Genomic DNA, 88,781 nt, shown 5'->3' on the forward strand with positions numbered 1-88,781 from the left:
CGCGCCCACGCGGGTGGCCAGGTCCATGATCTTGCAGATCTTCTGGGCGTAGGCGCCGGAGAGCGAGCCGCCGAAGACGGTGAAGTCCTGGGCGAAGACGAAGACCTGGCGGCCCTCCACGGTGCCGTAGCCGGTGACGACGCCGTCGCCGAGGATCTTCTTGTCGCCCATGCCGAAGTCGTGGCTGCGGTGGGTGACGAACTTGTCCAGCTCGCTGAAGGAGCCGGGGTCGAGGAGCAGGTCGATGCGCTCGCGGGCCGTGAGCTTGCCGGCCTCGTGCTGCTTGGCGATGCGGTCGGCGCCGCCGCCCTGCTCGGCCTGCTGCTCCATCTGCTGGAGCCGTGCGCGCAAGGGATCGTTCTCGGGGGTCGTGGCCATGGGGCCGCGCTCTAACACGATTGGCGGGCGGTGGCAGCGCTTCCCTTGTCCCTGGAGGGGTGGGCGGCCCTCCGAGCCGGGGGTGCGCGGGGCGGGGACGGGACGGAAGTTCAGGATTTCCGACACCGCTTCTTCTTCGCGGGGAAGGCGGGCAGGGAGGCTGGCGATGCGTGAGAGGCCGGGGGCGCTGCGGGTGGGGTCGTTCCGGGGGGTCCCCATCCGGGTCCACTTCTCCCTGTTGATAGCGCTGCCGCTCCTGGCGTTGTCCTTTGGCGGGGCGCTCCAGCGGGCGGCGGAGACGGCGGACGTGCCGTCGGGCGCGCTGGGGGGGCACCCGTGGGCGTGGGGGCTGGCGGTGGCGGTGGGGCTGTTCGTGTCGGTGCTGCTGCACGAGATGGCGCACACCTTCTATGCGCTGCGGCATGGCGGCGAGGTGCACGGCATCACGCTGATGATCGTCGGGGGCGTGTCGGAGCTCGCGGAGGCGCCCAAGCGGCCCCGGGACGAGGCGCTGATGGCGCTGGTGGGGCCGCTGACGAGCCTGGGGCTGGCGGTGTTCCTGGGCGCGCTGACGTGGGTCGTGCACGGCCTGGGGATGTTCCAGGTGCAGTTCGCGCTCTTCACGCTGGCGATGCTCAACGCGCTGTTGGGGGCCTTCAACCTGCTGCCGGCGTTCCCCATGGATGGGGGGCGCATCGTGCGCGCGGCGCTGACGCCCCGGCTGGGGCTGGTGCGGGCGACGCAGGTGGCGGCGTGGCTGGGGCGGCTGTTCGCGGTGGCGTTCGGCGTGTGGGGCCTGGTGACGCTGAACCCGTTCACGCTGGTGGTGGCGTTCTTCGTGTTGATGGGCGCGGAAGGGGAGTCGCGGCAGGTGCGGATGAAGGCGCTGCTGGAGCGGGTGAAGGTGGAGGCGCTGATGACGCCCCGGATGGTGGGGGTGGACCTGGACCTGTCCGTGCAGGACGCGCACTGGGCGCTGCGGCGCGAGCACGCGAGCACGCTGCCGGTGACGAGCGCGGGGCGGCCGGTGGGGCGGGTGACGTGGGCGGCGGTGCAGGCGGTGCCGGAGGCGCAGCGCGCCAGCTACATGGTGCGCGACGCGATGGAGGACGGGGTGGTGGCGGAGCTCGCCGAGGACGGCTGGACGGTGCTCCGGAGGATGTCGGACGCGCGCGTGCCCATGGCCGCGGTGGTGGACGAGGAGGGGCTGCTCGCGGGGACGTTGGACTGGAACGACCTCCAGCGGGGGCTGGCGCGCGCGGAGGAGGCGGAGCGCCAGCGGTCGCGGACGGGGTGGCCCCGGGAGCGGACGGCGTAGGGGGGCGGTTCCGCGTTCCAGGTCGTCGCAGTAGAGCGCGTCGAAAGGAATCCCGAGCACGGGACCCAGCCTGCTCAGCGCGGCTTCGACATCCGGTTCCCTGACGCCGTACTCATCAAACGTCTTGGCTGTCGTTCCAGGCCTCGCTCCGCTCTCCTACGGCAGCGACCAGTTCATCTGGAAGCGGTGCGCGCCGTTGGGGGCGCTGTCCAGCCAGCCGGTGATGCTGTCGCTCTTCGCGAGCAGGGGGCCCAGCTCCGTGCTCGCTCCGAAGAGCGCGGCCAGGCGCTCGTCGCCCATCACGTCCATCAGCGACACCTGGGACAGACCGCGCGCCAGCTTCTTTGGATCCAACGTGAACTCCACCGCGCGCTTCAGCGGCCCGCCCTTCTCCGGCAGCGACGCCAGCACCGCCTGCGTCACCGTGGAGTCGTTGCCGAACACCAGCTGCTTGCCCTTGAGCCGCACGTAGACGCTGCCGCCCCTGGCCTCCATCGCGTAGCCGTCCTCCAGCGCCCTGGCCCCCGGGAACTTCGCCAGCGGCGCCAGCGCCGCCTTCGCCGCCGCCGGGTCCGTCACCTCCGCCGCCAGCGCCTGCTTCGCCGCGAAGAAGCGCACCTCCGGCTTGCGCAGCGAGCCGCGCACCGCCACCGAGTCCACGCCGAGCAACACCTGCCCCGTCAGCTGCTTCGCCAGCGCGTCCGTCACCCCCTTCACGTCCGCCGCCGGACACGCGGGACACACCGTCCGCACCGCGTCCGCCACGGACTCCACCGCCTGCGCCACGCCCGTCGGCGCCACCTGGGCCCTCGCGAAGAGCAGGCCCGTGGGAGACATGGCGCCGTAGGGGCTCGTGCCCCTGGCCAGGAAGGGCGGCAGCGGCAGCTTCGTGGTCGTGCCCTCCACCTTCAGCCCCTTCGCCGTGCCATCCAGCGCCAGCACGCCGTCCTTCGTGGACACGTACAGCACCCCCGGCACCGTGGCCATCCTCGCGTCCGCGGCCGGCGCCTTCAGCGCCACCAGCTTCGCGGCCTCCTTGCGGAGCGCTTCGTCCGAGTCCGTGCTCAGGAAGGCACACGCCTCCTGCCCCTTGAGGACGTAGCCCCCGAAGCCCCCCGCGGCGCCCGGCGCTCGCAGCGTCGTCACGCCCTTCACCGTGCCCCCCTTCACGTCGCCGTTGCGCGCGAGCACGTTCGCGGTCGCTTCCTGGAACACCTTCGCGTCCTTCACCCGCGTGCACGCGATGCGGCCGTCCTGCCGCATGGACACGGTCAGCGGCCCCGCCGCGTCGATGCCCAGCGCCTCCATCGCCTCCGGCTTCCCCAGGTCCAACGGCAGCAGGGGGTGCAGCTCACCGCGCCACGCCTCCGGGTTCAGCAGCTGCGAGGACGCCCCGGCTCGCGTCAGGAACGCGTTCAGCCCCTGCGCCTGGTCCAGCTGGGGAATGTGGAGGACCGTCACCGTCGAGGCGGCGACGCGAGGCGCGGGTGCGGCCGCCAGCGCGGCGGCAAGAGCGAGTGCGAGCATGCCCCCACCTGAGAGCGCTCCACCGCCCCTGTCAAGGCACTCCCACCGGGGACGCCCGTCGCCAACGTCCTCGGGACGTCCCGCTCGCGCTACTTCGGCAGCCGGCCCGCGCGGGCCCACGCCATCATCCGCTTCGCCAGCTCCTCCGCGTCACGGCGCAGGCAGGCCAGCTGCAACACCTCGTCGTCCGTGTGCGCGAGCGCCATGCGCACCCGCAGGCCGTCCACGAACCGCAGCACCTGCTCGATGCTGAGCGCCCCCGGGTCCTCCAGCGCCCCCGCGAACCCCGCCACCTCCGCCTCCGCCGTGAAGCCCTCCGCCAGCAGCGCCGCCGCCAGCGCGGACCGCGCCACCCGGTGCTCGCGCGCCCGCGCCCCCTGCCGCTGACGACGCCACGGCTGCGCCTTCCACCGCGCTCCCCCGTCCTCCCCTTGCCCCCGCCCGCCCTGCGTCTGCGCTTCCATCGTTCGCATCTCCGTGCCCCCTCTTCCTTCGAGACCCGGGCCTATCGACCTGGGCCCATCCACGGGCGTGACTGGCATCCCCCCTCCCATCCACAAGCAGGACTCATGGATGAAGGGCTTTTCCGGAAAGACGCTTTCCACCTGCTTTCTTGCCCATCCCTCGGGGATGCTCGAACTGTCATGCACGGTCACTCCTGGCAGGTGGGAAAAGCCTCTCGCCGGCGCCGGTCTCTCCGCCGGCGAGAGGTCACCGGGAGGCCCGGTGTCTTGCTGCCTTGAAGGATTGTCGTGAGGCGGTAGTCGTGGTGCGGGGCCCGCGGGAGGAGGCAGGTGTTCAGGTGGGGACAGTGTGCGGCCCCCCGGACGGATGGGATTGAACCTTCTATCTATTGCATCGTTCTGGGTCCGGTCCCGGGGGACAGCGGTGGTCGACCGCGTTCTTGTCGGGACCGTCACGGCCTTCCGGGGGGAAGCCATGCCGAACCTGCTCGACCTGCCGCGTCAGGCATTGATGGACCTGCGTTCGCGTCTCAGCCACCTGCCGCTCGTGTCCCAGTTGCACCGTCGGCACTCGCCCAACAGCCTGGCCCTGTCCAGCCCGGCGCCGCAGGACTCGGTGCTGGCGGATCCGCAACGCGTGGAGGTGTGGCGGCGCGCCGTGGAGCGCTACGTGCGCCCCAACCAGGTGGTGGTGGACGTGAAGGCCGGCACCGGCCTGCGCACCTTCCTCGCCGCGCACCAGCACCCGCGCAAGCTGTACTCCGTGGATGACTCGCGCCTGCTGGACACCACGCAGTGGGTGGCCCGCCGCAACGGCCTGGAGCGCATCGCCTTCGTGCGCGAGCCCACCTGGCAGTTCCAGCCGCCGGAGAAGGCGGACGTGCTGCTGCACGAGCTGCTGGGAGATTCGCTGCTCGACGCGGGGCTCGTGCCCCGGATGCTGGACCTGCGCACGCGCCTGCTCAAGCCCGGCGGCCGCATCCTCCCCAACCGCTTCGAGGTCTTCGTGGAGCCCGTGCAGCTTCGCGAGGAGGCCTGCGTCCCCTTCATCTGGACGCAGCACCTGCCCCACGTGGACTTCCGCTGCCTCCAGTCGCTGCGCGAGGCGATGAGCCCGTCGTACTTCACGCGGCTGGTGCGCTCCTACGAGGTGGACCACCTGCTGTGCGAGCCGGAGCCCGCGTTCGGGTTCGACCTGGAGACGATGCGGGCGGAGGGGCTGCCCTCGCGCGTGCGCATCCAGCGGCCGGTGGAGGAGGACGGGCGGGTGGATGGCTTCTGCCTCTTCTACCGGGTCGCCTTCGACGCGGAGCTGGCCTACGACGTGTCCCCCATGCGCGAGCGCAACACCACGGCGATGACGCTCCTGCGCGTGGAGCCGCGCGAGTTCAGCCGCTACGACACGCTGGAGTTCGAGCTGGAGCTGCCCAACCCGTCCGACCCGCGCACCTGGCGGTGGCAGTTCACCTGACGGCAGTGCTGGAGGCCGGAGTGATGCCCGGTGGACAGGCTTCCTGTCTCCGGGTGTCGCCGCGGGTGGGCGCACTGCCTAGCTTGCACCGCGCATGCGACCGTTCCGACTCCTCGTCCTGTTCCTCCTCTGGGGTGCCGCGCTGCCCGCCGCGGCCCAGGCTCCGCGCACCGTGGCGGGCGTGTGCGGCCGCACCAACTGGGTCTGCGTGTCGGAGTGCATCGACGCGGAGTGCGTCGACAGGTGCCTGCGCGAGGGCTGCGAGGACGCGCTCAAGCGGCTGAAGTCCTGCACGAGCAAGGCGGCCTGCGCGCCGGACGACACGGCGTGCGCGGCGAAGTCGTGCGGGCTCACCTGTGAGCGCTCCTTCGAGCCCGCGCCCAGGAGCCCGGAGAAGCTGGTGACGAGCCCGTGCGAGGGCGACAAGGCGCCGAAGGGCACGGCGGTCCCCAAGGAGCTGGTGGGCACGTGGGTGCTGTCCGCGGCGAGCATCCCGGACACGGACCAGCCGGGGGAGGAGGAGCGCATCGACGTGCAGCCCCGGTCCGACTACGCGCGGGCGCTCCAGGTGACGCCCTCCGGTTGCTTCGTGCTGCGGACGACGCTGGATGACGCGACGCTCGGGCGTGGCAGCACGCTGGATGTCCGCGCGTGGGGACAGCTGGAGGTGAAGGACAAGCAGCACCTGACGCTGCGCACGCAGGACGGTCAGGCGGTGGGCCCGGTGTGTGGCAAGGAGCGCGTGGTGCCGCTGTCCAAGGGCCGCTTCAAGGGGGGCGACTTCACGTATGCCATCGAGGAGAAGGACTCGCTCATCCTCACGGTGCCGGGCGCCACGCGGCAGACGTTCCAGTTCGAGCGCGAGAAGGCCGAGGCGCCGGAGCCGCCGCCGAAGCCCTGAGGAGGGCCTTGCCCCCACCGGGGTGCGCGGGTGAGAAGGGCGCCATGGCAGGCCGCGAGCGGATGGCGAGCATGGACGCGGCGTGGCTCCAGATGGAGGAGCCCGCGAACCTGATGATGATCACCGCGGTGCTGTGGTTCGACGGCGCCGTGGACCTGGAGCGGCTGCGCGAGGTGGTGCGGGAGCGGCTGGTGGAGCGCTACCCGCGCTTCCGGCAGCGGGTGGTGCCCGGCCCCCTGGGCGCGCCGTACTGGGAGGACGCGCCGGACTTCGACGTGGACGCGCATCTGTCCACGCTGCGCGTGCCGGAGTCCGTGGGGCGCGTGGGGTTGGAGGCGCTCGTGGGGGACTGGCTGGGCGTGCCCCTGGAGCGCTCCCGCCCGTTGTGGCACTTCCAACTGGTGCGCGGCGCGCAGGGCGGGGACGTGCTGCTCGCGCGGCTGCACCACTGCATCGCGGACGGTATCGCGCTCGCGCGGGTGCTGCTGTCCCTCACGGATCCGGTGGAGGCAGGCGCTGGGGCGGTGCGTGCCGCCGGGATGGAGGCGGACTCCGACGTGTCGCGCGCCGCCGTGGTGGGGGCGGATTCCGATGCATCACGTGCCTCCGCGTTGGAAGCGGAGGCGGATGCGGCGCGAACCGCCGCGGTGGACTCAGACGTCGATGCAGCGCAGTCCGCCGTGCCGGAAGCGGAGGCGGATGCATCGCGAGCCGCGTTGGGCGCGGAGGCGGATGCGGCGCGCGCCGTCGAGCCGGGGACGGAGGCCGCGTGGCCGCGTGAGCGCATGGCCGCGCAAGGCAGACAGGATGCCCGGACGGAGGGCCCCGACGCGGTGACGCCCTCCGAGGATTCACGACGGCCGAGCGCCTCGCGCTGGTGGAGGCTGGCCCGGGGCGCCCGCTCGGCGCTGCACAGGGGCGCGGAGCTGGTGCGCGAGCCCATCCTCGCGGGCGACCTCGTGCGCCAGGGCGCGAAGGGCGCGGCGGCGCTGGGCAAGCTGCTCGCGCTGCCTCCCGACCCCCGGTCTCCCCTCCGGGGGCCGCTGGGCACCCGGAAGCTCGCCGCGTGGTCGGCGCCCATTCCCCTGGAACGGGTGAAGGCCGTGGGCCGGGCCCTGGGCGGCACGGTGAACGATGTGCTGCTCACCGTGGTGACGGGCGCGCTGCGGCGCTACCTAGCCTCACACGACGCTCCACTGGAGGACGTGCACTCGCTGGTTCCCGTGAACCTGCGGCCCCTGAATGCGCCCGTGCCTCGCGAGCTGGGAAACCGCTTCGGCGTGGTGTTCCTCCGGCTCCCCGTGCACCTGGCCGAGCCGCGCCGCCGGCTCCGGGAGGTGGCGAAGCGGATGGAGGCCCTCAAGCGCTCACCGGAGGCCGTGGTGACGTCCGGCGCCCTGGAGCTGCTGGGCCACGCGCCCGCCGCGCTGGAGCGCGCCTTCGTGGACGTGATGGGCACCAAGGCTTCGCTCGTCACCACCAACGTGCCGGGGCCGCGCCAGCCGGTGTCGCTCGCGGGCAGCCGGCTGGCCGGGCTCACGTTCTGGGTCCCCCAGGCCGGCCACGTGGGCCTGGGGATCAGCCTCTTCAGCTACGCGGGGCAGGTGACCGTGGGCGTGGCCTCGGATGGGGCGCGCGTGCCCGACCCGGGGGCCCTCGTCGCCGCGTTCCAGGAGGAGCTGGACGCGCTGGCGACGCCGGCCCCTTGAGCCCTACTTCGCGAAGAGCTTGTGCGGGTCGTACCTGCCGCGCACTTCGTTCAGCTTCGCGCGGATGGCCTCCGGCCACGCGGTGTCGAAGTGCGCCGCGTCGCGGACCCTGCCCATGAAGTTGATGGTCATCTCCGACGACAGCCAGGGCTTCAGCTCCGCGCGCAGGCCCTCCAGCGCGCCGGGCAGCACCGTCTCGAACAGCGGCGGATGCATGCCCACCAGCCCGACGAGGAAGTCGCCGCCGCGGCCACCCACCGCCGAGCCGCCCGCCACGTCGTTCCGGCACGCGCCGCCCAGGTGTCGCACCTCCAGCATGAAGAACGGCGTCCGCGCGCCCGCGCCCACCTGGCGCAGCACCGCGGTCGCGAGGTCCTGATCCACGTGCGTCAGCATCAGCCCGCTGGTCCACACGGGGCTGGGCCTCTCCGGATCATTGTGGATGCGCGCAATCTGCGACGCGGGCAGCTCGCCCAGCATGTCCATGTCCACGGGCGCCAGCGCCCGCAGGGGCGCCGCCAGCTGCTCGCCCTCGCTGGGGGTGCCCGGGTACGCGAAGCGCAGGTTGAGCACCGTGCGCCCGCGCAGCGGGGGCGGGATGAAGTCGAACGGCGGGAAGCGCATGACGGCGATGCTCGTGGTCACGCGCGCGTCCGCCTCCGCCGTCCACTTCACCCAGCCGCGCAGCACGGCCTCGATGTGCTCCTCCGCGAAGAAGAGGCTGCCCGCGTAGAGCGAGCGCAGCTCCACCAGCTTCAGCTTCACCTCCGTCACGATGCCGAAGCCGCTCTTGCCGCCGCGCAGGCCCCAGAACAGGTCCGGGTGCTGGTCCTCGCTCGCCACCACCGTCTCCCCGTCACAGGTGACCAGCGTGTAGCCGACGACATAGTCAGAGCTGACGCCGTGGCTGCGCACCAGCGGCCCCAGGCCGCCGCCCAGCAGGTAGCCCACCACGCCCACGTTCGTGGACGAGCCGGCGATGGGCGCCAGGCCGTGCTTCGCCGCCTCCTCGACGACCGGCGCCCAGCGCGCGCCCGCGCCGATGGTGGCGATGCGCGTCGCCGGGTCGATGCGCACGTGGTCCAGCGCCTTCGTGGAGAGGAGCACGCCGGAGGTGATGGGCGCGTCCGTCCCGTGCCCCGTGGCCTGCACGGAGAGGGGCAGGTGGTTCTCCCGCGCGAAGCGGATGGCCTCCGCCACGTCCTGCGTGGACTTCACCGCCACCACGTACCGCGGCGAGTGGGTGACCCCGGCGTTGAAGCCCGCGCACTCCGGGGCATAGCCCGCGTCATCGGGCGTGTAGACAGGACCGCTCACGCGGCCAGCGAGGGACTGGATCATGGGGCGTTGCTCCTTCGTGTCAGCCAATGGCGCGAGGCGCAGCATAGACCTGGAAGTCGGGCCGCACACGCAAGCACCTGGTGACGACCCGGCCCGGGCGCGAGTGCTCCGTCCCACCTCCACACCCCTACAGCAGGCCGTGCTCCTCCAGCTTGTTGTAGAGCGTGCGCCGGCTCACCCCGAGCAGCCGCGCCGCCAGCGTGCGGTTGTCCCCCGCGCGCTTCAGCGCCTCCACCAGCGCCTCCTTCTCCACGTCCTTGCGACGTGACTCCAGCGTGACGGAGTCGGACGGCGACGGAGGCGCGGGCGCGGCGGCAGGCGGCGGCGCGAGCCCCGGCTGGCGGGAGAGCTCGCGCGCCACGTCCTCTCCGGTGAGCACGGGCCCGTCGGAGAGCACCACCAGGCGCTCGAGGAAGTTCTGGAGCTGGCGCACGTTGCCGGGCCACGGCTGGGCCTGGAGCGCCCGCAGGCCGTCCTCGCTCAAGGTGAAGGGCGGCCGGCCGTGGGGCCTCGCGTGCACGTCCAGGAAGTGGCGGGCGAGCAGCGCGATGTCCTCCGGCCGCTCGCGCAGCGTGGGCAGCCAGAGGGGCACCACGTTGAGCCGGTAGAAGAGGTCCTCGCGGAAGGTGCCCCGGCGCACGCCGTCCTCCAGCGACTGGTGCGTGGCCGCGACGAAGCGCACGTCCACCTTCACCGTCTGGGTTCCGCCCAGCCGTTCGAACTCGCGCTCCTGGAGCACGCGCAAGAGCTTCACCTGCACGGCGGGGGACACGTCGCCGATCTCGTCGAGGAACAGCGTGCCGCCGTGCGCCAGCTCCACGCGGCCGGGCTTGCGCGCCGCCGCGCCGGTGAAGGCGCCCTTCTCGTAGCCGAACAGCTCGCTCTCCAGCAGCGTGTCCGGGAGCGCCGCGCAGTGCAGCTTCACGAACGGCCCCGCGCGCCGGGGGCTGCCCTCGTGCAGGGCCCGCGCGGCCAGCTCCTTGCCCGTGCCGGACTCGCCTCGCAGCAGCACCGTGGCGGTGCCCTGCGCGGCCTTCGCCAGCAGGGCCTTCACCTCCGTCATCGCGCGGCTCTGCCCCATGAGCAGGGGGGCCAGCCCGCCCGCCGCCTTGCCCGTGACGCGCGCGGGCTCCGGGTCCTGGCTCGCGTGGAGCAGCGCCTTCTTCAGCGTGAAGAGGAGCTCCTCGCGGTCGAAGGGCTTGAGCACGAAGTCCGCCGCGCCCGCCTTCATCGCCTCCACCGCGAGCGGCACCGTGCCGTGCGCGGTCATCAGCAGCACGGGGACGTCCGGCCAGCCGCGCCCCACCTCCGCGAGCAGCTCCATGCCGCTCATGCCCGGCATGCGCACGTCGCTCAGCACCACGTCGATGGGCCGGCGCGCGAGCTGCGCCAGGGCGTCCTTCGCGCTGGAGGCCGGATGCGGGGTGAGGCCCGCCTGGGTGAGCAGCGCGCCCAGCACCTTGAGCAGCGCGGGATCATCGTCGACCACCAGGACGTGGCCCTTCAGTGCGTCGCTCACGCGGCTTCTCCCTTGGATGCCGGGGGCTGGGAGGCAGGTGCCGCCGGCAGGCGCAGGCGGAGGATGGTGCCATGGCCCTCGGCGCTCGTCAGGGACGCGGTGCCGCCGTGCGCCTCCGCCACGCGCCGCACGAAGGCCAGCCCCAGGCCGCTGCCCGTCGCCTTGGTGGTGAAGAAGTCGTCGAAGGCCCGCTCGCGCGTGCGCGCGTCCATGCCGCTGCCGGTGTCCTGCACCTCCACCACCACCGCGTCGCCGTCTGGCTGCGTGCGCACGGTGAGGGTGCCGCCCTCGGGCATGGCCTCGAAGGCGTTGCGCACCAGGTTCTCCAGCGCGTTGGCGAGCAGGTCCTCGTCCCCCGCGCACTCCGGCAGGCCGGGCGCGAGCTGCTTCTGGAGCACCACCGCGCCCGGCGTCGCGAAGGCCTGGAGCGACAGCACGCCCTCCGCCAGGCGGTTCAGGTCCAACGGCCGCCGCAGCGGTTCGACTCGGGCGAGGCGCTGGTACGTGCCCGCCACGCGGTCCAGGCGCTCCACCTGCTCCAGCAGCAGGTCCAGGAAGTCCCCGTGCGCGTCCCACGAGTGGCCGCGCGCGTGCTCCTCCTTGAGGTACTGCGCGGCGCCCTTGAGCGCGGCGATGGGGTTCTTCAGGTCGTGCGCCATCTGCGCGGAGAAGCGCCCCAGCGTGGCGAGCTGCTCCAGGCGCTCGCGCTGGGTGACGAACGCGGTGACCCCCCGCCGCGCCGCCGTGAGCAGCGCGAAGGTGATGGCGGTGGTGCCCACGACGAGCGCCCCGGACTCGGCGGCGAAGACGCGGAAGAGGGTGAGATACGCGAGCACGCCCACCAGCGCGAGCACCCCGGCGTGCACCGCCGCGCTCGTGGCCCGCGCGTCCTTGCCGAAGAGCTGGAAGCGCAAGGAGGCGGTGGCCATCACCGGCAGACCCAGCAGCGTGCCCATGCTGCCCAGCCTCGGCACGGGCAGGGCCATGTCCGCCGCCAGGTCCGTGAGGAGCAGCGCGACGAGCAGCGTGAGCCCCAGCAGCACCAGGCCCGTTCGCGCCCGCTCGTCCTGCGAGCCGGCGCGGCGCAGGTGGCGCGTGAGCAGCACGAAGCCCGTGGTGAGGATGGGGATGACGCCCACCGCGACGGCGAGCCCGAAGCCGAAGGTGTTGATGCGCTCCTCCAGCGCGGGCACGCCCATGGCGATGAGCATGGTGAGCGCGAGCGCGCCCATCACCGCGTAGGTGCCGTACAGGACCTGGGCGGAGCGGCGGCGACGGCCCACGAACGCGAGGATGAAGTGCACCGCGCACGGCAGCGTCATCAGCGCCGCGGTGAAGCCCATCAGCCGCCACCCGGAGTCCCCCGTGCGCGCCAGCCCGAAGGCGGAGAAGTTCCAGGACGACAGCGCGATGGACAGCAGCGACAGCGGCAGCGCGAGGGGACTCTTCCCCACGCGGGCGAGCGCGATGCCGGCGAGGGCGAGCTGCCCCGCGCACGCCAGCAGGCTGAGCCACATGGCGCCCGTCATCGCGCGCCTCCGGGGCCCAGCCCTGCGCGAGCGAGCTGGATGCCGGCGAGGGTGCGAGGCCCCGCGCACGCCAGCAGGCTGAGCCACATGGCGCCCGTCATCGCGCGCCCTCCGCGCTCAGAGCATGCCCAGCCGGCGGGCGTTGGCGGGGTCGACCGCCGCGGACTCCCAGCGCCGCACCGCGGCCTCGCGCTCCGCGTCGGGAGCGTCCGCGTAGTAGCCCAGCGTGTCGTGCAGGGCGCGGCTCAGCTCCTCGATGGCGGCGAGCCGCACGTCCAGCTCGCGGTGGCGCAGCGCGGCCACCAGCCAGTCCGCGCGGCGGCGGCTGCGGTTCTCCGCCCACCACGCCGACCACTGGCGCGGCTGGAGGCCCAGCGTGGCGCGCGTCACCTCGCGCAGGGCCTCCGCGGCGGCCTGCGCGCACATGGCGTCGTCGCTGCCGGTGAGGTTGATGAGGCCCTCGATGGCGTCGCGGTCGTGCAGCGTGCCCAACGCGCGGGCCGCCAGCGAGCGGCGCAGCGCGTCCCGGCTGGCCATCTCCTGGCGCAGGTCGCGCAGGGACGCGTCCAGGCGCGGCAGGTGCTTGAGCGCGGCGGCGGCGACGCGCGCGGCGCTGGAGATGTCCGGCTCCATGTCGAACAGGCCGCGCAGCACGCCGTCCACCAGCTCCGCGTAGGGCAGGTTGCCCGCGGTGAGCAGCGCCAGGTAGCGCGTGTCCGCGTCGTTCGAGTCCAGCAGCGGCGCCAGCGCCACGGCCGCGGGGCGGCCCAGGCGCGACAGGGCGGCGGGGATGGGCCCCAGCTCGTCCGCCTCCGGCAGCTCCACGACCGGCAGGCGGCTCCAGGCGGTGGGGCCGGGGAAGTGCTGCGCCAGCACGCGCGCGCTGGCCTCGGGCGAGCGCGCCAGCTCCGCGATGGCGCTGGAGCGCTGGGACGCGTCCGGGCCGGTGAGCCGGCGCAGGAGCGGCGTGAAGTCCGGAGGCGGGCGCTCTTCCGGGGACAGCACGCGCGGGGGCAGGGCGGCGGCCCGGCCCAGGTTGGCCACGCCGCCCCGGCCGAAGACGGGGTTCCACCCGAGCCCCGCGACCACGGCGGGCGCGGGCGCGGGCTGGACCGGGGCCGGGAAGCCGGGCACGTCCACGTCGATGGTGATGTCCTCCTCGGGCGCGCGCAGCTCGGACACGCGCTGCTTGCGGAAGAGGATGAGCTCCTGGAAGGCGGCCGGCAGGTCCTGGCAGAACAGGATGTAGTCGCTCAGCCGGCGCTGGCTCATGGGCTTCTGGCCACAGTCGCCGTAGAGGATGGCCACGAGCCGGCCCTTCACCTCCACCGGGTACAGGAAGACGGTGCGCGGGGCCTGGCGGCCGAAGAGCTCCAGGTAGTGTCGCGTGAGCGCGTCCGGCGGCAGGGGGCCCGCGTAGCTGCCGCGCGTGACGGCGACCGTGCGGAAGACGCTGCTCGCGTCCAGCGGGATGGAGACCTGGGCCAGGGCGTTCGCGTCCAGGCCCTCGCCGCGCGAGTCCCAGCCACCCGCGGCGCCGCGCACGACGGCGAAGGCGGCCACGTAGTCGAACGTGCGGCGACCGAAGCGCAGCGCCACGTCCAGCAGCCGGTCCAGGTCCCGCGTCGCCTCCCGCAGCGCGGAGCGGGCCTGCGGCAGCGTCCACTCCGGCACGGCGGCGTCCGGCGCGCTGGCGGCACGCGGGGCGGGCTCCGGCGCGCGAGGCCGGCTCGCGCCCGCGTGGGACGCGGGGTTGCTGAAGATGATGAACGACGGCTCACCCCGGGGCGGCGCCGGGGGAATGGGGGGCGAGGTCGGCGCGGCGGCCTGGGCCGCGCGGGCCTGCTGCTCGGGCGCGGGAGGCCACACCGCGGGGCGGGCCCCCGTGGGCTGCGTGGGGGCACCCGCGCGGCTCGCCGGGGCGGATGCGCCCTGCGAAGGCTGGGGGCTGGTCGCCGGCGAGCCCTGCGAAGGCGACGCGGACTGGACGGTGGTACCCGGTCGACCGGCGCCCTGTGCCGGCTGCGCGGCCGGGGGCGTGCCCTGGATGGAGCCCTGCACCGTGGTGCCCGGCCGGGGGCCCTGTGCGCTCGGCGCGGTGGGACCCGGCCCGCCGAAGCCCTGGGTGATGGGGCCCTGCACGGTGGTTCCGGGACGGCCCGCGGCCTGCGGCGGCGTGGCGTATGTCCCGGGGGGGGCGCGGCCTGCCTGGGCCGAGCCCTGCGGCGCGGCGGCGGACGCTCCGGCCGCATCCACGGGCATCAGCACGGGCACGGGCTGCGGCGGCGGTGGAGGACGCTCTCCCGGCGGGTAGAGCGTCGGCGGCGCGGCGCTCCCCGACGCACCCCGGTTCGGCGCCTGCGCGGGCGGCGTAGCGCGCGCCGGCGTGTTCAGCCGCAAGGGCTCGCGCGTGTACGCGGGCGGCGGGATGTCCGCGGGCACCGGCGTGGGGCGCTGGACCGCGCGGGCGGTGGTCACCGGACCCGCGGAGGTGTTCAGGCGCAGCGGCTCGCGCACGTAGGCGGGCGGCGGGATGTCCACGGGCTCGGGCTCACGCGTGGCGGCGGGGCGGGGCGCGGCGGGCACGGGCTCCTGGGCCACGGAGCGCGCGAGCTGCTCCACCATGTCCACCGTCATCGACTCGTCGTCGGGAGGTGGAGGCGGGGGCGGCGTGAGTGGCCCGGCCAGCCCGGCGAGGGCCTCCGCCAGTTGGACGAAGCGGGGCGGCAGCGGCTGGCGGTAGATGACGGAGATCCACTCGCGCACCCGCAGCTCGATGGCGACCCACAGCTCCAGGGGCTTGCCCAGGAGGAAGCCGACCTCGTCCAGCTCCTTCTTGGGCACCGGATAGGCGCACGCCACGTGCAGCGTGTTGCCGTCCAGGGACAGCGGGACGACGCTCAGGCGTTCCGCGATCTTGGGAGGGATGAAGCTGGCGACGTCGAGGTTGGGCTCGAAGTCCACCAGGTTCACGGGCCGGAAGCCGGAGACCTCGCCCAACATCGCGAGGACGTCCGCTTCGGAGAGGCCGCGCTCCAGGAGCGCCGTGTCCAGGTGGCCTCCCTGGGCCTGATGCTGACGCAACAACTCCCCGGCCTGCTCCTGGGTGAGGAGGGCGCGCGAGACGAGGTGCTGGGCAAGACGCGAAGGCATGAAGGCCGCGGCATCTTACGGCCGCGGCCGCAAGGCACAATGAGCCGGTTTCAGCTCGGTTGGACGACGAAGGTGGACGTCAGTTTGTCATGGAGCGTCTGTCCGCGGCGGTCGAACAGCGCCATCCAGAACCCGCCCAGGAAGAGAACGAAGGAAAGCCCGGCGAGCAGCGCCCGGAAGATGGCCCGGCCCGGGGTGGGCGCCATGCCATGAGTGTCCACCAGGCGCAGGCCCAGGAGCAGCCGCCCCAGGGTGCGCCCATTCCAGAGGAAGGCCGCGACCGCGCAGTACACGGTGGCGAGCACCACCACCAGCACCACGCCCGGCAGCAGCACGGTGTGCAGCGCGCGCAGCCAGGCGACGAACGCGTCCAGCCCGGTCAGCCCCGGCTGCGGACCCTTCACGCCCGCGATGGACGAGGCGAGGGTGATGTAGGCCGCCGCCACGGCGCCGATGGCCGCCGTGTCGACGGTGAAGGACAGCAGCCGGCGCCACAGCGACGCGGGCCGCGCGTGGACCTCGCCGGTGGCCGGGGCGGGCGGGACGGCGGAGACCTTCGACTTCGAGGGGGCGGTGGGAGCAGGGGCGGGCGAGGCTTCCATGCGGGACACTCCCGGAGCGGGCGCGGGAGCCGTGGCGAAGGCCGGCGTCTCCAGCGAGGGCAGGATGGCCGGGTCGTCCATGACGGGCAGGCCCGGAGCGGCGTCCCGGCGAGCATCCATCAAGGGCAGGCCGGAGGAGGCCCGCGGTGCATCCCACTGCTCGGAGGTCGACGGTCCGGAGGCGGAACCGTCCATGGCGGGCAGTCCGGAGGAGGCCGGCTGCGCGGCCGCGCCCATGCGAGGCAGGCCCGGCGAGGCTCCATTTGTCGGACCGGAAGCCGGGGCCTGCGCGGCCGGGCGAGGAAGTCCAGCGGCCGGGGCCTCCATGCGAGGCAGTCCGGGGGACGCCTGGAGGGCGTTGCCACGCGGCGCGGCCGGGGGCTGGGCGTGCGACTCCGCGCCGCCATGCGGAGGAGCCACGGCGGCCTGGGCGCGCGGGACGTGCGGCTCCGTGCCGTAGGCCGGCGTGGGCGCGGAGCCAGGGCGGGGCTCCATGGGGCTCAGCGGCGGCTGCGCGGCGCGAGGCACGGCGACGCCCGGGTTCTGGAAGCCCGGCTCCGACAGGGCCGCGGTGGGCGCGGCGCGCGGAGGCACGGGGGCCATCGGCGTCACGCTCGGAGGCGGCGCGACGGCACGAGGAGGAGCCACGGCGCCTGCAGGCACGCTCCCTGAGGGAGGAGTGGCGCGTGGAGGCACGGGCGCCGCGGCACGGGGAGCCTGCTGGGCGGGAGCGCGGACCGCCTGTCCTTCCGCGTACTGCCCGGGGCGGGCCGTCGGATCCGCATGGGGCGCGGGGGCGCGAACGGTCGCATCGGCCTGCGGCGGCGCGGCGCGGGCTACAGGAGCCGCGTGCGGCGCGGGAGCGCGAACGGTCGCGTCGGCCTGCGGCACGGGGCGGGCCGCCGGAGCCGCGGCGCGAATCGTCGCATCCGCGTGAGATGCCGGAGTCGTGGCGCGAATCGTCGCATCCGCGTGAGATGCCGGAGTCGCGGCGTGAATCGTCGCATCGGCCTGGGATGCCGGAGCCGCGGCGCGAACCGTCGCATCCACGTGGGACGCGGGAGCAGGCGTCGCGCGAGCCGGGTTGGGCACTGCGGCACGACCCGTCACGTCGCCCTGGGGCATCGCGGCGCGAGCCGCCGGATTCGCGGGGGCTCGCACGGTCGCGTCGGAGGCGGGAGCCTGCGCGGGCGAGCGAGGCGCGGCGGCCGGGGCCTGCGCGGGCCGGGCGGCGGCGGGAGGCATGGGCGCCATCCCCTGCCGGACCGAAGGCGTCATGCCCGGCGGGGTGACGCGGCCACGAGGCGGCTCCATCGCGAAGGCAGGCGTCCCACGCAGCGTCTCCGGCTCCACCGGCTCGTTGCTCAGGGTGACGGGGTCGTTGCTCCCGGCGGCCTGGGTCTCGCGGTCTCCCAGCCTGCGGCGATCAATGTGGATGTCGCGGTCGAGCAGGCTCGGGACGGGCGCCACCGCGGGGGGGCGCGAGGCATTCGCGGCGCAAGCGGGGCAATCTCCGACCGGCGGCAGCGAGGCGCCGCACTTCAGGCACTTGGACAACGGATCCTCCCAGTGACGCGGACAACCGTCGCCATGAAAGGCCGCATTCAGGCCTGTAGCAAGAAAAGGACAAGCACCCGCCGGTCCCTCGCCCGAGGAACCGTCAGGGGCTCGTTCGCGCCACGGCAACCGCCCCCGTGGGGACGGTGCGTGTGGGGCGCCTCACGCTAGGCGTGGACGCGGCGCCGTCCCGCTGCTCCCACCAGGAGAAGCACGATGATCGCTCCCACGACGGACATGATGATGCCCGAGGCATGCAGGTCGAACAGGCGGCCGTTGCGCTCGAAGAGCGAGCCGATGAGGCCGCCCACCAGCGAGCCCACCATGCCCAGCAGGGTCGTGGCCACCAGCCCCATGCTCTGCTTGCCCGGCAGGATGGCCCGAGCGATGAGGCCCGCGATGAGGCCAATGATGATGAAGGTGATGATCCCCATGAGAGTCTCTCCCGTGTGAGGGACCCGTGAGGTCCCGACTGGCAGAAACGTAGGAATGGCCACAGGGATCCGTGACCTGGGATGCGAGGAGGGGCTGTCCGGTCGATTGCTAACCGAGCGACCCATCCAGGTGCTGCATCACCGCGAGCGCCGCGAGCGCCGCCGTCTCCGTGCGCAGGATGCGCGAGCCCAGCGTCACCGGCCGCGCGCCCATGCCCCGCAGCCCCTCCACCTCCTCGCGCGCGAGCCCGCCCTCGGGGCCAATCACCAGCGCCACCGGCGTCCCCGCCGCCACGCTCCGGAACGCCTCGCCCAGCGGCACCGCGGACTCCTCCTCATCCAGCACCAGCAGCAGCGTGCCCGGCGTCAAGGCGCGCGCCGCGTCCAGCAGCGGCCGGGGAGGATGCACGCTCGGCACGTCATCGCGCCGGCACTGGCGCGCGGCCTCCTCGACGATCTTCGCCCATCGCTGCGTGCGCTCCTCCGCGCGCTTCGGCTCCAGCTTCACCACGCTGCGCGCGGTGGCCACGGGATGGAACGCGGTGGCGCCCAGCTCCGTGCCCTTCTGCAGCACCAGCTCCAGCTTGTCCCCCTTGGGCAATCCCTGGAGCACGCTCATCTCTCGCGTGGGGGGCGTCACCCGCACGGCGCCCAGCACCAGCCGCACGGACTCCGCGTCCAGGCCGGTGACGCGCGCCTCGAAGGCGCGGCCCTTGCCGTCGAACACCTCCAGCGCGTCGCCGTCCTCGAGCCGCAGCACGTGGACGAGGTAGTGGCGGCGCTCGCCCGTGAGCGTCACGTCGGCGGGGGCGGGGTCGGGCAGGGGGACGAAGAGGCGGACCACGGCGGCTTTCCTTGAAGGGGAGGGCGCCCGGAGGATTCAGCAGGCCCCGCCCGGACACCAGCCCCCCATGCGTCCAGGAGCGTCCTTTCCGCGCTCCACGGGCGCCCGGCGCCTTCCCGTTCCTGCTATGGCGCCCCCACGCCCATGGCCACCCTCGTCATCGAGTCCACCCGCTCCGGCTTCGTCGAATCCCTCCACACCGTGTCCGTCGCGGTGGTGAACGCGGAGGGCACGCGCGTCGCGTACGCGGGGGACCCGGAGCGCGTCACCTTCTGGCGCTCCGCGGCGAAGCCCTTCCAGTCCCTGCCCATGGTGCAGGACGGCGCGGCGGACCGGTACGGCTTCGGCTCGCGCGAGCTGGCGCTCTCGTGCGCGTCCCACTCCAGCGAGCCCGTGCACCGCGCGCTCGCCCTGCGGATGCTGAGCGCGAGCGGCTGCGAGGAGCGCCACCTCGCGTGCGGCCCCCACCCGCCGCTGTCGCCCGCGGTCGCGGAAGAGGCCCTCAAGGCGGGCGTGGTGCTCACGCCCCGGTGGAGCAACTGCTCCGGCAAGCACGCCGGGATGCTCGCGCTGGCCCGGCACCACGGCTGGGACGTCCACGGCTACGCCCGCGACGGCCACCCCGTGCAGGAGCGCATCCAGGATGAGATCGCCAGGTGGACGGGCCTGCCGCGCGACGCGCTGGTGAAGGCCGTGGATGGCTGCCTCGCCGTCTGCTTCGGCCTGCCGCTCAGCGCCATGGCCACCGCGTGGGCCCGCTTCGGCGTGTCGGAAGCGCCCGCCGCCCAGCGCCTGCGCGAGGCGATGCTCGCGCACCCGGAGCTGGTCGCGGGCAAGGGCCGCGCGTGCACGGACCTGATGACCGCCTTCCAGGGCGAGGCCGTGGTGAAGATTGGCGCGGAGGGCGTCTACTGCGCCGCGCTGCCCCGCGCCCGCCTGGGCGTGGCCCTCAAGGTGGAGGACGGCGACGCCCGCTGCGCCGCGCCCGCGCTCCTCGCCGTGCTGCGCCTCCTCGCGGAGCAGCTGGGCCTGCCGCTGCCCCTGACGGGGCTGGAGCACCACGCGGAGCCGCGCATCCTCAACACCCGGAACGAGGCCGTGGGCGCCCTGCGCGCGGGCGGAACGCTCGCGTTCACCTGAGCCCACGGGAGCCGCCCGCTGTGGCGCGGAAGGTCACACGCGCGGCGTCGGCTGTAACCGGTCCCGCTACAACCGCCCCGGCGCCCCGGCGGCTTCCAGGGGCACGGCGGCGGGCACGCGGACTGCAATGCCTCCCGGGCACACGGCGGGACTCGCGAGGTCCTGACGCCAAGGGGGAAAGCCTCGCGAGTCCAGATGGGGTCGGGTGAGCGAACCCTGGCGTTCGCTTCCCGACCCCCTCTTGTTTCTAGCGCTTCAAGTCGATGCGCACCCACTCGCCCTGCTGCGCGCCCTCCAGCACGGTGCACCCCAGCTGGCGGTACGCGGCCTCCACGTCCGCGCGCTGGTGCGCGAGCACGCCGGCCAGCACCAGCCGGTCCTTCGCCTTGGGCACGATGAGGGGCGCCAGCTCGATCAGCGTGTTGGCCAGGATGTTCGCGAGCACGAGGTCGTAGGTGCCCGGCACCTCCGTCAGCTCGCGCCCGGAGATGTCCAGGTCGGGCGTCTGGTTGTCGGCGCAGTTCTCCTTCGCCAGCTCCACGGAGGTGGGGTCGTTGTCGGTGCCCACCACCAGGCCCGCGCCCAGCTTCTTCGCTGCGATGGCCAGCACGCCCGTGCCGGTGCCCACGTCCAGGACGCTCGCGCCCGGGTGCGTGGCCATGAAGTCATCCACCGCCGCCAGGCACAGCGACGTGGTGGGGTGGTCCCCCGTGCCGAAGGCCATCTTCGGCTCGATGACCAGCGTCACCTTGTCCGCCGGCGCGTTCGCCACGTCCCAGGGCGGGCCCACCCACAGGCGGCCCACCTGCACGGACTTGATGAGCGACTTCCACTCGTTGCTCCAGTCCTGCTGGGGCTGCTCGTCCAGGGACAGGCGCGCGGTGGGGTGGCTCTCCATCACCGCGTCGCGCGCTTCCTCCGCGCTCGCGCGGTCCTCGAAGTAGGCGACGACGATGGCCTCGCCCTTCGCCGGGGCGCGCACGCCCGGCATGGTGGGCGTCTCCGCGTCGCGGACCTCCAGGCCCAGGGCGCCGGTCTCATGGAGGAGGTCCTGGAGGATTTCGGAGGACTCCTCCGCGATATCCACGGTGAGTGACAGGTAGGTCTGGGACATGGCGCCCCTTCTACCGCACCCGGTGCGGCGTGGAAGCGCCGTCGTCGTGACGCTTCCACGCCCGCGGCCGGGAGGACCTCAGGGCCCGACGGTGGCCGTGACCATGCGGTCGAAGTCGATGACCCGGCGGGCCACCTCCTGGACGTCCTGCGCCGTCACCTTCGCCACGCGCTCGGCGTAGTGCAGGAAGTTGTCCAGCCCCAGCCCGTAGCAGGTGTCCAGCGACAGCAGCGTCGCGCGGGCGCTGTTGCGCTGCAGGTCGATCTCATACGCCCCGATGATGTGCTGCTTGGCCCGCTCCAGCTCCGCGGTCGGGATCGGCTCGTCGCGGACGCGCTGCAACTCGCGGCGCATGCCCTCCACGGCGGCCTCCACCTTCTCCGGGCTGGTGCCCATGTAGACGGCGAAGTAGCCGGGGTCCAGCCCGTCCATGGAGAAGCTGCTCACGCTGTAGGCCATGGAGCGCTTGTCGCGCAGCTCGATGAAGAGGCGCCCGCCCTGGCCCGACAGCACCGTGGACAGCACGTCCAGCACCACGCGCCACGGGTCGCTCATCCGCGCCGCCTGGAAGCCCATCACCAGGTGCGTCTGCGCGCGCGCGAGCACCTTCTTCTCCGCGCGCGGGGCGGACGGAGGCGGCTCCGGCCGCACCTGCCTGGGGGCCAGCGCCCCGCCGCGCGACCTGCCGAAGAACTCGTTCGCCAGCGCCCGCACCTGGTCCACGTCCACGTCGCCCACCACGCTGAGCGTCATCTGCGACGGGTCCATGTACGCGCGGTGGTACGCGCGCAGCTGCTCGGGCCCCAGCGCCTCCACGGAGGCCTTCTCCCCCAGCAGCGACAGCCGGTACGGGTGCTCCTGGTAGAGCGTGCGCGAGAACAGCTCGAACGCCAGGCCCGACGGCTTGTCCTCGCGGGTGAGCACGTCCTGGAGCAGCAGGGCGCGCTCGCGCGCCACCTCCTCCTCGCGGAAGGCGGGGTTGAGCAGCACGTCCGCGAACAGCCGGAAGCCCGGCTCGAAGTAGCGCGACAGGAAGTCCGCCTTCAGGCTCACGGAGTTGCGGCCGCCCTGGCCGGCGAGGTTGCCCGCGTACAGGTCGACGAGGTGGGAGATGTCATCCGCGCCGAGCGACGTGGTGCCCTTGGTGAGCGCCCGGCTGAGCAGCGTGGTGATGCCGTTGTCCTCGGGCGTCTCGTAGCGCGCGCCGCCGAGGAAGGCCGCGCGCATGGAGAACAGCGGCACGTGCGGCTCCACGCGGATGACGAGGTTGGCGCCGGAGGGCAGCTTCTCCTGCACCACCTCCGAGCGCGCGGACGCCACCGCGCTCCGGGCCGGCCGCGGCGGGGCCTCCGGGGGCGGCTGCCGGGCGGCGCGCTCCGGGGGCGTGAGGCCGGGGCTCCCCGCCGCCTCGTCCAGCGCCGCGTGCACCTGCTCCTCCGTCAGCTCCGCGGAGTGCGGCACCAGCGCGGTGACGATGGCGTGCTCCAGCCGCAGGTACTTCTGGGCCACGCGCCGCAGGTCCTCCGGCTTCAGGTTGCGGATGTCCTCCAGGTAGCGGGCCTCCGACTCCAGGCCGCCGGGGGACGTCTGGTACGAGCCCAGGTTGCGCGCGGTGCCCTGCACCGTCTCCTTGCGGTAGACGGCCTCCGCCTCCACCACCGCCTGCACCGTGCGCAGCTCGTCCTCGGGCACGCCGGTGGTGCGCAGCGCCTCCAGCACGCGCGCCGTCTGCGTGAGCGCCTTCAGCGCCTGCGCGGGCGGCAGCGTCAGCGACACGGAGAAGATGCCCGGGTCCTTGGGCGTGTACGCGGACGCGTGCACGTCGTTGACCAGGTGCTGGCGGCGCTTCACCTCGCGCACCAGCCACGACGAGTTGCCCTGGCCGGCGATGATCGCCAGCACGTCCAGCGCGGGCACGTCCGGGTGCTCCAGCTCCGGGATGGAGAAGGCCAGGTGCAGGTAGGCCTCCTTCACGTCCTCCTTCTCCAGGAGCACGCGGCGGCCGGCGGGCGCCGGGTCGCGCGGGCGCTGCACCGGGCCCGCGTAGGGCCGGCCCCAGTCACCGCCGAAGATCTCCTCCACCCACTGGCGCAGCTCCGCCTCGTTCAGGTCGCCCGCGACGGAGAGCACCAGGTTCCTGGGCGTGTAGTGCCGGTGGTAGAACTCCAGCACCTTCTCGCGGGTGAAGCCGCGCACGCTCTCCTCGGTGCCGATGACGGGCAGCCGGTACGGGTGCGTCTGGAACGCGGCGGAGAACAGCCCGCGCGACGCGCGCCGCGACGGCGAGTCGTAGCTGCGCTTGATCTCCTCGCACACCACCTCGATCTCGCGCGCCAGCTCGTCCTTGTCGAACGAGGAGCGGCGCACCGCGTCCCCCAGGATGTCCAGGCCCGTGCGGGCGAACTGGCTGGCGATGACGATGTGGTAGACGGTCTGGTCGAAGGACGTCCAGGCGTTGATTTCGCCGCCGTGCGCCTCGATGTCCCGGGCGATCTCCCCGGGACCCCGGCGCTCCGTGCCCTTGAAGAGCATGTGCTCGTGCAGGTGGGCGAGTCCGGCCTGGTCCGGCCTCTCGTCCGCGCTGCCGGCCTTGACCCAGACCTGGAAGGCCGCGACCTTGGCGGCGTGCTGCTCCTCGAAGACGACGGTGAGCCCGTTGGGCAGGGTGTAGCGGATGGCCATAGGAGTGGTCCGAAGCTGTCATCCCCTCCCGAGGAGAGGCAAGGCGAGGTGTGATGTTTGCTCCATTGGCTAACGTCCCGCCCCCTCCGCGTCGAGCGGACCGTGCCGCCCGCCTCCCACCAGGCAGGCGAAGCGGCGCCGTCGCCGTCGCGTAACTGGTGGAAACCCCCCGTGGCCGGTAACCTGGGGCGCGCACATGCCGTCTCCCCCGGACGAGGCGGATCCGCTCGCGGACCTGAAGGAACTGCTGGATGACGGCGACGCCCCCGTGGCGGCGCCCGCTCCGGCCTCCCCCAGGCCGCTCCCGGTTCCCAGGCCTCCCCCCTCCGCGCCTCCCCCCCTGCCGCCCAGGCGGCCCGCCGCAGGCCTGCCCGCGGACCCGGCGACAAGGCCCGCCGCCCGGGTGCCCGCGACCCCCGCGCCCATCGGCGGTGGCGGGTTGCCCACGACCACGCCTCCGTCCCCGGCGGCCGCGGCGCGCAGCCCCGGCAAGGGAGACCCCTTCGCGGAGCCCGCGGAGCCCCGGCTGCCCATGGGCGGCTCGCCGGAGGACAAGCTGGAGTTCTTCCGGGGCATCCTGAAGCAGAAGACGGAGACCCTGGCCCGGGCGCGCGCGCTCTACTCCGAGCGCGAGTCCGAGGTCGCGCAGCTCAAGGCCGCGCTGGAGAAGGCGCGCAAGGAGGGCGGCGGCGTCGCGGCGCCGTCCGCGCAGGACGAGCAGCGGCTGAAGCAGGCGCAGGCGCGCATCGCCTCGCTGGAGGCGGAGCTCGCCGCGTCGGAGGCGGACCGCAAGGACCTCACGCGGGCGCTGGCGGAGGTGGAGGCGGAGCTGCCCCGGCTGACGGAGGAGCTCCAGGCGGAGCGCGAGTCGCGCGGGGCGATGGCGGAGGAGCTGGTCGGCGCGAAGGAGGCGCTGGGGCTCGCGCAGGACCGCGTGGCGGAGCTGGCCTCCGGCAAGTCCGAGGCGCAGGGCGCGCTGGAGGCGGTCCAGGAGCAGTACCAGTCCACCCTCGCGGACGTGGAGCGGCTGACCGCCGAGCGCGACGCGCAGGCGCTCAACATCAGCCAACTGGAGACGGCGCTCTCGGAGGCCAGGGGCGCCATGGGGGCCCTGGAGAGCGAGAGCGACTGGTCGCGCAGCTCGCTGGAGGAGGCGCACGCCCACGCGAAGGCGCTGGAGGGCGAGCGGGACGCCGCGCGCCGGCAGCTCGCGGTGGTGGAGGACGGCCTCAAGACGCTCCAGACGCAGGTGACGGAGCTGGAGCGCGCGCTCGCGCTGAAGGACGCGGACGCGGTGGGCCTGCGCGCCGCGCTCACCGCGCGCACGGCGGAGGCCGCGGAGCTGCCCTCGCTGCGGAGCGCGTTGGAGGTCCGCGCCGCGGAGGCCACCCGGGTCCAGGCGCGCGTGCGCGAGCTGGAGGCGGAGGTGGCCCAGGCGCGTGAAGCCGCGCGCGCCGAGGTGGAGGCCGCGGAGGCCCGCGCGCGCGCGGCCGGGGCCGAGCTGGCCTCGCTGCGCGAGGTGCTGGAGGCCACGGAGGTCGAGCAGGTCTCGCTGCGCGACCGGATGGAGTCGGACGCGGCGGCGCTCGGCGAGGCGGTGCACCAGGCCGAGGCCCGGGTGCACGAGGCGGAAGCGAGGGTCGCCGCGCTGGAGGCCCAGCTGGCGGAGCTCACCGCCCGGGCCGAGGCCGAGCGCGAAGCGCACCAGCAGGAGCTCGCCGCGGTGGAGCGCAAGCTCGCCACCACCCAGGCGGAGCGCGTGGGCTTCTCCGCGCGCGTGTCCATGCTGGAGACGGCTGCGGGCCAGCGCGAGGCGGAGCTGCAGCGCCAGCAGGCCCTGGTCGCCAAGGCCCAGGAGGAGCTGTCGCTGGAGCGCGCCCGCCGCGAGGCGGTGGAGGCCGAGGTCGCGGACGCCCGCCTCCAGGTCGCCGAGGCCGAGGGCCGCGCCGAGGCGCTGAGCGCGGGACATGACGGCCAGCGCGAGGAACTGGCCTCCCTCAACGAGCAGCTGGAGGCGGCCCGCGCGGAAGCGGACAAGGTGGACCGGCTCCAGCAGCGCGTGAAGATGGTGGAGGGCGCGCTGGAGGCCTCCGAGTCCAAGCGCCGCGTCGCCGAGGCGCAGGCGGCCCGCGTGAAGGACCTGGAGGCGAAGCTCACGCAGTCCGGCGCCGCGCTCCAGGCGGAGCAGGGGAGCCGGACCGCGCTGGAGGCCCGGCTGGCGGAGGCCGCCACCGCGCTCCAGGCGGAGCAGGACGCCCGGGCCTCGCTGGGGGCCCGGATCGAGGAGGCCCGCGCCGCGCTCGAAGCGGAGCAGGTGGCGAGGGCCGCGCTGGAGGTGAAGCTCGCCGGGGCCAGCGCGCCGCCCGCGGACGCGAGGCCGGCGGAGAAGGCGGCCCTGGAGGCCCGCCTCGCCCAGGTCAGCGCCTCGCTCAAGGCCGAGCAGGCGGCGCGCCAGGCGCTCGAATTGAAGCTCGCGGCGGCGCCCGTCGCTGGCGCGGACGCCCCCTCGGACTGGGCGGCGGAGCGCGACCAGCTCCGGGCGGACGTGGCCTCCATGAAGCGCAAGCTGATGGCGGCCGAGGCAGCGCTCGAATCGGCCGCCAGCGCCAAGGCGAAGGTGGCGCGACTGGAAGCGCAATTGAAGGCCCTGAAGTAGAGGTTGGACCTCCATGTCCTTCGCCGCGCCCACGGATCCGCTGACGGGCATGCAGGCGGCCCGCTTCGGGCTGTACCTGCACTTCCCGTACTGCCTGGCCAAGTGCCCCTACTGCGACTTCGCGGTGGCGGTGGCGCGCCAGGTGCCGGAGGAGCGGTACGCGAGCGCGGTGCTGGCGGAGCTGGACGCGCGCCTCGCCGCGGACCCGTCGCTGCGCACGAAGCCGCTGGAGTCCCTCTTCCTGGGCGGGGGCACGCCGTCCCTCTGGCACCCCCGGCACGTGGCGCGCGTGCTGGAGGGCATCGCCGCGCGGCTGTCGCTCGCCCCGGGGCTGGAAGTCTCGCTGGAGGGCAACCCGGAGCGCGCGGACGCGGAGCGCTTCGCCGGCTACCGCGCCGCGGGCATCAACCGCCTGTCCCTGGGCGTGCAGTCCTTCCAGCCGGAGACGCTGAAGGCGCTGGGCCGCGCGCACGACGCCGCCATGGTGGAGGCCGCGGTGGCGGCGGCGCGCAGGGCGGGCTTCCCGGTGGTGGCGCTGGACTTCATCTACGGCGTGCAGGGCCAGACGGTGGCGCAGGTGGAGGCGGACGCGCGCCGCGCGGTGGCCCTGGAGCCCGAGCACCTGTCCACCTACGCGCTGACGGTGGAGCGCGAGGTGCTGGCGGAGTCCACGCCGCTGTCCAAGCAACTGGAGCGCGGCGAGCTGTCCCTGCCGGACGACGATGACGTGGTGGCCATGGCCCGGGTGGTGCGCGACGTGTACGGCGCGCACGGCCTCGCCCGCTACGAGGTCTCCAACCACGCGCGCCCCGGCCTCAGCTCGCGGCACAACGCGCTGTACTGGACCGGCGGCGAGTACCTGGCGCTGGGCGTGGGCGCCACCGGCATGCTCCTGTCCCCCGCGCCCCACCGCTACGTGAACCTCCGCGGCCCGGAGGCGTACCTGCGCACGGTGGAGGCGGGGCGGCTGCCGGAGGCGAGCCGCGAGGACCTGGGCCCCGAGGAGCTGTTCGCCGAGCGGCTGAGCATGGGCCTGCGCCTGGTGTCCGGGGTGGACTGGGAGGCCGTCTGTGAGCGATACGGCCAGCCCGTGGAGCCCCGGCGCGCGGAGGTGGAGCGGCTGGTGGCCCATGGCTTCGCCACGCGTCAGGGCCGCAGGCTGGCCCTGACGGAGCGGGGGGCGGACGTGCACAGCGCCATCTGCGCGCGGCTGCTGTAGGCGGCTCCAGGAAGGACGACTCGACCGTGCTGACCAAGTGGTTGTTGTGGATGGGCCTCACGCTGCTGACGGGCAGCCCGCTGCTGTCCCTGGCGCTGGTGGCCGTGCTGCTGTTCGCCGCGGACCGCTTCACCCTCCAGGTGCTGCCCAGCCCCATGCGCGCCTTCAAGCGCTGGCAGCGCGCGGGGGAGCTCGCGGGCACCATCCTCACCAACCCCCACGACCGCCGCGCCCGCTCGGAGCTGGCCGACATCCGCGTGGGCCAGAGGCGCTACCCGGAGGCGGTGGACCTGCTGCGCCCCAACCTGGACGCGGGCGACGACGACGTGGACACCCTCTACCTGCTCGGCGTGGCCTACCTGGGCGCGGGCGACGCGCCCCGGGGCGAGCTGCTGCTCACCGAGGCCGAGCGCCTGGACGCCGACTACCGCCAGGGCGCCATCGACCTGGAGCGCGGCCGCTTCCGCCTCCAGCGCGGCGACCTGAAGGGCGCGCGCGAGGCCCTGGAGCGCTTCCTCCAGGTGCGCCAGGGCTCCGTGGAGGGCCGCGTGCTGCTGTCGCGCGCGCTGGACCAGCAGGGCCTGGACGTGGAGGCCCAGGAGGCCCGCGACGCCGCCTGGCGCGAGTACGCCGTCGCCCCCCGCTTCCAGAAGCGCCGCGACCGCTGGTGGGCGTACCGGGCCCGGCCGTCCCGCCCGCTGACGTACGCCGCCGTGGCCCTGGTGCTGATGGGCGTGGGGGCGTACCTGACCCGCTTCCTGCCCACGCACGACCTGTCCGGCTCCTACTATGATGAGCCCTACGCTGCGGACGACCCGGGCGGCGAGGACGCGGAGTAGCCCGCGCGCCATCCCGCCCCGGAGCGCCTCTTTCCGCCAGGCGAGAAGGGTCTCGAGGGCTTCCCGCGCATGTTCCCCCCTCCTTCCCAGGTGCTGCGCCAGCGCGAGGGCCTGCTGGCGGACACGCCCTTCCCGCTGCTCCTGCACGCGCTGATGGTGGAGGAGCGCACCTGCACGCTGGAGCTCAAGGTGCGCCAGCGCGAGAAGCGCATCACCTTCGAGGACGGCGCGCCGGTGGCGTGCCAGTCCAACCTCCTGCACGAGACGCTGGGCAAGTACCTGGTGGAGAAGGGCCGCCTGACGGAAGGGGACTACCAGAAGTCCCTCGCGGAGAGCGTGTCCTCGGGCCTGCAACTGGGCGGGCTGCTGGTGCAGAAGGGGCTCATCAGCCCCTTCGACCTCTACAAGCAGCTCCAGGCGAACCTGGCGCACAAGCTCCTGGACTGCTTCCGCTGGACGGACGCGAAGTACCGCCTCATCGCGGACGTGGAGACCCCGGACGCCACCGTGCGCGCCAACACCGCGCAGCTCATCCTCACCGGCGTCTCCACCCAGCTGCCCTTCGACACCGTCGCCACGCACTTCACCTTCACCGACGACCGCCGCTTCGGGCAGATGCCCGGCGTGGAGTCCGCCCCCAAGCTGTCCTCCAAGGACGCGCGCCTGTTCCAGGCCCTGCGCCAGCGGCCCACCTTCAACGAGCTGCTGGAGCGCACCGGCTTCGACATGGACTCCGTGCTGCGGAGGCTCTACGCCCTGTGCCTGCTGGGCGTGGCGGGCTTCGTGGAGGACGTGGACGCGCGCGCGGAGCAGCTGGCCCGCGAGGCCGTCCCCGTCACCGCGCCGGAGCCCGTCTCCACGCCAGCGCCCACGCCTCCCCTGGCCCTGTCGGGCACGCCCTTCGCGGACGAGGACGAGGCCGCGCGCAACGCGCTCGTGGGCGCGTTCCTCGACCACCGCGGCCTGGACCCCTTCGCGCTGCTGGACGTGGCGGAGGACGTGCAGCCGGTGGCGCTGCGCAAGGCGTTCCTCGCCGCCGCGGAGCGCTTCTCGCCGCTGCGCTTCCAGACCGCGGAGCTGAAGGAGAAGGCGGAAGGGATGCTCGCCGCGTACGCGCGGGCCTTCGGCGCGCTGTCGGAGCCGGAGCAGAACGCGCTCTGGAAGAAGCGCCGGCAGGCCCACCGGGAGAAGGCGCGCAACGCCACCGGCCGGCCCTCCACCGCGGAGCAGTTCCGCATCCGCACGGACCTCCTGGACGCCACCTCCCAGTTCGACGAGGGCAAGCGGCGCCTGGAGGCGCGCAACTTCGCGGGCGCCTTCGAGTACTTCGAATACGCCTGCGACATCGACCCCAAGCCGCTGTACCAGGCCCACCGCGCCTGGGCGCGCTACCTGATGAAGCCGGAGGCGCACGGCCGGCTCGTCCTCCAGGAGCTTCAGGAGGTGGTTCGCCAGGAGCCCGGACTGGAAGAGGGCTGGGCCTTCCTGGGCGACGTGGCCCGGGGCGAGGGCCAGTGGGCGCTCGCGGACGAGGCCCTGCGCAAGGCCTTCAAGCTGAACCCCCAGCAGCGCCGCTACGTGGCGCTCATCCAGGAGATCGCCCGGCGGCGCTGACCGCGGGGCCGGGGCCTTCCCGGGCCCCGGCCGCCCGGGCGCGACCTACTTGTTCGGCAGCGAATTGATGTAGGCCCGGTCGCTGGACGACAGGCCCCTGTCGCCGGCCAGGTTGTAGACGGCCGCCTGGATTTCGGGCGTCAGCTTCGTGGGGATCTTCTTGTTCTCCAGGAGCGTGAAGAGCTCCTTGAAGTCCGCGTACTGGGTCACGGGACCCTTGCGGTAGCGGGAGTCCAGACCGCTCGCCCCGCGCGAGTTGTTGAGGCAGTAGAGGTACAGCAGCTTGTAGGACGCCGGCTTCGCGGGCACCTCGATGGAGGCCCTCTGCACGAGGATGCCGTGCTGGGTCTTGGTGGTCTCCGACTCGAAGATGATGCCGGGCGGGAACTCGACGGTGACGGGGCTGCCGGTGTTGTTGCGGAAGTTCAGGCACAGCTGCACCAGGTCCCCGCTGCCATGCTCCTGGGGCGGCTCGGTCTCGTCGTCGTCCCGGCAGTCCTCCCAGTTGAACATGTCGATGCCAGGGATGGGCTCCACCAGCTCCACGCCCGCGGGCAGCGCGAAGGGCGTTCCCTCTGGAGCCTTGTCGCTGGAGCCGAAGCCGGGACGGAAGTCGTCGCCGGCGTCCTGCTTTCCATCGTCGTCGTCCTCCCCCGTCGCCTTGTCGCCGCAGCCGCTGCATGCCGCCAGCACCATCGTCGCCATCAGTCCCACGAGCCGAGCCCTGCGCCAGTCCATCCGCTACCTCCACGAGATGCAGCCATCCACGCTTTGGCTCTTCCGAATCACGCGGCCCCCTTGGCGTCAAGCTCCGCCGTCCGCCCGCGCCTGAAGTGTCCGCCAGTCCAGGAAGCGGCCGCCAGGGCACGTCCACTTGGCGGATGCCCGGCGGGTTGCGTCGCGACAGAAGCTGGAGGTAAGCAGTCGGTCGAACACCTACCTCATGCGCATCCAGGGGCCGCACATGCGGGACAGACGAGAATCAGGCCAGGTCGCGGTGGAGACGGCCATCGTCCTCCCACTGTTCGTGTTCCTCATCCTGGGGACGCTCCAGCTCGGCCTCATGCACCAGGCCCGGCTGATGACGAAGTACGCGGCCTACAAGGCGGTGCGCGCTGGCGCCCTTCACAACGCGGACGTGAAGAAGATGGAGCGCGCCGCGCTGGCGGTGCTGCTGCCCATGGTCAGCCGTGGCAGCAACGGCACCGAGAACATGATGACGGTGGGCAGCGCGTCGGACTTCCAACAGAAGTGGATGTGGCCGGAGGTGCTCACGAACAAGATCACGGGCACCGCCATTCCATACACCAAGGTCACCATCTGCGGTCCGTTGAGCGGCGACCTGGGGGGCGCCTCCGGCGAGGTGGACTTCGACAACCCGGAGAAGATCACCAGCTCCGGCGATTGGAAGGACAGCCAGCGCTCCAAGCTGCGCATCCAGCTCACGTTCAACTACCGCATGGTCATCCCGTTCGCGGACGTGGTCATCTACAACATCGCGCGCGCGAAGGAGCTGCCCTTCGTCCTCCGGCTGGGCAAGGAGGATGACCCCAGCCAGAAGGCGTTCCTCGAAAAGGACATGAACGCCTACGACGCGGCGGCGGGGCAGAAGGTCTACGTGGTTCCCATCCGCGCCACCTACACCATGCGGATGCAGTCCAATCTCTATCTGGGCAAGAACAAGCTGCCGGAGAGCAACACATGCCTCTTCTCGTTCCAGAACCAGTAGCCGCCGCGCAGCATCCGCCTCGCCGCCGCCGGCGGCGCGCCCGGGGCCAGTCCATGGTCCTGGCGTGCCTGGCCTTCCTGGTGTTGGCCCTGATGGTGATGCTGAGCTTCAACCTCAGCCACGCGCTGCGGCAGAAGATCAACCTGCAGCAGCACAGTGACACCATGGCCTACTCCATGGCCGTCCTGGAGGCGCGAGCCCTCAACTACTACGCGGTCAGCAACAGGGCCATCGCCGCCTCCTACGTGGCGATGACCAGCATGCACGCGTACATGTCCACGGCCAGCTTGACCTACGGCATGCTCAAGGCGTCGCAGAACAACTTCTACGTCATCATGGGCATGGAGTTCTTGGAGTGCTTCGCCTGTTGGCCGCCCTGCATCCAGCACTGCAAGGACGCCATCGAAGCCATCAAGATCGCCAACAAGTACTCCAAGAAGGCCAAGACATACGCGGACAACATCAAGGACCTGGACGGCCCCTTCGAAGACACGACCAAGGGACTGCAGAGACTCATCCAGGTCGTCAACGGCTCCCAGATAGCCACGCACGCCAAGGTCGTCGCGGCGGTCACGAGCGGAAGCTCCAGTGGCTTGAAGGAGCTGACGGAGTGGAACGCCAAGGGGGCGTCGAACATCGCGGGCGCGGTGGGCGGCATGAACGCCAACGAGTTCAACTGCGTGGTGGACGGCATGCCGTGCATGGGCGGCGAGCCCAACGCCAAGCAGGTCGCGGTCCAGAAGACGATGACGGAGATCGCCAACGCCAGCCGCCCCGGCTGGCCGGCGACCCGCGACGCGGGGGCGCTCATCTTCCCCCTCACCTTGCATCCCACCTTCCTGCAGGAGCTGACGAGCGACATCCCCGGGGAGGGCATCCACGCGCCCATTCCCTTCATCATGAAGAGCGCGGCGAGCATCGGGAAGGGCAAGAAGGACTGGAACCCCGTAGGCGGCGTCGGCATCCAGGGCACCACGGTGGTGTCGCGGGAGGACGGGGGTGCCATGGCCAACCAGTGGCGCCATGGCATCGGGCCGTTCATGCCTTTCGACGCGGAGGTCTACAGCGATGAGAACGGCGGCGGCCACACCCCGAAGCAGGGCCACAAGGACCAGCACGACTTCAAGCAGGTGGCCTCCAAGCCGCTGCTCTCCTGCATGACGCAGGGCCTCTGCTTCATGAAGTTCCGGGGCAACCCGCAGGCGGACGCGGACTACGGCCAGCCGCGCGTCTACAGCTATGTCACCAAGAGCCTGCGCTCGGGTGACCTCCAGAAGGCCCCCTGGGAGCTGACCTCGTCGGCGACGCTGAACTTCGAGCACGGCGCGCAGGGCACCGGCACCCTGACGCTCGCGGCGGACGAGGGCGCGGCGGTGTCCAAGGCGCTCGTCTACTACCACCGGCTGGGGCAGAACGGCTGGCAGGAGCAGCCCAATCTCTTCAACCCCTTCTGGCGCGCGAAGCTGCACCCGTTCAAGTCGGAGGAGGTGGCCAAGGTGCTGGCCGCCGCCGGCAACGCGGATGCCGCGCAGATCGCCGTGGCCAAGGACCTCAGCCTATGAGCCGCCGCTCTCCTCAGCGCAGGGCCCGGGGCGCCGCTTCGGTGGAGATGGCCCTGAGCATGATCGTCTTCATCCCCATCTTCCTCTACGCCCTCTTCCTGGACGACCTCCTGCGCTACGCGCTGGATGCCCAGGAGGCGGCGGTGGCGACGGTCTGGGACTACACCATCCAGGACTGGGCGGAGAAGGCGAAGGGCGCGGGTGGCGGTGGGGATTACGGCAACTTCGGCCAGGTGCAGGGCTACGCGCGCCAGATGTACTGCGACCACGAATCCGGCGTGGACGACTACACGATGGAGGGCGGCAAGGCGCGCGACTGCTCGACGGAGGAGCACCACCAGCACGCGGCGCTGACCGCTCACCCCTGCTGGCTCAACCCAGGCGCCCAGCAGGTGGAGTGCACGGGGCCGGACAAGCAGGTGGGCCTGATGGGGGTTCCCATTGAGAGCAGCTACGCGGACGAGTTCAACCACGGCGGCCTCATCAAGTGTTCGGCGCGCATCGGCGTGCAGAACTACATGCTGAACCAGGACGTCTTCTCCGAGTTCTCCAACGAGGTGCCCCTCGCCAAGGACATGCAGGACAAGGGCGGCAGCATCCACGGCAACGCCAGTCACAGCAACGGTCAGACCGCCTACCTGCTGCCCATGGAGCAGATGTCCATCATCGCCGACCCCTGGGCCATCAACGAGGACCTGAACATCCGCCCGGGCCAGAAGAGCGGGTTCAGCGGTGGCAACGACGCCTTCTACCGGGGCGTGACGAACGTCTACACGAACAACGCGAACATCGGCTTCCCCATGATGAGCATCGCCGCCACCCAGTTCTTCTCCGACGCGATGAGCAACAACCTGCTCAGCCCCGCGCTCGTGGCCCCCCTCGTCTCCCCGGTATCCGTAGGCGGCGCGCTCGAACTCGGGGACAACCCGCGGACGCCCAACGTCGCCATCAAGCCGCAGACGGGCTCAGGCAACCCGTCCGAGAAGATCAAGCAGGCCGGCCACTCCGAGTACTACTTCAACACCGAGTGGCGGGACTGGGACCGGAACGCGCCCGAGAAGAGCTTCAAGGCCCGGGGCAACAACTACATGGGCTGCAAGAGCGCCGAGTCCTGCTGATGGCGGAGCGTTCGAAGTGGGCGGGCCGGGCCGTGGCCCTGCTGGTGGCGGTCGCGGTGGTGGGGGCCTTCCTGGGCGTCGCGATGGAAGACGTCATCTACGGGAACGCGCCCACGGAGCTGGAGGAGGCGGAGATCCGGGCGAACGCGGAGCTTCCCCCCGTCCCCTCGGGCAGGCGCTCCGAGGCGGAGGAGGCCATCCTCGCGCGGGCGCTGGTGCACTTCCCGCCCTACCCGAACGCGAGCAGCCGCCCCGAGGTGCTGGCCGCGGACTATCTGGGCCCGGAAGCGCCCATCGCCGTGGCCTGGTTCACCACGAAGGACAAGCCCCGGCAGGTGCTGGCCCACTACCGGGAGCTGCTCCTGGAGAAGGGCCTGCCCGTGTTGCAGGACGACTACGGCGAGAACGGCGGCTACGTGGGCTACTGGAGCCCGGTGAGCGAGGAGGTCCGGCTGGTCTCGGTGCTGTACCAGGATGGCGAGAGCGTGGTGTTCGTGTCGGCGGGGCAGGTGGCCCCGGCCTTGCGAAACAAGCGTCCGCCGCCCGCCTGGATGCCCGTGCCCATGACCGCGGTGGACCCCCAGGTGCTCACCCTGCGGCTGGAAGGGCTCACCCAGTACCAGGTGGCGGGCGTGTCCACGGAAGGCACGTTGGTCGAGGCGGAGTCCGCGTGGCGCGAGACGCTGCGTTCCCGGGGCTGGCAGATGGGGCCGTCCACGGAAGGGCAGGGCGAGGTCGTGGCCTTCGAGGTCAGTCACGAGGGGATGCGGGGGCAGCTGAGCCTGCGCCGGCCCCAACTGCTGCAGCCGGGCGTGGAGTTCAACCTGTCGCTGATGCAGCGAGGCAATGACGCCCCGTGATGGGGCGCGAAGGGAGTCCGCGATGAAGCACTTCATGACATGGGTTCGGGCCGCGCTGGTCTCCGGGGTGGTGCTGGCGGGGCCGGGGGCCTCGGCGGCCCTGCCCTCGTGCCTCAAGGGCTGCGAGGCAGACGCCAAGCAGTGCAAGACCATCTGTCAGAAGTACGCGGGCCCCAAGGGCGCGCCCTCCTGTGCCACCGAGTGTGGCAAGGCGCGCGAGCAGTGCATCAACGCCTGCCGCGACGAAGCCGCGGGTCGGGAGTCGTCGCGGCGCGAACAGAAGGAGGGGCGCGATGAGGAGCAGTGAGCCACGGCGGCTCGCCCGGGGCCAGGCGATGGTGGAGTACAGCGTCGTGATCGCGGCGCTGTTCGGGTTCACCGTGTTCGGCTGGCCCTTCCTGGTCGCCCTCATCAACGGGCTGCACAAGTACTTCCACTCCGTCTACTACGTCATCCAGTCGCCCATCCCCTGACGCGGGGACGGGCGGCCGGAGCGGGTGACGTTCGCTCAGGGCTTCACGGTGGTGACGAACACCGCCTTGCCGCCCTCCACCTTCATCACCACGGCCTGCTTCACCGCGTCGCGGTTGGCGTCCAGGTTGATGGTGCCCGCCACGCCCGGGAAGTCCTTCGTCGCCGCGATGGCGTCGCGCAGCGCGGGGCCGGAGGTGTCCGGCGCGCGCTTCATCGCGTCCACCAGCAGGCGCGCGGCGTCGTACGCCAGCACCGCCACGCTGTCCGGCACCGCCCCGTAGGCGGACCTGTACTTCTTGAGGAAGTTCTGCACGACGGGGTCGGGGTTGTCCGGCGAGTAGTGGTTGGAGAAGTAGCTGCCCTCCAGCGCGGAGCCGCCCAGCTCGTACAGCTTGTCCGAGTCCCAGCCGTCACCGCCCAACAGCGGCACGCGCAGGCCCACCTCGCGCGCCTGCCGCGCGATGATGCCCACGTCCGTGTAGTAGCCCGGGACGAACACCGCCTCCGGCTTCATGTTCTTGATGGACGTCAGCTGCGCGCGGAAGTCCGTGTCGCCCTTGGAGTAGCTCTCGTTGCCGGTGATGGTGCCGCCGAACTCCTTGAACTTCTGGTTGAAGACGTCCGCCAGCCCCACGGAGAAGGCGCTCTTGTTGTCCGTGAGCACCGCCACCTTGGACAGCTTCAGGTTCTCCCGCGCGAACTTCGCCATCACCAGGCCCTGGAACGGGTCGATGAAGCAGACGCGGAAGATGTAGTCGCCCTTCTTCGTCACCTCCGGGCTGGTGGAGGTGGGGGTGATCATGGGCACCTTCGCCGCCTGCGCCTTGTCCGCCATGGCCATGGACACGGACGACGCGGCCTCGCCCAGCAGGGCCACCACCTTGTCCTGCGCGATGAGCCGCGTGGCGGCCTGGGCGCCTTCCTCCGGCCGGCCCTGGCTGTCGTAGACGCGCACCACCAGCTTCTGGCCGCGCACGCCGCCCGCGGCGTTGGCCTCCTGTAGCGCCAGGTCGATGCCGTTGCGCGCGGAGATGCCGAAGGTGGCCTCGGAGCCGGTGAGGCTGCCCACCTCGCCGATGAGGATGCTGCCCTCCGGCGGAGGCCCCGGCGGGGCGGCGGTGGCGCCGCCCTCTTGCGCGGCGGGCGCGGGGGCCGGGGCCGGGGCGGACTTCTTCTCACAGCCCGCCAGGGCCATGGCCAGCGCGGTGAGCAGGAGGGGGAGGGAACGGCGCATCGGTGAGGCTCCTCGGAGGGCAGGCGGACACGGAGAGAGGGCGGCCCCACCCTAGCTTGCCCGGGGGAGTGCGGCGAACCCGCACCCGACGTGACGGGCAGGGGAGCGCTCTGGATGTGCTTCCGGATTTGAATGTGGACTGCGGAGGTCCACATTACATAAGAGGCCGTCGCGGGCATCGGGCCCGCGACAGCCTCGGGAGACACCCACTCATGCTCCGGATGAGCAAGATGACCGACTACGGCATCGTGCTGATGACCGAGCTGGCGCGCGCGGACGGGGAGACCCGCACCACGCGAGAGCTGGCGGCACGCACGCGCGTCTCGCTTCCGTCCGCGAGCAAGGTCCTGAAGGGCCTGTTGCAGGCGGGGCTGGTGGTCTCGCACCGCGGGGCGAGCGGCGGCTATGGCCTGTCGCGCCCGGCGGAGTCCATCTCGCTGGCGGAGCTGGTGACGGCGCTGGAGGGGCCGGTGTCCCTCACGGAGTGTGGCCAGCACCAGGGCTCGCCCGCGGGGCCCTGTGAGCTGGAGTCCGTCTGTCAGGTGCGCAGCCACTGGCGCCTCATCAATCAAGCCATCCAGGAAGCGCTGGGGAAGTTGACGCTCGCGGACCTGCGCGCGCCCGCGCCCCGCATCCCGGAGCGGCTGGTGGGCCTGGGCCTGCCGGCGTCCGTCAGCGCTCCTCCTTCCGTCACGGGGGTCCGTTCATGAGCAGCACCGACACCATCCAGGAGCTCACCCGCAGGGGCTACCAGGCGGGCTTCGTCACCCAGGTGGAGGCGGACACGCTGCCGCCCGGCCTGGACGAGGACGTCATCCGCGTCCTGTCCGCGAAGAAGAACGAGCCGGCCTTCATGCTGGAGTGGCGCCTGAAGGCGTACCGCCACTGGCTCACGCTGAAGGAGCCCTCGTGGCAGGCGGTGAAGTACCAGCCCATCGACTACCAGGCCATCCGCTACTACTCGGCGCCCAAGCAGAAGCCGAAGAAGGACAGCCTGGCGGAGGTGGACCCGGAGATCCTCCGCACCTACGAGAAGCTGGGCATCCCGCTGGAGGAGCAGAAGCGGCTCCAGAACGTCGCGGTGGACGCGGTGTTCGACTCCGTGTCGGTGGCCACCACGTTCCGGGAGAAGCTCTACAAGGCGGGCGTTATCTTCTGCTCGTTCTCCGAGGCGGTGCGCGAGCACCCGGAGCTGGTGGAGCGCTACCTGGGCACGGTGGTGCCCTTCTCCGACAACTTCTTCGCGGCGCTCAACTCCGCGGTCTTCAGCGACGGCTCCTTCTGCTACGTGCCCAAGGGCGTGAAGTGCCCCATGGAGCTGTCCACGTACTTCCGCATCAACGCGGCGGACACGGGCCAGTTCGAGCGCACGCTGCTCGTCGCGGACGAGGGCGCCTCCGTGAGCTACCTGGAGGGGTGCACCGCGCCCATGCGCGACACCAACCAACTGCACGCGGCGGTGGTGGAGCTGGTGGCGCTGGACGGCGCGTCCATCAAGTACAGCACGGTGCAGAACTGGTACCCGGGCGACGCGGAGGGGCGCGGCGGCATCTACAACTTCGTCACCAAGCGCGGCATCGCGCACAGGGGCTCCAAGATCTCGTGGACCCAGGTGGAGACGGGCTCGGCCATCACGTGGAAGTACCCCAGCGTCATCCTCAAGGGGGATGACTCGGTGGGCGAGTTCTACTCGGTGGCGCTCACCAACCACCGGCAGCAGGCGGACACGGGCACGAAGATGGTGCACATCGGGAAGAACACCCGGTCCACCATCGTGTCCAAGGGCATCTCCGCCGGCCGCGGGCAGAACACGTACCGGGGCCTGGTGAAGATGCTCAAGAGCGCGGCGAACGCACGCAACTACACGCAGTGCGATTCGCTGCTGCTCGGCGACGCGTGCGGCGCCCACACGCTGCCGTACATCGAGGTGAAGAACGCGACCGCGCAGGTGGAGCACGAGGCGTCTACGTCGAAGATCGGCGAGGACCAGCTCTTCTACTGCCGGCAGCGCGGCATCTCTCAGGAGGACGCGGTGTCGATGATCGTGAACGGCTTCTGCCGGCAGGTCTTCAAGGAGCTGCCCATGGAGTTCGCCGTGGAGGCGCAGAAGCTGCTGGGCGTGAGCCTGGAAGGGAGCGTGGGGTGATGGCGTCGCTGTTGAGCATCCGGGACCTGCACGCCCGCGTGGGCGGCAAGGACATCCTCAAGGGCATCCACCTGGAGGTGGGCGCCGGCGAGGTGCACGCCATCATGGGGCCCAATGGCTCCGGCAAGAGCACGCTCGCGGGCGTGCTGGCGGGGCGTGAGACGTATGAGGTGACCAAGGGCTCCGTCGTCTTCGACGGCAAGGACCTGCTGGGCACGCCGCCGGAGGAGCGCGCGAAGGCGGGCGTGTTCCTGGGCTTCCAGTACCCGGTGGAGATCCCGGGCGTGGGCAACCTGCACTTTTTGCGCACGGCGCTCAACGCGCAGCGCCGCGCCAGGGGCGAGGAGGAGCTGGACGCCATGGACTTCCTCTCCCTGGCCAAGGAGAAGGCGAAGCTCGTGCAGCTGGACACGGCGTTCATGAACCGCTCCGTGAACGAGGGCTTCTCCGGCGGAGAGAAGAAGCGCAACGAGATCTTCCAGATGGCGGTGCTCCAGCCCCGGCTGGCGCTGCTGGATGAGACGGACTCGGGCCTGGACATCGATGCGCTGCGCGTCGTGGCGGGCGGGGTGAACTCGCTGCGCTCCAAGGACCGCGCGATGGTGGTGATCACGCACTACCAGCGGCTCCTGGACTACATCGTTCCGGACCACGTGCACGTGATGGCCGCGGGCCGCATCGTGCGCTCGGGCGGACGCGAGCTGGCGCTGGAGCTGGAGGAGAAGGGCTACGGCTGGATTGGCGCGGAGGGGGCCGGCAAGGCGAAGGAGGCCCGGCCATGAGCGCGTCCCACTACGTGGAGGTGGCCCGGGCCCTCCAGGCGCGCGGGGACGCCCCCGCGTGGCTCCAGGCGCTGCGCGAGGAGGGCCTGAGCCGGTTCCAGGCGCGCGGCCTGCCCACGCCCAGGGACGAGGAGTGGAAGTACACGCCCGTCGCCACGCTGTCGTCGCGGCCGTTCCAGCCCGTGCGGGACGTGTCCGCGGGCCCGGACGTGGCCCGGGCGGTGGAGCGGCTCGCGCTGCCCGGCCCCCGGCTCGTGTTCGTGGATGGGCGCTTCGTGCCGGCGCTGTCGGTGCTCTCGGGCCTGCCGCGGGGCGTGGTGCTCAAGCCGCTGTCGCAGGCGCTGCGCGAGGACGGGGCGCTGCTCCAGGAGACGCTGGGCCGGACCTCCCGGCCGGCGGCGCATGCCTTCACGGCGCTCAACGCGGCGCTGCTGGAGGAGGGCGCGCTGCTCACGCTCGCGCCCCGGGCCCTGAGCGAGGTGCCGGTGCAGCTGGTGTTCCTCGCGCGCGGCGGCGACGGGCCGGTGCTGGCCAGCCCGCGCGTGGTCGTGGTCGCGGGCGAGGGCAGCGAGGCCACGCTGGTGGAGACATACGCGGGCCTGGGCCCGGGCGCGACGTTCACCAACGCGGTGACGGAGGTGTCGCTGGGGGACAACGCCAGCCTGCGCCACTTCAAGCTCCAGGCGGAGGGCGACGCCGCGCTGCACCTGGGCGGGCTGTATTCGCGGCAGGGGCGCGACAGCCGCTTCCAGTCGCACGCGTTCTCCTTCGGTGGGCTGCTTGCGCGCAACGAAGTGCACGCGGCCTTCGCGGGCGAGGGCGGCGAGTGCGTGCTCAACGGCCTGTTCGTGGGCCGGGGCTCGCAGCACCTGGACCACCGCACGGACCTGGACCACGCGGTGCCGCACTGCTCCAGCCGCGAGCTCTACAAGGGCGTGCTGGACGACCGCGCGCGCGGCACCTTCCACGGGAGGATCCGCGTGCGCGAGGACGCGCAGAAGACGGACGCCAGCCAGCAGAGCCGCAACCTGCTGCTCTCCGAGGGCGCGCAGGTGGACGCCCGGCCGCAGCTGGAGATCCTCGCGGACGACGTGAAGTGCGCGCACGGCACGGCGGTGGGGCGGCTGGATGACAACGCGCTGTTCTACCTGCGCTCGCGCGGCATCCCGAAGCGGGAGGCCGAGCGGATGCTGACGCAGGCGTTCGCGAGCGAGCTGGTGCGCGCGGTGCCGGAGGGGCCGGTGCGCGCGCGGGTGGAGGCGTTGCTCGCGGAGAAGCTGCCGGGTTCGGCGGAGGTGATGGGATGAGCGGACCTGGATTCGACCTCGCGCGGGTGCGCGCGGACTTCCCCATCCTCCGGCAGGAGGTGCGGGGCCGGCCGCTGGTGTACCTGGACAGCGCCGCCACGGGGCAGAAGCCGCAGGCGGTGCTGGACGCCATCACGCGCTACTACACGCACGACAACGCCAACGTGCACCGCGGCGTGCACATCCTCTCCGAGCGCGCCACGCAGGCCTTCGAGGACGCGCGCGAGACGGTGCGCCGCTTCATCCACGCGAAGGACGTGCGCGAGGTCATCTTCGTGCGCGGCACCACGGAGGCCATCAACCTGGTGGCCGCCACCTACGGCCGCAAGCACGTGGGCGCGGGCGACGAGGTGCTCATCTCCGCCATGGAGCACCACTCCAACATCGTGCCCTGGCAGATGGTCTGCGACGCGGCGGGCGCGAAGCTGCGCGTGATTCCGGTGGACGCGCGCGGCGAGCTGCGCATGGAGGCCGTGGACGCGCTGCTCACGGAGAAGACGCGCCTCTTGGCCATCACGCACGTGTCCAACGCGCTGGGCTCCGTGAACCCCATCAAGGAGCTGGTGGCGAAGGCGCACGCGAAGAACATCCCGGTGCTGGTGGACGGGGCGCAGTCAGTGACGCACTTCCCGGTGGACGTGCAGGACCTGGACTGTGACTTCTACGCCTTCAGCGGGCACAAGCTCTTCGGGCCCACGGGCATCGGGGTGCTGTACGGCAAGCTGGCCATGCTGGAGTCGCTGCCGCCGTACCAGGGCGGCGGGGACATGATCCTCTCCGTGACGATGGAGAAGACCGTCTACAACCGCGTGCCGCACCGCTTCGAGGCGGGCACGCCGGACATGGCGGGTGCGGTGGGGCTGGCCGCGGCCATCCACTACCTGGAGGCCGTGGGCATGGAGGCCGTGGCCCAGCACGACCAGTGGCTGCTCGCGTACGCGACGCAGGCGCTGGAGGCGGTGCCGGGGCTGAAGCTCATCGGCACGGCGCCGCGCAAGACGGGGGTGCTGTCCTTCACGCTGGAGGACGTCCACCCGCACGACGTGGGCACCATCCTGGACCAGGAGGGCATCTGCATCCGCACCGGGCACCACTGCGCCCAGCCGCTGATGCAGCGCTTCGGGGTGGCGGCCACGGCGCGCGCGTCGCTGGCGCTCTACAACACCCCGGAGGACGTGGACGCGCTGGTGAAGGGACTGCACAAGGTGAGGGAGGTGTTCGCGTGAGCTCGGACCTCAAGGACCTGTACCAGGAGGTGGTGCTGGAGCACTCCAAGCGCCCGCGCAACTTCCGGGTGGTGGAGGGCGCCACGTGCGCGGCGGAGGGCTACAACCCGCTGTGCGGCGACCAGCTCTCCGTGACGCTCAAGCTGGAGGACGGCGTCATCCGCGACATCGGCTTCCAGGGCCAGGGGTGCGCCATCTCCAAGGCGTCCGCGTCGCTGATGACGGGCGCGGTGAAGGACAAGACGCGCGAGGAGGCGCGGGCCCTCTTCGAGCGCGTGCACACGCTGGTGACGGAGGGGCCGGGCCAGGTGGACCTGGAGTCCCTGGGCAAGCTCGCGGTGCTGTCGGGCGTGAGCGAGTTCCCGGCCCGCGTGAAGTGCGCGAGCCTGGCGTGGCACACGCTGAACGCGGCGCTGGACGGCCGCACCACGTCGGTGTCGACGGAGTAGGGAGGAGGGTTCATGCGAGGCGCGATGACGATCATCGAGCGCGACGTGGACGCGATGCTCATCCCCAGCGGGGACAAGGTGTTGCTGCCGGCGGGCTCGGAGCTGACGGTGGTGCAGACGCTGGGCGGCAACGTCACGGTGCAGGACCCGTACGGCCAGCTGTTCCGCATCGACGAGAAGAACGCCGACGTGCTGGGCGAGGAGTACGCCGCCAGGGCGAAGGCGCCCGACGCGGACGCGGTGCCCGGCGAGTTCAACGAGGAGCAGGTCTGGGAGCAGCTGCGCACGGTCTACGACCCGGAGATCCCGGTGAACATCGTGGAGCTGGGCCTGGTGTACACGTGCAGGGCCACGCCGCTGGACGCGGGCGGCCAGCGCGTGGACATCGAGATGACGCTCACGGCGCCCGGCTGCGGCATGGGGCAGGTGCTGGTGGAGGACGTGCGCTCCAAGGTGTCCGCGCTGCCCGGCGTGAAGGAGGCCCACGTGGAGCTGGTCTGGGAGCCGCAGTGGGACCAGAGCCGCATGTCGGACGTGGCGCGGCTCCAGCTGGGTTGGATGTGAAACCGGGGCGTGACGTCGGGCCCTGAGGCGTCAGGCCAGGGCCTTCCTCCCCCGGGCGACCAGGCCCAGCGTGGCCGCGGCGGCGAGGCCCCCCGCGAGCCACCGGGGCCAGCGCGGCGCGGCCTCCGCGGTGGCGCGGCGGGCGATGGCGGGCGACATCCGCTCCGCGAACAGCTCCACCATGGCGTGCTCGAAGGCGAGCAGGTCGTGCGGCCCCCGGCTGGACACCCAGTTGCCGTCGCGCACCACGGGCTCGTCCGTCCAGTGCGCGCCCGCGTTCTCCAGGTCGTTGCGGATGCCCGGCCAGGACGTCAGGTGCCGGCCCTCCAGCAGGCCCGCGGACGCGAGCAGCCACGGCCCGTGGCAGATGACCGCGATGGGCTGATCCAGCAGGTCCGCGTCCTTCACGAAGTCCAGGGCCAGGGCGCTCTGCCGGAGGAAGTCCGGGTTCATGAAGCCGCCGGGCAGGAGCAGCGCGTCGAAGTCCGCGGCCTTCACGTCGCGCAGCGTGGCGTCCACGCGCACCTTGCGGCCGGGCACCAGCAGGTTCATGCCCCGGATGCGGCCCTTGTGCAGGGAGACGATGGTGACGTGCGCGCCCTCGCGCTCCAGGCGCTTCACCGGCCGCGTCAGCTCCACCTGCTCGAAGCCATCCGCCGCCAGCACCGCCACCCGCATCCCCTTCAGCTTCTTCATCGCCCCGTCCTCCTGGATGTCCGTCAATGCCCCACAACCCGAAAGGACACGGTGCACATGCCCTCCCGGGGGGAGAAGCGGGGGGTAGACAGGCAGGCGGGCGCCCGGGGGCGCGTCGGGGCGAGGTCGTCCGCGGGGCGGGGGCGACGCGGCACGCGGGGGCGCTGGACGCCCCGGGGGAACGGCTCTACGACGAGGGCAGCCCGTGCTTCCTCCGGCGGTGTGTCGCCACTGGAGCGCGGGTCCCTCCTGGAGGCGCACCGCCATGTTCCCCTCGCTCTCTTCCCGGATGCACCGCGGCCTGCTCGCGAGCACCGCGCTGCTGCTGGCCCCGCTGGGCTGCGCCACGTCGTCGCAGGCGGGCGCCGCGCGTGACGAGGCGGCCCTGCGCACGGACGAGCCGCCGCGCATGAAGCCGAAGTGGGGGATGGTCATCCACGGCGGCGCGGGGGGCATCTCTCGCGAGAACCTGACCCCGGAGCGCGAGGCCGCGATGCGCGCCGCGCTCACGGAGGCGCTCCAGGCCGGGCACGCGGTGCTGGCGAAGGGAGGCCGCAGCCTGGACGCGGTGACGGCGGCCATCCGCGTGCTGGAGGACTCGCCGTACTTCAACGCCGGCAAGGGCGCGGTGTTCAACCACGACGGCGTGACCGAGCTGGACGCGGCGGTGATGGACGGCAAGACGCGCATGGCCGGCGCGGTGGCCGGCGTCCATCACATCCAGAACCCCATCGACCTGGCGCGGCGGGTGATGGAGAAGTCGCCGCACGTGATGCTGGTGGGTGACGGCGCGGAGGCCTTCGCGCGGTCGCAGGGCATGCCCCTGGTGGACGCGAAGTACTTCTACACGGAGGAGCGCTGGCAGGGCCTCCAGCGCGCGCTGGAGCAGGAGCGCGCGAAGGAGGCGCCGCCCGCGGAGCAGGGGCAGCCGCCCACGCAGGGCCTGGCGCCCGCGCAGCCCGTGACGCCGGGTCAGCCGCCCGCGCAAGGCGCGACGCCCGCGCAGCCGTCATCACCGACTCAGCCGCCCACGCAGGGCCTGGCGCCCGCGCAGCCCGTGACGCCGGGTCAGCCGCCCGCGCAAGGCGCGACGCCCGCGCAGCCGTCATCACCGACGCAGCCGCCCGCGCCGGCCCGGCCCGCGACGCCCGCGCAGCCGCAGCCCGGCTCGTCGCTGACGCCGGGCGTGGCCCCCATCACGGGGGACCACAAGTTCGGCACGGTGGGCGCGGTGGCGTTGGACATGGAGGGCAACCTCGCGGCGGGCACGTCCACGGGAGGGATGACCAACAAGCGCTTCGGCCGCGTGGGGGACTCGCCCATCATCGGCGCGGGCACCTACGCGGATGAGCGCTGCGCCGTGTCCGCCACGGGCCACGGCGAGTTCTTCATCCGCTACACGGTCGCGCGCGACATCTGCGCCCGCGTCGAGTACCAGGACCTCCCCCTGCTGGAGGCCGCCAACCACGTCGTCAACGACGTGCTGGTGAGGGCGGGCGGCGAGGGCGGCGTCATCGCCATGGACCGCCAGGGCCACGTGGCCATGCCCTTCAACTCCAGCGGCATGTACCGCGGCTACATCGGCGAGGACGGCACGCCCACCGTCTCCATCTTCCAGCAGCCCTGAGCGCCCGGGCCCGGCTCCCGCGCACCCTGGACGGCCGCGCGGAGAGCCCCGGACTCGGAGCAGGCTACTGCTTCACGAGGAACAGCTCGCGCACCTGGAGCAGGTCCACGTCGCCCGCGAAGGCGGAGAACTTCTCGTACTCCGCCGGCGACACGCGGGCGCGGGGCAGGTTGAAGGTCTCCGCGATGCTGAGCGTGCGGCCCTCCTGCTTCTCCGACCGGGTGTAGTGGCCGAACTCGCTGTCCACCTTCAGGCCCGCCTGCGGATCGCTGAGCTTCCAGCCCTGGGGCAGGGTGACGGTGACCTGGGTGCGGCTGGCCTCCGTGTCGTCGATGTAGAGCGGCGTGGTGCGGGTGGACAGCTGCACGTAGCGCCGGCCCAGCAGGGCGGGGAAGGTGAGCGGCCCCAGCGCCATGCGGCTGTCGCCCTCCAGGCGCCCGAAGCGGGGCACGGTGAACGCGTAGCGCAGCACGAAGGGCGCGCCCACGGCCTCCTGGCGCTCCAGCTTCACGGAGGACAGCTCCGCGCCGCCGAAGTAGCGCGCCACCGCGCCCTGGAGCGCCTGGTTGCGGCTCTCCGCGGAGAGCTGCTCGAAGGCCTCCGCGATCTGCGCGGCCTCGAAGCCGGTGTAGGTCTCCTCGCCCTGGCCCTTGAGGCCGCCGTCGGCGCCCAGCTCCAGGGTGAGCTTCACGTCCTTGCCCGCGCGCGGCTTGAGCGGCGGCGTCTTCACCTTCTGCAGGGGCCGGCCGGGCTCCGGCAGCAGGTACGCCTCGCGCTCGCCCATGGCGGCCTCCGGCAGCTCGCCGAAGGGGCCGAAGCGCACGGACGTGTCCAGCCACACCGGCTGCTCCCCCGGCACCTCCACGCGCAGCGCCGCGTAGGGCAACAGCGCGTCCGCCGGGAAGAGGTAGGGCGCGGGGTCGGTGTTGAAGGTGCGGATCGCGGCGATGCGCGACGGGATGCCCAGCGTCTCCAGGCCCGCCTTCATCACCGTGAGCCGGCTGCCGCGGTCCTGCGCCAGGGTGGACGCCGCGGACTGCGCCAGGCTCGCGTCGCGGCCGGAGAAGCGCTTCATCACCGCGGCGTGCAGCGCCTTCACCGCCTCCAGGCCCTTCTTGCCCTCCGTGGCCTGGCGCGCGAAGGCCTCCACCTCCGAGGTGCGCAGCCACCGGTCCTGGAACGCGTCGCCATACACGCGCGCCAGCCCGTCGTTGCCCGTCTCGCCCGCGCCCACCATCACGAAGGGCAGGTACTCGTTGCCGGAGGGCGGCGCGTCCGGCTCCGGGATGAACGGCGGCACGCGGCGCGCGTCGTAGTGGAACACCTCCACGTCGCCCTTCACCTCCGGCGGCGGCGCCTTCATGCCGTGCGCGTCCACCTTCATGCCGCTGCCCTTGGGCGCGACCACGGTGTACGTGCTCCACGCGTTCGGCTGGTTGGCGATCTGGAAGTAGAACGCGGACGCGGTGAAGCCCGGCTGCGCGGGGCCGCGGTCGCTCTCGGCCAGCAGGTACTCCACCTCCACGGAGTCGCCCACCTGCACGCCGGGCAGGCTCATGGTGTCCTTGCCCTCGATGTTCTCCGGCTCCAGCACGCGGCCGTCGGCCTTGAGCGTGCGCAGCGCCAGCACCTGGGCGCCGCGGGGGATGTTCACCTCCGCGATGTCCTGCACGCCCGACTGCTCCAGCGCCTTCTGGATGGTGTGGATGCGGTTGACGAGCGAGCCGTCCGGATTGACCTGCACCGCCGCCGCGTCCAGCACGTACGCCGCCGCGCTGCCGCCGGTGACCGGCGCCGCCTCGTAGGCCTTCAGCGCCTCCTTGCCGTCGATGGCGTACGCCGCCAGCAGCTCCTTGCCCGTCTTCGCGCGCTCCACCGCGCGGCGCAGCGCCAGGTCCGTGCCGTCCAGCTTGAGCGCCTGCTCGCGCACCTTCAGCGCCTCCGCGCCCTGGCCCGCGTACTCGCGCACGTCCGCCAGCCGCTTGAGGACCTCCGCGTTGCGCGGCCACACGGCGGCCTGCCCCTGGAGCACCTTCGCCGCGTCGTCGTAGCGGCGCAGGCTCACGTAGACGTTGGCGAGCGCCGCGGCGGTGGTGAGGTTGTCCGGGTCCCGCGACAGCAGCTGCGCGTAGCCCTTCGCCGCGCCCTCCAGGTCGCCGCGCGTGCGCAGGTGGTCCACCCGCCGCGTGTCCGCGCCAGGGCAGCCCTCCTGGGCCGTCACCAGCTCGTCGGTGCGGGCCACCGCGTCGCGCCGGCGCGCCAGCGAGTACTGGAGCCCCAGCGCCTCGCACAGGCCCGGCTGGGCCTCCAGCGCCGAGGCGAGGGAGACCTCCGCCTGCGCGTCCACGTCCAGCGCCAGCGCGGCGCGGGCCAGGAGCAGGTGCACCGGGAAGCCCGCGGGCTTCACCGCGTCGCGCGCCGTCTTGAGCGTGTCCAGCGCGGTGGCCGGCTGGCCGTCACTCAGGAAGAGGTCCGCGCGCAGCAGCAGCGCCGCCACGTTGCCCGGGTCCTTGGCCAGCGCCGCCTCCAGGTCGCGCGTGGCGCGGCCGCGGGCCACCTTGGACGGGATGCCGCGGTCCTGCGCGGCCTGCTCCGCGCGCAGGGTGAGCAGCGCGGGCGTCGTCACCTCCAGCTCCGCCATCAGCCGGTGGGTGCCGTCCAGGTCGCGCGACAGGCCGTCGCGCACCGCGAGGAAGGTGCTCAGCGGCTCACCGGCCTCGCCCTGGAGCGCGCGGGCCAGGTCCTCCGCGTCCGGGTACATGTCCGGGGCCTCCAGCGGGGCCGGGGCGCTCGCGTTCCAGCGCGGCGCGGGCCCGGTGGCGGCGGTGAGGCGCACCCCGGAGGGGCTGCCGTCCGCCTTCACCAGCGCGAAGGACAGGCCGCCCTGGGTGTTGTCGCGGGACAGCTTCACCAGGAAGCGGTGCTTGCCCGCGGGCAGCTCCAGCGCGCGCGCGCTCACCGTGGACGCGGTGCGCGCCCAGTCGCGGCGCTCCAGCACGGGTGCGCCGTCCATCAGCACCCGGTGCGACGTCTGGCTCACCGTGCGCAGCACGTACGCGCCGGCCTGCGCGATCTCCGCGTCGATGCCCAGCACGTACATGTCCCCGTGGCCGGGCTCGCCGCCCAGGTCCAGCCGGCCGTCCGGCGAGCGCAGCGTGCGCGCCGCCAGCGGGCCGTATGCGCCCGTGAAGGGTCCCGCGAAGGAGCCGTCCTTCTCCAGCGGGAGCGGCTCGTCGATGGCCAGCACGTGGAAGGGGGAGAAGGGGCCCACCAGCGTGGCCTCGCCCGCGCCGCCCACGTCCTGGAGCGTCCGGGCCTGCATGGCCGAGTCCGCGCGCAGGCTCGCCACGGACAGGCGCGCGGCGCGCAGCAGGTAGGCCGTCTCACCCCGGGCGCCGGCGGCGAGCGCGGCGTCCACGCCCTGGAGGATGCGGTCGTCCTCCGCGCGGGACGTGCCCACGCGGTCCAGCACGTAGCGCGCGGCGATGACGGCCACCGGGTGGCGGGGCGCGCGCTTCACCAGCTCCAGCGACGCGGTGAGGGCGCGGTCGGACTGGCCGTTGCGCCGGGCCAGCAGCGCCTGCCCCTCCAGGGCGTACGGGTCGCCGGGGTCCTTCTTCACGGCGGCGTCGAAGCGCTCCTGCGCGAGCTTCGCGTCGCCCGCGACGAGGTACGCGTGGAAGCCCGCGAACGCGAGCGTGCGCGCCTCGACGTCACCCTGGCCGGCCCGCTCGGCGGCGGACTCGAGCACGTGGGGCGCGACGACGGTGGAGGGCCGGGGGCAGCCGGTGAGGCCGGCGACGAGGGCGAGCGCGGTCAGGCCGCGACGGAAGGTGCGCATGCGCATAGGGGAGCCGAGGGATAATGCAATCCCCTCGGAGAGGCCATATTCCCCTTGAGGTGTGTGTCCCGGGCCGCCCCTGGCTGTTTCCCTAGCGGCGCTTCACGCCGGGCTTGGCGGGGGCCGGCTTGGCCTGCGGGCGCTTGGGCGGGGGCGGCGGGGGCGCCGGCTTCTTGGCGACCACGGCCTTCGCCGGCACCGTGTTGGCGGCCACCGTGCGCCCCGGCGCCTGGGGGACGACGACCACCGACGCGGCCGGGGGCTCCGGCAGGGGCTGGGGCCGGTCCACCGCGTAGGTGAGCCCCTCGATGGCGCAGGTGCCCTCGATGCAGCCGACGGTCGGCGCGGGGGGCTCGCCGAACTGGGCCTGCCAGTCCGGGCCCAGGTTCAGGGGCTCCGCGATGGCGCGCTGATCCTTCCCCTGGCCGACGAAGGCCTGCATCACGCCGTCCTCGGTGACGAACAGCTCCAGCCGCACCTCGTCCTCCGGCGCGTCGAGGCCCAGCATGGCGCCGCTGCGCTCGCCCAGCGACCACTCCAGCGACAGCGGCGCGCCCGCGCCGGGGTGCACGATGGTCACGTAGCGGCCGTCCCGGCCCATCAGGCCCAGCGAGGCCACCGGCTCCGGCGGCGGGCCGTTCCAGAGCTCCTTCAGGCGCCGCTGCCACGTGGCCGGGGGCGCCTCGGCGCGCACCCGCGCGGTCAGCCGGGCCACGCCGCCCACCAGCCCCACCACGTCCACGCGGGCGCGGCCCACGCGCGTCTCCTGGTCGTCCAGGGGCGGGAAGACGATGGCCTTGTTCTCGAAGGCCAGCTCGCGACCGACCTTCACCACCTGGGGCGAGTCCGGCCCCTCGCCCATGGTCACGCGGCGCTTGTCCGGGGTGACGTCCTCGACCCGGCCGGGGCCGTTGAGCGTCTTGAACTCGGACCGCTCCGCCATGATGGTCTTGCCTGGCAAGGGGAGCGTGACGTGCACCCGCCCGCTGCGGTGGTACGCCACGCCCAGCACGCCCACGGCCGCCAGCACCGCCAAGCCCGCGGCCGTCTGCGCCGTCACGCGCGCCGCGCGGCGCAGCGCGGCCTGCGCCCGCTGCCAGCGCGTCAGCCGCAGGGGCGGCATGGACAGGAGGCTGCCGGGGACCAGCGGCTCCAGCTCCGCGATGAGCGCGCTGACGGACGGATAGCGCTCGTCCGGATCCGGCTTGAGGCACCGCATCACGATGGCGTCCACGCGCGGATCCAGCCCCGGGCGCTTGCGCGACGGCGGATCGAAGGTGCCCAGCGGCACCTCGCCGGTGAAGGTCTCGTAGAGGATGACGCCCAGGGAGAAGATGTCCGCGCGCGCGTCCGCGTTCTTCGCGTCCACGCGCTGCTCGGGCGCCATGTACGAGATGGTGCCCATGGACACGTGCGTGGACGTGAGCGCGAAGCGCGACGCCGCCGACGCGTCGTCCAGGAAGGACGCCAGCCCGAAGTCGGACACCTTCGCGATGCCGCCGGCCTGCTGATCCAGCAGGATGTTCTCCGGCTTCAGGTCGCGGTGGATGACGCCCCGGCCGTGCGCGTACTCGATGGCCCGGCAGATCTCGAGCATCCGGCGCAGGAGCACCGGCGTCTCCATGGACGGGCTGCGCATGAGCTCGCGCAGGGATGGCCCGTCCACGAACTCCATCACCAGGTAGTAGGTGGTGTCGGTCTTCCCCTTGTCGACGATGGAGACGACGTGGGGGTGGCTCAGCGTCGCCAGCGCCGCGGCTTCCTTCTGGAAGCGCGCGATGAACGAGGGGTCCTTGGCCAGCTCCGGGTTCAGCAGCTTCACCGCGACCGTGCGGCCGAGCGACAGCTGGGTGGCCTTGTGGACCTCTCCCATTCCGCCGGCGCCGACGAGCTTCTCCAGGCGGTAGCCGCTGATGAGGTCAGGAGGCCGGGAACGACTGATGGCGGTGGGCTCGAACGAGGACATGGGCGGGGGACAGGGCGCCGAGGGTAGCAGAAACGGGGCGCCGCGTTAGCGCACCCCAGCGGCCCTCCCGGACCCCTCCCGCTCGCCGGGTGGGCGGGCGGCCATGACCCGGGTGGAGCCCCTGGGAGAGGCTCCCAGGTGGGCTCAGGTATCCCCGGCGACGGGGCGCAGCACGCTGGTGAGGTTGGTGCGCACCTGCGACAGCGAGGAGCGCATGTTCGCGTGCCGCACGGACGCGCCCACGGCCCGCGCCAGCGACTTGAGCAGGGAAATCTCCTCCGGGCGCCAGACGCGCGCCTGGTGGCAGTCCTCGAACGCCACGAACCCCCACCACTGCTTGGCCGGGACGACGGGGCACAGCAGCACGGACTGGACGCCCTGGCGCTCCAGGAGCTCGCGCATCATCGGCGGCGCGTCCTTGGTGAGGCAGGAGACCACCATCTGCGCCTCCAGCATGTCCGTCCACGCCATGGCGTAGTCGCGCAGGGGCAGCGAGCGCAGCACCGGGTGCGCCAGCGGGGACACCACGCCCGGCTCCGCCCACGCGTAGCGCAGGTCCGTCAGGAACCGGCCCGCCAGATTCGTGGTCCGGTTCTCGAAGAGGCACGCGCGGTCCACCTTCAGGGGCCGGGCCACCATGCCCAGCGCATCCGAACCCGTGGCCGAGCACAGGCCCTTGTCCAGGAGCAACCGCGACGCTTCGGACACCTTCGTGAACGCTTCCACCATGACCGTCTCGCTTGAAGGGGGGGAGGGGGTCACCCCTTCCTGTCGTGGATGAGCTGTCATCCACACATGTCCCGTTATGCAGGATTCCTTTGTTTCTGTCAAATGGTGGTTTTACTGGAAACACAAGGAGAGAGCTGGGGTGGATTCCAACCCCGGACACGCGGACAGGGGCGCGCTCGCGGAGCGCGGGCCCCTGTCGGGCTCGGCGCGCGGTGCCCTCCCCTCTGGGAGGAGGGCGTCGGGGCTACCGCGCGGGCTTCGTGGGGGTGGGGCGCTTCAGGGGCTTCTGCCGGGCGCCCGTGTTGCCGGCGCTCCGCAGGAGCTTCTCCGCGCGGCCGGAGGACCGGGGCGCCACCTTCGCCTCCTTCTCCTCGTGCTTCGAAGGCGCGTGGGGGTCGGCCTGGATGTCGCTGGCCGCGGGGGCTGTCGCCTCGGCGGTGGGCGTCGGGGCGGCGGTGGAGGCGGAAGCGGCGAGCAGGGCGGCGACGAGGAGGGTCTTCATGGCGGCGGGCTCGGAGGCTCGTGACGGGCGGCCCGCGCGGGAGTGCGCCGGGCGTCGTCATCGATGGTTCAGAGGTTCAGATGGGCGCCGGTGGGGTGTTTATTCATCCGCCGTCGCGCGCGAGCGGCGCGTGCGTGCTTCCGCGCGAGGTCCCTGGCGCGGCAGCGGGTCCGCTCCCACGCGCAGAACGACAACAGGGGCGCCCTCGTGGAGAGAGCGCCCCTGCCGGGCACCACGTCCTGTCCGTCCCTTGGAGGCGGGCAGGGCGCGAGTGAAGAGAGGGATCAGCCCTCGGTCTTCGTCTCGGTGGTGGTCTTCTTCTCGGCCTTGGTCTTCGTGCTCTTCTTGCCGGCCTTGCCCTCGTGCTTGGTCTCGGTCTTGGCCTCGGTCTTCACCTCACCCTGCGCCTCGGGAGCGGGGGCGGCGGCCTCGGTCTGCGCCTCGGGGGCGGGGGCGGCGGTGGGGGCCGGGGTGTTGGCGAACGCGGCGGAAGCGGCGAACAGGGCGGCGACGAAGACGGTCTTCATGGATGACTCCGGGCACGACACGCCGACGCGGGATTGCATCGGTTGTTGCCATGGCCCTTGAGCACCCGCCGTGCCAGCGCGGGTTTCAAGCAACTTCGCGGGGTTCTCCGGGTGGGAGCGGATCCGCCATGGGGAGAAACTCCTCAGTTGCGATTGCAACAATGGGTGCAAGCTCCCCAGGCAGGCTCACGTTGCTTTGACGGCAACGGCGCTCTTCTGCAAGCTGCACGGCAACCTTCCGCTCCGAGCGCCACGCGCCGGGGCATGAAGTGGAGCACGGAGCCCGGATGTCCTCGTCGTGCATGTCGCGCGGCCAGGTGTCGGGAGAGATGGCGTATGCGGCACCTGCTGGTGGCATGGAGTGTGGCGTGGCTGGGGATGGGATGCGCCGCGACCATTCCCCCCGAGCGCTTCCAGGCCCAGGTGACGGAGACGGAGCGCTGGCAGCGCGAGTTCCAGGCCGAGCGCGAGCGCACGGAGGCGCTGGCGGCGAAGCTGGCGGCCCTGGAGTCCGCGCTGGAGGAGCTGGCGCAGGAGCGCGCGGAGGCGGAGCAGGCGCGCGCGGAGGCGGAGCAGGCGCGCGCGACCGCGACGGAGGAGCTGGCGCGGGTGGAGGCGGAGCGCCACACGCTGGAGGAGCACAACGCGCAGCTGCTGGCGCGGCAGCGTGAGCTGGCGGCGCTGCATGAGGAGCTGTCGGACGTGTGGTACGAGTCCGCGCTGGAGCGCGCGCGGCGGCGCACGCAGCCGCCCCTGCCGGGCGCGACCTCCACCGAGGCGGCCGGGCCGGTGCCGTGAGTCTCACAGGGCGCGTCCGCGCGGCGGCGCCTCCTGGTTCTTCTTCTGCTGTCGACCCAAGGAGCGTGCCCGTGGCGATGAACTCGCGGACCCCCATCCGTGGATACCGCGCGGGTTTCTTCTTCGTGGTGATGCTCCTGTCGGGCGTCACCGGCTTCATGCTCTGGACGGAGGTGCGCACCGGGCATCAGGTGGACGCGCTGGTGCTGGAGGCCCTGGAGCGCGCGAGCCTCATCGGCCGCATCCGCGTGGACGTGATGTCGCTGGAGTCCGCCATCGAGGCGCACGTGCGCTCCAGCGGCGACGCCGAGCGCAAGGAAGCCGACGCGGTGATGGAGGACATCCTCAACAGCATCCGCCAGTCCTCGGAGGCGTACATGCGGCACCTGCCGCCCGGGGAGAAGGAGGTCTGGCTGCGCTTCAACGGCGCGTGCCAGGGCCTGGCGGATCAGGTGCGCGCGGCGGCGGTGTTCTCGCGCCAGCGCGACGCGGAGCGCGCCCGGCGCCACCTGGTGGAGAGCATCCGCCCGCTGGCGGCGGAGGTGGACCAGCTGGCGGGACAGCTGGCCACGGAGAACGCGTCCGACGCGCGCGTGCTGGTGGGGCGGCTGGGCACGCTGCGGGTGCGCAACACCGCCCTGGGCGCGGCCACCACGCTGCTGGCCATCCTGCTGTCCATGCTGGTGGGCTGGCACATCATCTCCCTGCTCAAGCGCCAGGACGCCACCATCCAGGGGCAGCTGGAGGAGCTGGGGCGCCACAACGAGGAGCTGGACGCGTTCACCCGCCGCGTGGCGCACGACCTGATGGGGCCCTTGTCGCCGCTCAAGGGCTACCTGACGCTCATCCGCCGCTCCGGCGCGGTGAAGGACCCGGGCGCGCTGGAGATGATCTCCCAGTGCGAGTCCAGCGCGGTGCGCATGGGGGAGCTCATCGAGGCGCTGCTGCGCTTCTGCCGCGCGGGCACGCGGGGCGACGGGACGATGGGCGAGCTGGACACGGCGGTGAGCACGCTGCTGCTGGAGGTGAGCCAGACGGCGACGGCGCTGGGCGTGGCGCTGGAGCGCGAGCTGGAGCCGGGCGTGCGGGTGGACTGCCCGGCGCAGCTGCTCCAGGTGGTGGCGCGCAACCTGCTGTCCAACGCGGTGAAGTACACGGCGGGGCGGCCGGATCCGCGCGTGAAGGTGCGGGTGGCCACGGAGGGGGCGGACGCGGTGGTGGAGGTCACGGACAACGGCATGGGGATGAGCGCCGCGACGCAGGCGTCGCTGTTCCAGCCGTTCTTCCGGGCTGCGGAGGCGCGGGGCATCCCGGGCCATGGCCTGGGGCTGGCGACCACCCGGCGCGTGGTGGAGGCGCACGGCGGCACGCTCACGGTGCACTCGGAGGAGGGCAAGGGCACGCGGATCCGCGTGCGGTTCGCACGAGTGACGCGCACTCCGGCGCCGCTTGTGGTGGAGTCCGGGGCGCAGCATGACGCTTCCTCCATCCGCAAGGCCTCATGAGCACAGCCCGAATCCTCGTCGTCGATGATGATCCGCATGCGCGGGACCTGCTCCAGCGCCTCCTGGGCGTGCTGGGCCCGGTGACGCAGGCGCCAGACCCCAGGGGCGCGGCGGAGCGGATGGGCGAGCAGTCCTTCGACCTGGTGCTCACGGACATGGCCATGCCCGACCCGGGCGACGGCCTGAAGGTGCTCCATCTGGTGAAGTCGAACCTGCCGGACACGCCGGTGATCGTCGTGACGGCGTTCGGCAACATCGAGGGCGCGCTGGACAGCATCCAGCAGGGCGCCTTCGACTACCTGTCCAAGCCGTTCGACGTGGACGCCATCATGCGGGTGGCGAAGCGCGCGCTGGAGCAGAAGCGGCTGGTGGAGGAGAACCGCACGCTGCGCAAGCAGGTGGAGCGCACGTCGCTGGTGGGCCGCAGCCAGGCGCTGCTGGAGGTCTACAAGCAGGTCGCCCGCGCGGCGACGAGCAACGTGCCCGTGCTGATTACCGGTGAGACGGGGACGGGCAAGGAGATGGTGGCGCGGGCGCTGCACAAGCGCTCGGCGCGCACGTCGGGGCCGTTCATCCCGGTGGACTGCGGCGCCATCACCGAGTCGCTGATGGAGAGCGAGCTGTTCGGCCACGCGAAGGGCAGCTTCACGGGGGCGTCGGGCGCGCGGCGGGGCCTGTTCGAGGAGGCCAGCGGCGGCACGCTGTTCCTGGATGAGATCGGCGACGTGGGGATGAAGGTCCAGTCGCAGCTTTTGCGCGTGCTCCAGGAGGGGGAGATCCGCCGCGTGGGCGAGAGCGTCCCGGTGAAGGTGGACGTGCGGGTGCTGGCGGCGACGAACAAGGACCTGAAGGCGCGGGTGGCGGAGGGGCAGTTCCGCGAGGACCTGCTGTACCGGCTGGACGTGGTGCACCTGCACCTGCCGCCCCTGCGCGAGCGGCGCGAGGACATCCCCGCGCTGGTGGAGCACTTCGCGGCGCTGCACGCGCGGGGCGGCGTGCGGCCGGTGGTGACGGCGGACGCGATGGCGCGGCTCACGGTGTACGACTGGCCGGGCAACGTGCGGCAGCTGGAGAACGTGATGGCGCGGGCGCTCGCGCTGAACGTGACGGGCGTGCTGGGGCCGCCGGACTTCCCGGAGCCCATCGGTGACGCGCCCAAGCGGCTGATCGGGCTCGCGGGGGACTTGCCGAGCCTCGCGGAGCTGTCGAGGCGCTACGCCGCGCACGTGCTCCAGCACGTGGGGGGCAACAAGAGCGAGGCCGCGCGCCTGTTGGGCGTGGACCGCAAGACGCTCTACAAGCTCCTGGAGGCGCAGGAGTCGCCCGAAGGGCTCCCGCCCACGGAGGGGCGGGGCTGAGCCGCGGAGGCGCTTTCCGCCCTTCGTGGCAATCGCCGCTCAGGGCGCAAGCCCTGCCCACCCACGCGTTCTCTCGCGCAGGAGATCGCACCTGGGCCGACGTTGAGGATGTCAGCAGGGACCCGTAGCGTTCCGGCCTGTATGCGCCGCCGCTGGTTCCCCCTCGGACTCCCCCTGTTGTTCTTCGCGTGCGCTCCGGTGGAGCCCCCCGTGCCCGCCGCGCCGGTGGACGCGGGCGCCGTGACGGCCCAGGTCGCCGCGCCCGAGGCCGCGGTCGCGCCTACGGAGTCCGCGGAGGCGCTGCGCTCCGCGTGGCAGGCCACCGCGCCGGAGTCGTCCGCGGATGGTGGCGTCACGCACGCCACCGCGCCAGCACTGCTCAGCGTGGCGGAGGGTCCGGAGGACGCGGGGCGCCCGCTCGAGCTGTCGCTGTCGCAGTCCATCTCCGTCGGCGCGGACACCGAAGCCCTGCCCGGCGAAGAGGAGCCGCAGGTCATCACCGAGTCCGAGGTCCCCGTGCTGGAGCTGGGCCCGGACGGTGAGCCGGTGATCGACGCGGAGGACGCCGCGCAGGAGGACTCCACCGAGACCGGCGTGGACGCCCTCGCGCGGGGCCTGGATGGCGGAAGCGCTCCGGGCTCGCCGGGAGGCGCCGTGGGCTCCGCCCCGAGCGGGCCGGAGGTCGCGGTGGCTGCGCCTGTCGCGAGCGACGGTGCCGGACCGCTCCCGGTGCCCGCGGCCTCGCCCGGCACGGGCGGCGACGGCGACGAGGACGTGGTCGCCGAGGCGCCGCTCACGGAGGTCGATGCCGGCATGGAGCCCTACGCCATTCCCTACGCGCCGGACGCGGGCTCGCTGCGCGTGCGCCGCTCCATCTCCGTGCGCGCGGAGCCCCGGCAGGACGCGCCCTCGCTGGGCACCGTGGCCCAGGACATGCGGGTGAAGTGGCAGGGCGCGATGCGCGGACCGGATTGTGACACCTGGGTGCAGCTGCAACCGCGTGGCTGGGTCTGCGAGCGCTACCTGGAGCAGAACTTCCGCGAGCCCCGCGTCCGCCCGCTGCCCCGCGTGGAGGAGGGCGCGCTCACTCCTGGCATCTACGCCCGCGTCGTGGGCCACCGCGTGCGCGCCTACCCGAGCCTCGCGCTCGCCCGGAAGCGGAAGCAGGGCGTGCTGCTCAAGGGCTCCGTCACGGTGAAGCTCCAGGGGCAGGTGAAGGTCGGCCGGCGCACCTTCTGGCGCACCTCCGACGGCCAGTACTTCGAGGCGCGCGTGCTGCGCGAGCACCGCCCCTCCGACTTCAGCGGCCTGGACGCGGAGGCGCTCGCGTCCCTGCCCATGCCCTTCGCCTGGGCCCAGTCGCGCGCCGCTCCCCGCACCGACGTGGTGGTGCGCAAGGCCCCGGCCGCGCGAGCGGAGCGCGAGACCGTGCTCCCGCCGCGCACGCTCGTCGCCGTGCGCGAGCTGTCCCCCGACGGCCAGTGGGTCCGCATCGCCGAGGACCACTGGGTGGCGCGCGACGACCTGCACGTCGCGTGGCCGCTGGCGTCCCCGTCCATCGTGGAGCCCGGCGCGCGCTGGCTGGACGTGGACCTGGAGTCGCAGACGCTCATCGCCTACGAGGGCGACCGCCCCGTCTACGCCACGCTCATCTCCTCCGGCAGACCCGGCACCGACACGCCGGAGGGGCTCTTCCGCATCTGGGTGAAGTTCGCGGAGGCGGACATGACGGGCCGCATGGGCATGGCCAGCTACCGCGTGGCCACCGTGCCGTGGACCATGTTCTTCGAGGGCGACTTCGCCCTGCACACCGCCTACTGGCACGACCGCTTCGGCGAACCCGTGAGCCACGGCTGCATCAACCTGGCCCCCAAGGACGCGCGCGCCCTCTACGGCTGGACCACGCCGGAGGTGCCCGTCGGCTGGTCCATGGTCCACGCCATGCCGGAGGACCCCGGCACCTGGGTGCGCATCCGGGGCCAGGCCCACGAGCCGCCGAAGAAGCGCCGCAGGGGCTCGGCCGTCGTCGCCGCCGTCCGGGACCTCTAACCGCCCAGCACGGACACCGTGACGCGGCGGCGGTGCGGCGACGTGCGGTGCTCCCAGACGTAGACGCCCTGCCACGTGCCCAGGTCCGCCTCGCCGTCCCTCACCGGCACGGTCAGGGACACCTGCGTCAGCACCGTGCGCACGTGCGCCGGCATGTCGTCCGGCCCCTCCGCGTCGTGCTGGAACAGCGGGTCGCCGTCCCTCACCAGCCGGGAGAAGAACGCCTCCAGGTCGCGCTGGACGACGGGGTCCGCGTTCTCGCCGATGATCAGCGACGCGCTGGTGTGGTGCAGGAACAGCGTGCACAGGCCCTCGCGGATGCCCGTGGCCTTCACCGCCTGCTGCACCTCACCGGTGATGTCCACCAGGCCCCGGCCCAGCGTGGACACCGTCAGCTCCTTCGCCTGATACACCCCAAGCCTCCGTCCCGTGGGTCAGCGGCCGTCCAGCCGCTTCACGAGGAACGCCGCCAGCTGCTCCAGCTCCTCGGTGATGAGCGTGTGCCCACCCTCAAAAGGTAGGAACTCCACCGGCAGCCCCGCGCCTGTCAGCAGGTCGCGCAGGCGCTCGCCTTCCTGGAAGGGGAGCACCGGGTCCTGCCGGCCGTGCCCCTGGAACACCGGGAGCGCCGTCCTCGCGCGGGCGCGGGGCTCCCACTCCTTCCCGGCGACCACGGCCCCGGACAGGAGGCACAGCCCCGCGGGGCGCTCCTCCAGCCGCAGGGCCACGTCCGTGGCCATCATCGCGCCCTGGCTGAAGCCTCCCAGCACGACGCGCTCCAGCGGCACCTGGAGCGCCGCCACCACGCTCATCAGCGCCCGGCGCGCGGCGGGCATCCCCGGCGGCACCGCCTGGGAGTACTGCGCCCAGTCGCGCCCCTGCCCCATCAGGATGGCCGGGGGAATCTCGAACCACGCGCGGCCCCCGGGCATGCCCAGGGCGTCCAGCGACAGCGGCGCCTCCGGAAAGACGAACCGCGCCGCCTGCGCCAGCCGGGGCGCGGCCATCATCAGCTCCGGCGCCAGCGCCACCAGGTCCGTGCCCGGCGCGCCGAAGCCGTGGCACAGCACCACCACCACCTGGGGAGCCGCGCCCTCGGGGAGCGCGTCCACCCCGTGGCAGGTCAGCTCCCCCAGCTTCGTGCGCACGTGGCGCGGGCGGAGGCTCACGGCTGCGCGTCGCTGATGGTGACGTGCTGGATGACCATGTCCGCGTCCGGCCGGTCCTGCCGGTTGCGCGGCGTGTTGGCGATCTTCTCCACCACGTCGTAGCCCTTCACCACCTCGCCGAAGATGGTGTGCCGGCCCTTGAGGAACTGCGGCGTGGACGTGGTGATGAAGAACTGGCTGCCGTTGGTGCCCGGGCCCGCGTTGGCCATGGCCAGGAGGCCCTTCTTGTCGAAGTCGCGGTTGCTCTGGAACTCGTCCGCGAAGCGGTAGCCCGGGTCGCCCCGGCCGGTGCCCGTGGGGTCGCCGCCCTGGATCATGAAGTCGGGGATGACGCGGTGGAAGATGACGCCGTCGTAGAGCGGCTTGCCCTCCACGCGCTCGCCCGTCCTGGGGTTGATCCACGGCTGCTCGCCGGACGCGAGGCCCACGAAGTTCGCCACCGTCTTGGGCGCGTCCTTGGAGAAGAGCTTGAGCACGATGGTGCCCTGGTTCGTCTCCATCGTGGCCCAGAGGTCCTGGCCCTCCAGGGCCTTCTTCTGGAAGCCCGTCGCGGCGGCCGCGTCCGTCTGGAGGCTCACCGTGCGGGTGGCCGCCTGGGAGGGCGTGGGCTGTGCTGCGGGGGCCTTCGACGCGGGCGGCTGCTCCTTGTCCTTGGAGCACGCGGTCAGGGCGAGGCAGAGGAGTCCAGCGGTCAGGAATCGGGTGCGCATGGGGCGCGCATCCTAGCGGCTTTCGACCGGGCTCCAGCGTGTTAAAGAGGTGTTTCATCCCCGGAGGTTTCCCCTGTGACAACCGGACAGGAATGGCTGGTTGACGCGAGCGGCTGCGCGCCGGCGCGGCTCAAGGACGCGGCCGCGCTGGCGGCCCTCTTCGAGGAGCTGGTCGTCTTGATGGACCTGAAGGTCGTGGGCCCGCCGCAGTGGCACGTCTTCCCGGAGCCCGGCGGCGTCACCGGCCTGGCGCTCCTGGCCGAGAGCCACCTGGCCATCCACACCTTCCCGGAGCACGGCTTCGCCGCGCTCAACGTCTACTGCTGCCGCGCCCGCGCGCGCCCGGACTTCGACGCGATGGCGGCGAAGCACCTGGGCGCCACGGCGTGCCGCGTGCGCGAGCTGCCGAGAGGAGGGGGGGCGTGACGCAGGGGGCGTGTCCGTCGTGCGGCGCGAGCGTGGAGTTCTCCGTGGGGTCCGCGCAGGTGGTGGTGTGCGGCCACTGCCAGACGATGGTGGCCCGCGTGGGCGCGGAGCTGGAGGCCCACGGCAAGGTGGCCCGCATCGTGGAGACGGACTCCCCGCTGCGCCTGGGGCTGGAGGGCCGCGTCAACGGCACCGCGTATCAAATCGTCGGGCGCCTCCAGAAGGACCACGGCGCCGGCCCCTGGGACGAGTGGTACGTGGAGCTGTCCGACGGCCGCACCGGCTGGCTCAGCGAGTCCGAGGGCGCCTTCCACCTGCTCTTCGCGGCCGGCGTGGAGGAGGGCCTCCAACTGGAGCGCCTCCACCCCGGGGACCGCCTGCGCCTGCGCAACCGCCCGCTGGTGGTGGAGGAGCGCGGCCACGGGCGCGTCACCGCCGCGGAGGGACAGCTCCCCAGCGACGTGGATCCGCAAGCCGACAGCTACTACGTGGACGCCACGGGCCCGCGCGGCCTGTTCGTCACGCTGGACTTCGGCGCGCGCGACCGCGACCCGGAGGTGTTCCTGGGGCAGAGGCTGGAGCTCGCGCAGCTGGGCATCCCGGCGGGGGACCTGCGCCCGCGCGCGCGCAAGGTCCAGCTCCAGCAGGCGCGCTGCACCCAGTGCAACGGCCCGCTGGAGCTGCGCGCGCCGGACCAGACGATGCGCGTGGCGTGCCCGTACTGCGGCGCGCTGATGAACGTGGCGGAAGGGAAGCTGTCCTTCCTCAAGCTGCTCCAGAAGCCGGAGCTGCCGGCGGCGCTCCAGCTGGGGCAGAAGGGCACGCTCGACGGCGCGGAGTGGATCTGCATCGGCTACCAGGAGCGCTCGTGCGTGGTGGAGGGCACGCGCTACCCGTGGATGGAGTACCTCCTCTACCAGCCGGCGCGCGGCTTCACCTGGCTGATGGAGTCCAACGGCCACTGGGTGTTCCTCAAGCCCCTGGCCGCCGGTGACGCCAGCGTCGTGCCCGGGGTGTCCGCGCACTACGAGGGCCGCCGCTACAAGGCCTTCCAGTCCGTCACCGCCGTCACCGACGCCGTGGTGGGCGAGTTCTACTGGAAGGTCCACCAGGGCGAGAAGGCGCGGGCCACGGAGTACGTCGCGCCGCCCTACTCCGTGAACGAGGACGCCACCGACAACGAGGTCACCTACACGCACGGCGAGTACCTCACGCCGGAGCAGGTGCGCGACGCGTTCCGGCTGAAGGAGCCGCTGCCCAGGCCCCGGGGCATCGCGCCCAGCCAGCCCAACGTGCGCCGCGCGGCGATGATGAAGACGCTGCTCTGGTCCGCGGTGTGGCTCCTGGGCCTGTTCGCCCTGTCCGCCGTGCTCCACGCGCGGGCGCTCAACGAGCGGGTGCTGGACCTGCGGGTGACGCTGCCCCGGAGCGCGCACTCCGGCACCCCCGACGCCATGCACTTCAGCGAGCCCTTCGAGCTGCGGCGGGACGGCAACGTGCGGGCCCAGGTCATCATGTCGAGCGCGCTCGACAACGCCTGGGTGGGCGTGCAGGGCGACCTGGTGAACCAGGACACGCAGGAGGTGGTGAGCTTCTACGAAGAGGTGAGCTACTACCACGGACGCGACAGCGACGGCTCCTGGAGCGAGGGCGGACAGAGCGGCAGCGTGTACCTGTCCACGGTGCCCAAGGGGAAGTACGTGCTCCGGACGACCACGTCGTTCGACCCCGGCCTGGCGTTCAAGGGACCGGAGCTGGGCCCCGTCGTCAGCTACCAGGTGCTGCTCACGCACGACACGCCCAACGAGAGCTGGTTCGGCATCGCGCTGGTCGTGCTGCTGATCATCCCGGCGCTGTCGTTCTTCAGCGCCAACAACTTCGAAACCGAGCGCTGGAAGGAAAGCAACCTGTAGCGCTCGAGGCCCGCGGGCCGGGAGGTGGACGATGAGGTACCTGGGCGGCTTGGTGCTCGTGGCGTACGCGTGGGCGACCTATACGGGGTGGGCCCCCTTCAGTGACGAGGAGCGCGGCAAGGTGACCGGAGACGTGAGGCGCGGTCCCGGCGGCGTGCTGCTGTGGACCGGTGGATTCATGGGAGGCAAGTGATGCTGTTGCTTGGAGTGGTGGTCACCCTGCAGGGAGTGCTGGCGAGCGTCATCTACTCGCTCATCGGCCTGGTGGTGTTCGTGGCCGGCTTCTACGTCATCCGCCTCATCCTCCCGTACGACGTGCACAAGGAGATCGAGGTCGACCAGAACACCGCGCTGGGCATCGTCATCGGCTCGTTCATCCTGGGCCTGGCCATCATCATCGCGGCGGCCATCAGCGGCTGAAACACGTGACGCTTTGAACAAGACGCTGCTCTTCCTCACCGTCCTCGTCATCGCGACGTGCGGGCTCATCTACGAGCTCATCGTCGGGACGCTCGCCAGCTACCTGCTGGGGGACAGCATCACCCAGTTCTCCACCGTCATCGGCGGCTACCTCTTCGCCATGGGCATTGGCAGCTACCTGTCGCGCTTCGTGGAGCGCGGGGTGGCCCAGCGCTTCGTGGAGGTGGAGCTGGCCGTGGCGCTCGTCGGCGGGCTGTGCGCGCCGCTGCTGTTCCTCACCTTCACGCTCACCAGCGTGTTCCCCGTGGTGCTGTACGGCAGCGTGCTGGCCATCGGCACCCTGGTGGGCCTGGAGATCCCCCTCCTGCTGCGCATCCTGCAGGACCAGCTCAAGTTCAAGGACCTGGTCAGCCAGGTGCTGACGTTCGACTACCTGGGCGCGCTCGCCGCCAGCGTGGCCTTCCCGCTGTTGCTGGTGCCCAGGCTGGGGCTGGTGCGCACGTCGCTCCTCTTCGGCCTGCTCAACGCGGGCGTGGGGCTGTGGAGCACGTGGCTGCTCGCGCCCGTGCTGGCCAACCCCGTGCGCCTGCGCGTCAAGGCGGTGGCGCTGTGCGCGGGGCTGCTGGTGTGCTTCGCGCTGGGGGACCGGCTCACCACCTTCTACGAGGACCAGCTCTACGCGGACGAGGTCGTCCACGCCACCAGCTCCCCCTACCAGCGCATCATCGTCACGCGCGGCAAGCGGGGCTTCTCGCTGTTCCTCAACGGCAACCTCCAGTTCGCCAGCATCGACGAGTACCGCTACCACGAGGCCCTGGTGCACCCGGCCATGGTGCGCGCGCAGAAGGTGGAGCACGTGCTGATCCTGGGCGGCGGTGACGGGCTCGCGGCGCGCGAGGTGCTGAAGTATCCGGAGCTGAAGTCCCTCACGCTGGTGGACCTGGACCCCGCCATCACCGGGCTGGCGGTGAACTACCAGGAGCTGGCGGCGCTCAACCACCACTCGATGACGCACCCGAAGATGCGCGTCATCAACACGGACGCCATGCAGTTCCTGGCCGAGGGCGTGAACACCTGGGACGTGGTCATCGTGGACTTCCCGGACCCCAACAACTTCGCGCTGGGGAAGCTCTACACGACGGGCTTCTACAAGATCTTGAAGAAGCGCCTGGCGCCGGGCGGCGTGGCGGTCATCCAGAGCACCAGCCCGCTGTTCGCGCGGCGCTCGTTCTGGTGCGTGGAGGGCACGCTCAAGGCGGCGGGCTTCTGGACGCAGCCGTACCACGCGCTGGTGCCGTCCTTCGGGGAGTGGGGCTACGTGCTGGTGGCGCAGGAGCGGCCCGGCCGCTACCGCCCGCTGCCGGAGGGGCTGGCCTTCCTGGACGAGGACACGCTGGAGGGGCTCACCCACTTCTCCCCGGACATGGGGCCGCTGCCGGCGGAGGTGAACCGGCTGAACAACCAGGTGCTGGTGCACTACTACGAAGAGGAGTGGCGCCGGTGGAACTGACGCGGCGCGAGCTGGTGGCCGCGTTCCTGGGCGCCTCCGTGGCGAGCGCCTGTACGCGGCAGGCCGCTCGCGCGCCGGTGCCGGGCGCCATCGTGGACCGCGTGGTGGACACCGGCCACAAGCTCCGCGGCGGGCCGCTGCCGCGCGCGCGGACCTTCGAGCCGGTGGAGGTGCTGATTGTCGGCGCGGGCGCGGCGGGGCTGTCCGCCGCGTGGCGCCTGTCCGCCGCGGGCGTGAAGGACCTGCGCGTGGTGGAGCTGGAGGCGGAGCCCGGGGGCACGTCGCGCTCGGGCCGCAACAGCGTGTCCGCGTTCCCGTGGGGCGCGCACTACCTGCCGTCGCCCCTGGAGGACAGGGGGCCGGTGATGCGCCTGCTCCGGGAGCTGGACGCCGTCACCGGCGTGGACGCGCAGGGCCACCCGTCGTTCGCCGAGGAGCTGCTCATCCAGGAGCCCGACGAGCGCGTCTTCTACAAGGGCCACTGGTACGAGGGGCTGTACCTGCGCGCGGGCGCGAGCGCGGAGGACCTGTCGGAGCTGGAGCGCTTCGACGCGCGGATGAACGCCTTCGCCGCCGCGCGCGACGCGAAGGGGCGCAAGGCGTTCGCGGTGCCGGGGGCGCTCTCCAGCGATGACGCGGAGTGGACCGCGCTGGACCGGCTCAGCATGGCGCAGTGGATGGAGGCGGAGGGCTTCCGCTCGCCCCGGCTGAGGTGGTTCGTGGACTACGCGTGCCGCGACGACTACGGCGCCACCTCCGAGCACGTCTCCGCCTGGGCGGGCATCTGGTACTTCGCCGCCCGGCAGAACGGGCAGGGTGAGCGCAGCGACGGCTTCCTCTCCTGGCCCGAGGGCAACGGCCGGCTGGTGAGGCAGCTGGCGTCGTCGCTGGGCCCGCGCCAGCTGGAGACGCAGGTGCTGGCGCACACGGTGGAGCCCGGCGCGGACGGCTGCCGCGTGCACGCGCTGGACGCGCGCACCGGGGCGCCCCGGGCCTTTCACGCCCGGCAGGTGGTGCTGGCGTGCCCGCGCTTCGTCGCCGCGCACGTGGTGGCGCCGTGGCGCGAGGCGCGGCCCGGGTGGATGGACGCCTTCGTCTACAGCCCGTGGGTGGTGGCGAACCTGACGGTGTCCGGGCCGCCGGCGTCGCGGGGCTTCCCGCTGGCCTGGGACAACGTCTTCTACGAGAGCCGCAGCCTGGGCTACGTGGTGGCCACGCACCAGGCGCTGCGCCAGGACGCGCGCGGCCCCACGGTGCTCACCTGGTACCTGCCCATGGCCGGCGCGGACGTGAAGGCGGAGCGCAATCAGGCCCTCTCCGCGACGTATGCGGACTGGGAGGCGCTGGTGATGGCGGACCTGCTGCCGGCGCACCCCGGGGTGGGCGCGCTCGCGCAGCGGCTGGAGGTGCAGCGCTGGGGCCACGCCATGGTGCGGCCCCGGCCCGGCTTCCTCTGGGGGGACGCGCGCCGCGCCGCGCAACAGAGCCTGGGGCCGCACCTGCACTTCGCCCACACGGACCTGGGCGGCATGGCCCTCTTCGAGGAGGCCAACTGGTTCGGCGTGCAGGCCGCGGAGCGGGCCCTGGCGGGAATGGGGCGCAAGAGCGCCAGTTGGCTGTAGCCATGGGAAGCGGGAGGGAAGGGCACATGAAGGACAGTCGCTTCAGCCGCGCGGAGTTCCTCGCGCTCACCAGCCTGCTCGGGGGCTCCACGCTGTTCCCCGGGCGCGGCGAGGCGGCTCCGGACGGGGGCACGCCGTCCCTGCGCACCGTCAAGTCGCCGGGGCTCGTGGGCGTCCCCGCGGCGAACGCGAGCGCCGCGGCCCCCAAGCCGGGGTCGCGGGAGGCGCTCACGCAGCTGCGAAGGGGCTGCACCGCGTCCCTGCCCGTCACCTTCTCGTCCGACGACGGCGCGGAGTACCTCCGCATCGGCGAGTGGATGCAGCGCCAGAAGCTGTCCAGCGACATCTACGGCAACGGCGACTTCGTGCAGGCCTTCGAGAAGAAGCTCGCGGACCTGCTGGGCTTCGAGGACGCGTGCTTCATGCCCACGGGCACCATGGCGCAGCTCATCGCGCTGCGCATCTACGCGGACTCGAGCAGCGTGCGCACGGTGGGCGTGCACCCGTCGTCGCACCACGTGCTGCACGAGGACGACGCGTACTCCGTGCTGCACCAGCTGCGCGCGGTGTACCTGTGCCCGTGGACGCGGCCCCTGCTGGCGGAGGACGTGGCCCTCGCCCGCGACACGCTGGGCTCCGTCAGCGTGGAGCTGCCGGTGCGCTGGCTGGGCGGCCAGCTCCAGACGTGGGAGCAGCTCCAGGAGCTCAAGCGCGCCTGCCGCGACAGGAAGGTGAAGCTGCACATGGACGGCGCGCGGCTGTGGGAGAGCCAGCCCTTCTACGGCCGCTCCTACGCGGACATCTGCAAGGGCTTCGACTCCGTCTACGTGTCCCTCTACAAGATGGTGGGCGGCATTGGCGGCGCGGTGCTGGCGGGCAACCGCGAGTTCATCCAGGAGGCGCGCGTGTGGCGTCACCGGCACGGCGGCAACGTGTTCCACCTGGCCCCGCTGGTGGCCTCCGCCGCCATGCGCCTCGACGCGGCGCTGGCCGCCATCCCCGGCCACGTGAAGCGCGCGAAGGCGCTCACCGCGCTCATCGCGGCGGATCCGCGCGTCACCGTGCTGCCGCAGCCGGTGCAGACGAACATGTTCCATGTGTTCCTGCGCGGCTCACCCCAGGCCTACAGCCGCCAGCGCGACCGCATCGCGCGCGAGGACCACGTCTGGGTGGCGGAGGGCTTCGGGCAGACGCGCGTGCCCGGCGTCGTGTCCACGGAGCTGCAGGTGAGCGAGGGGCTCCAGGCCATCAGCGACGCGGACGCGGCCCGCGCCTTCCTGCGCCTGCTGGAGGCGGCCTGAGCCCTGGCCGCCCTGACGTCGGGTGTCAATGTCAGACACCCGACGTGTGAAACACAACACGGCGGGTGCTGCGTCAGGCCGCCTTCTTGATGCTGTACTGCGGCTCCTGCGCCTGCGCCTTCAGGAAGAACTCCGAGTCCAGCAGCATCACGATGCGGCCCTTGTCGTCGTGGAACGCGATGGGGCCGTGCGCGGTGAAGTGGATGAGCGACTCCTCCAGCGCGGTGGTGGCCGGGTGCTCGGCGCCCAGCGGCTCGAACTCGTAGTCCCCCGTGCGGGTGATGCCCAGGCGGTCCTGCGTGGAGCCGGAGAGGATGAAGATCTCCGCCGGGCCCAGGTGCTTGTGCGGGGCGAAGACAGCGCCCTTCTCCATCTTCAGGATGGCGCTCCACACGCCCGTCTCCGCGCTCACCCGCAGCAGGCGGTAGGAGGTTCCAGGACCGAGCGGCTTCCACTCGAGGTCCGCGGTGTGAACCATTCCATCCATCATCGCCATTCCGGACATGAAAGCCTCCACGGTTGGCCCTGCGTCGGGTGTGTCTACAGCCATGATAACGCCCAAGATGGAAATCCTTGCAAGTTAGTCACACGTGTCAGGTTGTTGTCTTTGAGCCATACCTTTGTCTCAGGAAGATTCCGCGACGGCTGTTCGTGGGGGCCGCTCCCGACCGCATTTTCTGATCAGGCAGAAAAGCGACCGGTGATGGATGACCCGCGTGGAAACCCACAGGGGAGGGCGCGTCGCCGCGCCCCTGGCTTCGAGCGCGAGGGCCTGGCGCCGCCATGCGCACCCCCAGCGCGTCCGCGCCTCACTCATGGAGGGCGCGCTGCCCGGGGCGCGCCGGTGCTCGGGCCGCGGGGGGAGGTCCAACTGGTAGGCTCCCCGGCCTGATGCCCCGCCTCCTCTCGCCCGCGCAGGCCTGGCTGTTCGGCCCTGGCGTGGACCTCACCGTGTTCGCCGGCAGCGCGCTCGTGTCCGTGGCCTTCGTGCTGGCCGCGCCGTGGCTGGGGGCGGTGGGGGATACGCCCGCGTGGGCGTGGCTGCTGTTCGTGGTGGGCGTGGACGTGGCGCACGTCTGGTCCACGCTGTTCCGCACATACCTGGACGGCGAGGAGGTGTCGCGCCGCCCGGGCCTCTACGTGGGCGCTCCGCTCGCCGCCTACGCGGCGGGTGTCTTCGCGTACATGGTGTCGCCGGGCGCGTTCTGGAGCCTGTTCGCCTACGTGGCGCTGTTCCACTTCGTCCGCCAGCAGTACGGCTGGGTGGCGCTCTACGACCGCAAGGCGCGCGCGTCCGCCTTCGAGCGGCGCCTGGACGCCGCGGCCGTCTACGCCGCCACGCTGGGCCCCGTCGTCTGGTGGCACGCGAACCTGCCCCGCGCGTTCTGGTGGTTCGTGGAGAACGACTTCATCGCGGGCCTGCCGTCGTGGCTGGGCACCGTGGCGCTGGGCGCGCACGCGGCGGTGCTCACGCTGTGGGCGGGCTTCCAGCTCCTGCGCGTCGCGCGGGGCGAGGGCGTGCAGGCCGGCAAGGTGCTGCTGGTGGTGGCCACGTGGGTGGCGTGGTTCGGCGGCATCGTGCTCGCGCGGGATGACTTCGCGTTCACGGTGATGAACGTGGTGCTGCACGGCGTGCCGTACTTCGCGCTCCTGTTCCGCTACGCGCGCGGCCGCCACGCGGAAGGGGGCTCCCGCGGGATGGGCGTGCTCCTGCGCGCGGGGCTGCCCGGCTTCCTGCTGTTCCTCGCGGGACTGGCGCTGCTGGAGGAGGGGTTGTGGGACGTGCTGGTGTGGCACGACCGCGCGGTGTTGTTCGGCGACAGGGGCCCCGTCCTGGAGGCGGATGTGCTGGCGCTCGTGGTGCCGCTGCTTGCGCTGCCGCAGGCCACGCACTACGTGCTGGACGCGTTCGTGTGGAAGGCCGGGAAGGAGCCCGCGCTGCTGGTCCGGCTCGGTTGGGCGCGGGCGGGCCAGGGGCCCTCAAACGTCAGCCAGGCGCACAAGGTGGTAGCCATTCCCGGAGGAGGTGAATAGAGCTAGTGGGTCTATGGCTCGACTCCTGCTCGTTTCGAACCGTCTTCCCGTCACGGTCAAGGCGGAGAAGGATTCTGTCTCCGTGGTGCGCAGCGCCGGGGGGCTCGCCACCGGGCTCAGCCGCCCGCACGAGCGCTCCGGAGGCATGTGGATCGGCTGGCCCGGGGATGTCTCCCGGCTGACGGAGGCCCAGCGCTCACAGGTGGAGAAGCAGCTGGCGGACATGCGCTGCGTGCCGCTGTACCTGTCCGCCAGCGAGGTCAGCCGCTTCTACGAGGGCTACTCCAACCGCGTGCTCTGGCCGCTGTGTCACTACATGCTGGACCGCGTCCCCCGGCAGGACCGGGACTGGGACGCCTACCGCAAGGCGAACGAGCGCTTCGCCGACCTGGCCGCGAAGCACTACCAGCCGGGCGACACCATCTGGGTGCACGACTACCAGCTCATGCTGGTGCCCGGGATGCTGCGCCAGCGCCTGCCGCACGCGCGCATCGGCTACTTCCACCACATCCCGTTCCCGTCGTCTGAAATCTTCAGCACGCTGCCCCGCCGCGGCGAGCTGCTCCGGGGCCTGCTGGGCGCGGACCTCATCGGCTTCCACGCGGTGAGCTACGTGCGGCACTTCTCCGGCACGCTGCTCAGGCACCTGGGGCTGGACACGGACATCGACCGGGTCCTCTTCCAGGGGCGCGAGGTGCGCGTGGGCGCGTTCCCCATGGGCATCGACGCCACCGCCTTCGAGACGCTGGCGCAGGAGCCCGGCGTGCTGGACGAGGTGAAGACGCTGCAAGAGCGCTCCCGCGGCGAGCGGCTGCTCGTGGGCATCGACCGGCTGGACTACACCAAGGGCATCCCCCGGCGCCTGCTGGCGGTGCAGCGCGTGCTGGAGCGCGACCCGTCGCTGCGCGGGCACCTGCGCTTCATCCAGGTGGCCGTGCCCAGCCGCACGCAGGTGCAGGCCTACGCAGAATACCGCGAGACGGTGGACGAGCTGGTGGGCCGCATCAACGGCCTCTACGGCACCGTGCACAGCACGCCCGTGCACTACCTCTACCGCTCGCTCAACGAGAAGCAGCTGGTGAGCCTCTACCGCGGCGCGGACGTGATGCTGGTGACGCCCGTGCGCGACGGCATGAACCTGGTGGCCAAGGAGTTCTGCGCGGCCCGCCCGGACGAGGACGGCGTGCTCGTGCTCAGCGAGTTCGCGGGCGCCGCGTCGGAGATGCGCGACGCGCTGCTGGTGAACCCCTACGACGTGGAGGGCATGGCGGACGCCATCGAGCAGGCGCTCGAGATGCCCCAGCCGGAGCGCCAGGAGCGCATGCGCTCCCTGCGCGCGGGCGTGAAGACGCGGGACGTGCACTGGTGGGTGTCCAGCTTCCTGGACCGGCTCCAGGGCCTGCCCTCCGTGGCGGAGCGGCCGCCGCTGCCGGACGGCATGGCCGCCCTGGACAAGCTCAAGGGCGCGGGGCGCAAGGTGCTGTTCCTGGACTACGACGGCACGCTCGTGGGCTTCGCGCCCACGCCGGAGGCGGCCGCGCCGGACGCGGACCTCCTGGCGCTGCTGCGGGAGCTGAGCGCCCGGCCGGACCTGGCCGTGCACATCGTGAGCGGCCGCCCGCGCGAGACCCTGGAGGCGTGGTTCGGGGAGCTGCCCGTGGGGCTGCACGCGGAGCACGGCCTGTGGTCGCGCATGCGGCGCGGCCAGCCGTGGCGGGCGCTGCCGGGCGTGTCCTTCGAGTGGAAGTCGAAGGTGCGGCCCGTGCTGGAGGCGTTCGCGGCGCGGGTGACGGGCTCGTTCGTGGAGGAGAAGACGGCGTCGCTCGCGTGGCACTACCGCAAGGTGGACGCGGAGTTCGGCGCGCTCCAGGCGCGCGAGCTGCGCCTGCTGCTCTTCGAGAAGTTCTCCCAGGAGCCCATGCACATCCTGCCCGGCGACCGGGTGGTGGAGGTGCGGCCCCGGGGCGTCGACAAGGGCCGCGTGGTGCCGGAGGTGCTGAAGGAGGAGGCGCCGGACGTGCAGGTGGTGGCCCTGGGCGACGACGTCACCGACGAGGACCTCTTCGCGGCGGTGCCCCCGGGCGGCATCACCGTGCACGCGGGCAACAAGCACACGCGCGCGGCCTGGCGCGTGGAGGGGCCGCCGGAGGTGCGGCGGTTCCTGAGGGGGCTGCTCGGGAGGTAGCCGCGGGGGCGCGGCGTGGGCTTCAGAGGTTGAAGCCCACGTTGCCCACGGAGATGCTGGGCCCGAAGATGAAGGACCACTTGCTGGACGGCACCACGGTGTCGGTGGAGGGGTCTCCGCTGGTGCGCCGGGTGATGTCGCCCCGGAACTCGCGGGCGATCCACGCCTGCGCCCCCACCGCCGCGCCCGGGCCGATGGGCACGCGCAGGCCCAGGCCCAGCACGGCCGCGAGCGTGGGCGGGAACTGGATCTCCCCCGACTGCGGCACCAGGCCCAGGCCCATCAGCCCCAGCTCGATGCCCAGGAGGCGCTCCTGGCCCTCGTTGTTGAGCAGGGCCAGGCGCGACAGCACGCCGAAGTTGATGGCCAGCTGTCCCGAGGGCTGCGTCGCGCGGTAGAGGCCCGCGGGGATGGTGGCCATGGTGTAGAGGCGGAACATGCCGCCGCGCACGATGGCGGTCCACTGCGCGGACGGCAGGCCCGTGCGGTCCACCGTGGAGAGGGCGTAGCGGGACTCGTCCGCGACGTGCGCCACCTGCACGAGGATGCGGTCGTACTGGCCCAGGTTGCCCTGCACGGGGATGACGCGCATCTCCCCCTTGGGGCGCAGGAACAGGCGCTGGTCCACGCCGCTCTCGCCCCGCGTGGAGCCGTCCGACTTCGTCACGGTGACGCGCAGGGTGATCTCCTGGTTGCCCTCCTCCGGCGTGAGGCGCTCGCGGTGGATGATGACGCGGCAGGTGTTGCGCATGGCGTAGTCCACCCGGTGCGGGCGGCTGGGCGTGAGCTTCTCGTCGTTGCCCTCCTTGTCCGCGCAGACGAAGTCCACCAGGTTCTCCACGTTGGTGGGCACGCTGGCCTCGCGCACCGCGCGCTGCACGCGCTCGTCGGTGAGGAAGAGGTCGGACGTGGCCAGCTCCGCCGGCAGCGTGGGCAGCCGGTAGCCGAAGCGCAGCGACACGAAGCCGCCCGCGGTGGCCTCGCCCTGGACGAGCGTGGCGGACTCGCGCGTCGTCACGGTGTAGGCGCCGCTCAGCGGCCGCAGCACGAAGCGGCCCAGGCCGCCGTTGGACGCCACCGTCACCTCCGCCGGGCGGTTGGTGGGCACGAAGTCGATGGTGCCGTGGCCGGGCAGCTCCAGCGTCGCGCGGGGGACGGGCGCGGCCTGCGTGTCCGCCGTCTCCGACGCCACCACCGTGCCGTCCACGCGCGAGGTGATGGCGGTGACGGTCACCTGGGGCTCGTTGGTGCCGCTGGTGCGCAGCAGCACGTAGGTGCCGTCCTGCGCCTTCACCACGCGCTCCACCCGCACGCGCGCGCCGTTCACCGTCCACAGGAGGCCGCGCGGGTCGTGCGCGCAGGACGCGTCCAGGCGCATCACCAGCCCGGAGTTCTCCGCGTCGCGCAGCACCGTGCCCTCCACCGCGGAGATGGGGCACGCGAGCACGGGCAGCGTCTCCGCGAAGGAGGTCTCCAGCGCGTCGCCCTTCGCGAAGAACACGCGCGGCGCCAGCCGCAGGCGCAGGCTCACCGTGGGGTTCAGCCCCGGCACGTTGCGGATGGACACGGCGCCCTCCGCCACCTCGCAGCGCGCGGTGCCGCAGTCCACGGACGCGATGGCCTCCGAGTGCGTCACCGCCGCGTAGCCGGGGCCCTTGGACAGGTCCACGCCGGAGGACTGCACCAGGGGCCGCGTGAGCACGGTGCGGCCGGGGCGCAGGTGGAAGTACGCGTCGTCCAGGAAGCGCCCGTTGGCGTCGTACGTCGTCACGCCCGCGCCCCTGCGGCCGTAGGGGGGCACCCACGACAGCGTCGCGTCCGTGGGCAGGCCGGGCGTCAGCGGGACGACGCACTCGTTGGGGCCGTTGGGCTCCAGACAGACGTCCTGGCCGTCCAGGAGGCCCGTCTTCGGATCCACGCCGCGCGGCGTCCCGGACCAGGCGATGGCCACGTTCTTCAGGCCCAGGCCCTTGAGCTCCAGGCGCCCGTCGTCCGGGTAGAACGTGGTGGCGGCGCTGTCGATGCGGGGGAAGGGCCCGGTGGCCAGCACCACCACGGTGTCGGTGGCCGTGGCGCAGGAGGTCTCGTCGGCGGCGACCTTCAGCTCCAGCGCGCGGTTGGTGTCGTCCGCGCGCGTGGGCGGCTTGAGCGTGCGGCCCTCCGGCCCCAGCACCCAGCCGCCGCGCACGGGGCCGCACAGCACGCCCTTGGGGATGACCTCCACCGCCCGGCCGCCTTCGGGGACCTGGACGACGGGGGCGGCGGTGGCGGCCGTCGCCACCAGCAGGCAGCCAAGGACGAGCGCGCGTGCAGGGTGCATGTCCCTGCTAAAGCACGGAGGGCCGCGTCCGGGTCAAGCCCTCCGTGCGACTCGGCGGCGGGCAGGCGCCGGGAGTGTCCGTGATTACCGTGAAGCCGTCTTCTGCCCCGGCCCCTGGAGGAGGATGCGGCGGCCGAAGGCGCGGTCCACGCGGCCCAGGAACTCACGGAACTGCGGGTACTCGTCCGCCTTGATGCGCGCGACGGTGAGGGCCACCTCGCCGTCGGCGACGAGCGCGCCGTTCTCCACGCGGTAGCTGAGCTTCACGCGGCCGAACTTCGTGGTCTCCTCCACCGCCTGCGGCATGTCCGCCACGGTGTAGCCACCGGGCAGCGTGTAGCGCAGCTTGAAGGTGTTCACCCAGGGGCTCTGCATCACCAGGTCGAAGCGGCGCTCGGCGAGCGACGCGTAGGCCTGCTGGTACGTGCGCCCCGTGCCGAAGGGCAGGAAGCGCAGGCTGCCGCCGGGCAGCACCTCCGCGTAGCGCGGGATGCCCATGGCGAAGCCCAGCGTCACGTCGTCGTCCAGGCGGGTGGTGTCGCTGAGCTTCACCTCGCGCACGGTGAGGCCGGGGAAGCTCTGCGCCCACGCGCGCTCGAAGGTGGACTTGCGCGTGGACTCCGGGCGGTACGCGCGGCGGTAGTCCGGCGCGGACTGGCCGGACACGCTGCTCTCGCCCTTCACGTCCGCGCCGCCGTCCGGACGCAGCGCCACGTCCATGGTCAGCGTCGTCTTGTTGTCGTCCGCCTTCGCCTCCGGCGTGGTGAGGAAGGTGCTGGTCCCGTTGGGGTCCACCACCAGCACGTTGGCCACGCGGTCCGCGCTCGGCAGCTCCTTGGCGCCGTGGAACTCCGCGGTGCCGTCCAGGTACAGGTCGAACCTGGGCACGTACGCGATGGCGTGGTTGAAGGCCGCCAGCGACGCGGGCTCCGCGTCCAGCGAGCCCAGGTTGCGCATGCGCAGGAGCACCAGCCGGCTGTCCACGCCCGCCACCTTCAGCATGGCGTGGATGAGGCTCGCCTTGTCCTTGCAGTCGCCGAAGCGGCGCGCGAGCACGCGGTCCACGCGATACGGCTTGAAGCCGTGGATGCCGAACTCCAGCGCCACGTAGCGGGTGTTGGTGACGACGAAGGCGTAGATGGCGCGCACCACGGCCAGCTGGTCCTTGCGGTCCACGCCGGTGAGCACCTGGTCCACCGTGGCCTTCAGCTCCGCGTTGGGCTGGAGCTGGTCCCGCACCAGGCCCCACCAGTAGTGGCCCACCTGGTCCCACGTCTTGTACGTGGAGATGTGCAGGTTCTGGGCGACCTCCGCCCAGCCCGGCATGCCCGGCTCCGGCACCACCTTGGAGACGTGCTTCGCGCCGAAGCGGTACACGGTGCGGCCGGACTCGGGGGACTCCTGCTGCTGGTCCACGCCCGCCAGGCGGCTCTTGTTCCAGTACAGCGGCCGCTCCTGGGGCATGTCCACGACGTACTGGAAGCGCACCTTCGGGTAGACGCCCTGCACGCTCTCCACGTCGCCCCAGTAGTCCGACAGCAGGTTGTCCTGCGCGGTGTCGTCCAGGCGGTAGGTGAGCTCCAGCGTGTCCCCGGCGGCGAGCGACGGGAACGACAGGATGCGCGCGCGGGCGTCGTAGTACATGCCCGTCCAGGGCTCGTTGATGTTGCGGTCCGCGTCGCCGTAGCTGTCCACCACGGAGCCGTCCGGCTTGGTCACGCGGGCGCGCAGCACGCGCACCTCCTGGCGGTCCGGCGAGTACGTCACCGGCACGCTGCGGAACGCGTCCACGCCGCGCTGGTTGTACACGCGCACCACCACCTGCTGGAGGCGGCTGGACAGGCCGCTCTTCTGCACGCGCACGTAGGTGTTGTCCACGAGGTACAGGGCGTCCTCGTTCATGTAGCCCTCGGCCTCCCTGGCCAGGGGCTTCGCGTCCACCAGGTACTGGGTGCCGGCGCTCTCGGACTCGCCCTTGAGGGTGCGCAGGGCCTCCTTGAGGCCGGGGTTCTGCGGGCGCAGCACCAGCGACTTCTCGAAGGCGGCCAGGGCGGGCTCGCGCTGGCCGGCGGCGAGCAGCGCGCGGCCCTCGCGCTCGTACACCTCCGGCTCGTCCGGGGAGAGGGCCTTGGCCTCCGTGAAGAGGGCGGCGGCCTCCTCCACGGCGCCGTTGGCGGCCTTGAGCTCCGCCAGCCGCACGCGGCTGCCGTTGTCGAAGGGGTTCAGGTCGGTGAGCTTCGCGTACTCGCGCTCGGCGGCGTCCACCTTGCCCGCGTCCGCGAGCATGGAGGCCAGCTGCCGGCGGGTGTTGGCGTCGTCGTAGCGCAGCGCCAGCACCACGCGCATGCGGTCCATGGCCTCCTGGTCGCGGTCCAGCTGGCGGGACGCCGCGGCGGCCACGCGCACCACGCGGGGCACGCGCGGCTGCTGGCGGAAGGCCTCCTCCACCAGCGCGTGCGCCCGGGCGCGCTCACCCATGGCCTCCGCCGCGCGGGCGAGCAGCAGCCGCGCGCCCGGCACGTTGCGGCCGTCCTCCACCTCCAGGAGGGGGGCGAGCAGCGGCTGCACGCGCTCCGGGTGGCCGCGGTCCATCTCGTGGTCCGCCAGCGCCAGGCGCGCGGGGGCGTAGGTGGGGTCCGCCTTCAGGGCGGCCTCCAGGAAGCGGCGGCGCTCGTTGAGGTCGTCCGTCTGGGTGTTGGCGGCCAGGACCTGGAGGCGCGCGTCGCTGGGGGCGCTCTCCGCCGCGAGCGCGGCCTCGGCGGAGGCGGTGTGCTCGCGCTCGTCATAGGCGCGGAAGAAGGACAGCACCTGGGCGTAGTCGCCGCGCAGCTGGGCGTCGTCCGGCTTCTTCTCCACCAGCGCGCGCAGCGCCGAGGTCAGCGTGGGCAGGGGCTGCGGCGCGGGCGCGGGCATGCGCTCCAGGGCGGGGGCCCTGGCGGGCAGCGAGGCGCGGGCGGACGCGGACTCCGAGCGCAGGTAGAAGCCCAGCGGGCCGGACTCCTGGCACACCTTCAGCAGCACGCGGTTGAGGCCCTTCTTGAGCTTCACGGACACGCGCGTCTGGTCCGGGCGGGGCAGGTTGTAGCGGTCCTCCTTGGACGCGAGCTGCCCGTTCACCCACAGGCGGTAGCCGCCGGAGGTGCCCAGGCCCAGCGCCACGCGCGAGTCCTGCGGCACCTCCAGCCAGGTGAGCGCGTACGCCACGGACTCCTTGTTGGGGCGCACCGCGGTGGCCAGGTCCACGTAGCCGTCCGCGGACGTGACGGACAGCTTGCGCCAGGTGGCCTCGTGGCCCTTGGCGCCGGGGTAGCGCGCGGTGAGGTCCAGGTTGGCGGCCTCCGGGCCGAAGTCCGTGTCGCAGCCGGCCTTGCCCTCGTTCTCGAAGCCGCCCACGACGTAGTAGTCGTTGATGAAGCCCAGCCACTGGCGCACCTCGTTGGCGCGCACCATGCGGCCGCGCGAGCGCTCCGCGTCCATGAGCAGCAGCTGCGCGGTGGTGCGCGTGTTCGGGTCGGACGCGCGGCGGGACGCGATCTGCTGGTAGGTGCTCACCAGCGGGGTGAGGTCCTCCACGTCATCCACCAGCGCGTGCATGCGCAGGAGGGCGGCGCCGCCGCGTGGCGAGTTGGCGGCCTTGACGGCCTCGGCCGCGTACTCGCGGGCCCGGTCGTCCGCGTTCGGCCTCGCGAGCCCCAGCACGGGGCAGGTGAGCACGACAAGTGCGGCCAGCGATGTGAAACGCGACATCCGTTCTCCTCGAGTATCGGCGGCGCCCGGGGGCAGACAGGGGGCGATGAGGCCAGTGAACAGGCGGACCCGTCACGGCCTTCCCCTGCATGCGGCCCCGGACGGCGGGCAGGCAACCCATCCGGGCCCCACTCTATGCCGGACCGGTGTGGGGCGGGGTGGGCCCGTGGAGGCCAGGGCGCGAAAACGCACAGGGCCGGCGCGGGCGTGGATGCCCGTGCCGGCCCTGGGGGCGCCCTGTCGCTGGGGGCCGCCGTCAGTGGAGCCGGGTGTAGAGCGCGTTGACGAGGCCGCCGTCATCGCCGCTCAGCTCCCAGAACATCGCGCCCCCCAGGCCCCTGGCCAGGATGTAGTCCGACTTGGCGTCGATGCTCTGCGGGTCGTCGTAGGCCACCCAGATCTTCGTGGAGGGGCTGTAGACGTAGGCCTGCTTGCTCTCCGGGTGGAAGAACTTCGTGTAGCCGGAGCCCGCGCGCTCGAAGTTGGCCTTGAGGTCCTTGTAGTCGAACACGCCGGTGAGGCCGGACTGGCCGTCATCCCAGGTGCCCTTGGTGGGGACGCCGGCCTGGAACAGGCCGTTGTTCACGTTGGGCACGTTGCCCCAGCCGCGGCCGTAGAAGGGGATGCCGACGACGATCTTGGACGCGGGCACGCCCAGTTGGAGCAGCTTGGAGATGGAGCCGTCCGTGTAGAAGCCGTCGTTGGCGCCCGGGTCGCCCGTCACGCGGTCGAGCGCGGAGTGGAAGTTGACCGTGCTCTCGAAGGCGCCGTGGTAGTCGTAGGACATCACGTTGATCCAATCGAGGATGCCGGCCAGCTTCACGGACTCCTGCTTGTTGGCGAGCAGGTCCGGCGACGCGCCCGACGCGATGGTGAGCAGGTAGGGCTGGCCCGTCTGCGCCGTGACGGCGGACAGCTGGTCGCGGAACTCCTGCATGAGCAGGGTGTAGTTCTGCTTGTCCGCGGGGCTGCTGATGTTGTCCGGCAGGCCGCCGCCGGTGGGGTACTCCCAGTCCACGTCGATGCCGTCGAACACGCCCACGCCGTTGGCGGGGGTGACGCCGGGGAACTGGCCCTTCACGTACAGGTCCACGCAGGACTTCACGAACGCGGCGCGCGCCGCGGCGGTGGCGGCCACCTGGGAGAAGTACTTGGACCAGGACCAGCCGCCGATGGAGATGAGCAGCTTGAGGTGCGGGTTCGTCTTCTTCAGCTCCTGGAACGCGCGGAAGTTGCCGCGCAGCGCGCCCGGGTCCCACTCACCGGGGAAGCCGAAGCCCTTGTCGATGTCCGCGAACGAGTCCCCGAGGACGCACTTGCCGTCCGGGGAGATGTTGGAGAAGGCGTAGTTGATGTGCGTGAGCTTCGACGCCGGCACGTTGGACACCTGGTAGTTGCGCGCGTAGATGCCCCAGGCGGTGAAGTAGCCGACGATGCGCTTGCCGCCCGGCGGAGGCGTGCCGGGCAGCTCCACCACGACGCTGAGCGTCTTCGAGCCCACGTTGCCCGCGGCGTCGTAGGCCTTCACGGTGTACGTGTACGTGCCGTTCTGCGCGGACGTGGAGAACGCGCGGGTGAACGACGACGCGGTGGCGACGAGGGTGCCGTTCTCCAGGATCTCGAGCTTCGTTACGCCCGTGTCGTCCGTGGCGCTCGCGGAGACGGTGACGGAGCCCGCGGCGGTGACGCGCGACGCGCTGGCGCTGGCGGTGACGACCGGGGCGGTGACGTCGCCGGTGGAGGGGATGGCGACGGTGACGGTGACGCTCTTCGAGCCCACGTTGCCGGCGGCGTCATGGGCCTTCACGGTGTACGTGTACGTGCCGTTCTGCCCGGAGCCGGAGAAGCTCCGCGTATAGGACGACGCGGTGGCGACGAGGGTGCCGTTCTCCAGGATCTCGAGCTTCGTCACGCCGGTGTCGTCCGTGGCGCTCGCGGAGACGGTGACGGAGCCCGGGGCGGTGACGTTCGTCTGGCTGCTCGACGCGGTGACGACGGGGGCGGTGGTGTCGCCGCCGCCCGTCGCGGGGCCCAGGTCCAGCCACAGCGCCGCCACGGCGGTCGGCGTCCAGTCCGCCTGGGAGGTGTGGGCCTGACGGCACTGGTAGACGCGGCCCTCGTAGGTGACGCGCGTGCCCACGGAGTAGGCGACGCCCACGGCCCATGCGGCATCCAGCGGCGCCTTCATCGCGCTGCCCGGGCCCTCGGCCTCGGGAGCGAAGGACTCCTGGCCACAACCGGCGACGGTCAGCGCGGACGCCACCAGGCCCACAATCCATTTGCTACGACGCATTCGTGTTCTCCTCGCCTGCGGTACACGCGGAAGGAGTCACGCGCCCATTATTCCGGGTTAATGGCGGGTGCTGGAGTTCGCCTGCCCGTTCACCCAGGTGGTATGGACGGAAAGGTCTGGCATCAACAGCACGAGGTCCGCCCGATGCCCGGGGGCGATGCGGCCCCGGTGGCCGTGCAGTCCGAGGAGCGTGGCGGGATGGAGCGAGGCCATGCGCAGCGCTTCCTCCAGGGGCACGTCGAGCGAGTGGACGCAGTGGCGCACCGCGGCCGTGAGGTCGATGTCCGCGCCTGCGAGCGTGCCGTCCTCCGTCTCCAGGCGGCCGCGGCGGCGCAGGATGGTGCGGCCCTGGAGGGTGAAGGACGTGACGGGCGTGCCGACGGGCGGCATCGCGTCCGTGACGAGGAACACCTTGCCGGGTGGCTTGACCTTGAGGAGCAGGCGCAGGTTGTCCGCGTGCACGTGCACGCCGTCCGCGATGACGCCGCACCACGCGTCGTCATGGGTGAGCGCGGCGACGACGGGCCCGGGCTGGCGGTTCAGCACCGGGGGCATGGCGTTGAACAGGTGGGTGAAGCCTCGCACGCCGGCGCGCAGGGCCTGGGTGGTGCGCTCGCTGGTGGCGGCGGTGTGGCCCGCGCTGAGCACGACGCCGGCGCTCGCGAGGCGGCGCAGGGTGGCATCGTCCACGCACTCGGGCGCGAGCGTCATCAGCACGCGGCCTCCGTGCGCGGCGAAGCGGCGGGGCAGGGCGGTGAGGTAGTCGAGGTCGCGCGGGTCGGGAGCGCGGATGAAGGACGGCACGTGGACGCCGGCGCGCTCGCGGCTGATGAAGGGGCCCTCCAGGTGGATGCCGAGCACGCCGCTGTCGGGGCGCGCGGTGGCGGTGAGCGCGGCCTCGCAGGCCTCGCGCATGCGGGTGGCGTCGTCGGTGATGAAGGTGGGCAGGAGGCCCGTGGTGCCGCACGTGCGCATGGCGGCGGCGATGGCGAGCGCGGCCTCCTCGGTGGGCGCGTCGTTGAAGAGCACGCCGCCGGCGCCGTTGACCTGCACGTCCACGAAGCCGGGGGCCAGCAGCGCGTCACCGGGCAGCGTGTGCACGGTGGCGCCCGTGGGGAGCTCGGAAGCAGGCACGACGGCGCGGATGGTGCCTTCTTCCAGGACGACGGCGTGGCCTTCGAGGAGCTGGTCCCCGGTGAAGACGCGCGCGCCTTGAAGGATGGTGGAGGTGGGCATCACTCAAGCTCCGTGGGCTCGCGGAAGATGACGGCGCGGCCTTCGAGGCGCTGGAGGCGCGCGGAGACGTGCGCGCCTTGAATGACGGCGGGCATCACACGGTCTCCGTGACCTTGCGCAGGTGCGTGGGGGCGTCCGGGTCCAGCCCTCGCGCCGTCGCGAGCCGGTGCACCGCGAAGTAGAAGCTCTGCACATGGCACAGCGGCGCCAGGGCCGCGGGAAGGTCCGGCAGCGTGGGCAAGGCTCGCGCGCCGGGGACGGGCAGGGCGGAGTGGACGTCCGCGCCCAGCTCGACCATGCGCCGCGCGACGTCGCGAGTGCCCTGCGCGGCGTTGTCGTCCTGCCCCAGCGCGAGCACGGGGAAGCCCGGCCGCACGAGCTCGAGCGGACCGTGGAGGACCTCCGCGGCGCTGAAGGCTTCGGCGTGCAGGCGGCAGGTCTCCTTGAGCTTGAGGGCCATCTCCAGCGCGGCGCCCAGGCCGCTGCCCCGGCCGACGACGTAGAGGCTGGTGGCATCCTTGAGCGTCGCGAGCGCCGGCCACCAGTCGAGCCTGGCCGCCGCCTCCAGCGCGTCCGGGAGCCGCCGGGCGGCCTCGTGCAGCTCCGCGGAGTCCGACCAGTGCGCGACGAGCTGGAGGAAGGCGAGGCCGGAGAGCAGATAGGACTTGGTGGCGGCGACGCTGTGCTCGGGGCCGGCGGACAGCGGGATGTGCACGTCGCACAGCGCGGCCAGCGGCGAGGACTCGTCGTTGATGAGGCCCAGCACGACGGCGCCCCCCGCGCGGGCGGCCTCGGTCATGCGCAGGAGGTCGGGGCTCCGGCCGGACTGGGAGACGGCGACGAAGAGCGCGTCGCGCAGGTCCAGGGAGCGCGTGTTGTAGACGGACGCGACGCTGGGGCCCAGGGAGGCGACGGCGCGGCCCAGCGTGGTCTCGATGAGGTACTTGCCGTAGACGGCCGCGTGGTCGGAGCTGCCCCGCGCGCAGGTGACGACGAAGCGGGGCGGCGTGCGGCGCAGGCGAGCGCCCAGGTAGGAGAAGGTCTCGCGGCAGCGCTCGAGCTGGCGTCGGGCCGCGTCTGGAGCCTGGGCGGCCTCACGCGCGAGCGCGGGGAGGGATGGGTTGGGCGGGGTGGGGTCCACGCGCAGGGGATAGCAGCCTCCGGGGCTGGACGGGGTGACGAAGGCGGCAGGCGTGATGCGCCCGACATCCCGCGCGCGGCTCGGGAGGTCGTGATGTCAGGCCGGCCATGGAGCGGGCAGGCCCGGGGGCTCCGCCAGGTGTCTTGACGGCGGGGGAGGGGTGGACAAGAGAGGACGTCATGCTGAAGACCGCCCTGGGCCGTTTCCGTCTTGTCGCCTTCTGGGAAGGCCTGTCCTTCCTGGTGCTGCTGCTCATCGCCATGCCGCTGAAGTACGTGCTGCACATGCCCCTGGGCGTGCGCGTGGTGGGCATGGCGCATGGCCTGCTGTTCATGGGGTACCTCTACACGCTGATGATGGCGGCCATCGAATACCGCTGGGGCGCGAAGCGGATCGCCGTGGCCATCGTGGCCTCGATCGTTCCGGGTGGGACGTTCTGGCTGGACGCGCGGTTGCGCGGCGAAGCGCTCTCGCTGGAGGCGGCGAAGCCGCGCTGATTCACCACCCCGGGGCGACCATGATCGGCAGCACGACCATCCGCATCCCCAGGGGAATGGAAGGGCGTTGAGCACGATGCCGATGATGGCGTGCAGTGCGCGGGCTCGCTGTCCGGCGCAATGCACGCCCGGCACATGAAGGCACCGCAGCGCGAGCACGCCTCCATCGCGATCCTGGAGTGCGAGGCACAGCGCGGCTGCGCATTCGCCTCGTCGCCAGGGGGCCGGTGGGGCAGTCATTCGCCGCGAAACATGGACAGCGGTCCGAGGACTCCCTGGCGCGTTGCTTGCTCAAGGTCCGCGCGGGGCGATTGACCTGAAAGCCAGCCCGACGCAGGCTGATGGGCATGGGACGTCATACCGACAAGGTTGGAGACGCCTTTCCCCGGGCGCCTTCTCAGGAAGAGTGGGAGCGGATGGGGCAGGAGGAGCGGGACCGGGTGGTGGCAACACTGCCCGGAGAGGTGACGTACGAAGAGATGGCGATGCCCGAGGGGGACAGCCATCAGGAACCCAAGGCGCTCGCACGCGAGGCGCTCCGGGGCTACTTCAAACGCCGTGGACGTAAAGCCTACGTGGGCTCGGAGTTGCCCGTGTACTACCCGGCGGAGCGGCGATTCGCGCCGGACCTGCTGGTCGTGCTGGACGTGGAGAACCACCGTCGGAAGAAGTGGTTGGTCAGCCACGAGGGACACGGGCTCGACTGGGTGATGGAGCTCCACGTCGGGGGCGACCGGAAGAAGGATGCCGAGTTCAACGTGAGCCGGTATGCCCGCCTGGGCATCCCCGAATACTTCATCTTCGACGGGGGACGGCTCACGCTGGAGGGCTACCGACTGGCGACGCCGGATGCGCGTGTCTATACGCGCATGGAGCCCCGGAACGGGCGCTACGTCTCGGAGGTGCTGGGACTCGAGCTTCAGGTCGAGGGCGAGGACGTGCGTTTCTGGGCGGGCAACGCGCCGCTGCTGGTCTCCGAGGAGTTCATCGAACGCCTGGAAGACCAGACGATGAGCCTGCAACGGCGTGTCCAGGAAGAATCCCGACGCGCGGATGAGGCCGAACGCCGCTTCAGGGAACTCGAAGCCGAACTCGCCCGGCTCAAGAGCTCCCGAAGCTGACCTCCGGACCTCAGGCGAGGGTGAACGCCCTCGCCAGTGTCAGCACCTCCACGCGCGCGGCCCCCGCGTCCCGCAGGGCGACGGCGGCGGCTCGCGCGGTGGACCCCGTGGTGAACACGTCGTCCACGAGCAACACCTCCTGCCCCTTCACCGCCCGCGCCGCCACGAATGCTCCCTTCACGTTGCCCGCGCGCTCCGCTTCACTCAGCCCCACCTGCCGCCGCGTCTCCCGGGTGCGCTCCAGCCAGCCCGCGTGCGCGGTCCGCCCCGTGGCCTTCGCCAGCTCCCCCGCGAGCAGGTGCGCCTGGTCATACTGCCGCTTCCGGAAGCGCCGCACATGCAGCGGCAACGCCACCACGCACCCGGGCGCGGTCCTCAGGAACCGCCGCGCTTCGTCCGCGAGCAGCCTCCCCAGGGGCGCCGCGAGGTCCGGATGGTCCTCGTACTTGAACCTGTGGATGGCCCGCGCCACCGGACCTTCATGCGCGAACGGCGCCCACGCCCGGCTGAACGGCGGCGGCACCGTCCGGCAGCGGGGACAGGTGTTCCCCGGGAACGCACCCGGCTCCGCGCACGTCCGGCAACACGCCGGCGGCAGCCGCTCCAGCGCCGTGTCACATGGCTCGCAGAACACCGCGCCCACGCCCGGCAGCACCTTCGCGCAGGCCAGGCACATGGGCGGATAGAGCAGGTCCAACAGGGCCTTCCACATCACCGGGACTCCCAGGGGCAGCGCTTCTTCGCGCCCCTCGTGCGAGCCCCGTGCCGCTCACTCCGCCGCGCGGCCGCGCGTCTTGTACGTGAGCACCGGCGCCAGCGTCGCCACCACCCGCACCAGCCCCGCCTCCACCAGGTCCGTCACCACGCGGTCGATGGCCTTGTACGCCGGGGGCGCCTCCTCGAAGAGCAGGTCCCGGTCCTCGCACACCACGTGGCTCTTGAAGGACGTGCGCGTCAGCGACTCCGCCGTGAAGCGCTCCCTCACCCGCTCCCGCGCCGCCGAGCGCGTCCACTTGCGGCCCGCGCCGTGCGCCAGGCTGTACGCGCTCTGCTCGCCCGTGCCCACGGGCAACACCAGATAGCTCAGCGCGCCTCGGCTTCTAACCCCAACTCACCCACGAAAGGCCCTGCCCATGCTTCGACGTCTCGCTGTCGTGCTGTCCCTGTCCCTCTTCCTCCCCGCTGTCGCCTTCGCCCAGGTGGCCGGCGCCCCGGACCCCTCCAACGTGGAGGCCTTCGCGCGCCTCGTCCTCGACGCGGTGACAGCCCGGAACTGGGCCCTCGTCGCCTCCCTGGGCGTCGTGGCCCTCGTCTACGTGCTGCGCCCGTACGTGGGCACCTGGTGGCCGTGGCTTCGCACCGCGAGGGCGGGCGCGGCGCTGGCGGTGCTGCTGTCCGTGGCGGGCGCGGTGGCCAACGCGTTGCTCGCGGGCGAGGGCTTCACGGTGGCGCTGCTGCTGAAGGCGGTGGCCATCGGCCTCGGCGCGGCCGGAGGCTTCTCCGTGGTGAAGGCGCTCCTCTTCGGCGACGCGGACGCGGAGGCCGTGCGAAACGCGGGAGAGGTGGCCGCCGGGGAGATTGCCGGCAAGGCGGCGGCGGTGGCCGCGCTGGAGTCCCTCAAGCCGGGCGACAAGGCGTGAAGGCCTGGGTGCTCGCGCTGGCCCTTGCCCTCACAGGGCCGGCGCACGCCGAGGGCGAGGTGCTGGACGTGGCGCGCGCCACCGTGACGCTTCAGGACGGGCGCACGGTGGCGGTGTCCGAGGGCTGCTGGCTGTCCACGGAGCGCTGCGTCCTCACGGCCCGCGAGCTGCGGCGACTGGAGGCGGAGAACGCGGAGCTGCGTCGGCAGTCCGCCCGCGTGCCCGTGGTGGCGGTGCTGGTGGCCGTGGCACTCGGGGCGGGCGCGGGCTTCGCGGTGGCCCGACTCGCAAGGTGAGGTAGCCGCGCCCCACCTGCAATGGAGGCCTCCACGGCCTTTCCAGACGATGGGGGTTTCCACGTCTGGTAGGGTGCCGCGCCGGAGAGCCTCCGTTGCCGCGACTTGCTGCCCTTCTCGTCCTGCTGCTGGGGACTGCTGCCCCTGCCCAGCCCGCCCCCGCCTCGCGCGAGCGCCAGGAGCGGCGCATCTCCCTTCCAGACGGTGCTTCGGACCCCGTGCCGGAGCTGCGCGTCGCGGCGGGTGCGCTCACCGTTCTTGCCTTCGACGCGCCGTTGGACAGGGCCTCGGTGGAGCTGGAGGGCCGCGAGCGGTTCCGGCTCGTGGACGTCGGCGAACGCATCCTCGCGCTGGAGCCTGCGGCGGACCTCGGCCCCGGGGAGCGGCTGGGCCTTCGGGTGCGCTTCTCCGATAGTGCCCGCCCCGAGCAGGCCGCCTTCGTGCTCGCGACCCAGCCGGCTGCGTTCGATGGTCGGGTCCAAGTCTTCCGCCGAGCGCAGTCGATTCCCGCGCTTCAAGCGGAGTTGGCAGAGGTGCGTGCCGAGCTTGCCTCCCTCCGAGGGCGCAGCGAAGTGGCTAGTCCGGCAGGGCTCACCCTGGCGGGACTCTTGGACGAAAACGGGGTGGCTGCCCGCAGGATTGAGTCTCAGCCAGCGAGGGAGATGCAGTCTTCGCTGCGTGTCATGAGCGGCTTCATCCTTCGCGCACCCGCCTGGGGAGTGGTGTCCGTAGACGTAATGAACTCAGGCAAGACGCCCTGGGCCCCGACGGAAGCGCGTCTCACCAACTCAACGGGGGGCGTACAGGTGCCGGTGCTCGGCGTTCGCATGAAGCAACCCCGGATTGGGCCCGGCGAAGTCGGCACCATCCTCGTTGAAGCGACGTCTGCGACATGGAAGGCGGGGACGGTGTTCCTCCTGGAATTGATGGATGAGACAGGCACTCGTCGCCTTCTCGTTCCGCGTGTCGTGCTGTAGAGGGGCTGCCATGTTGACTGTCATCCACCATCCCGCATCGCTCCCGCCCGGCTACCTGTTTGACGGCTGGCGGGTGGTGAAGCTGCTGGGGGCGGGCACATACGGTGCGGTCTATCGCGTGGAGAAGGGCGGCCAGCACTGCGCGATGAAGATCGCCATGCACCGGCCCGGGAGCGGTGATGCGGAGCAGGCAGACGCGAGGTTGATGCGCGAGGTGGGGTGCCTCGTCCACCTTCGCCACCCAAACATCATCGGCATCCATGCCCATGGGCGCTGGCCGGACATCGATACGGGCTGGTTGTACGTCATCCTCAAGTTCGTGGAAGGGTACACGTTGGCGGAGTGGGTGGAGCGGATGCACCCCACGGCGCAGGAGGTGGTCCGCGTCTTCGAGAAGCTCGCGGGGGCCATGGACTACATGCACGGGCGCGGTGTCTTCCATCGCGACCTGAAGCTCGCGAACATCATGGTGCGGGCCAAGGACGGCGAGCCCGCCATCCTCGACTTCAGCGCGGGCGACTACACCCACGCCGAGGACTTGACGGACGCACCTCTGCCACCCGGCACACGCCGTTACCGCTCGCCCGAGGCTTCGCGCTTCTTCAAGGAGCACGGTGACGAGAAGGGCGCGCGGTACGAATTCAAGGTGACGGATGACGTCTACGCGCTGGGGGTCTGCCTCTATGACGTGCTGACGACGGCGGCACCTGCCAGCGGTTCCCCGAAGGCGACAGTCGAGGGACGCTGGGTGCCCAAGCCCGCTCGGGAGTTGAACGCGCGGGTGCCAGCGGGACTCAGTGACGTGGCGATGCGCTTCATCGCGCGCGAGCCTGAGCAGCGGCCATCCACGGCGGAAGTGATGCGGCGCGAGTTGGAAGCCCTGGCGGGCGAGGCGGGGCCGGAGTGGATCGTGCCCGTGCACATCCCCTCGTTGAAGCCTCCTCCGACTCCGGCTTCCAACACGGATGAGGAGACGCCTCCTGAGCGCCGCGCGAGACGCGCCCGGGCGGTGGATGCCGGGGTGGCCCTCCTCGTGGTGGCGGCCGTGGCAGGGGCCTTCGTGTGGCTGCGCCCCACGCCTCCGCCGCCCGTCCACAAGGAAATCTCAGGGCGTCCGGCTGAGCCCGCCGTGCCGAGGGATGCGGGGGTCGCCTCCCTCGTGC

General features: G+C 72.3%; 73 protein-coding genes (1 of these 73 running past the window's edge). 42 read left to right on the forward strand and 31 right to left on the reverse strand.

Translation table 11 applies throughout. From position 1 onward, the window contains the following. Nucleotides 1-378 carry the start of an acyl-CoA carboxylase subunit beta gene (locus U8525_RS03915; protein WP_374261348.1) on the reverse strand. The gene continues 1,185 nt to the left of window position 1, outside the view, so the window shows 378 of its 1,563 coding nt (coding positions 1-378); it begins with the start codon at nt 376-378; its stop codon lies off the left edge, out of view. A 166-nt stretch (nt 379-544) separates the two neighbouring features. Here U8525_RS03915 and U8525_RS03920 point away from each other — a divergent pair, with 166 nt between their 5' ends. Next, nucleotides 545-1,696 (forward strand): site-2 protease family protein, encoded by a 1,152-nt coding sequence (locus U8525_RS03920; RefSeq protein ID WP_374261350.1) that lies wholly within the window; start codon nt 545-547, stop codon nt 1,694-1,696. A gap of 156 nt (nt 1,697-1,852) precedes the next feature. Here the strand turns inward: U8525_RS03920 and U8525_RS03925 are convergent, their stop codons facing one another. Both U8525_RS03925 and U8525_RS03930 read right to left on the reverse strand, forming a co-directional pair. Continuing rightward, nucleotides 1,853-3,223, reverse strand: a complete 1,371-nt coding sequence (locus tag U8525_RS03925; RefSeq protein WP_374261352.1) for a hypothetical protein — start codon at nt 3,221-3,223, stop codon at nt 1,853-1,855. 89 nt (nt 3,224-3,312) lie between these two features. Continuing rightward, nucleotides 3,313-3,696: a hypothetical protein gene (locus U8525_RS03930; protein ID WP_374261354.1), complete on the reverse strand. Its 384-nt coding sequence runs from the start codon at nt 3,694-3,696 to the stop codon at nt 3,313-3,315. Between the two features lie 466 nt (nt 3,697-4,162). On the opposite strand from U8525_RS03930, the gene U8525_RS03935 reads away from it, so the two are divergent. The 3 genes from U8525_RS03935 to U8525_RS03945 all read left to right on the forward strand — a co-directional run bounded on the left by U8525_RS03935 (nt 4,163) and on the right by U8525_RS03945 (nt 7,768). Then, nucleotides 4,163-5,158, forward strand: coding sequence for a class I SAM-dependent methyltransferase (locus U8525_RS03935; RefSeq protein WP_374261356.1), 996 nt, complete (start codon nt 4,163-4,165; stop codon nt 5,156-5,158). Between the two features lie 94 nt (nt 5,159-5,252). Then, complete coding sequence (locus tag U8525_RS03940) at nt 5,253-6,059, forward strand: hypothetical protein (RefSeq protein WP_374261358.1); 807 nt, start codon at nt 5,253-5,255, stop codon at nt 6,057-6,059. Nucleotides 6,060-6,103: 44 nt separating this feature from the next. Next, nucleotides 6,104-7,768 carry a WS/DGAT domain-containing protein gene (locus U8525_RS03945; RefSeq protein ID WP_374261360.1) on the forward strand — a complete coding sequence of 555 codons (1,665 nt, stop codon included), beginning with the start codon at nt 6,104-6,106 and terminating at the stop codon, nt 7,766-7,768. A gap of 3 nt (nt 7,769-7,771) precedes the next feature. Here U8525_RS03945 and U8525_RS03950 read toward each other — a convergent pair whose 3' ends face one another. From U8525_RS03950 to U8525_RS03980, 7 genes are all read right to left on the reverse strand, one after another. Beyond that, nucleotides 7,772-9,109 (reverse strand): FAD-binding oxidoreductase, encoded by a 1,338-nt coding sequence (locus U8525_RS03950; protein WP_374261362.1) that lies wholly within the window; start codon nt 9,107-9,109, stop codon nt 7,772-7,774. A gap of 127 nt (nt 9,110-9,236) precedes the next feature. Then, nucleotides 9,237-10,628: a sigma-54-dependent transcriptional regulator gene (locus U8525_RS03955; protein ID WP_374261364.1), complete on the reverse strand. Its 1,392-nt coding sequence runs from the start codon at nt 10,626-10,628 to the stop codon at nt 9,237-9,239. Beyond that, nucleotides 10,625-12,157 (reverse strand): nitrogen regulation protein NR(II), encoded by a 1,533-nt coding sequence (locus U8525_RS03960; protein WP_374261366.1) that lies wholly within the window; start codon nt 12,155-12,157, stop codon nt 10,625-10,627. Before U8525_RS03960 ends, U8525_RS03955 begins: the two co-directional genes overlap by 4 nt. Before the next feature lie 117 nt (nt 12,158-12,274). Further along, a complete protein-coding gene (locus U8525_RS03965; protein ID WP_374261368.1) occupies nt 12,275-15,310 on the reverse strand; it encodes a FrgA protein in 3,036 nt (1,011 codons plus the stop codon). A gap of 50 nt (nt 15,311-15,360) precedes the next feature. Then, nucleotides 15,361-16,560 (reverse strand): RDD family protein, encoded by a 1,200-nt coding sequence (locus U8525_RS03970; protein WP_374261370.1) that lies wholly within the window; start codon nt 16,558-16,560, stop codon nt 15,361-15,363. 1,076 nt (nt 16,561-17,636) lie between these two features. Next, nucleotides 17,637-17,903, reverse strand: coding sequence for a GlsB/YeaQ/YmgE family stress response membrane protein (locus tag U8525_RS03975; protein WP_374261372.1), 267 nt, complete (start codon nt 17,901-17,903; stop codon nt 17,637-17,639). A gap of 109 nt (nt 17,904-18,012) precedes the next feature. Next, nucleotides 18,013-18,747, reverse strand: coding sequence for a 16S rRNA (uracil(1498)-N(3))-methyltransferase (locus tag U8525_RS03980; protein WP_374261375.1), 735 nt, complete (start codon nt 18,745-18,747; stop codon nt 18,013-18,015). A 144-nt stretch (nt 18,748-18,891) separates the two neighbouring features. Here U8525_RS03980 and U8525_RS03985 point away from each other — a divergent pair, with 144 nt between their 5' ends. Beyond that, on the forward strand, nt 18,892-19,887 hold the full coding sequence (locus tag U8525_RS03985) for an asparaginase (protein WP_374261377.1): 996 nt from the start codon (nt 18,892-18,894) through the stop codon (nt 19,885-19,887). Nucleotides 19,888-20,134: 247 nt separating this feature from the next. Here U8525_RS03985 and U8525_RS03990 read toward each other — a convergent pair whose 3' ends face one another. Both U8525_RS03990 and U8525_RS03995 read right to left on the reverse strand, forming a co-directional pair. Continuing rightward, nucleotides 20,135-21,001, reverse strand: coding sequence for a 50S ribosomal protein L11 methyltransferase (locus U8525_RS03990; RefSeq protein ID WP_374261379.1), 867 nt, complete (start codon nt 20,999-21,001; stop codon nt 20,135-20,137). A 78-nt stretch (nt 21,002-21,079) separates the two neighbouring features. Continuing rightward, a complete protein-coding gene (locus U8525_RS03995; RefSeq protein ID WP_374261381.1) occupies nt 21,080-23,683 on the reverse strand; it encodes a M16 family metallopeptidase in 2,604 nt (867 codons plus the stop codon). A gap of 196 nt (nt 23,684-23,879) precedes the next feature. Here U8525_RS03995 and U8525_RS04000 point away from each other — a divergent pair, with 196 nt between their 5' ends. The 4 genes from U8525_RS04000 (at nt 23,880) to U8525_RS04015 (ending at nt 30,011) form a co-directional block, all read left to right on the forward strand. Next, nucleotides 23,880-26,339 carry a plectin 1 isoform 8 gene (locus U8525_RS04000; RefSeq protein WP_374261383.1) on the forward strand — a complete coding sequence of 820 codons (2,460 nt, stop codon included), beginning with the start codon at nt 23,880-23,882 and terminating at the stop codon, nt 26,337-26,339. Nucleotides 26,340-26,352: 13 nt separating this feature from the next. Then, nucleotides 26,353-27,558, forward strand: a complete 1,206-nt coding sequence (hemW, locus tag U8525_RS04005) for a radical SAM family heme chaperone HemW (RefSeq protein WP_374261385.1) — start codon at nt 26,353-26,355, stop codon at nt 27,556-27,558. Nucleotides 27,559-27,587: 29 nt separating this feature from the next. After that, entirely contained in the window at nt 27,588-28,397 is an 810-nt protein-coding gene (locus U8525_RS04010; protein WP_374261504.1) for a tetratricopeptide repeat protein, read from the forward strand. Between the two features lie 69 nt (nt 28,398-28,466). Next, the gene (locus U8525_RS04015; RefSeq protein ID WP_374261387.1) at nt 28,467-30,011 is read left to right on the forward strand and encodes a DUF4388 domain-containing protein; all 1,545 of its coding nucleotides are present in this window, start codon (nt 28,467-28,469) and stop codon (nt 30,009-30,011) included. 45 nt (nt 30,012-30,056) lie between these two features. Here the strand turns inward: U8525_RS04015 and U8525_RS04020 are convergent, their stop codons facing one another. Next, nucleotides 30,057-30,749 (reverse strand): hypothetical protein, encoded by a 693-nt coding sequence (locus tag U8525_RS04020; RefSeq protein WP_374261389.1) that lies wholly within the window; start codon nt 30,747-30,749, stop codon nt 30,057-30,059. Between the two features lie 226 nt (nt 30,750-30,975). Between U8525_RS04020 and U8525_RS04025 the strand changes: the two genes are divergently transcribed. The 6 genes from U8525_RS04025 to U8525_RS04050 are packed head-to-tail and all read left to right on the forward strand — an operon-like array spanning nt 30,976 to nt 35,753. Beyond that, on the forward strand, nt 30,976-31,740 hold the full coding sequence (locus tag U8525_RS04025) for a TadE/TadG family type IV pilus assembly protein (protein ID WP_374261391.1): 765 nt from the start codon (nt 30,976-30,978) through the stop codon (nt 31,738-31,740). A 53-nt stretch (nt 31,741-31,793) separates the two neighbouring features. Beyond that, nucleotides 31,794-33,302, forward strand: a complete 1,509-nt coding sequence (locus U8525_RS04030) for a hypothetical protein (RefSeq protein WP_374261393.1) — start codon at nt 31,794-31,796, stop codon at nt 33,300-33,302. A gap of 59 nt (nt 33,303-33,361) precedes the next feature. After that, nucleotides 33,362-34,420, forward strand: coding sequence for a hypothetical protein (locus U8525_RS04035; RefSeq protein ID WP_374261395.1), 1,059 nt, complete (start codon nt 33,362-33,364; stop codon nt 34,418-34,420). Continuing rightward, a complete protein-coding gene (locus tag U8525_RS04040; RefSeq protein WP_374261397.1) occupies nt 34,420-35,280 on the forward strand; it encodes a hypothetical protein in 861 nt (286 codons plus the stop codon). Before U8525_RS04035 ends, U8525_RS04040 begins: the two co-directional genes overlap by 1 nt. A 34-nt stretch (nt 35,281-35,314) precedes the next feature. Then, entirely contained in the window at nt 35,315-35,587 is a 273-nt protein-coding gene (locus U8525_RS04045) for a hypothetical protein (protein WP_374261399.1), read from the forward strand. Next, complete coding sequence (locus tag U8525_RS04050) at nt 35,574-35,753, forward strand: hypothetical protein (protein WP_374261401.1); 180 nt, start codon at nt 35,574-35,576, stop codon at nt 35,751-35,753. Before U8525_RS04045 ends, U8525_RS04050 begins: the two co-directional genes overlap by 14 nt. Nucleotides 35,754-35,788: 35 nt before the next feature. On the opposite strand, the gene U8525_RS04055 is transcribed toward U8525_RS04050, so the two are convergent. Next, entirely contained in the window at nt 35,789-36,988 is a 1,200-nt protein-coding gene (locus tag U8525_RS04055; protein ID WP_374261403.1) for an ABC transporter substrate-binding protein, read from the reverse strand. A gap of 212 nt (nt 36,989-37,200) precedes the next feature. Here U8525_RS04055 and U8525_RS04060 point away from each other — a divergent pair, with 212 nt between their 5' ends. From U8525_RS04060 to sufT, 7 genes are read left to right on the forward strand one after another with little or no spacing between them, the layout of a single operon-like run. Then, on the forward strand, nt 37,201-37,698 hold the full coding sequence (locus tag U8525_RS04060; RefSeq protein ID WP_374261405.1) for an SUF system Fe-S cluster assembly regulator: 498 nt from the start codon (nt 37,201-37,203) through the stop codon (nt 37,696-37,698). Beyond that, the gene (sufB, locus tag U8525_RS04065) at nt 37,695-39,134 is read left to right on the forward strand and encodes a Fe-S cluster assembly protein SufB (RefSeq protein ID WP_374261407.1); all 1,440 of its coding nucleotides are present in this window, start codon (nt 37,695-37,697) and stop codon (nt 39,132-39,134) included. Before U8525_RS04060 ends, sufB begins: the two co-directional genes overlap by 4 nt. Beyond that, nucleotides 39,134-39,916, forward strand: coding sequence for a Fe-S cluster assembly ATPase SufC (gene sufC / locus U8525_RS04070; RefSeq protein ID WP_374261409.1), 783 nt, complete (start codon nt 39,134-39,136; stop codon nt 39,914-39,916). Before sufB ends, sufC begins: the two co-directional genes overlap by 1 nt. Continuing rightward, on the forward strand, nt 39,913-41,223 hold the full coding sequence (gene sufD / locus U8525_RS04075) for a Fe-S cluster assembly protein SufD (RefSeq protein WP_374261411.1): 1,311 nt from the start codon (nt 39,913-39,915) through the stop codon (nt 41,221-41,223). The genes sufC and sufD overlap by 4 nt, the downstream gene beginning before the upstream one ends. Beyond that, complete coding sequence (locus U8525_RS04080; RefSeq protein ID WP_374261413.1) at nt 41,220-42,449, forward strand: SufS family cysteine desulfurase; 1,230 nt, start codon at nt 41,220-41,222, stop codon at nt 42,447-42,449. Before sufD ends, U8525_RS04080 begins: the two co-directional genes overlap by 4 nt. Beyond that, nucleotides 42,446-42,898, forward strand: a complete 453-nt coding sequence (gene sufU / locus U8525_RS04085) for a Fe-S cluster assembly sulfur transfer protein SufU (RefSeq protein WP_374261416.1) — start codon at nt 42,446-42,448, stop codon at nt 42,896-42,898. Before U8525_RS04080 ends, sufU begins: the two co-directional genes overlap by 4 nt. Nucleotides 42,899-42,910: 12 nt before the next feature. Continuing rightward, on the forward strand, nt 42,911-43,462 hold the full coding sequence (gene sufT / locus U8525_RS04090) for a putative Fe-S cluster assembly protein SufT (RefSeq protein ID WP_374261418.1): 552 nt from the start codon (nt 42,911-42,913) through the stop codon (nt 43,460-43,462). A 30-nt stretch (nt 43,463-43,492) separates the two neighbouring features. Here the strand turns inward: sufT and U8525_RS04095 are convergent, their stop codons facing one another. Further along, a complete protein-coding gene (locus tag U8525_RS04095; protein ID WP_374261420.1) occupies nt 43,493-44,158 on the reverse strand; it encodes a type 1 glutamine amidotransferase domain-containing protein in 666 nt (221 codons plus the stop codon). A 265-nt stretch (nt 44,159-44,423) separates the two neighbouring features. Between U8525_RS04095 and U8525_RS04100 the strand changes: the two genes are divergently transcribed. Next, complete coding sequence (locus tag U8525_RS04100; RefSeq protein WP_374261422.1) at nt 44,424-45,785, forward strand: isoaspartyl peptidase/L-asparaginase; 1,362 nt, start codon at nt 44,424-44,426, stop codon at nt 45,783-45,785. A 64-nt stretch (nt 45,786-45,849) separates the two neighbouring features. Here the strand turns inward: U8525_RS04100 and U8525_RS04105 are convergent, their stop codons facing one another. The 5 genes from U8525_RS04105 to U8525_RS04125 all read right to left on the reverse strand — a co-directional run bounded on the left by U8525_RS04105 (nt 45,850) and on the right by U8525_RS04125 (nt 53,350). Then, nucleotides 45,850-49,626 carry a tetratricopeptide repeat protein gene (locus U8525_RS04105; RefSeq protein ID WP_374261424.1) on the reverse strand — a complete coding sequence of 1,259 codons (3,777 nt, stop codon included), beginning with the start codon at nt 49,624-49,626 and terminating at the stop codon, nt 45,850-45,852. A gap of 91 nt (nt 49,627-49,717) precedes the next feature. Beyond that, the gene (locus U8525_RS04110; RefSeq protein WP_374261426.1) at nt 49,718-51,592 is read right to left on the reverse strand and encodes a serine/threonine-protein kinase; all 1,875 of its coding nucleotides are present in this window, start codon (nt 51,590-51,592) and stop codon (nt 49,718-49,720) included. 144 nt (nt 51,593-51,736) lie between these two features. Next, nucleotides 51,737-52,321 (reverse strand): GAF domain-containing protein, encoded by a 585-nt coding sequence (locus U8525_RS04115; RefSeq protein ID WP_374261428.1) that lies wholly within the window; start codon nt 52,319-52,321, stop codon nt 51,737-51,739. A 244-nt stretch (nt 52,322-52,565) separates the two neighbouring features. Further along, on the reverse strand, nt 52,566-52,823 hold the full coding sequence (locus tag U8525_RS04120; protein WP_374261430.1) for a hypothetical protein: 258 nt from the start codon (nt 52,821-52,823) through the stop codon (nt 52,566-52,568). Between the two features lie 284 nt (nt 52,824-53,107). Next, nucleotides 53,108-53,350, reverse strand: a complete 243-nt coding sequence (locus tag U8525_RS04125) for a hypothetical protein (RefSeq protein ID WP_374261433.1) — start codon at nt 53,348-53,350, stop codon at nt 53,108-53,110. A 336-nt stretch (nt 53,351-53,686) separates the two neighbouring features. Here U8525_RS04125 and U8525_RS04130 point away from each other — a divergent pair, with 336 nt between their 5' ends. The 4 genes from U8525_RS04130 to U8525_RS04145 all read left to right on the forward strand — a co-directional run bounded on the left by U8525_RS04130 (nt 53,687) and on the right by U8525_RS04145 (nt 59,060). Beyond that, complete coding sequence (locus U8525_RS04130) at nt 53,687-54,148, forward strand: hypothetical protein (protein WP_374261435.1); 462 nt, start codon at nt 53,687-53,689, stop codon at nt 54,146-54,148. Nucleotides 54,149-54,225: 77 nt separating this feature from the next. Further along, a complete protein-coding gene (locus U8525_RS04135) occupies nt 54,226-55,653 on the forward strand; it encodes an ATP-binding protein (protein ID WP_374261437.1) in 1,428 nt (475 codons plus the stop codon). Next, nucleotides 55,650-57,011 carry a sigma-54-dependent transcriptional regulator gene (locus U8525_RS04140; protein WP_374261439.1) on the forward strand — a complete coding sequence of 454 codons (1,362 nt, stop codon included), beginning with the start codon at nt 55,650-55,652 and terminating at the stop codon, nt 57,009-57,011. Before U8525_RS04135 ends, U8525_RS04140 begins: the two co-directional genes overlap by 4 nt. Nucleotides 57,012-57,221: 210 nt before the next feature. Continuing rightward, the gene (locus U8525_RS04145) at nt 57,222-59,060 is read left to right on the forward strand and encodes a L,D-transpeptidase family protein (RefSeq protein ID WP_374261441.1); all 1,839 of its coding nucleotides are present in this window, start codon (nt 57,222-57,224) and stop codon (nt 59,058-59,060) included. Here the strand turns inward: U8525_RS04145 and U8525_RS04150 are convergent. Genes U8525_RS04150 through U8525_RS04160 form a run of 3 tightly spaced genes read right to left on the reverse strand, consistent with a single transcriptional unit; the run spans nt 59,057 to nt 60,939 of the window. Further along, complete coding sequence (locus U8525_RS04150) at nt 59,057-59,473, reverse strand: secondary thiamine-phosphate synthase enzyme YjbQ (RefSeq protein ID WP_374261443.1); 417 nt, start codon at nt 59,471-59,473, stop codon at nt 59,057-59,059. The genes U8525_RS04145 and U8525_RS04150 overlap by 4 nt on opposite strands. Nucleotides 59,474-59,494: 21 nt before the next feature. Further along, nucleotides 59,495-60,229: an alpha/beta hydrolase gene (locus U8525_RS04155; protein WP_374261445.1), complete on the reverse strand. Its 735-nt coding sequence runs from the start codon at nt 60,227-60,229 to the stop codon at nt 59,495-59,497. Next, nucleotides 60,226-60,939: a peptidylprolyl isomerase gene (locus U8525_RS04160; RefSeq protein ID WP_374261447.1), complete on the reverse strand. Its 714-nt coding sequence runs from the start codon at nt 60,937-60,939 to the stop codon at nt 60,226-60,228. The genes U8525_RS04155 and U8525_RS04160 overlap by 4 nt, the downstream gene beginning before the upstream one ends. A 75-nt stretch (nt 60,940-61,014) precedes the next feature. On the opposite strand from U8525_RS04160, the gene speD reads away from it, so the two are divergent. Genes speD through U8525_RS04195 form a run of 7 tightly spaced genes read left to right on the forward strand, consistent with a single transcriptional unit; the run spans nt 61,015 to nt 68,131 of the window. Continuing rightward, nucleotides 61,015-61,365 (forward strand): adenosylmethionine decarboxylase, encoded by a 351-nt coding sequence (speD, locus tag U8525_RS04165; RefSeq protein ID WP_374261449.1) that lies wholly within the window; start codon nt 61,015-61,017, stop codon nt 61,363-61,365. Beyond that, nucleotides 61,362-63,278 carry a DUF4178 domain-containing protein gene (locus tag U8525_RS04170; protein ID WP_374261451.1) on the forward strand — a complete coding sequence of 639 codons (1,917 nt, stop codon included), beginning with the start codon at nt 61,362-61,364 and terminating at the stop codon, nt 63,276-63,278. The genes speD and U8525_RS04170 overlap by 4 nt, the downstream gene beginning before the upstream one ends. A 31-nt stretch (nt 63,279-63,309) precedes the next feature. Beyond that, entirely contained in the window at nt 63,310-63,471 is a 162-nt protein-coding gene (locus tag U8525_RS04175) for a hypothetical protein (RefSeq protein ID WP_374261453.1), read from the forward strand. Beyond that, nucleotides 63,471-63,698 (forward strand): DUF350 domain-containing protein, encoded by a 228-nt coding sequence (locus U8525_RS04180; protein WP_014393984.1) that lies wholly within the window; start codon nt 63,471-63,473, stop codon nt 63,696-63,698. Before U8525_RS04175 ends, U8525_RS04180 begins: the two co-directional genes overlap by 1 nt. 13 nt (nt 63,699-63,711) lie before the next feature. Beyond that, nucleotides 63,712-65,208 carry a polyamine aminopropyltransferase gene (locus U8525_RS04185; RefSeq protein WP_374261456.1) on the forward strand — a complete coding sequence of 499 codons (1,497 nt, stop codon included), beginning with the start codon at nt 63,712-63,714 and terminating at the stop codon, nt 65,206-65,208. Beyond that, nucleotides 65,199-66,830: an FAD-dependent oxidoreductase gene (locus U8525_RS04190; RefSeq protein WP_374261458.1), complete on the forward strand. Its 1,632-nt coding sequence runs from the start codon at nt 65,199-65,201 to the stop codon at nt 66,828-66,830. The genes U8525_RS04185 and U8525_RS04190 overlap by 10 nt, the downstream gene beginning before the upstream one ends. A 26-nt stretch (nt 66,831-66,856) precedes the next feature. Next, the gene (locus U8525_RS04195; RefSeq protein ID WP_374261460.1) at nt 66,857-68,131 is read left to right on the forward strand and encodes a low specificity L-threonine aldolase; all 1,275 of its coding nucleotides are present in this window, start codon (nt 66,857-66,859) and stop codon (nt 68,129-68,131) included. A gap of 73 nt (nt 68,132-68,204) precedes the next feature. On the opposite strand, the gene U8525_RS04200 is transcribed toward U8525_RS04195, so the two are convergent. Beyond that, nucleotides 68,205-68,609: a cupin domain-containing protein gene (locus tag U8525_RS04200; protein ID WP_374261462.1), complete on the reverse strand. Its 405-nt coding sequence runs from the start codon at nt 68,607-68,609 to the stop codon at nt 68,205-68,207. A 413-nt stretch (nt 68,610-69,022) separates the two neighbouring features. Here U8525_RS04200 and U8525_RS04205 point away from each other — a divergent pair, with 413 nt between their 5' ends. Both U8525_RS04205 and U8525_RS04210 read left to right on the forward strand, forming a co-directional pair. Continuing rightward, nucleotides 69,023-70,165 carry a hypothetical protein gene (locus U8525_RS04205; RefSeq protein ID WP_374261464.1) on the forward strand — a complete coding sequence of 381 codons (1,143 nt, stop codon included), beginning with the start codon at nt 69,023-69,025 and terminating at the stop codon, nt 70,163-70,165. Nucleotides 70,166-70,178: 13 nt separating this feature from the next. After that, nucleotides 70,179-72,350: a bifunctional alpha,alpha-trehalose-phosphate synthase (UDP-forming)/trehalose-phosphatase gene (locus tag U8525_RS04210; protein ID WP_374261466.1), complete on the forward strand. Its 2,172-nt coding sequence runs from the start codon at nt 70,179-70,181 to the stop codon at nt 72,348-72,350. A 22-nt stretch (nt 72,351-72,372) separates the two neighbouring features. Here U8525_RS04210 and U8525_RS04215 read toward each other — a convergent pair whose 3' ends face one another. From U8525_RS04215 to U8525_RS04235, 5 genes are all read right to left on the reverse strand, one after another. Then, complete coding sequence (locus tag U8525_RS04215) at nt 72,373-74,670, reverse strand: hypothetical protein (RefSeq protein ID WP_374261468.1); 2,298 nt, start codon at nt 74,668-74,670, stop codon at nt 72,373-72,375. A gap of 84 nt (nt 74,671-74,754) precedes the next feature. Then, on the reverse strand, nt 74,755-78,417 hold the full coding sequence (locus U8525_RS04220) for a DUF3857 domain-containing protein (protein ID WP_374261470.1): 3,663 nt from the start codon (nt 78,415-78,417) through the stop codon (nt 74,755-74,757). 256 nt (nt 78,418-78,673) lie between these two features. Beyond that, nucleotides 78,674-80,710: a glycosyl hydrolase family 18 protein gene (locus U8525_RS04225; protein WP_374261472.1), complete on the reverse strand. Its 2,037-nt coding sequence runs from the start codon at nt 80,708-80,710 to the stop codon at nt 78,674-78,676. Nucleotides 80,711-80,767: 57 nt separating this feature from the next. Further along, on the reverse strand, nt 80,768-81,946 hold the full coding sequence (nagA, locus tag U8525_RS04230; RefSeq protein ID WP_374261474.1) for an N-acetylglucosamine-6-phosphate deacetylase: 1,179 nt from the start codon (nt 81,944-81,946) through the stop codon (nt 80,768-80,770). 94 nt (nt 81,947-82,040) lie between these two features. Continuing rightward, on the reverse strand, nt 82,041-83,087 hold the full coding sequence (locus U8525_RS04235; protein ID WP_374261476.1) for an SIS domain-containing protein: 1,047 nt from the start codon (nt 83,085-83,087) through the stop codon (nt 82,041-82,043). A gap of 179 nt (nt 83,088-83,266) precedes the next feature. On the opposite strand from U8525_RS04235, the gene U8525_RS04240 reads away from it, so the two are divergent. Continuing rightward, entirely contained in the window at nt 83,267-83,584 is a 318-nt protein-coding gene (locus U8525_RS04240; RefSeq protein WP_374261478.1) for a DUF3817 domain-containing protein, read from the forward strand. A 347-nt stretch (nt 83,585-83,931) separates the two neighbouring features. Next, nucleotides 83,932-84,705, forward strand: a complete 774-nt coding sequence (locus tag U8525_RS04245) for a Uma2 family endonuclease (RefSeq protein ID WP_374261507.1) — start codon at nt 83,932-83,934, stop codon at nt 84,703-84,705. Between the two features lie 10 nt (nt 84,706-84,715). Here U8525_RS04245 and U8525_RS04250 read toward each other — a convergent pair whose 3' ends face one another. After that, complete coding sequence (locus tag U8525_RS04250) at nt 84,716-85,417, reverse strand: double zinc ribbon domain-containing protein (RefSeq protein ID WP_374261480.1); 702 nt, start codon at nt 85,415-85,417, stop codon at nt 84,716-84,718. Nucleotides 85,418-85,474: 57 nt separating this feature from the next. Beyond that, on the reverse strand, nt 85,475-85,792 hold the full coding sequence (locus U8525_RS04255; RefSeq protein ID WP_374261509.1) for an RtcB family protein: 318 nt from the start codon (nt 85,790-85,792) through the stop codon (nt 85,475-85,477). 46 nt (nt 85,793-85,838) lie between these two features. Here U8525_RS04255 and U8525_RS04260 point away from each other — a divergent pair, with 46 nt between their 5' ends. The 4 genes from U8525_RS04260 to U8525_RS04275 form a co-directional block, all read left to right on the forward strand. Continuing rightward, nucleotides 85,839-86,345: a hypothetical protein gene (locus tag U8525_RS04260; protein ID WP_374261482.1), complete on the forward strand. Its 507-nt coding sequence runs from the start codon at nt 85,839-85,841 to the stop codon at nt 86,343-86,345. After that, the gene (locus tag U8525_RS04265; protein WP_374261484.1) at nt 86,342-86,641 is read left to right on the forward strand and encodes a hypothetical protein; all 300 of its coding nucleotides are present in this window, start codon (nt 86,342-86,344) and stop codon (nt 86,639-86,641) included. The genes U8525_RS04260 and U8525_RS04265 overlap by 4 nt, the downstream gene beginning before the upstream one ends. 95 nt (nt 86,642-86,736) lie before the next feature. Further along, the gene (locus U8525_RS04270) at nt 86,737-87,618 is read left to right on the forward strand and encodes a DUF2381 family protein (RefSeq protein ID WP_374261486.1); all 882 of its coding nucleotides are present in this window, start codon (nt 86,737-86,739) and stop codon (nt 87,616-87,618) included. Then, nucleotides 87,572-88,781, forward strand: a 1,210-nt coding sequence (locus U8525_RS04275) for a serine/threonine protein kinase (protein WP_374261488.1), incomplete at its 3' end; no start/stop codon positions are given. The genes U8525_RS04270 and U8525_RS04275, both read left to right, overlap by 47 nt.

Origin of the sequence: Corallococcus sp. RDP092CA, from assembly GCF_041903675.1 — a bacterium.
Classification (GTDB): Bacteria; Myxococcota; Myxococcia; order Myxococcales; family Myxococcaceae; genus Corallococcus.

Coding starts and splice junctions, on each gene's coding strand:
- U8525_RS03920 (WP_374261350.1), top strand. CDS start 545: ATGCGTGAGAGGCCGGGGGCGCTGCGGGTGGGGTCGTTCCGGGGGGTC.
- U8525_RS03925 (WP_374261352.1), bottom strand. CDS start 3,223: ATGCTCGCACTCGCTCTTGCCGCCGCGCTGGCGGCCGCACCCGCGCCT.
- U8525_RS03930 (WP_374261354.1), bottom strand. CDS start 3,696: ATGCGAACGATGGAAGCGCAGACGCAGGGCGGGCGGGGGCAAGGGGAG.
- U8525_RS03935 (WP_374261356.1), top strand. CDS start 4,163: ATGCCGAACCTGCTCGACCTGCCGCGTCAGGCATTGATGGACCTGCGT.
- U8525_RS03940 (WP_374261358.1), top strand. CDS start 5,253: ATGCGACCGTTCCGACTCCTCGTCCTGTTCCTCCTCTGGGGTGCCGCG.
- U8525_RS03945 (WP_374261360.1), top strand. CDS start 6,104: ATGGCAGGCCGCGAGCGGATGGCGAGCATGGACGCGGCGTGGCTCCAG.
- U8525_RS03950 (WP_374261362.1), bottom strand. CDS start 9,109: ATGATCCAGTCCCTCGCTGGCCGCGTGAGCGGTCCTGTCTACACGCCC.
- U8525_RS03960 (WP_374261366.1), bottom strand. CDS start 12,157: ATGACGGGCGCCATGTGGCTCAGCCTGCTGGCGTGCGCGGGGCAGCTC.
- U8525_RS03965 (WP_374261368.1), bottom strand. CDS start 15,310: ATGCCTTCGCGTCTTGCCCAGCACCTCGTCTCGCGCGCCCTCCTCACC.
- U8525_RS03975 (WP_374261372.1), bottom strand. CDS start 17,903: ATGGGGATCATCACCTTCATCATCATTGGCCTCATCGCGGGCCTCATC.
- U8525_RS03985 (WP_374261377.1), top strand. CDS start 18,892: ATGGCCACCCTCGTCATCGAGTCCACCCGCTCCGGCTTCGTCGAATCC.
- U8525_RS03990 (WP_374261379.1), bottom strand. CDS start 21,001: ATGTCCCAGACCTACCTGTCACTCACCGTGGATATCGCGGAGGAGTCC.
- U8525_RS03995 (WP_374261381.1), bottom strand. CDS start 23,683: ATGGCCATCCGCTACACCCTGCCCAACGGGCTCACCGTCGTCTTCGAG.
- U8525_RS04000 (WP_374261383.1), top strand. CDS start 23,880: ATGCCGTCTCCCCCGGACGAGGCGGATCCGCTCGCGGACCTGAAGGAA.
- hemW (WP_374261385.1), top strand. CDS start 26,353: ATGTCCTTCGCCGCGCCCACGGATCCGCTGACGGGCATGCAGGCGGCC.
- U8525_RS04015 (WP_374261387.1), top strand. CDS start 28,467: ATGTTCCCCCCTCCTTCCCAGGTGCTGCGCCAGCGCGAGGGCCTGCTG.
- U8525_RS04020 (WP_374261389.1), bottom strand. CDS start 30,749: ATGGACTGGCGCAGGGCTCGGCTCGTGGGACTGATGGCGACGATGGTG.
- U8525_RS04025 (WP_374261391.1), top strand. CDS start 30,976: ATGCGGGACAGACGAGAATCAGGCCAGGTCGCGGTGGAGACGGCCATC.
- U8525_RS04030 (WP_374261393.1), top strand. CDS start 31,794: ATGGTCCTGGCGTGCCTGGCCTTCCTGGTGTTGGCCCTGATGGTGATG.
- U8525_RS04035 (WP_374261395.1), top strand. CDS start 33,362: ATGATCGTCTTCATCCCCATCTTCCTCTACGCCCTCTTCCTGGACGAC.
- U8525_RS04040 (WP_374261397.1), top strand. CDS start 34,420: ATGGCGGAGCGTTCGAAGTGGGCGGGCCGGGCCGTGGCCCTGCTGGTG.
- U8525_RS04045 (WP_374261399.1), top strand. CDS start 35,315: ATGACATGGGTTCGGGCCGCGCTGGTCTCCGGGGTGGTGCTGGCGGGG.
- U8525_RS04050 (WP_374261401.1), top strand. CDS start 35,574: ATGAGGAGCAGTGAGCCACGGCGGCTCGCCCGGGGCCAGGCGATGGTG.
- U8525_RS04055 (WP_374261403.1), bottom strand. CDS start 36,988: ATGCGCCGTTCCCTCCCCCTCCTGCTCACCGCGCTGGCCATGGCCCTG.
- U8525_RS04060 (WP_374261405.1), top strand. CDS start 37,201: ATGCTCCGGATGAGCAAGATGACCGACTACGGCATCGTGCTGATGACC.
- sufB (WP_374261407.1), top strand. CDS start 37,695: ATGAGCAGCACCGACACCATCCAGGAGCTCACCCGCAGGGGCTACCAG.
- sufC (WP_374261409.1), top strand. CDS start 39,134: ATGGCGTCGCTGTTGAGCATCCGGGACCTGCACGCCCGCGTGGGCGGC.
- sufD (WP_374261411.1), top strand. CDS start 39,913: ATGAGCGCGTCCCACTACGTGGAGGTGGCCCGGGCCCTCCAGGCGCGC.
- U8525_RS04080 (WP_374261413.1), top strand. CDS start 41,220: ATGAGCGGACCTGGATTCGACCTCGCGCGGGTGCGCGCGGACTTCCCC.
- sufT (WP_374261418.1), top strand. CDS start 42,911: ATGCGAGGCGCGATGACGATCATCGAGCGCGACGTGGACGCGATGCTC.
- U8525_RS04095 (WP_374261420.1), bottom strand. CDS start 44,158: ATGAAGAAGCTGAAGGGGATGCGGGTGGCGGTGCTGGCGGCGGATGGC.
- U8525_RS04100 (WP_374261422.1), top strand. CDS start 44,424: ATGTTCCCCTCGCTCTCTTCCCGGATGCACCGCGGCCTGCTCGCGAGC.
- U8525_RS04105 (WP_374261424.1), bottom strand. CDS start 49,626: ATGCGCACCTTCCGTCGCGGCCTGACCGCGCTCGCCCTCGTCGCCGGC.
- U8525_RS04110 (WP_374261426.1), bottom strand. CDS start 51,592: ATGTCCTCGTTCGAGCCCACCGCCATCAGTCGTTCCCGGCCTCCTGAC.
- U8525_RS04115 (WP_374261428.1), bottom strand. CDS start 52,321: ATGGTGGAAGCGTTCACGAAGGTGTCCGAAGCGTCGCGGTTGCTCCTG.
- U8525_RS04120 (WP_374261430.1), bottom strand. CDS start 52,823: ATGAAGACCCTCCTCGTCGCCGCCCTGCTCGCCGCTTCCGCCTCCACC.
- U8525_RS04125 (WP_374261433.1), bottom strand. CDS start 53,350: ATGAAGACCGTCTTCGTCGCCGCCCTGTTCGCCGCTTCCGCCGCGTTC.
- U8525_RS04130 (WP_374261435.1), top strand. CDS start 53,687: ATGCGGCACCTGCTGGTGGCATGGAGTGTGGCGTGGCTGGGGATGGGA.
- U8525_RS04135 (WP_374261437.1), top strand. CDS start 54,226: ATGAACTCGCGGACCCCCATCCGTGGATACCGCGCGGGTTTCTTCTTC.
- U8525_RS04140 (WP_374261439.1), top strand. CDS start 55,650: ATGAGCACAGCCCGAATCCTCGTCGTCGATGATGATCCGCATGCGCGG.
- U8525_RS04160 (WP_374261447.1), bottom strand. CDS start 60,939: ATGCGCACCCGATTCCTGACCGCTGGACTCCTCTGCCTCGCCCTGACC.
- U8525_RS04175 (WP_374261453.1), top strand. CDS start 63,310: ATGAGGTACCTGGGCGGCTTGGTGCTCGTGGCGTACGCGTGGGCGACC.
- U8525_RS04180 (WP_014393984.1), top strand. CDS start 63,471: ATGCTGTTGCTTGGAGTGGTGGTCACCCTGCAGGGAGTGCTGGCGAGC.
- U8525_RS04195 (WP_374261460.1), top strand. CDS start 66,857: ATGAAGGACAGTCGCTTCAGCCGCGCGGAGTTCCTCGCGCTCACCAGC.
- U8525_RS04200 (WP_374261462.1), bottom strand. CDS start 68,609: ATGGTTCACACCGCGGACCTCGAGTGGAAGCCGCTCGGTCCTGGAACC.
- U8525_RS04205 (WP_374261464.1), top strand. CDS start 69,023: ATGCCCCGCCTCCTCTCGCCCGCGCAGGCCTGGCTGTTCGGCCCTGGC.
- U8525_RS04210 (WP_374261466.1), top strand. CDS start 70,179: ATGGCTCGACTCCTGCTCGTTTCGAACCGTCTTCCCGTCACGGTCAAG.
- U8525_RS04215 (WP_374261468.1), bottom strand. CDS start 74,670: ATGCACCCTGCACGCGCGCTCGTCCTTGGCTGCCTGCTGGTGGCGACG.
- U8525_RS04220 (WP_374261470.1), bottom strand. CDS start 78,417: ATGTCGCGTTTCACATCGCTGGCCGCACTTGTCGTGCTCACCTGCCCC.
- U8525_RS04225 (WP_374261472.1), bottom strand. CDS start 80,710: ATGCGTCGTAGCAAATGGATTGTGGGCCTGGTGGCGTCCGCGCTGACC.
- nagA (WP_374261474.1), bottom strand. CDS start 81,946: ATGCCCACCTCCACCATCCTTCAAGGCGCGCGCGTCTTCACCGGGGAC.
- U8525_RS04240 (WP_374261478.1), top strand. CDS start 83,267: ATGCTGAAGACCGCCCTGGGCCGTTTCCGTCTTGTCGCCTTCTGGGAA.
- U8525_RS04245 (WP_374261507.1), top strand. CDS start 83,932: ATGGGACGTCATACCGACAAGGTTGGAGACGCCTTTCCCCGGGCGCCT.
- U8525_RS04250 (WP_374261480.1), bottom strand. CDS start 85,417: ATGTGGAAGGCCCTGTTGGACCTGCTCTATCCGCCCATGTGCCTGGCC.
- U8525_RS04260 (WP_374261482.1), top strand. CDS start 85,839: ATGCTTCGACGTCTCGCTGTCGTGCTGTCCCTGTCCCTCTTCCTCCCC.